Annotated in this window: 107 protein-coding genes, 5 tRNA genes, 1 other RNA gene, 1 pseudogene and 1 riboswitch (1 of these 115 cut by a window edge); of the genes and pseudogenes, 40 read left to right on the plus strand and 74 right to left on the minus strand. The window is 42.2% G+C overall.

Going from position 1 to position 107,450, the window contains the following annotated elements:
- Window positions 1–1,280 carry the 3' portion of an MASE1 domain-containing protein gene (locus AUR67_RS15265; protein WP_058585919.1) on the plus strand. It extends 286 nt beyond the left edge of the window, so the window shows 1,280 of its 1,566 coding nt (coding positions 287–1,566); its start codon lies off the left edge, out of view; the stop codon is at window positions 1,278–1,280.
- A 10-nt stretch (window positions 1,281–1,290) separates the two neighbouring features.
- Here AUR67_RS15265 and AUR67_RS15270 read toward each other — a convergent pair whose 3' ends face one another.
- The 3 genes from AUR67_RS15270 to rsmI form a co-directional block, all read right to left on the minus strand.
- Complete coding sequence (locus tag AUR67_RS15270; protein WP_054561081.1) at window positions 1,291–1,812, minus strand: hypothetical protein; 522 nt, start codon at window positions 1,810–1,812, stop codon at window positions 1,291–1,293.
- A 458-nt stretch (window positions 1,813–2,270) separates the two neighbouring features.
- Window positions 2,271–2,622: RNase P RNA component class A (gene rnpB / locus AUR67_RS15830), an RNA gene on the minus strand.
- 42 nt (window positions 2,623–2,664) lie between these two features.
- Window positions 2,665–3,522 carry a 16S rRNA (cytidine(1402)-2'-O)-methyltransferase gene (rsmI, locus tag AUR67_RS15275; RefSeq protein ID WP_058585920.1) on the minus strand — a complete coding sequence of 286 codons (858 nt, stop codon included), beginning with the start codon at window positions 3,520–3,522 and terminating at the stop codon, window positions 2,665–2,667.
- Window positions 3,523–3,583: 61 nt separating this feature from the next.
- Between rsmI and AUR67_RS15280 the strand changes: the two genes are divergently transcribed.
- The 4 genes from AUR67_RS15280 to dolP are packed head-to-tail and all read left to right on the plus strand — an operon-like array spanning window position 3,584 to window position 7,056.
- On the plus strand, window positions 3,584–5,461 hold the full coding sequence (locus tag AUR67_RS15280) for a penicillin-binding protein activator (RefSeq protein WP_058585921.1): 1,878 nt from the start codon (window positions 3,584–3,586) through the stop codon (window positions 5,459–5,461).
- A gap of 37 nt (window positions 5,462–5,498) precedes the next feature.
- Complete coding sequence (locus AUR67_RS15285) at window positions 5,499–5,870, plus strand: YraN family protein (protein WP_058585922.1); 372 nt, start codon at window positions 5,499–5,501, stop codon at window positions 5,868–5,870.
- A 32-nt stretch (window positions 5,871–5,902) separates the two neighbouring features.
- Window positions 5,903–6,490, plus strand: coding sequence for an SIS domain-containing protein (locus tag AUR67_RS15290; protein ID WP_054561085.1), 588 nt, complete (start codon window positions 5,903–5,905; stop codon window positions 6,488–6,490).
- Complete coding sequence (dolP, locus tag AUR67_RS15295) at window positions 6,490–7,056, plus strand: division/outer membrane stress-associated lipid-binding lipoprotein (protein ID WP_058585923.1); 567 nt, start codon at window positions 6,490–6,492, stop codon at window positions 7,054–7,056. Before AUR67_RS15290 ends, dolP begins: the two co-directional genes overlap by 1 nt.
- Window positions 7,057–7,121: 65 nt before the next feature.
- Here dolP and AUR67_RS15300 read toward each other — a convergent pair whose 3' ends face one another.
- The 8 genes from AUR67_RS15300 to zapE form a co-directional block, all read right to left on the minus strand.
- Window positions 7,122–7,562, minus strand: a complete 441-nt coding sequence (locus AUR67_RS15300; protein WP_054554182.1) for a ClpXP protease specificity-enhancing factor — start codon at window positions 7,560–7,562, stop codon at window positions 7,122–7,124.
- Window positions 7,562–8,188 (minus strand): stringent starvation protein SspA, encoded by a 627-nt coding sequence (sspA, locus tag AUR67_RS15305; RefSeq protein ID WP_054554181.1) that lies wholly within the window; start codon window positions 8,186–8,188, stop codon window positions 7,562–7,564. Before sspA ends, AUR67_RS15300 begins: the two co-directional genes overlap by 1 nt.
- Before the next feature lie 79 nt (window positions 8,189–8,267).
- Entirely contained in the window at window positions 8,268–9,005 is a 738-nt protein-coding gene (locus tag AUR67_RS15310; protein ID WP_054554180.1) for a cytochrome c1, read from the minus strand.
- The gene (locus AUR67_RS15315; RefSeq protein WP_058585924.1) at window positions 9,002–10,267 is read right to left on the minus strand and encodes a cytochrome b; all 1,266 of its coding nucleotides are present in this window, start codon (window positions 10,265–10,267) and stop codon (window positions 9,002–9,004) included. The genes AUR67_RS15310 and AUR67_RS15315 overlap by 4 nt, the downstream gene beginning before the upstream one ends.
- Window positions 10,267–10,857, minus strand: coding sequence for a ubiquinol-cytochrome c reductase iron-sulfur subunit (petA, locus tag AUR67_RS15320; RefSeq protein ID WP_054554178.1), 591 nt, complete (start codon window positions 10,855–10,857; stop codon window positions 10,267–10,269). The genes AUR67_RS15315 and petA overlap by 1 nt, the downstream gene beginning before the upstream one ends.
- Window positions 10,858–11,523: 666 nt before the next feature.
- Window positions 11,524–11,916, minus strand: a complete 393-nt coding sequence (gene rpsI / locus AUR67_RS15325; protein WP_095209788.1) for a 30S ribosomal protein S9 — start codon at window positions 11,914–11,916, stop codon at window positions 11,524–11,526.
- A gap of 8 nt (window positions 11,917–11,924) precedes the next feature.
- Window positions 11,925–12,353 carry a 50S ribosomal protein L13 gene (rplM, locus tag AUR67_RS15330; RefSeq protein ID WP_054561088.1) on the minus strand — a complete coding sequence of 143 codons (429 nt, stop codon included), beginning with the start codon at window positions 12,351–12,353 and terminating at the stop codon, window positions 11,925–11,927.
- Window positions 12,354–12,698: 345 nt separating this feature from the next.
- A complete protein-coding gene (gene zapE / locus AUR67_RS15335) occupies window positions 12,699–13,787 on the minus strand; it encodes a cell division protein ZapE (RefSeq protein WP_058585925.1) in 1,089 nt (362 codons plus the stop codon).
- 178 nt (window positions 13,788–13,965) lie between these two features.
- Between zapE and AUR67_RS15340 the strand changes: the two genes are divergently transcribed.
- The 3 genes from AUR67_RS15340 (at window position 13,966) to AUR67_RS15350 (ending at window position 17,066) form a co-directional block, all read left to right on the plus strand.
- Window positions 13,966–14,409: a YhcB family protein gene (locus tag AUR67_RS15340; RefSeq protein ID WP_055020791.1), complete on the plus strand. Its 444-nt coding sequence runs from the start codon at window positions 13,966–13,968 to the stop codon at window positions 14,407–14,409.
- A 123-nt stretch (window positions 14,410–14,532) separates the two neighbouring features.
- Entirely contained in the window at window positions 14,533–15,885 is a 1,353-nt protein-coding gene (locus AUR67_RS15345; RefSeq protein WP_054561091.1) for a Do family serine endopeptidase, read from the plus strand.
- A 98-nt stretch (window positions 15,886–15,983) separates the two neighbouring features.
- Window positions 15,984–17,066 carry a trypsin-like peptidase domain-containing protein gene (locus tag AUR67_RS15350; RefSeq protein WP_058585926.1) on the plus strand — a complete coding sequence of 361 codons (1,083 nt, stop codon included), beginning with the start codon at window positions 15,984–15,986 and terminating at the stop codon, window positions 17,064–17,066.
- Window positions 17,067–17,135: 69 nt separating this feature from the next.
- On the opposite strand, the gene murA is transcribed toward AUR67_RS15350, so the two are convergent.
- Genes murA through AUR67_RS15385 form a run of 7 tightly spaced genes read right to left on the minus strand, consistent with a single transcriptional unit; the run spans window position 17,136 to window position 21,792 of the window.
- The gene (gene murA / locus AUR67_RS15355) at window positions 17,136–18,395 is read right to left on the minus strand and encodes a UDP-N-acetylglucosamine 1-carboxyvinyltransferase (protein ID WP_055199193.1); all 1,260 of its coding nucleotides are present in this window, start codon (window positions 18,393–18,395) and stop codon (window positions 17,136–17,138) included.
- A gap of 15 nt (window positions 18,396–18,410) precedes the next feature.
- The gene (locus AUR67_RS15360; protein WP_054554171.1) at window positions 18,411–18,668 is read right to left on the minus strand and encodes a BolA family protein; all 258 of its coding nucleotides are present in this window, start codon (window positions 18,666–18,668) and stop codon (window positions 18,411–18,413) included.
- A 5-nt stretch (window positions 18,669–18,673) separates the two neighbouring features.
- Window positions 18,674–18,967 (minus strand): lipid asymmetry maintenance protein MlaB, encoded by a 294-nt coding sequence (locus AUR67_RS15365; RefSeq protein WP_054561094.1) that lies wholly within the window; start codon window positions 18,965–18,967, stop codon window positions 18,674–18,676.
- Window positions 18,960–19,637 carry a phospholipid-binding protein MlaC gene (locus AUR67_RS15370; RefSeq protein ID WP_054561095.1) on the minus strand — a complete coding sequence of 226 codons (678 nt, stop codon included), beginning with the start codon at window positions 19,635–19,637 and terminating at the stop codon, window positions 18,960–18,962. Before AUR67_RS15370 ends, AUR67_RS15365 begins: the two co-directional genes overlap by 8 nt.
- A gap of 2 nt (window positions 19,638–19,639) precedes the next feature.
- Complete coding sequence (gene mlaD, locus AUR67_RS15375) at window positions 19,640–20,188, minus strand: outer membrane lipid asymmetry maintenance protein MlaD (protein ID WP_054561096.1); 549 nt, start codon at window positions 20,186–20,188, stop codon at window positions 19,640–19,642.
- Window positions 20,189–20,201: 13 nt separating this feature from the next.
- Window positions 20,202–20,981, minus strand: coding sequence for a lipid asymmetry maintenance ABC transporter permease subunit MlaE (gene mlaE / locus AUR67_RS15380; protein ID WP_058585927.1), 780 nt, complete (start codon window positions 20,979–20,981; stop codon window positions 20,202–20,204).
- The gene (locus tag AUR67_RS15385; protein ID WP_082665651.1) at window positions 20,974–21,792 is read right to left on the minus strand and encodes an ATP-binding cassette domain-containing protein; all 819 of its coding nucleotides are present in this window, start codon (window positions 21,790–21,792) and stop codon (window positions 20,974–20,976) included. Before AUR67_RS15385 ends, mlaE begins: the two co-directional genes overlap by 8 nt.
- A gap of 248 nt (window positions 21,793–22,040) precedes the next feature.
- Between AUR67_RS15385 and AUR67_RS15390 the strand changes: the two genes are divergently transcribed.
- The 12 genes from AUR67_RS15390 to mgtE all read left to right on the plus strand — a co-directional run bounded on the left by AUR67_RS15390 (window position 22,041) and on the right by mgtE (window position 31,408).
- Entirely contained in the window at window positions 22,041–23,009 is a 969-nt protein-coding gene (locus AUR67_RS15390) for a calcium/sodium antiporter (RefSeq protein ID WP_058585929.1), read from the plus strand.
- A gap of 3 nt (window positions 23,010–23,012) precedes the next feature.
- Entirely contained in the window at window positions 23,013–23,984 is a 972-nt protein-coding gene (locus AUR67_RS15395; RefSeq protein WP_058585930.1) for a KpsF/GutQ family sugar-phosphate isomerase, read from the plus strand.
- A gap of 3 nt (window positions 23,985–23,987) precedes the next feature.
- Window positions 23,988–24,539 carry a 3-deoxy-manno-octulosonate-8-phosphatase KdsC gene (gene kdsC / locus AUR67_RS15400; protein ID WP_058585931.1) on the plus strand — a complete coding sequence of 184 codons (552 nt, stop codon included), beginning with the start codon at window positions 23,988–23,990 and terminating at the stop codon, window positions 24,537–24,539.
- Window positions 24,536–25,090, plus strand: coding sequence for an LPS export ABC transporter periplasmic protein LptC (gene lptC / locus AUR67_RS15405; protein WP_058585932.1), 555 nt, complete (start codon window positions 24,536–24,538; stop codon window positions 25,088–25,090). The genes kdsC and lptC overlap by 4 nt, the downstream gene beginning before the upstream one ends.
- Window positions 25,080–25,601 carry a lipopolysaccharide transport periplasmic protein LptA gene (gene lptA / locus AUR67_RS15410; RefSeq protein WP_058585933.1) on the plus strand — a complete coding sequence of 174 codons (522 nt, stop codon included), beginning with the start codon at window positions 25,080–25,082 and terminating at the stop codon, window positions 25,599–25,601. The genes lptC and lptA overlap by 11 nt, the downstream gene beginning before the upstream one ends.
- Complete coding sequence (gene lptB / locus AUR67_RS15415; RefSeq protein ID WP_054561103.1) at window positions 25,598–26,323, plus strand: LPS export ABC transporter ATP-binding protein; 726 nt, start codon at window positions 25,598–25,600, stop codon at window positions 26,321–26,323. Before lptA ends, lptB begins: the two co-directional genes overlap by 4 nt.
- A gap of 115 nt (window positions 26,324–26,438) precedes the next feature.
- Window positions 26,439–27,935, plus strand: a complete 1,497-nt coding sequence (locus AUR67_RS15420) for an RNA polymerase factor sigma-54 (protein WP_058585934.1) — start codon at window positions 26,439–26,441, stop codon at window positions 27,933–27,935.
- 27 nt (window positions 27,936–27,962) lie between these two features.
- On the plus strand, window positions 27,963–28,250 hold the full coding sequence (gene hpf / locus AUR67_RS15425; protein ID WP_058585935.1) for a ribosome hibernation promoting factor: 288 nt from the start codon (window positions 27,963–27,965) through the stop codon (window positions 28,248–28,250).
- 3 nt (window positions 28,251–28,253) lie between these two features.
- Window positions 28,254–28,706 (plus strand): PTS IIA-like nitrogen regulatory protein PtsN, encoded by a 453-nt coding sequence (ptsN, locus tag AUR67_RS15430; RefSeq protein WP_054561106.1) that lies wholly within the window; start codon window positions 28,254–28,256, stop codon window positions 28,704–28,706.
- The gene (gene rapZ / locus AUR67_RS15435; RefSeq protein ID WP_054561107.1) at window positions 28,707–29,552 is read left to right on the plus strand and encodes an RNase adapter RapZ; all 846 of its coding nucleotides are present in this window, start codon (window positions 28,707–28,709) and stop codon (window positions 29,550–29,552) included.
- Window positions 29,553–29,565: 13 nt separating this feature from the next.
- Complete coding sequence (locus AUR67_RS15440; RefSeq protein WP_054561108.1) at window positions 29,566–29,838, plus strand: HPr family phosphocarrier protein; 273 nt, start codon at window positions 29,566–29,568, stop codon at window positions 29,836–29,838.
- Between the two features lie 211 nt (window positions 29,839–30,049).
- Entirely contained in the window at window positions 30,050–31,408 is a 1,359-nt protein-coding gene (gene mgtE / locus AUR67_RS15445) for a magnesium transporter (protein ID WP_054561109.1), read from the plus strand.
- A 77-nt stretch (window positions 31,409–31,485) separates the two neighbouring features.
- Here the strand turns inward: mgtE and AUR67_RS15450 are convergent, their stop codons facing one another.
- Both AUR67_RS15450 and AUR67_RS15455 read right to left on the minus strand, forming a co-directional pair.
- Entirely contained in the window at window positions 31,486–33,663 is a 2,178-nt protein-coding gene (locus AUR67_RS15450) for a YgiQ family radical SAM protein (protein ID WP_058585936.1), read from the minus strand.
- 120 nt (window positions 33,664–33,783) lie between these two features.
- Window positions 33,784–35,979 (minus strand): EAL domain-containing protein, encoded by a 2,196-nt coding sequence (locus AUR67_RS15455; protein WP_058585937.1) that lies wholly within the window; start codon window positions 35,977–35,979, stop codon window positions 33,784–33,786.
- Window positions 35,980–36,238: 259 nt separating this feature from the next.
- On the opposite strand from AUR67_RS15455, the gene AUR67_RS15460 reads away from it, so the two are divergent.
- Entirely contained in the window at window positions 36,239–36,745 is a 507-nt protein-coding gene (locus AUR67_RS15460; protein ID WP_235591849.1) for an SRPBCC family protein, read from the plus strand.
- Entirely contained in the window at window positions 36,714–37,601 is an 888-nt protein-coding gene (locus tag AUR67_RS15465; RefSeq protein WP_058585939.1) for a TIGR03899 family protein, read from the plus strand. Before AUR67_RS15460 ends, AUR67_RS15465 begins: the two co-directional genes overlap by 32 nt.
- Before the next feature lie 33 nt (window positions 37,602–37,634).
- Here the strand turns inward: AUR67_RS15465 and AUR67_RS15470 are convergent, their stop codons facing one another.
- From AUR67_RS15470 to AUR67_RS15510, 9 genes are all read right to left on the minus strand, one after another.
- Window positions 37,635–38,402 carry a TIGR04219 family outer membrane beta-barrel protein gene (locus AUR67_RS15470; RefSeq protein WP_054561114.1) on the minus strand — a complete coding sequence of 256 codons (768 nt, stop codon included), beginning with the start codon at window positions 38,400–38,402 and terminating at the stop codon, window positions 37,635–37,637.
- Window positions 38,403–38,406: 4 nt separating this feature from the next.
- Window positions 38,407–39,393 (minus strand): DUF2333 family protein, encoded by a 987-nt coding sequence (locus AUR67_RS15475; protein WP_054561115.1) that lies wholly within the window; start codon window positions 39,391–39,393, stop codon window positions 38,407–38,409.
- 8 nt (window positions 39,394–39,401) lie between these two features.
- On the minus strand, window positions 39,402–39,908 hold the full coding sequence (locus tag AUR67_RS15480) for a copper chaperone PCu(A)C (RefSeq protein ID WP_058585940.1): 507 nt from the start codon (window positions 39,906–39,908) through the stop codon (window positions 39,402–39,404).
- Window positions 39,909–39,988: 80 nt separating this feature from the next.
- A complete protein-coding gene (locus tag AUR67_RS15485) occupies window positions 39,989–40,315 on the minus strand; it encodes a hypothetical protein (protein ID WP_054554146.1) in 327 nt (108 codons plus the stop codon).
- 9 nt (window positions 40,316–40,324) lie between these two features.
- On the minus strand, window positions 40,325–40,531 hold the full coding sequence (locus AUR67_RS15490) for a PspC domain-containing protein (RefSeq protein ID WP_054554145.1): 207 nt from the start codon (window positions 40,529–40,531) through the stop codon (window positions 40,325–40,327).
- 10 nt (window positions 40,532–40,541) lie between these two features.
- Window positions 40,542–41,216, minus strand: coding sequence for a PspA/IM30 family protein (locus AUR67_RS15495; protein ID WP_058585941.1), 675 nt, complete (start codon window positions 41,214–41,216; stop codon window positions 40,542–40,544).
- A gap of 235 nt (window positions 41,217–41,451) precedes the next feature.
- A complete protein-coding gene (dusA, locus tag AUR67_RS15500; RefSeq protein WP_082389307.1) occupies window positions 41,452–42,429 on the minus strand; it encodes a tRNA dihydrouridine(20/20a) synthase DusA in 978 nt (325 codons plus the stop codon).
- A 236-nt stretch (window positions 42,430–42,665) separates the two neighbouring features.
- Window positions 42,666–43,088, minus strand: coding sequence for a hypothetical protein (locus AUR67_RS15505; RefSeq protein ID WP_152996535.1), 423 nt, complete (start codon window positions 43,086–43,088; stop codon window positions 42,666–42,668).
- Window positions 43,089–43,243: 155 nt separating this feature from the next.
- On the minus strand, window positions 43,244–43,864 hold the full coding sequence (locus AUR67_RS15510) for a MarC family protein (RefSeq protein WP_055020798.1): 621 nt from the start codon (window positions 43,862–43,864) through the stop codon (window positions 43,244–43,246).
- 94 nt (window positions 43,865–43,958) lie between these two features.
- Between AUR67_RS15510 and AUR67_RS15515 the strand changes: the two genes are divergently transcribed.
- The 3 genes from AUR67_RS15515 to AUR67_RS15525 all read left to right on the plus strand — a co-directional run bounded on the left by AUR67_RS15515 (window position 43,959) and on the right by AUR67_RS15525 (window position 45,356).
- Window positions 43,959–44,393 (plus strand): transcriptional repressor, encoded by a 435-nt coding sequence (locus tag AUR67_RS15515; protein ID WP_054554141.1) that lies wholly within the window; start codon window positions 43,959–43,961, stop codon window positions 44,391–44,393.
- A 73-nt stretch (window positions 44,394–44,466) separates the two neighbouring features.
- Window positions 44,467–44,934, plus strand: coding sequence for a chemotaxis protein CheX (locus tag AUR67_RS15520; protein ID WP_054554140.1), 468 nt, complete (start codon window positions 44,467–44,469; stop codon window positions 44,932–44,934).
- On the plus strand, window positions 44,931–45,356 hold the full coding sequence (locus AUR67_RS15525) for a secondary thiamine-phosphate synthase enzyme YjbQ (RefSeq protein WP_058585943.1): 426 nt from the start codon (window positions 44,931–44,933) through the stop codon (window positions 45,354–45,356). Before AUR67_RS15520 ends, AUR67_RS15525 begins: the two co-directional genes overlap by 4 nt.
- 70 nt (window positions 45,357–45,426) lie before the next feature.
- Here the strand turns inward: AUR67_RS15525 and AUR67_RS15530 are convergent.
- The 5 genes from AUR67_RS15530 to orn form a co-directional block, all read right to left on the minus strand.
- A tRNA-Gly gene (locus AUR67_RS15530) sits at window positions 45,427–45,502 on the minus strand.
- An 85-nt stretch (window positions 45,503–45,587) separates the two neighbouring features.
- Window positions 45,588–45,663, minus strand: a tRNA-Gly gene (locus AUR67_RS15535).
- Between the two features lie 101 nt (window positions 45,664–45,764).
- Window positions 45,765–45,840, minus strand: a tRNA-Gly gene (locus tag AUR67_RS15540).
- 85 nt (window positions 45,841–45,925) lie between these two features.
- A tRNA-Gly gene (locus AUR67_RS15545) sits at window positions 45,926–46,001 on the minus strand.
- Between the two features lie 258 nt (window positions 46,002–46,259).
- Complete coding sequence (gene orn, locus AUR67_RS15550) at window positions 46,260–46,805, minus strand: oligoribonuclease (protein WP_054554138.1); 546 nt, start codon at window positions 46,803–46,805, stop codon at window positions 46,260–46,262.
- A 122-nt stretch (window positions 46,806–46,927) separates the two neighbouring features.
- Between orn and rsgA the strand changes: the two genes are divergently transcribed.
- The gene (rsgA, locus tag AUR67_RS15555) at window positions 46,928–47,986 is read left to right on the plus strand and encodes a small ribosomal subunit biogenesis GTPase RsgA (RefSeq protein WP_058585944.1); all 1,059 of its coding nucleotides are present in this window, start codon (window positions 46,928–46,930) and stop codon (window positions 47,984–47,986) included.
- Between the two features lie 18 nt (window positions 47,987–48,004).
- The gene (gene asd, locus AUR67_RS15560) at window positions 48,005–48,871 is read left to right on the plus strand and encodes an archaetidylserine decarboxylase (RefSeq protein WP_201024597.1); all 867 of its coding nucleotides are present in this window, start codon (window positions 48,005–48,007) and stop codon (window positions 48,869–48,871) included.
- 65 nt (window positions 48,872–48,936) lie between these two features.
- Here the strand turns inward: asd and AUR67_RS15565 are convergent, their stop codons facing one another.
- The 8 genes from AUR67_RS15565 to AUR67_RS15600 all read right to left on the minus strand — a co-directional run bounded on the left by AUR67_RS15565 (window position 48,937) and on the right by AUR67_RS15600 (window position 56,473).
- Entirely contained in the window at window positions 48,937–49,692 is a 756-nt protein-coding gene (locus tag AUR67_RS15565; protein ID WP_058585945.1) for a HesA/MoeB/ThiF family protein, read from the minus strand.
- Window position 49,693: 1 nt separating this feature from the next.
- Window positions 49,694–51,217, minus strand: coding sequence for a thiamine phosphate synthase (thiE, locus tag AUR67_RS15570; RefSeq protein WP_058585946.1), 1,524 nt, complete (start codon window positions 51,215–51,217; stop codon window positions 49,694–49,696).
- A gap of 15 nt (window positions 51,218–51,232) precedes the next feature.
- A complete protein-coding gene (locus tag AUR67_RS15575; protein ID WP_058585947.1) occupies window positions 51,233–52,015 on the minus strand; it encodes a thiazole synthase in 783 nt (260 codons plus the stop codon).
- Window position 52,016: 1 nt separating this feature from the next.
- Window positions 52,017–52,214: a sulfur carrier protein ThiS gene (gene thiS, locus AUR67_RS15580; RefSeq protein WP_058585948.1), complete on the minus strand. Its 198-nt coding sequence runs from the start codon at window positions 52,212–52,214 to the stop codon at window positions 52,017–52,019.
- Window positions 52,215–52,222: 8 nt separating this feature from the next.
- On the minus strand, window positions 52,223–53,227 hold the full coding sequence (locus tag AUR67_RS15585; protein WP_058585949.1) for an FAD-dependent oxidoreductase: 1,005 nt from the start codon (window positions 53,225–53,227) through the stop codon (window positions 52,223–52,225).
- Between the two features lie 66 nt (window positions 53,228–53,293).
- Window positions 53,294–55,246: a phosphomethylpyrimidine synthase ThiC gene (gene thiC, locus AUR67_RS15590; protein ID WP_054554131.1), complete on the minus strand. Its 1,953-nt coding sequence runs from the start codon at window positions 55,244–55,246 to the stop codon at window positions 53,294–53,296.
- A gap of 145 nt (window positions 55,247–55,391) precedes the next feature.
- Window positions 55,392–55,493: riboswitch (TPP riboswitch) on the minus strand.
- A 64-nt stretch (window positions 55,494–55,557) separates the two neighbouring features.
- On the minus strand, window positions 55,558–55,959 hold the full coding sequence (locus AUR67_RS15595; protein WP_054561128.1) for an META domain-containing protein: 402 nt from the start codon (window positions 55,957–55,959) through the stop codon (window positions 55,558–55,560).
- A gap of 124 nt (window positions 55,960–56,083) precedes the next feature.
- Window positions 56,084–56,473 (minus strand): acyl-CoA thioesterase, encoded by a 390-nt coding sequence (locus AUR67_RS15600; protein WP_054561129.1) that lies wholly within the window; start codon window positions 56,471–56,473, stop codon window positions 56,084–56,086.
- Window positions 56,474–56,596: 123 nt separating this feature from the next.
- Here AUR67_RS15600 and AUR67_RS15605 point away from each other — a divergent pair, with 123 nt between their 5' ends.
- The gene (locus tag AUR67_RS15605; RefSeq protein WP_058585988.1) at window positions 56,597–58,696 is read left to right on the plus strand and encodes a TonB-dependent receptor; all 2,100 of its coding nucleotides are present in this window, start codon (window positions 56,597–56,599) and stop codon (window positions 58,694–58,696) included.
- A gap of 62 nt (window positions 58,697–58,758) precedes the next feature.
- Here the strand turns inward: AUR67_RS15605 and epmA are convergent, their stop codons facing one another.
- Both epmA and efp read right to left on the minus strand, forming a co-directional pair.
- Window positions 58,759–59,733: an elongation factor P--(R)-beta-lysine ligase gene (gene epmA, locus AUR67_RS15610; protein WP_058585950.1), complete on the minus strand. Its 975-nt coding sequence runs from the start codon at window positions 59,731–59,733 to the stop codon at window positions 58,759–58,761.
- Between the two features lie 65 nt (window positions 59,734–59,798).
- Entirely contained in the window at window positions 59,799–60,365 is a 567-nt protein-coding gene (gene efp / locus AUR67_RS15615) for an elongation factor P (RefSeq protein WP_054554126.1), read from the minus strand.
- 41 nt (window positions 60,366–60,406) lie between these two features.
- Between efp and epmB the strand changes: the two genes are divergently transcribed.
- On the plus strand, window positions 60,407–61,420 hold the full coding sequence (gene epmB, locus AUR67_RS15620; protein WP_058585951.1) for an EF-P beta-lysylation protein EpmB: 1,014 nt from the start codon (window positions 60,407–60,409) through the stop codon (window positions 61,418–61,420).
- Here the strand turns inward: epmB and AUR67_RS15625 are convergent, their stop codons facing one another.
- Window positions 61,421–61,633, minus strand: a complete 213-nt coding sequence (locus tag AUR67_RS15625) for a hypothetical protein (protein WP_054554124.1) — start codon at window positions 61,631–61,633, stop codon at window positions 61,421–61,423.
- Window positions 61,634–61,705: 72 nt separating this feature from the next.
- Here AUR67_RS15625 and AUR67_RS15630 point away from each other — a divergent pair, with 72 nt between their 5' ends.
- The gene (locus tag AUR67_RS15630; RefSeq protein ID WP_054554123.1) at window positions 61,706–61,996 is read left to right on the plus strand and encodes a hypothetical protein; all 291 of its coding nucleotides are present in this window, start codon (window positions 61,706–61,708) and stop codon (window positions 61,994–61,996) included.
- A 198-nt stretch (window positions 61,997–62,194) separates the two neighbouring features.
- On the opposite strand, the gene AUR67_RS15635 is transcribed toward AUR67_RS15630, so the two are convergent.
- Window positions 62,195–62,698, minus strand: a complete 504-nt coding sequence (locus tag AUR67_RS15635; RefSeq protein ID WP_054561135.1) for a DUF3016 domain-containing protein — start codon at window positions 62,696–62,698, stop codon at window positions 62,195–62,197.
- A 230-nt stretch (window positions 62,699–62,928) separates the two neighbouring features.
- Here AUR67_RS15635 and galE point away from each other — a divergent pair, with 230 nt between their 5' ends.
- Window positions 62,929–63,942, plus strand: coding sequence for a UDP-glucose 4-epimerase GalE (galE, locus tag AUR67_RS15640; protein WP_058585952.1), 1,014 nt, complete (start codon window positions 62,929–62,931; stop codon window positions 63,940–63,942).
- A 241-nt stretch (window positions 63,943–64,183) separates the two neighbouring features.
- On the opposite strand, the gene AUR67_RS15645 is transcribed toward galE, so the two are convergent.
- The 4 genes from AUR67_RS15645 to AUR67_RS15660 form a co-directional block, all read right to left on the minus strand.
- Window positions 64,184–64,753, minus strand: coding sequence for a hypothetical protein (locus AUR67_RS15645; protein ID WP_058585953.1), 570 nt, complete (start codon window positions 64,751–64,753; stop codon window positions 64,184–64,186).
- Window positions 64,754–64,758: 5 nt separating this feature from the next.
- Entirely contained in the window at window positions 64,759–65,262 is a 504-nt protein-coding gene (locus tag AUR67_RS15650) for an RNA polymerase sigma factor (RefSeq protein WP_058585954.1), read from the minus strand.
- Between the two features lie 21 nt (window positions 65,263–65,283).
- Window positions 65,284–65,991 carry a hypothetical protein gene (locus AUR67_RS15655; RefSeq protein ID WP_058585955.1) on the minus strand — a complete coding sequence of 236 codons (708 nt, stop codon included), beginning with the start codon at window positions 65,989–65,991 and terminating at the stop codon, window positions 65,284–65,286.
- Between the two features lie 255 nt (window positions 65,992–66,246).
- Window positions 66,247–66,323 (minus strand) — tRNA-Ile (locus tag AUR67_RS15660).
- 273 nt (window positions 66,324–66,596) lie between these two features.
- Here AUR67_RS15660 and hemN point away from each other — a divergent pair.
- Complete coding sequence (gene hemN / locus AUR67_RS15665; protein ID WP_058585956.1) at window positions 66,597–67,970, plus strand: oxygen-independent coproporphyrinogen III oxidase; 1,374 nt, start codon at window positions 66,597–66,599, stop codon at window positions 67,968–67,970.
- A gap of 72 nt (window positions 67,971–68,042) precedes the next feature.
- On the opposite strand, the gene AUR67_RS15670 is transcribed toward hemN, so the two are convergent.
- The 3 genes from AUR67_RS15670 to AUR67_RS15680 all read right to left on the minus strand — a co-directional run bounded on the left by AUR67_RS15670 (window position 68,043) and on the right by AUR67_RS15680 (window position 70,538).
- Complete coding sequence (locus AUR67_RS15670) at window positions 68,043–68,558, minus strand: DUF2489 domain-containing protein (RefSeq protein WP_058585957.1); 516 nt, start codon at window positions 68,556–68,558, stop codon at window positions 68,043–68,045.
- Window positions 68,555–69,154, minus strand: coding sequence for a Der GTPase-activating protein YihI (gene yihI, locus AUR67_RS15675; protein WP_058585958.1), 600 nt, complete (start codon window positions 69,152–69,154; stop codon window positions 68,555–68,557). The genes AUR67_RS15670 and yihI overlap by 4 nt, the downstream gene beginning before the upstream one ends.
- A 751-nt stretch (window positions 69,155–69,905) precedes the next feature.
- Complete coding sequence (locus AUR67_RS15680) at window positions 69,906–70,538, minus strand: c-type cytochrome (protein ID WP_054561153.1); 633 nt, start codon at window positions 70,536–70,538, stop codon at window positions 69,906–69,908.
- Between the two features lie 283 nt (window positions 70,539–70,821).
- Between AUR67_RS15680 and yihA the strand changes: the two genes are divergently transcribed.
- Complete coding sequence (gene yihA, locus AUR67_RS15685; protein WP_054561154.1) at window positions 70,822–71,469, plus strand: ribosome biogenesis GTP-binding protein YihA/YsxC; 648 nt, start codon at window positions 70,822–70,824, stop codon at window positions 71,467–71,469.
- Window positions 71,470–71,473: 4 nt separating this feature from the next.
- On the opposite strand, the gene AUR67_RS15690 is transcribed toward yihA, so the two are convergent.
- Window positions 71,474–71,992, minus strand: coding sequence for a DUF1285 domain-containing protein (locus tag AUR67_RS15690; protein ID WP_058585959.1), 519 nt, complete (start codon window positions 71,990–71,992; stop codon window positions 71,474–71,476).
- The gene (locus AUR67_RS15695) at window positions 71,992–72,579 is read right to left on the minus strand and encodes a YceI family protein (RefSeq protein ID WP_058585960.1); all 588 of its coding nucleotides are present in this window, start codon (window positions 72,577–72,579) and stop codon (window positions 71,992–71,994) included. Before AUR67_RS15695 ends, AUR67_RS15690 begins: the two co-directional genes overlap by 1 nt.
- Before the next feature lie 423 nt (window positions 72,580–73,002).
- Here AUR67_RS15695 and AUR67_RS15700 point away from each other — a divergent pair, with 423 nt between their 5' ends.
- Window positions 73,003–73,923, plus strand: coding sequence for an esterase/lipase family protein (locus AUR67_RS15700; protein ID WP_058585961.1), 921 nt, complete (start codon window positions 73,003–73,005; stop codon window positions 73,921–73,923).
- Between the two features lie 201 nt (window positions 73,924–74,124).
- On the opposite strand, the gene polA is transcribed toward AUR67_RS15700, so the two are convergent.
- Window positions 74,125–76,860, minus strand: coding sequence for a DNA polymerase I (polA, locus tag AUR67_RS15705; RefSeq protein WP_058585962.1), 2,736 nt, complete (start codon window positions 76,858–76,860; stop codon window positions 74,125–74,127).
- Window positions 76,861–77,371: 511 nt separating this feature from the next.
- Here polA and elbB point away from each other — a divergent pair.
- The 3 genes from elbB to AUR67_RS15720 all read left to right on the plus strand — a co-directional run bounded on the left by elbB (window position 77,372) and on the right by AUR67_RS15720 (window position 81,363).
- Complete coding sequence (gene elbB, locus AUR67_RS15710; protein ID WP_058585963.1) at window positions 77,372–78,022, plus strand: isoprenoid biosynthesis glyoxalase ElbB; 651 nt, start codon at window positions 77,372–77,374, stop codon at window positions 78,020–78,022.
- Window positions 78,023–78,204: 182 nt separating this feature from the next.
- Window positions 78,205–78,597 carry a c-type cytochrome gene (locus AUR67_RS15715; RefSeq protein ID WP_054554118.1) on the plus strand — a complete coding sequence of 131 codons (393 nt, stop codon included), beginning with the start codon at window positions 78,205–78,207 and terminating at the stop codon, window positions 78,595–78,597.
- 201 nt (window positions 78,598–78,798) lie between these two features.
- On the plus strand, window positions 78,799–81,363 hold the full coding sequence (locus AUR67_RS15720) for a diguanylate cyclase domain-containing protein (protein WP_058585964.1): 2,565 nt from the start codon (window positions 78,799–78,801) through the stop codon (window positions 81,361–81,363).
- Here the strand turns inward: AUR67_RS15720 and rep are convergent.
- The gene (gene rep, locus AUR67_RS15725; RefSeq protein ID WP_054561162.1) at window positions 81,353–83,365 is read right to left on the minus strand and encodes a DNA helicase Rep; all 2,013 of its coding nucleotides are present in this window, start codon (window positions 83,363–83,365) and stop codon (window positions 81,353–81,355) included. The genes AUR67_RS15720 and rep overlap by 11 nt on opposite strands.
- 111 nt (window positions 83,366–83,476) lie before the next feature.
- On the opposite strand from rep, the gene ubiK reads away from it, so the two are divergent.
- Window positions 83,477–83,740 carry a ubiquinone biosynthesis accessory factor UbiK gene (gene ubiK / locus AUR67_RS15730; RefSeq protein ID WP_054561163.1) on the plus strand — a complete coding sequence of 88 codons (264 nt, stop codon included), beginning with the start codon at window positions 83,477–83,479 and terminating at the stop codon, window positions 83,738–83,740.
- Window positions 83,741–83,790: 50 nt separating this feature from the next.
- Here ubiK and can read toward each other — a convergent pair whose 3' ends face one another.
- From can to ilvG, 7 genes are all read right to left on the minus strand, one after another.
- Complete coding sequence (can, locus tag AUR67_RS15735) at window positions 83,791–84,453, minus strand: carbonate dehydratase (RefSeq protein WP_054561164.1); 663 nt, start codon at window positions 84,451–84,453, stop codon at window positions 83,791–83,793.
- Between the two features lie 18 nt (window positions 84,454–84,471).
- Window positions 84,472–85,650, minus strand: coding sequence for a methyltransferase (locus tag AUR67_RS15740; RefSeq protein WP_058585965.1), 1,179 nt, complete (start codon window positions 85,648–85,650; stop codon window positions 84,472–84,474).
- Between the two features lie 49 nt (window positions 85,651–85,699).
- Complete coding sequence (locus AUR67_RS15745; RefSeq protein ID WP_058585989.1) at window positions 85,700–86,695, minus strand: ABC transporter substrate-binding protein; 996 nt, start codon at window positions 86,693–86,695, stop codon at window positions 85,700–85,702.
- A 137-nt stretch (window positions 86,696–86,832) separates the two neighbouring features.
- Window positions 86,833–88,386, minus strand: a complete 1,554-nt coding sequence (gene ilvA, locus AUR67_RS15750; RefSeq protein ID WP_058585966.1) for a threonine ammonia-lyase, biosynthetic — start codon at window positions 88,384–88,386, stop codon at window positions 86,833–86,835.
- Between the two features lie 2 nt (window positions 88,387–88,388).
- Window positions 88,389–90,245 carry a dihydroxy-acid dehydratase gene (gene ilvD, locus AUR67_RS15755; RefSeq protein WP_058585967.1) on the minus strand — a complete coding sequence of 619 codons (1,857 nt, stop codon included), beginning with the start codon at window positions 90,243–90,245 and terminating at the stop codon, window positions 88,389–88,391.
- Between the two features lie 103 nt (window positions 90,246–90,348).
- A complete protein-coding gene (gene ilvM / locus AUR67_RS15760) occupies window positions 90,349–90,594 on the minus strand; it encodes an acetolactate synthase 2 small subunit (protein ID WP_054554110.1) in 246 nt (81 codons plus the stop codon).
- Entirely contained in the window at window positions 90,591–92,240 is a 1,650-nt protein-coding gene (gene ilvG, locus AUR67_RS15765; protein WP_058585968.1) for an acetolactate synthase 2 catalytic subunit, read from the minus strand. The genes ilvM and ilvG overlap by 4 nt, the downstream gene beginning before the upstream one ends.
- 536 nt (window positions 92,241–92,776) lie before the next feature.
- On the opposite strand from ilvG, the gene AUR67_RS15770 reads away from it, so the two are divergent.
- A complete protein-coding gene (locus AUR67_RS15770; RefSeq protein ID WP_058585969.1) occupies window positions 92,777–93,655 on the plus strand; it encodes a TraB/GumN family protein in 879 nt (292 codons plus the stop codon).
- Window positions 93,656–93,681: 26 nt separating this feature from the next.
- Here AUR67_RS15770 and modF read toward each other — a convergent pair whose 3' ends face one another.
- Window positions 93,682–95,139, minus strand: coding sequence for a molybdate ABC transporter ATP-binding protein ModF (modF, locus tag AUR67_RS15775; RefSeq protein ID WP_058585970.1), 1,458 nt, complete (start codon window positions 95,137–95,139; stop codon window positions 93,682–93,684).
- Window positions 95,140–95,268: 129 nt separating this feature from the next.
- Between modF and AUR67_RS15780 the strand changes: the two genes are divergently transcribed.
- Window positions 95,269–95,892 carry a hypothetical protein gene (locus AUR67_RS15780; RefSeq protein ID WP_058585971.1) on the plus strand — a complete coding sequence of 208 codons (624 nt, stop codon included), beginning with the start codon at window positions 95,269–95,271 and terminating at the stop codon, window positions 95,890–95,892.
- A gap of 13 nt (window positions 95,893–95,905) precedes the next feature.
- Here AUR67_RS15780 and AUR67_RS15785 read toward each other — a convergent pair whose 3' ends face one another.
- The 9 genes and pseudogenes from AUR67_RS15785 to tuf all read right to left on the minus strand — a co-directional run.
- Entirely contained in the window at window positions 95,906–97,657 is a 1,752-nt protein-coding gene (locus AUR67_RS15785; RefSeq protein WP_058585972.1) for a response regulator, read from the minus strand.
- A 92-nt stretch (window positions 97,658–97,749) separates the two neighbouring features.
- Window positions 97,750–100,086, minus strand: a complete 2,337-nt coding sequence (locus AUR67_RS15790; RefSeq protein WP_058585973.1) for a fatty acid cis/trans isomerase — start codon at window positions 100,084–100,086, stop codon at window positions 97,750–97,752.
- Window positions 100,083–100,463 carry a hypothetical protein gene (locus AUR67_RS15795; protein WP_058585974.1) on the minus strand — a complete coding sequence of 127 codons (381 nt, stop codon included), beginning with the start codon at window positions 100,461–100,463 and terminating at the stop codon, window positions 100,083–100,085. The genes AUR67_RS15790 and AUR67_RS15795 overlap by 4 nt, the downstream gene beginning before the upstream one ends.
- Window positions 100,464–100,601: 138 nt before the next feature.
- On the minus strand, window positions 100,602–101,267 hold the full coding sequence (locus AUR67_RS15800; protein ID WP_054561175.1) for an SDR family oxidoreductase: 666 nt from the start codon (window positions 101,265–101,267) through the stop codon (window positions 100,602–100,604).
- 114 nt (window positions 101,268–101,381) lie between these two features.
- The gene (locus tag AUR67_RS15805) at window positions 101,382–102,176 is read right to left on the minus strand and encodes a VOC family protein (RefSeq protein WP_058585975.1); all 795 of its coding nucleotides are present in this window, start codon (window positions 102,174–102,176) and stop codon (window positions 101,382–101,384) included.
- Window positions 102,177–102,360: 184 nt separating this feature from the next.
- A complete protein-coding gene (locus AUR67_RS15810) occupies window positions 102,361–103,077 on the minus strand; it encodes a hypothetical protein (RefSeq protein ID WP_058585976.1) in 717 nt (238 codons plus the stop codon).
- 72 nt (window positions 103,078–103,149) lie between these two features.
- Entirely contained in the window at window positions 103,150–104,946 is a 1,797-nt protein-coding gene (locus tag AUR67_RS15815; RefSeq protein ID WP_058585977.1) for an alkaline phosphatase, read from the minus strand.
- A gap of 11 nt (window positions 104,947–104,957) precedes the next feature.
- Window positions 104,958–106,547, minus strand: coding sequence for an alkaline phosphatase (locus tag AUR67_RS15820; protein WP_058585978.1), 1,590 nt, complete (start codon window positions 106,545–106,547; stop codon window positions 104,958–104,960).
- 493 nt (window positions 106,548–107,040) lie between these two features.
- A pseudogene (gene tuf, locus AUR67_RS15825) lies at window positions 107,041–107,450 on the minus strand (elongation factor Tu); the annotation flags it as partial.

The following is a 107,450-nucleotide window of genomic DNA, read 5'->3' on the forward strand; positions in this document are numbered from 1 at the left end:
TTGATTTATTTCACGGTTTCTTTCAAGAATTAACCTATATGGCTATCGTCTACAGCTTTAAGAAAAGCCGCTGGCCACCAAAAATCACTTCTAATTCCGGGGCTTTGTCGTTAATTCTACTTGCCGTTTTTTCAGCTTCTTTTAAATGGTTTTTGTTTTCGAGCGCCTTTGAATTCACAACCTGGTTAGAAGGTAAACAAGTACTACAATATCAACTGAATATGACATTAGGCGACTTAACGGGAACATTATTAGTGGCCCCGGCATTATTGTTAATTAGCCAAAGCTACAGCCTTGTGCCCTCTCGTCATCATGCTGTTATTTTACTAAGCTTATTAGCACTAGCATCTATTTACATTGTTAGTTACCTAGGTCACTCAGATCTTTATCCCTTGCTACGCCTTTGCTCACTTCTGCCGGTAATTTGGTTCTCTTATAAATTTGGTATTAAAGGAGCAATAGCAAGCGCCTTGGTAAGTAATACGCTGATCGTTGCACAAGCAGGCCTCACCCAAGATGCGACCAATACTTATATTAGCCAATTATTTATTTTAGCCAATTCAGTAACAGGGTTACTGGTAGGGACCGCCACTAACGAGTTAAAGATCAAAAATAATCAACTACAAGCCAGTAACGAAAAACTCTCGGCGCTGCTTGAGAAAAATAAACAGCTCGCTAAACGCATGGTAACTGTGCAAGAAAATGAGCGAAAGTACTTGTCTCAAGAACTCCATGACGAATTAGGCCAAAATCTAACAGCACTTAAAACTGACCTGACGGTACTTTCGATAGCGCAACGAAATAATGAAAATACCCTCGTTGAAGGCCTAAAAGAAAATGCAAAGGCGATGTATGACTCTGTTTATCAAATTATGCATCACTTAAGACCTAGAGAGCTTGATGAGCTTGGGCTAGAGCAAGCTCTTAAAGAAGGACGCTTTAACTCTCTGCTAAGTAAAGCATCAATCAAATACGTAGCTGAAATAAACTTAAGTTCTGCAATATCAGATGAACATCAAACAGCTATTTACAGAATTTGCCAAGAAGCAGTCACTAACTGCATCAAGCACAGTACAGCCACAGAGCTAAGGCTCAGGTTGTTGGCTCACGAACAGTATATACGCCTTACTATTATAGATAATGGAAAAACCAAGACCACACTGCAAGAGTCTGGTGGCTACGGGTTATCATTTATTGAAGAGCGGGTTATTGCTCTTGGCGGTACATGTACGGTTACTGAAATAGATGGATTTAAAATTGAAGTATACTTTGATATTTAAATACAACTAGTTACCTTAAATAAACCTGCTTGGTAAGATATTTTTTCTTAATATTCGCAAGCTGTATTTCTGCTTGATTGCCTATAAGCTGTAACAACAAGCCATGCGCTATTTCCCTTTCGCCCAACTTCGATTTAACAACAACTTCTTTACCAATTGCACCTTGCAACCTTGGTTTAGGAAAACTCGCTTTAGTAACAGGTTTAAGCCCCTCGTTTTCAACAAACAAATTTAGACAATGCTGCTTAGCGGCACTGATCCAGTCATCATGGGATTTAACAATATCAACGTTATTTAGAAAGTGTATCAAAGCGCTATTTCGACTACTAAATTCGCTCGAAACATCAGACATATTTTTCACTTGTGCCCACTTACGAATAACAACGTACTTGCCTTGCTTGAGCCTAGCTAAACTCGTCGACGCCCCCGTCATCCTGCTATACCATTCAATTCTGTAACAAGAAGAGCCTAAGCTGTGAAGAAGAATAGTCGTATTGCCAAACTCCTTAGTACTTCCCTCAATAACACTCATTTTCAATCCATTAAGCATAAGTAAATTAGATTTAAAGGATATAAAGAACAAGCCGTTATGATAATGAGTGACTTTCTTAGTGAGCCTAAGAAAAATTCCTAGTTTGCAGAGAATGGTTAAACAACTGAAGAGTGCCCTCTTGATAATAAAAAGCAAACAATTTCGATTTGGTTTGAGGGTTTCGAGAACATGGCTTTTTTAGAAAACAAAAAGCCTCGGTAAATACCAAGGCCCTTGTATAATTTGGTGAATCAGCCAATAAGCCGCTGTTTTGTATGCGCGGAGTGGATTTTCTTAATTTTGTGTCCATGTAGATAGCAAAAAGCCCCGCATTGCTGCGAGGCTTTCTTTAATTTGGTGAGTCAGCCAGTAAGCCGCTGTTTTGTATGCGCGGAGTGGATTTTCTCCGCCCCAAAAAGCAAAAAGCCCGTAGCATTCACTACGGGCTTTAATATGATTTGGTGAGTCAGCCAATAAGCCGGGTTCTGTCGTGGATAATCATTCGTCTAGGCCATAAATTGCTCTATGGCTCAAGCAACCTACCCGGTTCCAACGTGGGCCACGCCATAAGGAACCCTATTTGGTCTTGCTCCGGGTGGAGTTTACCTTGCAACCAACTGTTACCAGTGGCCCGGTGCGCTCTTACCGCACCCTTTCACCCTTACCAACCGAAGTTGGCGGTCTCCTCTCTGCTGCACTTGTCGTAGGCTCGCGCCCCCCAGCCGTTAGCTGGCACCCTGCCCTGTGGAGCCCGGACTTTCCTCCCCCTGCGCATTTTCGTTGCAGGCAGCGATTATCTCGGCTGACTCGGCGCGCAGTATACCTGAGCGCGCACGTCTATGCAGTAAAGAATTAGTCTTTTTCGTCAATAATTGCTTTATAAAGTGCGTTTTTCTTCAAACCAAAATACTCAGCCACAACACCACAGGCTTTTTTCAGTGGCATTTCGGCTTCGAGTAAACCGAGCATGCGTCGCGCATCTTCTGGAATATCGTCACTTTGCTTTGCTTTACCCGGTAGCATCAATACGATTTCACCACGTTGCTTAGTTGGGTCATCCGTTAAGAACTGTTTTAATTCGGCAACCGTGCCATTAAAAAAGGTTTCGAAAGTTTTGGTAAGTTCTTTAGCAAACACTACTGGCTGTTCTGCACCGAGTGCTGCTTCTAAATCATCAAGGCTCGCCATTATACGGTGGGTACTTTCATACATGATGCTAGTAATACCTGAGTTTACCGCTTCGATAAAAAAGCTCTGCCTTGCTTTACTCTTTGCTGGTGTAAAACCAATAAACTGAAAACGATCTGTCGGTAAACCAGAACAACATACAGCGGTAATTGCAGCACATGCTCCCGGCACTGGCGTAACATGCGCGCCTTGTTCACGGCATAAATTGACCACCGCATAACCTGGGTCGCTAATAAGTGGCGTGCCGGCGTCAGATACCAGCGCAATGTTCATTCCTTGCTCTAACCAATCTACAATTTGTTGCGCTTTTTGTTTCTCGTTGTGGTCATGTAAAGCAAAGGTTTTTGCTTTGATATTAAAATGGCTTAACAACTTTCCTGTGTGACGAGTATCTTCAGCGGCTATTAAGTCAACCTCAGATAGGGTTTGGATGGCACGCTGGCTGATGTCATCAAAGTTACCAATAGGCGTGGCAACAATGTAAAGAGTGCCGATTTTATCTGAATTGTCCTCATTTAACATTGAGGTCTCCTGCGTCAGTCAGTAATATAAGCAAATCGCGTTAACGTATCGGGAAATCATTGTGCGACTTAAACTTGTTAGTCTATTAATTGTATTGTCAGGGTTATCGGCTTGTAGCACAACCGAAAAACCTCGAAATAGTGCAGAAAATCAATCGAGCCAATCGAGTATTGCGCTATCACAGCTAACCGACGCACAATCAATGTACCAAGCGGCGCTAAACCGTCAAGGTGCCGATAAAATCCAGCTTTTATATACTGCACGTGATGCGGCTATCAGTGAAGAGCGCTGGGCACTGCTAGAAAAAATCTGCCTCGAACTTGAAGCAACCCCAAGTGTCGACCAAATTCAAAACAAACTTTACATTGCCCTTGCGCAAGAGCATCAAGGCAAAAGCGACTTAGCTTTAGCTCAGTTACAACAACTTGAGCCTCAGTTAAGCCAGCCAGAGCATAAAGCATGGCATCAATACCTGACTGCGCGCGTTTACGCGTCGCAAGGTATGCCAAAACAAGCAATGCCTTTCTTTTTTAAGGCATCAACACTTAGCAGTGAAAATAACTTTACCGTTGCCAATTTAAACAAAGATTTATGGCAAAGCCTAACCCAGCTTTCATCGTACGCACTTGAGCGCTTTAACCGAGGCTCTGTGGTGCAACAAGGTTGGGTTAATTTAGCGCTTTATCATCAAGTGTATTTAGGTGCGCCTGTAGAACTTCACCAAGCAATGAATAACTGGCTGCGTCGTTACCCGGGTCACCCAGCTGCTGAGGTACTACCAAAAAAAGTGACTGAGCTAGTACAAATTGAACCTCTAAATGTGAACCGTTTAGCTGTACTTATTCCACAATCAGGTGCTAATGAGCGATTAGGTGATGCCTTAAAAGCCGGTGTGCTTGCGGCCCTAGATGGACAGTCATTAGAGCAAACCCTTTTTATTGATGAATCACTATCAGCTGCAGAGATCTCACTCAAGCTAAGCGAATTTAATGCTGATTTTGTTATTGGCCCACTACTAAAAAGCAATATCGAAAAGCTTACTAGCGCACAAACACTGGTTGATTACCCGGTAATGCATTTAAACACCTTTGATGGTGAGCGCATTTCACAGCAGCACTTTTTCTTTGCACTAAGCCCTGAGCATGAAGTTCAGCAAGCATTAGAGCGATTTTTAACAGCAGGCTATCAAAAGCCGATGTTGCTAGCCCCTAATAATAGTAACGGTCAGCGTTTAGTTGAGCACTTTAATACGCAGTGGCAACGATACAGCGAAGTTAAACCACAAATAGGGTTTTACTCAGGTAAAGATGATATGCCGAAAACGATCACTGGCTTACTTGAAGTAGACCAAAGTAAAGAGCGTATTAAAGTCGTCAAATCATTATTCAAGCAAGAAGTAGAAAGTGAAACCCGCTCACGCAGCGACATTGACGTGATTTATATTTTAGGTGATGCCACCGAAACACGCTTAATCAAGCCGTATTTAGACGTTAACGTGAGTACCTTTGCAGATCGAATCCCGCTTTATGCCAGCTCAAAAAGCCACAGTAAACAAATTGATAGAACGGATAAAGGCGACTTAGATGGCCTTTATTTTACGGAACTACCTTGGATGCTTGACGGTCAAATTCAGCAACACAATTTACGCCAGCAGTACGAAAGCTTATGGCCAGAAAACGCAGATATAAGCCAGCGCTTATTTGCCATGGCGTTCGATGCAGCCAGTATGCTCGGTGATGTAAAACAACTGAGTATGGTACAAGGCAAACGCTTTAGTGGTATCAGTGGTCAATTGAGCATTGCTAGTAATGGCTATGTTACACGCACCCTAGATTGGGCACAGTACAAAAATAAGAAAATCATTGCGGTCGATTTAGCGACTGAGCAACCAATCCCGCTATTTATGCAATCTGCTATTGGGATCAATGCCGCTGAATAACCCTTTTTAAACGTAGTATTAGCTCAAGGATGAAGCTATGTTGTGGTTTAAGCAATTGTGGCAAAATAGCCGCGAGAAAGGCCTGTATTACGAACATCAGGCAGAACAGTATTTAATACAACATGGCTTAAAAGCCATTGAGCGCAATTACTTATGCAAGTACGGCGAGCTCGATTTAATAATGCGTGACGGGCAAACACTGGTATTTGTAGAAGTAAAATTTAGAAAAAACACCCTGCGTGGTGGTGCAAACTATGCGCTCAGCAAACAAAAGCAGCAACGATTAAGGCGCACGATTAGCCATTATCTTGCCGAGAAAAAGATCTCAAACCAGGCAATGCGAATAGACTATGTCGCTATAACAGGAGAGCTTAACAGCACCCTAAACTGGTTTAAAAATGTTTACTAACGCCGTTTGGCGTCGGCTTAATTTGGTAGGTTATGCAAGAAACGATAAAAAAAATCTTTACCGAAAATATTCAAGTTCAAATAGCAGCGGGTGAAGTACTGCCAAGCGCACTTGAATCAGCAGCGTTCACCATTGCACAAAGCCTCATTAACGGCAATAAACTGCTGTGTTGTGGCACTCCTAGCTGCCACATGTTGGCACAGCATATGGCAGGGCTATTAATTAACTTTTATGAAACCGAGCGCCCTTGCCTACCCGCAGTTGCGCTTGCACAAGATCAAGTTAACTTAGGCTCAGCCGCAAATAATGATGAGCACGAAACCTTTGCACGACAAATTCGTGCATTTGCGCAGCAAGGCGACCTTTTACTAGCAATTGCTGTCAATGGTAATGAAAAGCAGATTATCTCAGCCGTTGAAGCGGCACTGACCCGTGATATGAAAGTCATTGTGCTTGTTGGTGATGACGGCGGTGAATTAGTTGGCTTACTTGGCCCAAATGATGTTGAAATTCGCGTGCCATCCAAACGCCCAAGCCGTATTGTTGAGTCACACTTAGTGAATTTACACTGCCTCAGTGAGCTTATCGATTTAACCTTATTCCCACAGGAAGAAAATTAATGTTTAAACAGTCTTTACTAGTATTTGGTACCGTTTTATTGCTGCAAGGCTGTGCAGCTGCCGTTGTGGCCGGTACCGCAGGCGCTGTAACTGCTGCGAATGATCGCCGCACGATTGGTTCACAAATTGACGATAACAACATCGAAATTAAAAGTTCTATTGCTATCAGCGAAAATGAGCGTCTTCACAAATTTGCTAACGTTAACGTCATTAGCGTTAATGGTATTGTGCTTATGATTGGTCAAGTTGCTAACGCAGAAATGAAAAACGAAGCACAACGCGCTATTGAGGGCGTTGATGGTATTCGTAAAATCCACAACCAAATTCGCATTGGTTCAAATATTGGCATGAGTACGCAAACGCACGACTCTTGGTTAACTTCTAAAGTGAAAACGCAATTGCTCACCACAGAAAGCATCAGCAGCAATAACATCAAAGTAGTAACAGAGAATGGCGAAGTCTTTTTAATGGGCTTAGTGAGCGATTCTGAAGCGAATTTAGCGGTTGATGTAGCACGTAACGTATCAGGCGTTGAACGTGTTATTAAAGTGTTTGAATATTTATAATATTCAACCGTAAATTGATAATAAAAAACCCGCTTAATAGCGGGTTTTCTTTTGTCTGACTAAGGTTACTTAATCACTCGTAAGTGAGCACCTTTTTTCTTCTCTGGTTTAGCAGGTGGTTCATCATCTGGCGTAATATCGTCAGGTGTTTCAACACTTTCTAATACCGGAGCAAAATCGTCTTCGTCCTCGATGAATTCTTCTGCAGTAAATACAGTCCCTTCACCATTCTCACGTGCATAAATTGCGAGCACAGCACCCATAGGTACGTACACTTGCATTGGTTGACCACCAAAGCGCGCATTGAAGCTCAGCTGTTGGTTGTCCATTGCAAATTGTGTTACCGCTGATGGGCTAATGTTCAAAACGATCTGACCGTCTTGCACAAACTGTGTTGGTACTTGTACAGCAGGAAAATCAGCGTTAACCACTAAGTGTGGTGTGCACTGATTATCAACAATCCAATCAAAGAAAGCGCGTAGTAAATAAGGACGATTAGGCGTCATTATAAACGGATCTCACGCTCTGCTTCAGTTAATGAAGCTTGGAATGATTCACGCTCAAATAAACGCAACATGTATTCTTTAAGCTCTTTCGCGCCTGCACCATTAAGCTCAATGCCAAGCTCAGGTAAACGCCAAAGTAGTGGTGCTAAGTAACAATCAACTAAGCTGAACTCTTCACTCATGAAGTAAGGTGCTTCAGAGAAGATTGGTGCAATTGCAAGTAACGCTTCTGTAAGCTCTTTACGTGCTTGCGCAGCTTCGCTGCTACCGCTAGTGATTTTGTTAGCTAGGCTATACCAATCCGTATCGATACGATGCATCATCAGACGACTACGGCCACGCATAACCGGATAAACTGGCATTAGTGGAGGATGAGGGAAACGTTCATCAAGGTATTCCATGATGATGTTTGCCTGATATAAACCAAGCTCACGATCGATCAGTGTTGGTACTGTACCGTAAGGGTTAATCTCATGAAGTGCTTCTGGCAGGTTATCCTTTTCAGCCAGGTGAATGTCAACACTTACACCTTTTTCAGCAAGTACGATACGTACTTGATGGCTATACATACAGTTAGCACCAGAAAACAGGGTCATTACAGGGCGCTTATTGGCAGCTACGGCCATGCCTACCTCCATTATATTACAAAAACAGCAATAGGGGCTTAAGCCCCTATCACAAAACTACCTTTCAAAATGCCCAGGATTAGTGAACATCTCTCCAGTATTCTTTCTTCAGCATGAATGCCAAGATAAATAGAATCACTAGGAAACCAATTACCTTAAGACCTAACGCTTCTGACTCTAAACGTGACGGCTCGCCAACGTAAGCTAAGAAGTTAGTTAAGTCACGAGCAGCACGATCGTACTCGTCAACACTCATTTCACCAGAACCATCTGTTTCAACGCCAACAACTTTAGTCACAGTGTGACCATGTTCTTCCACTTCTTCAGTTATTGGTGTTGGTAAACCTTGCAGTTCTTGAAGAACGTGAGGCATACCTACCGATGGGAAAACAACGTTGTTTACGCCAAACGGACGAGACTCGTCTTTATAGAATGACTTCAGATAAGTGTAGATCCAGTCAGTACCACGAACTCGCGCAACAAGCGTAAGATCCGGTGGCGCTGCGCCAAACCATTTAGCTGCGTCATCTTTATCAATCGCATTTTTGATGTGGCTACCTACTTTTGAGCCATCAAAAATTAATTGCTCTTGACCAATCTCAGTAGGAATACCGATATCGCGGAACGTACGCTCATAACGTTGATACTGCATTTGGTGACAACCAAGACAGTAGTTCATGAACAATTTAGCACCGCGCTGTAAAGACGCGTTATCTTTAAGGTCAATGTTCGCATCCATTAAAGGAACCGAAGGACCTGCTGCCATTGTCAACGATGGCAACAATGCGAATAAACCGATAATTAGCTTTTTCATCATTTCGTCAACCTCGTTGGTAATGGCTTAGTTTTCTCATTCTTGCTGTAAACAAATAACAATACGAAGAACATGAAGTATGTCACAGTCGTGATTTGTGATAACAGCGTTTTGAAATCAGTTTGTGGTGTAGCACCAACCCAACCCAAGATAACGAAAGTTACCACAAATTGTGCGATGTTTAACTTGTGTAGACCACAACGATAACGAATAGAGCGAACTGAACCACGGTCAATCCAAGGTAGTAACGCAAGCACTACGATAGATGCACCCATCGCCACAACACCCATTAACTTGTTAGGGATTGCACGTAGGATTGCGTAGAATGGCGTAAAGTACCAAACTGGGAAAATATGCTCTGGTGTTTTCAGCGGGTTAGCTGCTTCGAAGTTTGGCGCTTCTAGGAAGAAACCATTCATCGCAGGCATAAAGAATACAACCCAACAGAATAAGATTAAGAAACCAACCACACCCACAATATCTTTTACTGTGTAGTAAGGGTGGAACGGGATTGCATCAACAATGTCTTTCTTGTTGGTGTAATACTCGTGGAATTTGAATTTAGACTTATCTTCTTCAGCTACAGTGCCTTTCTTACGCTTGATTTCAACACCATCAGGGTTGTTTGAACCCACTTCGTGTAGTGCAACAATGTGTAAGAATACTAAGATAACGATTACTAAAGGTAATGCAATTACGTGTAGTGCAAAGAAGCGGTTAAGCGTAGCACCAGAAATTACGTAGTCACCACGGATCCAAAGCGTTAAGTCATCACCAATAACCGGAATCGCACCGAATAGTGAAATGATTACCTGTGCACCCCAGAAAGACATTTGTCCCCAAGGTAGTAAGTAACCCATGAAAGCTTCAGCCATAAGCGCTAAGAAGATGAACATACCGAATAACCACAGTAATTCACGTGGTTTTTGGTAAGAACCGTAGATCATGCCACGGAACATGTGCAGGTATACAACGATAAAGAACGCTGATGCACCTGTTGAGTGAAGGTAACGAAGTAACCAACCGTATTCAACATCACGCATGATGTATTCTACCGATGCGAAAGCACCTTCAGCAGACGGTACGAAGTTCATTGTTAACCAGATACCAGTTACGATTTGGTTAACAAGTACTAACATGGCTAAAGAGCCAAAGAAGTACCAGAAGTTAAAGTTTTTTGGTGCTGGATACTGTGCAATATGCATGTTCCAAACACGTGTCATTGGAATACGATCGTCGATCCAACCAATAATTTTACCAAACATTACGCCACTCCTTTTTCTTCACCGACTAGAATAGTCGTGTCATCAAGGAAGGTATACGGAGGAATTTCTAGATTTAATGGTGCAGGTACAGATTGGAATACACGACCAGCCATATCAAATTTAGAACCGTGACACGGACAGAAGAAACCGTCGTCTGTGCCCTCTACTTTCTCACCAAAGCCACCTTGTAGGAAGCTAGGAGAACAACCTAAGTGCGTACAAATACCAACAGCAACGAAAATTTCAGGACGTTGCGAACGATATTCATTGGTTGATGATTCAGGTTGTTGAGGCTCTTCAGACGCAGGATCACGAAGTTGACCTTCATGTTCTTTCATCTGTTCAAGCATTCTTGGTGTACGATTAATAACCCAAACAGGTTTTCCTCGCCACTCAACACGTATTAATTGTCCTGGCTCAAGCTTGCTGATATCTACTTCTACAGGCGCACCCGCAGATTTAGCTCGCTCACTTGGATTCCAAGACGCAATAAAAGGAACAGCAGCCCCAGCCGCACCAACACCACCAACAACAGAGGTAGCTATGGTTAAAAAGCGACGTCGGCCATTGTCTACAGGCGCATTGCTCATCCACTTATCTCCACTATGATTCCCAACACTTGCCATATTGAGAACATCAGTTACAGCAGGTTAATTTTTAGAAATTTCAAAATAGACGCGATCATAATTAAAACCCTTGATTAAAACAAGGTTATTCACAGTCTCATGCTCGAATAAACCCTATTTAATGAATTATTAATTTAGGTTAGCTCGAGTATGAAGCCGCTGGTTATGATAACGCATATAAAAAAACAATATACTGACCAAGATCAACCTCACTAAGAGGAAACAGAATTCTGCATTAGCTGTTGTTGAACTCACTCACATTACTTGCCCCCCAATTGTAGCAAAAAATTTCATCAATTAACTGATGGATTTAAGCTAATTTTGCTAAATCTTGAAGTTTTTTTACTGTAATACGTACTAATTATTATCAGTGGTCAAATATCGAACGAAAAAAGGTAGGGTTTTGCGCTTCAGCGAGATGCGAGATGCGAGATGCGAGATGCGAGATGCGAGATGCGAGATGCGAGATGCGAGAAGTATATGGGAATATTAAGCCTTGGCAAGAACTTGTTCATTCAAGCAGTGAGCCCTCTCTCGATCAGCTAAAAACTGACGTCTGAAAGCTGACAGCTCTGAAAAACAAAAAACCCAGCCGAAGCTGGGTTTTTGGTATTCTGATAAACGTAAATATTAACGTTTTGAGAATTGTGGACGCTTACGTGCTTTCTTAAGACCCACTTTCTTACGCTCAACTTTACGTGCATCACGTGTAACGAAACCTGCTTTACGAAGTGTAGGACGTAGAGACTCGTCAAACTCCATAAGTGCACGAGTGATACCGTGACGGATAGCACCAGCTTGACCAGTAGTACCACCACCTGAAACAGTGATGTGTAGGTCAAACTTTTCAGTCATTTCTACGTGCTCTAATGCTTGACGAACAACCATGCGAGCAGTCTCACGACCGAAGTACTCTTCTAGAGAGCGCTTGTTGATTACGATGTTACCAGTGCCTGGGCGTAAGAATACGCGAGCACTTGAACTTTTACGACGACCTGTACCGTAGTATTGATTTGCCATGATAGTGCTCCTTAAATGTCTAGAACCTGAGGCTGTTGTGCAGCATGGTTGTGCTCAGTACCTGAGTAAACTTTAAGTTTACGGTACATTGCGCGGCCTAAAGGACCACGTGGCAACATGCCTTTAACAGCTTTTTCGATGATCATTTCAGGCTTTGCAGCTTGAAGCTTGTCGAAAGTAGTAGACTTAAGACCACCTGGGAAACCAGTATGAGCGTAGTACATTTTGTCTTTTGCTTTATTACCAGTAACAGTAACTTTCTCAGCGTTGATAACGATGATGTAATCACCAGTATCTACGTGAGGAGTGTATTCAGCTTTATGCTTACCGCGTAGGCGACGAGCGATTTCAGTAGCGATGCGACCTAAAGTTTTACCTTCAGCGTCAACTACGTACCAGTCACGTTTTACTGTTTCTGGCTTAGCAACAAACGTTTTCATTTATTAAAATCCAATGTTTTTTAATTAAAACCACAGGTAATTATTATTAATTACCGCTCTAAGTTGAATGCTTTAACCCCTTCGAGTTTAAGACTTTGAGCCATCAATTAGAGGCTAAACTAATATCTGGCAATAGAACGCAACGTGGCAGACGCGGGAGTATACCAGCACTTGAACCACATTGCTATATGATGGTTGTTTTTTATTCGAGAAAATCAGCTATCAGCTAAGTGCGCGCGAAATAAATTTCACGCCTACATCAATCGTAGGCGTCACGCTTGCTTGGCGCGCCTTACATTCAACACCGTTCAGCTAAAAACTGAAAGCTGACGGCTGACAGCTCTACTACGCTAGATGCTCTTTTGCTAAATACTCTAGCGATTGCATTTCTTGTAGTCGGCTAATACAACGCTTAAATTCAAAATTTAAGTTACCTTCGCTATATAGCTCGGTTATTGGCTTTTCTGCAGAGATAATCAGCGTTACATGACGCTCGTAGAATTCATCCACTAACGCGATAAAACGACGTGCGGCATCATCATTGGCTTGGCCTAATGATTTTACGTTAGACAAAATCACCGTGTTATAAAGTCGGCTTATTTCCATGTAATCAACTTGGCTGCGGGCTGTTTCGCATAGCTCACTAAACTCAAACATAGCAATACAGTCAGAAACTTTACGGGTTTTGATCATCCGCCCTTCAATTTCAATTTCTTTATCGAGCACACCCGGCTCAGGTGACAACTTATCGAAGTATTCAAATAAATTATCATCAGCTTGCTTATCAAGCGGACTATGGAAAATTTCGGCTTGCTCAAGGGTACGTAAACGATAATCAACCCCCGAGTCTACATTTACGATTTCGGTGTTGGCTTTTACCAGCTCAATTGCTGGTAAGAAACGCGCACGTTGTAAACCGTTTCTATACAGGTCATCAGGCACGATGTTTGATGTCGCAACTAGCACAATGCCGCGTTCAAATAATGCTTCCATCAAACCACCTAGTAGCATTGCATCAGTGATATCTTGCACAAAAAATTCATCGAAACAGATAATATCTGTTTCTGATTTAAAGATATCTGCAACCACATTTAATGGATTACTGGTATTTTTTAACTTTTTCAGCTCATCATGCACGCGATGCATAAAACGGTGAAAGTGCACACGCATCTTACGATCAGTAGGTAGAGCTTCGTAGAAAGTATCAACTAAATAGGTCTTACCTCTACCTACTCCGCCCCAAAAATACAGCCCTTTTATACTTGGCGTGCTATCTTTAGAGAATAGTTTGGCAAACCACCCCTTCGCGGCCGGTTTGTCTGCCGTTAGGTCATCATAGAGTCTTTGCAAATGGCGCACTGCATTTTCTTGCGCTGCATCATGTACAAAGTCTTCACGTTGTAAATCTTGTTGGTATTTCTGCCAAGGAGTCATAGGTCGTTACAATAAAACACAGTTAAATTTGCACAGTATATTAACACGCATCGTATCTCAGGGTATATTAGCCCGCAGTATGATTTCACAATCAAATTAAGCATATTTTAATAATGATTGGACTATAAATGCTTTTAAAGCATTTGTTTTTGTTATTTTTTCCCAAAGGGGTAGATTTATGGGCACAATTACCTGGATAGGTATTCTAATCATCGTTGCAATTTCAGCATTCTTCATTGGTGCTTTTGTAACCAAAAAACAATTTAAGCAAGACGAACTAGAACAACAAGTCGAGCAAGCTAACAATGCGCTTGAACAATATCGTCAAGATGTAGCTGATCATCTAGCGAGCACAGGTAAGCTAGTATCTAAAATGAAAGATAACTACGACCAGCTACTGAACCATGTAGAAGAAACAAATAAACTACTACTTGCTGATAAAAAACAGCATCCAAATGAGCCGTTCTTTTCTAAAGAAACGACTGAGCAATTACAAAACTCATTACAAGACCGCAGAGGCGATCGTTCAAGTGCCGAAGCACAACCTGCTGACTATGTTGTAGGTGAAACGGGCTTGTTCACTGGCTCAGAGAAAGTTTCAGAACATTCTAAAGCCTCTTGATGAACTTTTTTTTGACCCCATAGTCTTTAGATATAACAGCTTTATATCTAAACCAAGAAAAGGGCTGCTTATGCAGCCCTTTTTAGTTTTTGCTTTATCTCTGAAGTGGAGTAAACCCAGACTATGAAAATGAAATTATCTGTTATCAGTGCTGCTATTTTATCTTCTAGCTTATTATTAAGTCCTGCAATTTCAATGGCAAAACTTCCAGTTGCTGTAAATGGTCAACAATTGCCAACCCTAGCACCTATGCTTGAACAGATCACACCAGGTGTGGTGAGTATTCAAGTGTCAGGCTCTAAAGAAGTTCGCCGCCGTGCGACTCCTTTTGATGACTTTTTTGGTGTTCCTCGTGGGGGCAGTCAAAAGCGTGAATTTAGTGGCCTAGGCTCAGGTGTGATCATTGATGCAGACGAAGGTTACGTGGTAACCAATAACCATGTTATCGAAGATGCCGAAAAAATGGTGGTGACCTTAGAAGATGGTCGCGAATATGAAGCAACTAAAATCGGTAGCGACAAAGAATCAGATATTGCCTTATTGCAAATTGATGCAGAGGACTTAACAGCGCTTAAAATTGCCGATTCAGATCAGTTACGTGTAGGTGATTTTGCAGTTGCCATTGGTAATCCATTTGGTTTAAGTCACACAGTAACATCAGGTATCGTCAGTGCCCTTGGCCGTAGCGGTTTAAATATAGAAGGCTATGAAGACTTTATTCAAACCGATGCAGCTATCAACCAAGGCAACTCAGGCGGCGCGTTAGTTAACCTTAATGGTGAACTAATTGGTATCAACACCGCTATCTTAGGTGCATCTGGCGGTAACGTGGGGATTGGCTTTGCCATTCCATCTACCATGATGAAAAACCTTGTTGACCAAATTATCGAACACGGTGAAGTGCGCCGTGGTTCATTAGGGATTTCAGGTCGCCCACTTGATGCAGGCCTTGCTAAAGCACAACAACTCGACGTTAAGCAAGGCGCTTACGTTATGCAAGTAATGGATGATACAGCAGCAAGTAAAGCGGGTATCAAAGCCGGTGATGTAATTATTAGTGTCGATGGCACCGAAATTAGTGGCTTCCATGAACTACGCAGTAAAATTGCCACACTTGGTGAAGGCAAAAAAGTAAAACTGGGCATTTACCGAGATGGCAAAGTTAAAACTGTTAATGTCACGCTCGATGGTGCATCAGCCACAACTGCCGCAGGCGAAGAGACACACCCAGCTTTCCAAGGTGCAACATTAGAAAACACTCAGAAGAGTGATGGTAAAGGTGTTGAAGTAACCGGCGTGCAAGCACGTTCTCCCGCTGCTCGCGTTGGCCTTGAAGAAGGTGACGTGATCATGCAAGTTAACCGTCAACGCGTTGAAACAATTCGTGACATGAATAAGATCATCGAAAATACCAAAGGTAACATCGTACTAGGTGTTAAACGCGGTAGAGAGCTTATTTTCGTACTGATCCAGTAAACCTAGTTGATAAATCATGAAAAAATAACAGCGGTGCTTGCCGCTGTTATTTTTTTTGTGCCATCATTAAGGGATTGCTCACTGATAATAAGAATACTGTGCTAAAACTTTTTAAATTTATCCTTCCTCCGCTTTTCACCGGTTTAGGCATTGCCTTTTTAGTGGTGTTATTTAGCCCAAGCCTTCGTAGCACACTGTTACCAGATATGAATTTACCTGCGGCGATATCATCGGAGCACATGAGCTTTGCTGATGCAGTGCAAAAAGCAGCACCGTCGGTTGTTACTATTTTTTCAGAAAGCATTTCGAATCAACCGCGCTATAAACGCCAAAACACCGTTCAAGCTCTTGGCTCCGGCGTGATCATGACCCAAGACGGCTATATTCTGACTAACTACCATGTAATCAAAAATGCCGATCTCATTATTGTTACACTCGCTGATGGCCGTCGTTTTTATGATGTACAAGTGATTGGTTTTGATACGCAAACAGATTTAGCGCTATTAAAGATCAGCGCTGAGCATTTACCAAAAATTCCAGTAAATGATAAATTTAAGCCACGTGTTGGTGATGTTGTTTTAGCGATTGGTAACCCACTTAACTTAGGTCAAACCATTACCCAAGGTATTATCAGTGCGACGGGTAAACAAAATTTAATCGATAGCCCTTACAGCAGCCTGTTACAGATGGATGCTGCGATTAACGTAGGTAACTCAGGTGGCGCGTTAGTCAATTCACGAGGTGACTTAGTCGGTATTACCTCGGCGCAATTTAAAACTCATGAAAATCTCGATATTCAGGGTATCTTCTTTGCGGTACCTTACTCGATTGCCAAAGATGTGATGGATAAGCTAATCAAACATGGCCGTGTTGTACGTGGCTATTTAGGCTTTAGTGGCACAGGTATTGATAGCACAGGCAAAGATGTAAGCGATAGCTTTACACCTGTTGCAGGCATGCGTATTTCTCAACTTGATCCATTTGGCCCAGCTTGGAAAGCAGGCATCAGAGAAACTGACATTGTAATCAAAATTGGCGGTATTCCTGTAGCAAACCCACAACAAGTGCTTGAGAAACTGGCGAATACAGAGCCAGGTAAAGAACTTGAATTTGAGATTTACCGCGATGGTAAGGTCTTAAAAGTGATGGTAACTGTTGCAGAACTCGAAGACGATCAGTAGTTACTGAAACAACACAGATATAAAAAAGGCCTAACTGATGTTAGGCCTTTTTTTGTAAGTATTTAGCGATTAGCTTGAACGGCGCTTGATATTAGCACCCAGAGCACTCAACTTATCTTCAATGCGTTGATAACCACGATCTACATGATAAATGCGATCAACAATAGTCTCACCTTGAGCAACGATGCCAGTAAGAATTAGACTTGCAGAGGCACGTAAATCAGTTGCCATTACCTGTGCGCCCGATAAGCTTTCGGTATCCCCACAAATTGCCGTATTACCTTCTAAGCGAATGTTTGCACCCATACGCTGTAACTCTGGCACGTGCATAAAACGGTTTTCGAAAATCGTTTCTGTGATGGTTGCACTGCCCTTCGCTACCACATTTAAAGCTGTAAATTGCGCTTGCATATCGGTAGGGAAACCCGGGTGTGGCATAGTCTTAATGTTAACCGCTTTTAGTTCGCGGCCACGCATATCAAGGTAAATGCTGTTATCAGTGACTTCAACCAAAGCATTGGTAGCACGCAACTTTTCAATCACAGGATCAAGACTATGGTGGTCTGTATTTTTACAAAGCACTTCACCGCCAGCCATTGCCGCCGCAACCAAGAAAGTGCCTGTTTCAATGCGATCAGGAAGAATGCTGTATTCACAACCCGATAGTGACTCAACCCCTTCAATTTCGATACGGCTAGTGCCTGCACCACTGATCTTCGCACCCATCGCAATTAAGCAATTAGCAAGATCAGTAATTTCAGGTTCACGAGCTGCATTTTCCAGTACTGTTTTACCGTCAGCCAGCGTTGCTGCCATCAGTAAGTTTTCTGTTGCGCCAACACTGACCATCTCCATAAAGATTTCAGCGCCTTTTAAGCGACCATCAACCTTGGCATTAATGTAACCATTTTCAACCTTGATGATAGCGCCCATGCGCTCAAGACCTTGAATATGGATATCAACTGGGCGAGCACCAATTGCACAACCACCAGGCAGTGATACTTGCGCTTCACCAAAACGGGCAACTAAAGGGCCTAATGCAAGTACTGAGGCGCGCATTTGCTTTACCAACTCATACGGTGCAAGTGTTTTATCAACCGTCGCACCATCAATGATTAGCTTGTCTTGCTGCCATTCGACATTTGCACCCAATGTTTTTAACAAGGCTTCTGTAGTGCCAATATCGCGTAAACGAGGAACATTACTAAAGGTACTTTTACCCTGCCCTAAAAGCGCAGCAAAAAGAATTGGAAGAGCGGCATTTTTAGCGCCAGAAATAGTGACTTCACCTGCCAGCGAGGTGCCACCTTGAATAACAAATTGATCCATTAGGAGGCCCTGCGACTATTGAGGTAAAATAAATTTTTGTTCGCGTTTCCATTCAGTCGGTGTGAACGCTTTGATAGATACAGCGTGGATTGTACCGTCTGAGATTGTTGACATTAACGGAGCATAAACCAACTGTTGCTTCTTCACGCGAGATAAACCATCAAAACACTCACCAACAGCAATCACTTCGTAGTGGCTACCATTTGCTTTAACAATCACTTCATCTAGTTTTAGTTCGTCGCGTAATAACGTTTCGACTTGGCTTGTTTCCATAAATCTCACTCAAATAGGTTTGTGACCTGACCCAACTGCATTAAATTTTGCAATTGTTCAGGGCTATTTTGCAGTTCAAGGTGAATACCTTGCTGCTTTAATTCTGCGAAAGAGTGAATTAACCAAGCTAAGCCCGCCGTGTCAACCCTAGATAGCCCAGAAAGGTCAAAATACCATGTTTTATGGCTAGAATCTGGCTTGGCGTTCAGAAGGCGTTCACGGCCAATTGAATTTCGAGTCAGTTCGCCACTGACTCGAAACTGGTTATCTTCAAGTTGAGTAATCTCGACTTTACTCATCGCCACCATCACCTCTAAATTGCACTGGCAGTTGGCTCTTCTGCTCTAGTAAGTCACTTACATAATCTAGACCATGTTGGCGTAAAATACCTTGTAATTCACTTTGTTTAGCATCAAGCAAACTAATACCTTCTGCAATCATATCGTACGCGCCCCAGTCACCACTGCGGTCTTCACGTACTTTAAAGTCGATTCTGATATCAGGTTTACCGGCTTCAACAATCTTAGTTTTAACAACCACCACATCTTGGCCTTTGAAAGGCTGAGGCGGAGCAAACTCAACGCTTTGGTTAGTGTATTGAGTAAACACACCTGCGTAAGTAGCAATTAAATACTTTTGAAAAACGTCAATGAAGCGTTGTAACTCTTTAATCGCTTTCGCTTTTTCCTCTTTATCTTCGATAGCACGCACCTTTGACACGTGATTACCTAATACGCGCAGTGCAGCATACTTGTAGTCAATGTAAGGCATTAGCTCTTCTTCTACGATAACGCGTAGATGCTCTTTGTCTTTCGCAATAAGAGGTTGATCTTTAGTAATACGAGCAAAGGTATTATCTGACACTGTACGAACCATTTTGTACGGGTCTTTTAAATCAACCTTAGGTTCAGCGGCTTGTGCGTTTAGGCTAAACAGCACAGCAATACATAATAAAAACTTCTTAAACATAATTATTCACCACCCTGGTTGAATAAGAACTGACCGATTAACTCTTCTAAAACAAGCGCTGATTTTGTATCAGTAATGTAGTCACCGTCTGCAAGCGCTTTGCTTTCAACACCAAATAAATCATCTAGATCTGTATCATGCTCACTTGCTGTTACATCTTCACCCATACAGCGTTGCTCAGCAGATTCAGGAGCAATAACAGGGTTAATGCCTAAGTACTGCTCACCTAAAATACCTGATGTCAAAATAGAGATTGATGTTGTGTCTGAAAACTTACATAAGTAATTTGCATCAATCGCCATATTAACCACAGGCACAAACTCTTTTGGGTGAATAAAGATTGACTCAACTCGGCCAACAACTACACCACCTACTTTGATAGGCGCACGTGCTTTTAAAGAACCAATGTTTTCAAACTTTGCGTTCAATTGGTAAGTCTCACCACTACCACTAATGCCGGCATTCGCAACTTTAAATGCTAATAATGCAAATGCAGCGATACCAAGGGCTACAAAAAAGCCAACTAATATTTCTAATTTCCGTGAATTCATCTTTATACCCTAATTAGCTGGTAAACATTACCGCTGTTAAAATAAAGTCAAAACCTAATACTGCCAATGACGAGTGCACAACGGTTTCTGTTGTCGCTTTACTGATCCCCTCAGATGTAGGAACACAGTCATAGCCTTTGTAAAGTGCAATCCAAGTCACAATCATGGCGAATACAAAACTCTTAATCATGCCGTTCACAATATCTTGTTGGAACGACACTTGCGCTTGCATGATTGACCAGAAGCTTCCTGAGTCAACACCAAGCCAATCAACACCCACTAAATGAGCGCCGATAATAGCAACCGCAGAAAATATTAATGCAAGTAATGGCATACTGATAAAGCCAGCCCAAAAACGCGGTGCAATAATGCGTTTAAGTGGATCAATAGCCATCATTTCTAAGCTTGATAATTGCTCGGTTGCTTTCATTAAACCGATTTCAGCAGTAAGAGCACTGCCCGCGCGCCCTGCAAACAGTAACGCTGTTACTACAGGGCCTAACTCACGTAATAAGCTCAATGCCACTAAAGGCCCTAAGCTATCTTCAGCACCATAGCCTACTAATACGGTGTAACCCTGCAGGGCGAGCACCATACCGATGAATAAGCCTGACACCATAATGATTAAAAGAGATTGCGAGCCCACCATATATAATTGGCGAACAAGTAAAGGCGTGCCTTTTTTGAAGTTCGGCACATTAAAGAGTGCACCAAACAGCATCTGAGTAGAACGGCCAAGCGCTGCAAAGCGCCCTAATGTTTTGTGACCTAACTTCTGGAATAGATCAAGCATTATGCACTCCTAGTAATTCATCATCATACGCAGGAGCTGGGAAATGGAATGGTACAGGGCCATCCGATAAACCATTTAAGAACTGTTGTACAAGTTCAGATTCATGGTTTTGCATTTGCTCTGGAGAGCCTTCGCCTATCACCCCTTGATCAGCAATAATGATCACGTGATCAGCAATGCTCATTACCTCTGTTACATCATGGGTCACGATAAGTGATGATAAACCTAGCACCTCATTCAGTGATTTTATTAGCTTAACTAACACACCCATAGAGATAGGATCTTGGCCCGCAAATGGCTCATCGTACATGATAAGCTCTGGATCAAGAGCAATTGAACGCGCTAAAGCAGCACGGCGAGCCATACCACCAGAAAGCTCAGATGGCATTAAGTCTTGTGCACCACGTAAGCCGACTGCTTGTAATTTCATTAAAACGACAAGACGAATTAAGTCTTCGCTGAGTTGAGTATGTTCGCGCAAAGGAAAGGCGATATTGTCAAACACTGACATATCGGTAAATAAAGCGCCACTTTGAAACAGCATACTCATTTTGGTGCGGGCAGCATAAAGCTCCTTGCGAGTCATGCCAGGAATGCTATTGCTTTCAAATAAAATGTCACCAGAATCAGGTTTAAGCTGACCGCCAATTAAGCGCAACATGGTGGTTTTACCAATGCCGCTTGGTCCCATGATAGCGGTAATCTTGCCTTTCGGAATGTTAAAACTCATATTTTTATATATGATTCTATCGCCCCGTGAAAAGGTTACATCCTTGATTTCTACTATTGATTGCGACAAGTCGCTCTCCATAACGTTTTTCACTAGTTTTGCCATTTTAAGGGTTTTTTAGTCAAGATGGAAAAAACAAATCGTAAAATTTTGTAATATTTTCTATCAATAAATTCTAAAGCTAGCTCTAAAGAGCTTAACGACACCTGAAATTTAGTTTCCTTGCTAAGCACGCTTTATGCTCGCCAGCCCATTCTTTTACTTATACTTTCAGGTTCGCTTTTGTTACTATTTGCAGTCATCTGTATAAGTAATGTTGGCGTATCACAATGGTGACTTCTTTTGTCATTTTAATTATTGGTTTTGCTGCACTCGTTTGGAGTGCCGATCGGTTTGTTTATGGGGCGGCTGCACTCGCAAAAAATATGGGGATCCCCACCCTAATCATTGGTTTAACCGTTGTTGCTATGGGCTCTTCAGCCCCTGAAATGATGGTATCTGCATCGGCAGCACTTGCTGATAAAACAGATACTGCGGTAGGTAATGCTATAGGTTCTAACATTACTAATATCTTACTTGTACTTGGTGTCACAGCCTTACTACGCCCTCTTTCAGTATCTTCAATGACACTTAAACGCGAAATGCCGCTGGTATTGTTAATCTCAGTAGCAGCTTGGTATGTGTTCTCAGATAACTATTTTTCATTCGCTGAAGGCATTGCCTTGATGATTGCTTTTGCTGTGTTTATTGGTGGCTTAGTTATTGTGTCTCTGCGTGCTAAAAACCAAGATGACCCATTCGTCAGCGAAGCATGTGAAGACGTTCCGAACGATGTCAGTACTAAATCAGCCGTATTTTGGTTAATCATCGGCATGATTTTATTACCAGTCAGTTCACATTTTTTAGTTGAATCAGCCGTTGATATCGCAAAATATTTTGGTCTATCAGACCTTGTAATAGGCTTAACCATTATTGCTATTGGTACCAGCTTACCAGAGCTGGCAGCCTGTATTGCAGGGGTATTAAAAAACGAAGACGATTTAGCGCTTGGTAATATCGTTGGCTCAAACATTTTCAATTTACTCGCCGTATTACCACTTGCGGGTATTATCAACCCATCAATTATTGATCCTTCTGCGGCAAACCGCGATGCACTTATCATGATTGCAGCAACGATTGTATTGATTGCCATGTCATTGAACTTTAAAGGTGCTCGTCGTATCAATAGAGTAGAAGGTGGCTTCTTGTTAGTCGCATTTATTGCATATCAGGGCTATATTTTCAGCCAAGTAGGATAATTAATGACACAACCTAGCTTTATCGCGCAGGGTAAGCGCGTACTCGAAATTGAAGCACAAGCTTTACAAGAAATTGAGCAATATATAAATCAAGATTTCGATAACGCTTGCCAATTAATGTTCCAATGTACAGGCCGTATTATTGTGATTGGTATGGGTAAGTCTGGCCACGTTGGTAATAAAATTGCGGCGACCCTTGCAAGTACTGGCACACCAGCATTTTTTGTTCATCCTGGCGAAGCAAGCCACGGTGATTTAGGCATGATCACCCGTGATGATGTGGTGATGTGTATTTCGAACTCAGGTGCGACCAGCGAAGTACTTAGCATTATTCCTGTTATCAAGCGTATTGGCGCAAAGATGATTTCACTCACAGGCAACCCAGACTCAACCATGGCAAAACTGTCTGATGTACATGTGTGCATTAAAGTAAGCCAAGAGGCATGCCCGTTAGGCCTTGCGCCAACTGCAAGTACCACAGCAACACTTGTGATGGGTGATGCTATGGCGGTTGCACTACTTGAAACCCGTGGTTTCACAGCCGATGATTTTGCACTTTCGCACCCAGGTGGCAGCTTAGGTAAGCGTTTATTGCTTACATTAGATGATGTGATGCACGCAGGCGACGCCACGCCAATCGTTAGCGAAACCCAAAGCATTAAAGACGCACTAATCGAAATGTCAGCCAAGGGCCTTGGTATGACCGCGGTGATTGGTGCAGATGAAAAGTTAGCCGGATTATTCACTGATGGTGACTTACGCCGTATTTTAGAGCAGCGCATCGATATTCATAACACGGCAATTAGCCAAGTAATGACCCGTTCATGTACAACTGCTCGCCCTGATATGCTTGCAGCTGAAGCTTTAAATATTATGGAACGTAAACGTATCAATGGTTTAATTGTGGTAGATCAAAGTAATACGCCAATTGGTGCCCTTAATATGCAAGACCTATTAAAAGCAGGAGTTCTTTAAGCAATGACATTCGCCGAGCTATACCAGCCTCTTAGCCCTGATGTGAGTCAGCGCGCACAAAAAGTAAAATTGCTAATCTGCGATATAGATGGCGTTTTTTCTGATGGCCGAATTTATTTAGGTAATGATGGCGAAGAGCTTAAAGCATTTAATACTAAAGATGGCTTTGGCATTAAAGCGCTCATTAATAGTGGCTTTGAAGTGGCAGTGATTACTGGCCGCCATTCACAAATAGTTCAGCAGCGAATGACTAGCCTAACAGTTCAGCACATTTATCAGGGACAAGAAAATAAGCTGATTGCTTATCAAGAGTTAAAAGATAAACTGGGGCTGACTGATGAACAAATTGCCTATATTGGTGATGATGGTCCAGACTTACCAGTAATGGAAAAAGTAGGGTTTGCTGTTGCTGTAAATGACGCACACCCACTGATTAAAAAGCTGGCTCATTACACCACATTATTACCAGGTGGCTTTGGAGCTGTGCGTGAATTAACTGATTTACTGATGTTAGAAAACGGTAAGCCGTTAACTAGCGATGGAACCAGCGCATGAATATAGCCCGTATTTTACTGAGTATTGTTTTTGTTTGTTGCATGGTGTGGTTATGGTACCCGTACTTTAATCAATCAACAGACACAATAACTAGTGAAGACGAAATCATCGCAACACCTGATTACACCGCTGTGGCCTTAAAGCAAACAGCGTATGACGAGCAAGGCAAAATTAGTCATAAAGTGGCTGCTGCTAAAATGGAGTTGTATCAACAATTAGGGTTTACCTTTTTTGAGCAACCTATTTTTACTATCTATGGCGACCAGCAAGTTTGGCAAGTAAAAGCCAAAGAAGCCACATTGTACGAAAACGATCAGCTGATTTTTGAAGGGGATGTAGTTGCTAAAAACTTAACCCATAACGGCATGATCGAAGATATAAAAGCAGAAAACATTAATGTCGATATTGATAAAATGACCATGTTTTCAAAGCAACCTGTAACACTAACAGGACCAAATTTAAAGATTACCGGTAAAGGCTTAAAAGCCGATTTAAAAGCCGAAATTGTTGAGTTAACTAACCATACACGAACTATATACTATGACCAATAAACTGAAGAAATTACTCCTGATCCCAAGCTTATTGATTGCTTTTTCGGGCGTAGCTGCCGAGCAAACAGGCGCTCAAATTAGCATTAGCTCAGATCGCCAAGTAGGTAAACTAAAAGATGGCGTTGGCATATTCGAAGGTAACGTAGAGATCGTGCATGGTAATCGTCGTATTACCGCTGAACGCCTTGAAGCACACGGCGGTGACACCGAAGGTACAGTAGAGTTAATTATTGCCACAGGCGCACCAGCTTACTTCGAAGAAAAGCAAACTGATGGCACCGTGATGAGCGCCAGCGCCGAAGAAGTTCGTTATGATGTTGCAAAACGCTTCTTAACCTTAAATGGTGAAGCTGAAGTTACTCAAGCAGGTCAAAAAGTAACAGCTAAAAGCATTACCTATGATATGGCACAGCAACTGATCAGTGCTGAAAAAGACGAAAACTCAACAGATCGTGTTCACACTATTTTAGTGCCTGTTGAAAATAAAAAAGACAATAAAGGCCAACCATGAGTACATTAAAAGCAGAGCTTTTAGCTAAGAGCTACAAAGGCCGCCAAGTGGTTAAAAATGTCGGTCTTGAAGTTGAAGCAGGCAGCATTGTTGGCTTGCTTGGCCCAAATGGTGCAGGTAAAACCACCACCTTCTACATGATTGTAGGCTTAGTACCAAGCGACAAAGGTAAAATCAGCATTGATGATAACGATATTACCCTTTTACCAATGCACAATCGTGCGCGCTTAGGTATCGGCTATCTGCCACAAGAATCGTCAATTTTTCGAAAGTTAACGGTTTACCAAAACTTGATGGCTATTTTAGAAACCCGTAAAGATCTAAACAAAGCAGGTCGCGAAGAAACACTAAATAGCTTGCTCGATGAATTTAGCATCCAACACATTCGCGATAGCCAAGGTATGGCGCTGTCAGGTGGTGAACGCCGCCGCGTTGAAATTGCCCGTGCATTAGCCGCTAATCCTAAATTTATCCTTTTAGATGAGCCTTTTGCTGGTGTTGATCCAATTTCAGTGTTAGATATAAAGAAAATTATTGAGCACCTAAAAAATCGTGGTATCGGTGTACTAATTACTGACCATAATGTTCGAGAAACCCTTGATGTTTGTGAAAAAGCCTACATTGTTTCTCATGGGGAGCTAATTGCATCAGGCACACCTGAGCACGTATTAGCAGACCAAACTGTACGCGATGTATATCTAGGCGAGCAATTCAGGCTGTAACCATTACGCCAGCGACTAGAGCATCTGCTAGACTAATAACAATGACAATAAATCGATAATGACTTAACTGTGTTTGCACAGTTATCGATAACTTAAAAAGGATTGTTAGGGATACATGAGGCAATCATTACAGCTGCGCATGGGCCAGCAACTTACAATGACTCCACAACTGCAACAAGCTATTCGTTTGTTGCAGCTCAGTACATTGGATCTCCAGCAAGAAATTCAAGAAGCGCTTGATAGTAACCCTCTACTTGAAGTGGAAGAAGCGGATTACAACGAAGAAAGCACCGGCAAGAATGAGCAAAAAGCTGAATCTGACGATGTACAAGTCAGCGCGTCTGCCGAAGAAGCACCTAGCGAGTACGAGCAAGAAAGTAGTGATGCTCTCAATAAAGACACCGTAAGCGATGACTTAGCAATGGATGTTACCTGGGATGAGTACATGAGTGCCGCCCCTTCAACATCGTCAGGGCCAATGCCTGAAGATGAATCCATCTATCAAGGTGCATCAACCGAAACCCTTCACGAATACCTAATGTGGCAATTGCAACTCACGCCATTTAGCCCTACCGATGAAGCGATTGCTGTGGCAATTGTAGAAGCTATCGATGAATCAGGTATTTTAACGGTAAGCTGTGAAGATATCGTCGAAAGCTTTAATCAAAATAGCGATGAAGAAGAAATCGAACTTGATGAAGTCGAGGCGGTCTTAAAAAGAATTCAGTTATTTGATCCTGTGGGTATTGGCGCACGCAGTTTACAAGAATGTCTGTGCATTCAGTTACGCCAATTCGATGCTAATACGCCATATTTAGCTGAAACTAAAATGGTTTTATCTGAGCATATCGAATTATTAGCGAGTCGCGACTATCGAACTTTGATGAAAAAGACTAAGCTTAAAGAAAACGAGCTTAAAGAAGTGATGACGCTCATCCACAGCTTAAATCCTAAGCCTGCGGATAGCATAGTGCGCGAAGAGTCTGAGTACGTCATACCTGATGTATCAGTGAAAAAAGTAAAAGGTCGCTGGGTAGTCGAGTTAAACCCAGACTGTATGCCAAAGATTAGAGTGAACAGCCAATATGCAGCGATGTCTCGCTCTGTTAAATCAAGTAGCGACAGCCAATTTATTCGCTCTCACTTACAAGAAGCTAAGTGGTTTATTAAAAGCTTAGAAAGCCGTAACGATACGCTATTAAAAGTGACCAACTGTATCGTTCAACAACAACAAGCTTTCTTTGAACATGGCCCTGAGGCAATGAAGCCAATGGTGCTAAATGATGTTGCTGAAATGGTCGAAATGCATGAATCGACGATTTCACGGGTAACAACGCAAAAATATATGCATACCCCTCGGGGTATTTTTGAGTTGAAATATTTCTTCTCGAGCCATGTCAGCACCGAAAATGGTGGTGAGTGTTCTTCTACAGCAATACGCGCTTTAATCAAGAAGTTAGTCGCTGCAGAAAACTCAGCTAAACCATTGAGTGATAGCAAAATTGCAGATATATTGGCTGAGCAAGGAATTAAAGTAGCTAGACGTACAATTGCAAAATATCGTGAGTCTCTAGCAATACCTCCGTCTAATCAGCGTAAGAGTCTGATTTAGACGTTTTACATAGAAGGAAAAATGCTTATGCAACTAAATTTAACTGGTCGTCATGTAGAAATCACAGATTCATTAAGAGACTATGTAAACACCAAGTTTGCAAAACTAGAAAGGCATTTTGACCATATTAATAATGTTCATGTCATTCTAGATGTAGAAAAATTAAGCCAAAAAGCAGAAGCAACTTTACATGTAAACGGAGGCGAATTGTTCGCTTCTACTCAGCATCAAGATATGTACGCAGCCATTGACTCACTGATCGATAAACTTGATCGCCAAGTCATTAAACACAAAGAGAAATTAGCTCGACATTAAATTATGAAACTAAGTTCACTTACTAACCAGGACTGCAGCAAAGCTGCGGTCCTTTTTAATAGCAAAAAAAGAATTCTTGAATATATCAGCGAACTGGCCCACCAGCAGCTTCCTCATTTATCGCAACAAGATATCCTAGATGCTTTACTCAACCGAGAAAAACTAGGTAGCACCGGCATTGGCCGAGGTATTGCTATTCCACATGGCCGAATGAGCGGCGCAGATGAGCCTCATGCATTTGTGATAGTGAGTGAATCCCCTATTAATTTTGATGCAATTGATAATCGTCCAGTTGATATTTTTGTGGCACTCATCGTACCAGATGGTGACTGTCAGCTTCACCTAAAGACCTTATCAACAATTGCTGATAGACTTAAAGATAAAGAATTTTGTAAACAGCTGCGTAGTGCTACTACTGATCAGCAACTGTTTCAGGTCATATCAGCAGAGGCATAAATGGAATTAATAATTATCAGCGGTCGCTCAGGCTCAGGTAAATCGGTCGCTTTACGAGTACTTGAAGACTTAGGCTATTATTGCGTTGATAATATTCCGGTTAATTTACTGCCTTCGCTCGTACGAAGTGTGTCTGATAACTACGATAAAATAGCGGTCAGCATCGACGTGCGCAACTTACCGAAAGAGCAGCAAGAATTTAATGATATTCTTGAGTACCTGCCAGGTTTCGCAAACCCAACACTTTTCTATTTAGACAGTGATGACCAAACTCTGATCAAGCGCTTTTCAGAAACACGCCGCTTGCATCCACTATCTATTGATTCTTTGCCGCTTGATCTGGCCATTAAACAAGAAAAAATCCTGCTTGATGTGTTGATCACTCGCGCTGACTTTATGATTGATACCACTGACCTGAGTGTTCATCAGTTAGCAGAATCAATTCGCGAAAAGATTTTAGGTAAAAAAGATAAAAAGCTAATTATTACTTTTATGTCGTTTGGCTTTAAGCATGGTATTCCTAAAGAAGCTGACTACGTTTTTGATGCACGCTTTTTACCTAACCCACACTGGGAACCTGATTTAAAGCCACTAACCGGCCTTGATCAACCAGTAAAAGATTACCTAGCTAGCCACAGCATAGTGCAAAAGTTCACGTGGCAAATACAAACCTTTGTGCAAACTTGGTTGCCGCATTTAGAGCGCAATAACCGCAGTTATCTGACCATTGCTATTGGTTGTACCGGCGGCCAGCATCGCTCTGTTTACTTAGCGCAAACAATTGGTGAGAGCTTTGCCAAAAGCCATGCTAATGTAAAAATTCGCCACCGCGAACAAGACATTTAATTAGGCACCAACAATGCACGCTGAAGATACCTTTTTAATTCAAAACAAACTTGGCTTACATGCTCGTGCTGCTACTGTTTTAGCGCAATTAGCACTGCAATTTGATGCCAAAATTACGCTTTATCAAGATGATAAAGAAGCTGAAGGCGACAGCGTGTTAGCATTAATGCTACTTGAAAGTAGTCAGGGTAAAGAAGTTCGCGTTGTGTGCGAAGGCCCTGACGCCGATGCTGCATTAACGGCAATCGGCGAATTAATTGCACAACGCTTCCACGAGCAAGAATAGCATTTGCTAAGACTTCAAGGTTTACGGTAAACTTAATTCGGATATTTAAAATTCCCTTTAAATATCCTACTTTTATATCGCTCGCTTTTCTAAATTACAAAACTCTTAATAAATTTATCGCAGTGCGACGATATCTCTGCAAATACACTACAAAGCAACTATGCTGTATTTGCTTAGCCTATTTAAACTTTTTTCAGTTGTAAGGACGCCAATGCCAGAAGCCTTTGAACAAGATTACCCACTACAACAACTCAAACAAGTGACCAAGTCACTCAATAGTGGTCAATTTGTTCAAGTGCGTGGTATGTTAGCCAAAACGGCACCTTGTGATACAGCCCTTTTACTTGAATCTTCTCCCCATAAAATTCGTCGTATGCTTTGGCAGCTGGTTGATCCAGATGTCCGTGGTGATGTTCTAGAAGAACTCTCTGAAGACGTACGTCTTGGCATTATTGCCCAGATGGAGCCTGAGCACATTGCAGCTGCCACTGAAGATATGGACGACGATGACTTAGGTGAGGTTTTACGTAGTCTTCCTGATACCGTATATCAAGACGTTGTCAGTGCCATGGACTCGCAAGATAGAGAAAGGGCAACTCAAGCACTATCTTATCAAGAGCGCTCAGCCGGTGCCTTGATGAACAGCGATACGGTTACCATTCGTCCTGACGTTACCCTCGATGTTGTACTGCGCTATTTACGCTTACGAGGTGAGCTACCAGAGGGTACCGATGACTTATATGTAGTTGATAAGCATAACTGCTTTTTAGGCGCGCTTTCATTAACTACATTGCTGACCAGTCCTTCAGATAAAATTGTTCGTGATTTAATGGATGAAGACTGTGAGTCAATCCTAATCTCTATGGATGAAAGTGATGTAGCGCAACTGTTCGAGCGTCACAACTGGATTTCAGCCCCTGTTGTGGATGATAACGCTCACTTGCTTGGTCGTATTACCATCGATGATATCGTTGACGTAATCCGTGAAGATGCAGAGCACAGCATGCTAAGCCTCGCTGGTCTTGACGACGAAGAAGATACCTTTGCGCCAGTGCTAAAAAGTTCGCAGCGTCGCTCTATTTGGCTTGGGGTTAACTTATTAACCGCATTGTTAGCAGCCATTGTGGCAAGCTTTTTCGAAAACACCTTAGCAATCTTGCCTATTTTAGCGGTACTCAATGGTATTGTCCCTTCAATGGGGGGGGTTGCGGGTAGCCAAACCCTAACTCTGGTCATTCGTGGTATAGCGGTTGGTCATATCAACCAAACCAACCAACGCTTCTTATTACTTAAGGAGTTAGCGATTGGTGCTCTGAATGGCATTATTTGGTCGATATTAATTGCTGGTGTGGTTGCCCTATGGCAGTGGGACTTTAAGCTCGGCGCAGTACTGGCCTTTGCAATGTTTATGAATCTTGTTGCCGCTGGTATTGCGGGTGCGAGCATTCCATTAATTCTTAAGAAAATGAAAATAGACCCAGCCCTTGCAGGGAGCGTAGTGCTGACAACCGTGACCGATATTGTTGGTATCTTTGCCTTTTTAGGCACTGCAACCTGGTTATTAATCTAATACCAATTCGCAATAATACTTAGTTAAGCGAATGGGTATAAATAAAAACGGCCCTTAAAGGGCCGTATTTATATCTTTTACTTTGCGCGCTGCTTATTTTTACCTACTCTAGGTTTGGTATTGGCCTTTTTAAACTGGCTAAAACCGGTGTGACGAGTCAATGCCGCACGGCCTTTACCGCCCTTTCCTCTAGCAGCTTTCTCGTTACGACCTTCTTCAGGTACCAAACAGTTCGGTCCTTTACCGATTAGATTCGCTTTGCCCATTTTTCTTAGTGCTTCACGGATCATCGGCCAACCAGCCGGATCGTGGTAACGTAAAATCGCTTTGTGTAAACGACGCTGGCGTGCGCCTTTTGGAACAGGCACTTGCTCAGTATTGTTCTTAATATTACGCAGCGAGTTCATCTCAGTGTGATAAATCGTGGTTGCATTGGCCATCGGCGATGGATAAAAGTTTTGCACTTGATCAAGCTTAAAGTCATTAGACTTTAACCACAACGCCATGTTCACCATATCTTCGTCTTTCGTTCCTGGGTGAGCAGAAATAAAATACGGGATCAAATACTGCTTTTTACCCGCTTCTTTTGAGTATTTATCAAATAACTCTTTAAACTTATCGTAAGCTCCCATGCCCGGCTTCATCATCTTAGACAATGGACCATCTTCAGTATGCTCAGGGGCAATTTTTAAGTACCCGCCTACGTGATGGGTAACCAACTCTTTTACGTAGCGCGGATCTTCTACAGCTAAGTCATAACGTACGCCAGACGCAATCAAGATTTTCTTCACACCTTTTACATCACGGGCTTTTTTATAAAGCTCAATAGTTGGGGTGTGATCCGTGTCCATGTGCTTACAGATATCAGGATAAACACATGATAAACGTCGGCACGTACTCTCTGCTTTTTTACTCTTACAGCGCAACTTGTACATATTCGCTGTCGGTCCACCTAAGTCAGAGATAACCCCAGTGAAGCCCGGTACTCTGTCACGAATTTGCTCAATTTCATCAATAATTGATTGCTCAGAACGGCTTTGAATAATACGTCCTTCGTGCTCTGTAATCGAACAGAAAGAACAGCCACCAAAGCAACCACGCATGATGTTCACCGAGGTTTTAATCATTTCATAGGCTGGGATTTTTTCATCGCCGTAGCTTGGGTGAGGAATACGCTGATATGGCAAACCAAATACGCCATCCATTTCTTCAGTTTCAAGCGGAAATGCAGGCGGGTTAACCCAAATAGAACGGTCGCCATGGCGTTGAAATAATGCACGTGCACAACCTGGGTTTGTTTCTTGGTGCAAAATACGCGAGGCATGGGCATAAAGCGGTTTGTTTACGCTTACTTGCTCATACGCTGGCAGCTTAACGTAGGTCTTTTCCCAAGGTTTAGGGCGCGCAGGCTGAACAGTGATTGGCTTAGCCGCCTCGGCACTTAAATCAATACCTGCTTTTTTAAATTCAGATTTACTACAACCCACATCATCTGCGCCATACGGGTTTGGAATTGGATCAATCTTACCTATTTTATCAATTGCAGTTGAGTCACTACCACGCCAACCCGGTAATGGTTCTTTACGAATAACCGCTGTACCACGAATATCTTGAATTGTCTCAACCGACTCACCCGCAGCAATTCGGTGGGCAACTTCAACAAGTGGGCGCTCAGCATTACCGTAAATTAGGATGTCAGCTTTGGCATCAAACAACACACTACGGCGTACTTTTTCTTGCCAATAATCATAATGAGCAATACGGCGTAAACTCGCCTCAATACCACCAATGATCAGCGGCACATCTTTATAAGCTTCGCGACAGCGTTGGCTATATACAACTACCGCACGGTCAGGACGTTTACCGCCTATGTTACCCGGCGTATAAGCATCATCGTGACGCATACGCTTTTCAGCAGTATAACGGTTGATCATCGAGTCCATATTACCCGCTGTAACACCAAAGAATAAGTTAGGCTTACCTAACGCCATAAAGGCATCTTTTGAGTTCCAATCAGGCTGCGCAATAATACCAACACGAAAACCCTGTGACTCAAGCATACGCCCTATCACAGCCATACCGAAACTTGGGTGATCTACATACGCATCACCACTGACAATGATCACGTCACAGCTATCCCAGCCTAACGCGTCCATTTCTGCACGAGTGGTTGGTAAAAATGGCGCCGTGCCATAGCATTCAGCCCAATACTTAGGGTAAGAAAACAGGCCTCGCTCGGCTTTTAATGCGCTCATAAAGTGTACTCTGCTAACAAAAGGGGCGAATTATACCTCAGTCTTATAGATTATTATAGAAAACAAAACGCCCTTCACATGGAGGGCGCTGTTTAATTAATATGCTTTTGTTGAAACTTTCTATTGTTTAGCTTGCAGGTAGGTAATTAACTCTTTTTCTGGCATAGGCTTAGCATACATGAAGCCTTGCACTTCATCACAGCCAAGCTGGGCTAAATAATCTGCTTGCGCTTGTGTTTCGACCCCTTCTGCGATGGTTTTTAAACCCAGCCTTGCACCTAAAGAAATAATTAACGCTGCAATAGCCTGACAATCTTGACCTGGTAAGTCTTTAATAAAGTCGCGATCAATTTTGAGTCTGTCTAGTGGCAGTTTTTGCAAGTAACTTAACGATGAGAACCCTGTACCAAAGTCGTCAATCGCAATCTCGATACCAAACTCTTTAAGCTCTTTTAATGTGGTGATCACATTAGCTAGCTCATCCATTACCACGCTTTCGGTCACTTCGAGTTCAATAAACTGCGGCTTTACATCGTATTTAATAAGCGTGTCTTTTACTTGTTGAGCATAGCCTTTAACTTTAAACTGCGGCACTGAAACATTCACAGCAATGCTAATTGCAAAGCCCATTGCTTCGAGGCGCTTTTGCTGCATACATGCTTGCTCTAGCACCCATTGCCCTATATCAACAATTAAACCGGCATCTTCTGCCATAGGAACGAAAATCGCCGGCGAAATATACTTACCATTACCTGACGGCCAACGCAGTAGCGCTTCACAGCCAATGATTTCAAGTGTATTTAAATCAAGTTGTGGCTGAAACCAAACCTCTAATTTACGCTGCTCGAAATCTTGACGAAGTTGTCTGATGATCCCTAAACGCCAAGCCATTTGCTCTTCCATGTCTGGGGTATACGTCACCACCATTTCAGAAGATTGTTTTTTAGCCTGATTAAGCGCAATGTAGCCCAGCTTTAAGGTCTCGATCCCTGCTTGCAGGAAGTCACCTTGATAACAAAGGCCAATATTAAAGTTGATTGGTAAAATGTGTTCACCGGCATTAAACGGCAAACTTAAATGCTCGCGTAGTAGCTCAACATCACATTCACCAACGGGTAACAGTAAGCCAAACACATCTGCACCAATACGCGAGAGCAGCTTTGCATTTGGGTATTCTTGATGCAGTCTATCAACAATGGCATTTAGTAATAAGTTACCAATCTCTTGGCCTAAGCCATTGTTAATATCAGAGAATTGCGCAACATCAATTAATAAAAAGACATAGTCACTTTTACCCGGCTGGTAGTAACGCTCCACTTTATTCATGAAATCGTTACGATTCGATAAGCCAGTTAAAACATCTTTATAAGCTGCATCACGTAAACGGTTGAACAACCTAACATTATCAAGACCAACACTGACATTGGTTAAAAATATCTCTGCAAATTGTAGTTGCGAAGGACTTGGTGTGTGCTCGGTTTCTAAGTAAATAGCTGCTTGGCGGTTTTTGCTTTTTAATAAATACGTACTGTCTACATCGGTGTGCTGATGCTCACCTTGGGCTAGGCAGTTATTAACTTGCATGATAATACGGCCATCATCAAGCTGCTCAATACCCTGGCCAATAAACTCATTATATTCAGCACAACCACCTAAAACATAAACCTGGTTATCATCTTCGATTGAACCACACAGTAAACCTTGCGGTTCGCAATCTAAAATAATTGAGAGCTGCTTAATCACTGCCATCGAAAAAGCTTTTATATCGGTAAAACCAAGAATAGCCTTAGATGCATACAAAATATTATTTAACGCACGGCTTTGGAATTCGAGCTGACATACTTGCTCATAAGAGCGAATAGCAGTTACAAGGGATGTGATAAGCTTACTACGTGTTAGTTCTGTTTTTGTTTTGTAGTCGTTGATATCGTATTCGCGGATCACTTTTTCTTCAGGTGCATAGCCTGGTTGCCCTGTACGTAAAATAATGCGCACATTGTGATTATTGAGGCACTCTCTAACCTGCTTTACAACTTGCAAGCCTGCATCATCTGACTCCATAACCACATCAAGGAGTATTACCGAAATCGAATGATCATTCTTAAGTAATTCGAGCGCTTCTGCACCTGAGTAGGCATGATGGAATCGCAGCCCTTTATCCCAAAACTCAACGCCTGAGAGGGCAAGCTTAGTAACTGAATGTATTTCTGGATCATCATCGACAATTAATACGTCCCAAAAATCAGAGACAGTTTCATCCACTAACTGTTCGTCATCTTGGTCACTAAACAAAAAGTCGTTACTCTCTGATGCCATTAATAATTCCTTAGAGTGATCCCCGTAATACTGTAACTATGGCGCCACTCCATTTTACAGCGATGCTCAAAATTCTATCACTTATTTAACTATGATACATTAGTGATAGCTTATATAGTACCAAACAGATTATAGTCTATGTTACGTATAATGTTATGAAAGTTATAAAACAATTGCCTGAGGTGAGATTATTAAAATACTCATTTTTACCCTAAAAGCGATTTTTATCGGCATTCTGATCTCACTTGTGATTGGGCTTATGCTTTCACCGCAATATACCGTTCAAAAATCAATTAAAGTGAATGCGAGCAGTGCTGAGATTGCAAGCCTTATAGGCGACTTTAATCAATGGCCTAAATGGCAACCATGGCAGGCTGTCGACCCGAGTATTAAATTTACCATTGCAGAACCTAGCCAAGGTGTAGGTGCACATCAATTTTGGCAAAGTCGCTTTGGCGAAGGTGAAATGACCATCACCCAACTCGACAACAGCCAGCTTTCATTTAATATCTTATTTAATAAAGAACACATTGCCCAAGGCACAATCCGCTACTTACCTGAAGGCGATAGCGTTAACATTGAGTGTTCATTAAAAGGTGAGGTCAACACCCCTATTATTGGTGGCTACCTTGCTTTACTAAGTCAGTATATTCTCAACAACACAGTAAAACTGGCGCTCAATAACATCAAAACTCATGCGCAGTTAGCAACAACAGGCAAGGACAGTGTGACCGATGACAGTGAAAGCAGCTCAGGCGAGAGTTAATCTTGCTAATATCATAGAAAACCAGCTTGGCTACCCTATTCATAAGGCATCATCGGCTAGGATCAACCATGCTGGTGATGACAGCTACTCAGCACAAGGTCAACAGCAGTTAGCTTATCAAATTAAAGCGCAAGCAAGCCTTTTAGAGCGCGCTCAAACTCGCCAAGAAATTCAATTTATAAAACGCCAAGAAAATATCGAAACCATTATGGCGATGGCCATGGCGTTTTGCCCCGATGTCACAGGCCAACAACAACCCGATTTTGATTGGATAGAGCGCTTTATCAGTTTATGTGAAGACACAGCTAATTCTTCAATGCAAAAGCTATGGGCAAAAATACTCGCAGGTGAAACCGTGTCACCGGGTACCTTCTCGATTAAAAGCTTACAAACACTTAAACACATGACTCAGCGCGAAGCAGATGCCCTTCAGCGCTGTACATCACTGTGTGGCTTCAATGAAAAAGATAATAGTCATCTGATTTTACTCGGCTTTTACAAAAAACCTTCGTTGTTTGATTTACTTAGAAAAGGTAACAAGGTGTCATTTAATTTAGGGAAAACCCCTGTTAGCTTTCCTGATATTCTTACTCTGATGGATATTAACTTACTATATCGAAAAGAAATCGAATCAGCGGTTTTAAAAGCAGGCCAAGAACTAGTACTGAGCTTTATGAATCAACGCTTGGTTTTAAAAGCAAAAAGTAATGACTTAGTACTCAGTTATTATAAATTTACACAAACGGGTGACGAGTTAAGAAAGCTAATCGCATCGCCAATAAATAAGGCTTATAAGCAGATACTCTCAACATCACTAGAAGATGAATTTGAAGTTAGCTGGCAAGCTTTAAAATAAAACTGCCAGCTAAATATAAACCGAAAAACTCGATTAGAAGTGGATTTGAATACCCGCAAATGGACCTGATGCATCTAAATCTGTATAGATATCATCAATATCATCAAGCTCTAAAGTCATTGAGCGGTAACCCGCTTTAATGTCCATATCAATTGCTAAGTTATCAAGTAAAGCGTATGCAACACCCGCTTGGTAGTCTTGGATTTTGCTATCGTCGATAGCAAGTAAGCTACCTTCAAAGAATACGCTTAAACCTGTTAACGGCAAACCAACTTCAGCACGACCATACACTAAAGGTACGAAACCAGAAAAATCAACGCGCTCAGTCGTGTTTTGGCCACCATCTTGCGATGTACCCGTTACCGTAATTTCACCGTCAAATTGTTTAGCGTTTACACCTAAATCAATTGAAACCAAATCATTATCAAAGATTTCGTAATATAGGATGTAGTCAACATGTGATAAATCACTCACTGTGCCTACTTGTGTGCCTACAACGTAATCAGAACCACCAAAACTAAATGTTTCATCAAGTGTTGTATCACCATTTAACTCAAGTTCAGTGTATTTTAGTTTAATGTTTGGTACTAACGGCACTGGGTGCTCAAGTGCTGCGTAGTAGCTCGTAAACGTTTCATCATCAAATTTAAAGCTTTGTAGATTTCCGTCTTGAGCAAAACTACCGCTGTTATCTGATTGCCAGCCATCAACACCTAGGTATAAACCTAATAATGTATCAGCTTGCGCTGTTGGAGCTAAACAGGCCATTGAAAGGGCGGCTGCTAAACAGTACTTTTTCATCATTTTATCCTTGCGCTAAAAGTTCGCTAAGTTCAATTAGAGCCGCATTGGCTCGAGAAATATAATTCGCCATGACCAGTGAGTGGTTAGCAACAAAACCAAAACCACTGCCATTTAAGATCATTGGGCTCCACACAGTTTCTTGCGTGGCCTCTAATTCACGAATAATTTGTTGCAGACTAACACGAGCATTTTTCTTTTCTAAGACATCAGCAAAATCATATTCAACCGCTTGTAAAAAGTGCAGTAATGCCCACGTTGCACCACGCGATTCATAAAATACATCATCAATTTGCCACCAAGATGTTTTTACTTGGCTTTGCAAAGGGGTGTATGTTGCTTGATGAGCCGCAGTATCGCCAGCTAAATCAGTGTTCAAACGATCTTGGCCAACACTTGCACTTAAACGCTGACTTAAACTACCTAAGCGCTTTTCAGCTTCTTTTAACCAGCCACGTAAGTTATCGGCACGGGCATAAAACTGGCTATCTCGATCGTTCTGATCCGCAATTTGAGTGCGATACACAACTAGTAAATCAATACCCTTTTGATATTCAGTTTCTGCGCTAGGCCATGCCCATGCTACCGAGCTTATATTAAATTGCGGCTGTGCTTTTTTAAGCGCTTCGTGCTCAGTTGATTGAGACTGTGAACGGCTGAAATCTTTACGCATCGACAACACTAAATCTCGGGTCATCTCAAGCGCGCCATATTCCCACGCAGGCATGTTATCCATCATTACACTTGGTGGCATCATATCGTTAGATAAGTAGCCGCCAGGCTTATTTAATAATGTACTTGCCACATTGATCAACGTGGTTGTTGTTGTGTAGCCGGTGACAAACTTTTCACCGCGCATTTGCGCTTCCTGTTTTGCCTTGCTAACAACATCCATACGAGCTGGTTCACTACTCCAGTAAACAGCAATCGCGTAAAAAATAATTAGTATAATAAGTAATGCACTGGCTATTTTTCCTTTATGCTCAGACATAATACCTCCTAGTGATGTGAGTGCTCTTTACTTTTTTTTGATGCCTGCTCAGACATTTCTTGTAAAGACACAACCTTGGCTTGAGTAAAAACTCGATTGCCATCATTAAAATATAGCGTGAGTTTTCGTTCTTGCCCTGCTTTTAGTTGATCTTCAGGTTCAAACACCATTAAGTGATAACCACCCGGTTTAAACTCAACACTGCTGTGACCATCAATCTTTAATGATAAAACCTGTTCCATTTTCATCATGCCATCAACATGAGTATGCTGATGAATTTCAACACGTCCTAAACCATCAAGCTCAGCTTTAGTTAATACCGTTGCATGCTCACTTGGGTTAGTAATAGTTAAATAAGCCACGCTGGCTTTACTGGCTGGTAAAAATTCACGTACCTGCGCATTGCTTACAGTTACTTCGGCAACATGGCTATGATCATGGCCACTATGGGCAGATGAAAAAGTACTAAAGAATAAACTTGCGGTAAGAAAAGAGAGTGCGGGCCACAGTTTCATTATGTTTTAATCCTTGTTAAGACATTAACTTACCCGCTAAATTTAGCATATTTTATGTATTAAGGCAGTTTATTAGTACCTTAAGCTGGCGATTTTTTGTTATCGGCAATCAACCAGCATAATGCTGCGATTAGTAAAAGTGGCCATGCAATCATTACTGAGCCAAATAAAAACGCAAGCACAACACCAATCAAAGCAACAACACCTGCGCCTAGCAGCCCAATAGTGAATAGCGCAACACCTGCAACGACGGCAATGACTGCCACTATTGCACCGATGACCTCAAGCCCAGCCCAACTCATATCAGCAATTGATAAAGGTAATTGCCATGAGTCAAACGATACAAATGAAACCGCATCAGTGCATAGTAATAACATTGCCAAAATGATGATAGCTAACGTTTTCATGTCCTACTCCTAGTAACCTTTCACTGGTAAAGTGCAATGAGCCACTAAATAACCCACGCCTATTAACAGCGGCATTTGAATAAGTAATATGATCATGACCAAACGTGTTGACCATACAGGGAAGCCCAAGCGCGCAGCGAGTCCGCTACACACACCCGAGATCTTTTTATTACTCAGATCACGGTACCAACGTGTCGATGTGTGATAAGTATTCATTATTAACCTCCTAAGCCGACTGCTTCATCGTTGCTTTCAAATCAGCAAGCTCTTTATCGATTGCTTCATCTTTCTCAAGGGCAGCGAATTGTGCTGCTGTTGAATTTGCAGCATCACTTTGTGTAAGTTCATACGCTTCAACTTGCGACTCAATGTTTTCAACGCGCTGCTCTAAGTAGTCAAAACGCGCTAATGCATCTTCAACTTTACTGCTATGCAGCTGGTCTTTTACTTTTAAGCGTGCTGTAACAACGCGTTCTTTTTGCATGTAAGTCAGCTGTTTGGCTTTTGCATCTGCAAGCTTGTTTTGTAAACGCTGACAATCTTCTGTCAATTTAGCGAGTGACTCTGCCACTTTATCCATTTCAGCTTGTTGCGCTTCGATTTCTGTCGTTAAACGCTGCTTTTCAACTAATGCTGCTTTGGCAAGATCATCACGATCTTTACTCAACGCTTTTTCTGCTTTCGCTTGCCAGTCAGCTACTTTCGCTTGTTTCGCTACAATTTCACGCTTCATTTGCTTTTCTTGCGTTAAAAATGTCGCAGCAGTTGCACGGCATTCAGTCAGTGCATCCTGCATTTCTTGCACGAGTAGATTAAGTAACTTTTCAGGATCTTCAGCTTTGTCTAGTGCTGCAGAAAGGTTTGCCTGAATAATGTCATTTACGCGATTTAATACACCCATGTGACTCTCCTGTTGATTATTGGGTTAATACAGCTAGGAGATTCCAATTCTTGTGCCAACTAACGAATAAATTAAATTTATTATTAAGATACAATAAGTTGAGTTAATTGAATTTAGATTTAGGCTGACTAGTGACTGAATGAAAAATAACTAATTTGACTAAAAAATTAACTTTTTCACCAAATTTTAGGATCAAAAAAAGCCACAAAATGTGGCTTTTTAATAGGCTTTGTGATTAGGCTTCTGGAACAAAACTTAAGGCTTTATCCATAACAGATAAATCGGCCGCTTTACCATGGCCTTTTTCTGAAAGATGGCGTCTAAAACCACGCGCACCAGGTTGGCCTTGAAAAATTCCCAACATATGGCGAGCAATATGCCAAAAGTTAGCGCCTTTGCTCATTTCATCTTCAATATAGTCATACATCGATCGCACAACCTGATGACGACTTAGCGTAAAGGCTTCATCACCATAAATGTTTTCGTCGACCTCAGACAAAATAAACGGATTACTATACGCTTCACGACCAATCATAATGCCATCAACATAATCAAGGTGAGCTACGCTATCAGCAATTGTTTTCACGCCACCATTTAAGCTTAAGTGAAGTTGCGGATAATCTTTTTTCAACTGGTAAACCCGCGGGTAATCAAGAGGTGGGATCTCACGATTCTCTTTTGGGCTTAAGCCATTTAACCATGCTTTACGCGCATGAATAATAAAGTCATCACAGCCAACATCATGACTTGCTTCAATTAAAGCACATAAAAACTCATACGAGTCTTGCTCATCAATACCAATGCGCGTTTTAACAGTAACAGGAATAGTCACTTCGGCCTTCATTGCAGCAACGCAATCAGCAACCAGTTTAGGCTCAGCCATTAAACAAGCACCAAAACGACCATTTTGCACGCGATCAGACGGACAGCCGACATTTAAGTTTACTTCATGATAGCCGCGCTCTGCCGCTAACTTTGCACACTTAGCCAACGCTTCAGGATCTGAGCCACCAAGTTGCAGTGCCACTGGCCCTTCATGCTCATTAAAGTGTAAGTAATCGCCTTTACCAAATAAAATAGCACCGGTTGTCACCATCTCTGTATATAGCACAGCATGCTTAGTCATTTTGCGGTGAAAGGTTCGACAGTGACGATCAGTCCAATCCAGCATGGGTGCCACGGAAAAACGGCGGTTTAATGTCGTTGTGCTCATAACATGGCCCCTTTAAAGATCAATGCATTTACTTGCAACTTAAATTACCTAATACGATTAACGCTTAATATAGCGATGATACATACCCTGTAGGCATGCACCGAAATGAAAAATTGCGACCATTATACCACCGAAGCTAGCTCGCGGCATGGCTTAATCAAAGATCAGATGATGAAAAGAGGCGAAGAAGTGTACTGCGATCTCACTTCTTTGATGAATAAGGTAAAATGCTAAGACTACATTTTTACTTTGCTAAGAAGGTGTTCAAGGTTTTGGCCCGTAAGTTCCAAAATCGTAATTTCAAGCTCTTTGTAGTCCTCGTTTTTCAGGTTAACTAATTTAGCGCCCACTGCAATTCGTGCTACTTTCTCAACAGGGTCTATTTCTACAATTTCAATTGATGCACGCGTATCATGATCTTTAGACTGCACATAATATTCACTAAAGAAGGTACCATCAGCACGTACATTTGGATTACTGTCAGACACAGATTGTAAAAGCGTGCCTTTCTTTAAATCACTTTTACGAAGTGAGAAGCTGTATTCCGCCACATTGGCATGACCAACAATTACGGTAACTGCGCTTTCACCATTAATTTTAAAATCATGATCTGTTACTTCGATAACTTTTAGCTTACCACTATCATAGGTCGGCTCCATGCAAGCACCTAAACTAAAAATCAGAAAAACAGATAAGACGACATTTTTGATTAGCATTCTTTGTTCCTTAAATTTTATATTGCCTTCTTTAAAGTTAGATAAAAGAAGGCAATTATTCAAAGTTTAAATCACTGAAAATGCACTTTAAATTAAAACTAGCCGACAACACTCAAACCGAAGTAGTGAGCGATACCGCCTAAGATATTAGTCACCGCCACTGACGATAAAATTAAGCCCATCACCCGGCTGATAATACTCGCGCCACTATCACCAATTAACTTATGAACATGCGTGGCAAGCAGTAATAAAACCAATACGATTACTAGTACAGAAAGCATAATTGATGAGGTTATAAGTTGCTCATACCAAGTGTATTCGGTATTTCGAGTCATCAGTACTGCACCAAGCATGGCACCGGGGCTGGCAATAGATGGTATCGCCAACGGAAAAATAGCGGTTTCGGTGCTATCTCGAACACTTTTGATTTCTGTTTCTGGTTTACTTTCACCAAAGATCATCGACAAAGCAAACAGTAATAATACGATACCTCCGGCAATCTGAAATGCCGAAAGTGGAATATTGATCGCGTTTAAAAGTAACTCGCCCGCAACAACGAAAAATAATAGCACTAATGCCGAAACACCAACCGCTTTTAAAGCAACTTTGCGCTTAAATTTGGCGTCATCCCAGCGTGTAACAGCAATAAAAACAGGCACGGTCCCGATAGGATCAATGACGGCAAAAAAGAAAATGAATGCAGCTAGCAATTCACTCATTAAGAAAACTCCCTGAAAACGTGTTAGCGAATAAAAACACTGCAACTACAATACAGTATGTTAGTATATCACGGTAGCGTAAGGATAAGAGAAGATGAATATAGAATCACTCGTCAGTAAAGCAAAACAAGTATGCGATAATCGTGGTGCACGTTTCACACCTATCCGTGAAAAAGTATTCCGCCTATTAGCTAGTGCGCAAGGTGGTGTGGGTGCTTATGACTTATTAGAACAACTCAAATTAACTGAGTCAGGCGCAAAACCAGCCACTATTTATCGAGCGCTCGATTTCTTATCGGAACTTGGCTTTATTCATAAAATTGAAAGCACCAACTCATTTATGTTGTGCCATCATTTTGATCACATTCACCCTGTACAGTTATTAATTTGTGACAGCTGTGGTTATGTAAAAGAATTACATTCAACAGTAATTTCTCATGAACTTAATAACTTAGCGGCAGAAAGTGGATTTATTGTCTCAGGACAAACAATCGAAGCGCACGGTAAATGCGAAAAATGCAAAGAATAAGTGCGGTGTTTGAAACAACCACTACACTTAAAGTATGATTAACGGCATTTCGAAACCTAAGGGAAAATAAATAATGAATGTGGAGTTCATCAACCCTTTTTTATCATCACTATTAAATGTATTGAGCACTATGGCTCAAACAGAATTAAAGCCGGGCAAACCTAGTTTAAAGAAAGACGAACTAGCCCGTGGCGATGTATCAGGTTTGATTGGTATGGTTGGCCCACAAACTAAAGGTTCACTTTCAATCACCTTTGATGAAAATCTAGCTCTGACCATTATGGAAAGAATGCTAGGTGAACGCCCTGATACGGTGAACGAAGAAGTAACCGACATGGTAGGTGAAATTACTAACATGGTAACAGGTGGCGCTAAAAACCTACTTGGCGAAAAGGGCTATGAGTTTGATATGGCAACGCCAGTTGTAGTGTCTGGTAAGGGACATACAATTGCACATAAATGTGAAGGCGCTAAGGTGTTAATTCCATTCACGTCTGCTGATGGTAACGCCAATATTGAAGTTAGCTTTGATAAACTATGAGCTGGCAGCAAAAAACCATTCAATTAAAGCCTCGCTCACGAGGCTTTCACATCATTGATGACGAGCTACTTCGTCAACTTCCAGAGATAGCACAATACAAAGTCGGCTTATTACACCTATTCATACAACACACTTCTGCAAGCTTAACGATTAACGAAAATGCAGATCCTACAGTGAGAATGGATATGGAAAGTCACTTCAATCATTTTGTGCCAGAACGACAAAGTTATTACCGCCATGATTATGAAGGTGATGACGACATGCCAGCCCACATAAAAAGCAGTACATTAGGTGCTGAACTCACTATTCCAATTAACCAAGGCCGTTTAATGCTAGGTACTTGGCAAGGTATCTATTTAGGTGAACACCGAGATCATGGTGGCGCTAGACGTATTGTCGCGACGATTCAAGGCCAGATCTAAAACTAGCTGTAAGCTGTAAGCAAAACTTGGCTTTATATTTAAGAAAGTGTTTTGGGGTTTATTTAGAGATTGGAGCGGCACACGAGGCTCGAACTCGTGACCTCAACCTTGGCAAGGTTGCGCTCTACCAACTGAGCTAGTGCCGCACAATAAGTTACTAGTTTTAAGTTACAAGCTTCAAGTTAGTTACTTTCCCCTTGAAACTTATATCAATTTCTTTTGCTGAGAAATTGGAGCGGCACACGAGGCTCGAACTCGTGACCTCAACCTTGGCAAGGTTGCGCTCTACCAACTGAGCTAGTGCCGCACAATAATTTACTAGTTACAAGTTTCTAGATTCAAGTTTGAATAGCTTGGAGCTTTCAACTTTCCCCTTGAAACTTATATCAATTTCTTTTGGTGAGAAATTGGAGCGGCACACGAGGCTCGAACTCGTGACCTCAACCTTGGCAAGGTTGCGCTCTACCAACTGAGCTAGTGCCGCACAATAAGTTACTAGTTTTAAGTTACAAGCTTCAAGTTAGTTACTTTCCCCTTGAAACTTAAGCCAATTTCTTTTGGTGAGAAATTGGAGCGGCACACGAGGCTCGAACTCGTGACCTCAACCTTGGCAAGGTTGCGCTCTACCAACTGAGCTAGTGCCGCTTTATAAGTAGTCAGTAATTTGTCCGTTGGTGCACAACCTTGAAGGTTGCGGTAAAACGTTCTGGCAACTGAGCTAGTGCCGCTTTATAAGTAGTCAGTAATTTGTCCGTTGTCGCACAACCTGAAGGTTGCGGTAAAACGTTCTGGCAACTGAGCTAGTGCCGCATTCAATTACTTAGAGACATACCAACCCCGCGGGGGTTAACGTCTTAAGCGGGGCAGGATTCTACAATAATCCGATGTGTTTGCAAATGTTTTTTACAAATTAAAGAATTTTTCTTGGTAAACCTTTAATTCCATGATCGAATCTTTGATATCGTCGAGGGCTAGATGTGAACCTTTTTTGTTCACTTGCGCTAATACGTCAGGTTTCCAACGACGTGCAAGTTCTTTAACGGTACTCACATCAAGGTTACGGTAGTGAAAGTAGTCTTCCAATTCAGGCATGTACTTATTCATAAAACGGCGGTCTTGGCCGATAGAATTACCACACATAGGTGAAGCACCCGCAGGTACCCATTGCTTTAGAAATGCCAATGTTTGATCAATAGCATCTTGTTCAGTGAATGTGCTTGCTTTACAACGAGCTGTTAAACCAGATTGACCGTGCTGAGTCGTGCACCACTCGTCCATGCCATCAAGCAGTTCATCGCTTTGATGAATAGCAATAACAGGGCCTTCAGCCAAGATGTTTAAATCACTGTCGGTGACAACAGTGGCAATTTCGAGTATTTTATCTGTTGCTGGTTCGAGGCCTGTCATTTCCAGGTCGAGCCAGATAAGATTTGATTTATGAAAAGACATAGTTACCTTAGCGGTGCTTTCCTTTAGATCCAACGCATTTAGATATATCATATTAGTATCATCAGTCGACCTAAAGCTTTTTTTTCAAAAAGCCCGACATTTACTCAAGTTATAGGCCAAAAGTGGCAAAACAAAAGAAATTAAGTAAAGGCCAATCGCGTCGAATTAAGGCCAATCATCAAAAACGCCTCTCTAATGCAGACAAAAAGCAACAGAAAGGGGCAACTGTGCAATGGCAAAATGACAATTTAGGCCCTGCCGAAAATGCGGTTGTGATCAGTCGATTTGGCCAACATGCCGATATCGAAACCGAATCAGGCGAAGTATTGCGCTGTAATATACGCAGAACTGTATCGAGCCTTGTATGTGGTGATGAAGTTATTTTTCGCCGTGCAAAAGTTAGCGAAGGCGACTTAGCAGGCGTTATTGAAGCAACCCACGAGCGCCGCTCACAACTAACGCGCCCTGATTTTTATGACGGGGTGAAAGTCGTCGCTGCCAATATCGACCAAATTTTAATGGTCTCTGCGGTATTGCCTGAGTTTACACCAAACATTATCGACCGCTATTTAGTTGCCTGTGAAGACATGGGTATTGAGCCTATTTTAGTGCTTAACAAAATAGATTTAATTGACGATGAAGGCCTTGCTTTTATTGATGAAATTCTCGATATCTATCGTGAGCTAGGTTATCAAGTACTATTAGTCAGTAATAAAACCGGTCAAGGCATTGCTGAGCTTAAACAAAAACTGGTCGATAAAAACAGCATTTTTGTTGGTCAAAGTGGTGTGGGTAAATCAACCTTAGTAAACACGGTACTGCCTGATGCAGACATCCTAACCCAAGAAGTCTCTGAGAACAGCGGCCTTGGTCAACACACAACAACCGTATCGCGATTACACCATTTACCAAGTGGTGGTAACCTAATCGACTCACCAGGAATTCGTGAGTTTGGCTTATGGCATTTAGATGTTGAGCGTGTTACCTGGTGCTTTAAAGAGTTCCGTGATTTTATTGGTGGCTGTCGTTTTCGCGATTGTAAGCATTTAAACGATCCTGGCTGTATAATTCGCCAAGCTGTTGATGATGGTGAAATTTCAGAACTTCGTTTTGACAGTTACCACCGAATTTTAGAAACTATGGCCGACGGCCGTGCTGGTGCACGCGCTCCTCGCGTATAACTATTTAGGAAATAACAAGTGAGTTTAGATAAATTCAAAATTGCTATGCAATATGCCATGCCAAAACATTTCATTTCGCGCATGGTTGGCAAGTTAGCAGCAGCAAAAGCGGGTGGCTTAACAACGGCCTTAATTAAATTGTTCATCAAACAATACAAAATTGATATGAGTGAAGCTAAATACCCAGATCCAGCTCATTACAAAACTTTTAATGAGTTTTTCACTCGCCCGTTAAAAGAAGGTATTCGTCCACTTTCTGAAGAAAGCGACATTATTGCTCACCCAGTTGATGGTGCAATTAGCCAATTAGGCGATGTAGTAGACGGTCAAATCATCCAAGCAAAAGGCCATGACTACGGCTTACAAGCACTCCTTGGTGGCAAAGAAGAAGACACAGCACCGTTTTTAGGCGGTAAGTTTGCGACTATTTATTTAGCACCAAAAGATTACCACCGTATTCACATGCCTGTTGATGGTACGCTGAGCAAAATGATCTACGTACCGGGTGATTTATTTTCGGTAAACCCGTTAACAGCGCAAAATGTACCTAACCTATTTGCTCGTAACGAGCGTGTTGTGGCTATCTTCGAAACTGAAATTGGCCCGCTAGCCATGGTACTTGTTGGTGCAACAATTGTTGCTAGCATCGAGACTATTTGGGCAGGCACAGTCACGCCACCAGCAGGTAAAGATGTATTTAGTTGGAATTACCCAACCACAGGTGACAACGCGATTACTCTGAAGAAGGGTGAAGAAATGGGTCGCTTTAAGTTAGGCTCTACCGTTATTTTAGCCTGGGGTGCAAATCAAGCTGAGTTCTTATCAGATCAACACCCAGAAACAGTGACGCGAATGGGCACACCATTTGCGAAAATTAACGACTAATAAGTTCAATTAAGCAAACCACTTGAGCAAAAGTGGTTTGCTTAATCTCCGCAACAATATTGCGCCTACACCCCACGATTACACTCTGAACACTCACTGTCTTTTTGAATATTAAAGCGCTGCTGCATTAGTGTTAGTCCATCAAATTGAATAAACTCGCTGCCCGTTTTGTGGCCAAGCAATATATTGATAGCCAATAAACTTTGCATGCTTCCCATAGCACCCAGTAACGGGCTCAATACCCCAGCATTGTCACAATTAAGTGCTGTTTGGTCCTCCGTTTGCGGGAATACACAACCATAGCAAGGGCTTTGTTCATCACGAAAATCAAAACTCATCACCTGCCCTTGTGTTGCAATAGCCGCAGCTGAAACAAGCGGAATAGACTTAGCTAAACAATAGCGATTAACCAAATAGCGGGTAGCAAAGTTATCACTGCAATCAAGGATGATGTCAGCACCTTCAAGTAGCTCAGCACAGTTACTTTCATCAAGCTTTTGGCATAGAGGCTTAACCTTAATTTGATTATTTAAACTGCTTAACACCTTGGCAGCCGCCTGTGCTTTTGCCTGCCCCATGTGGTTTACTTTATAGAGTATTTGTCGCTGTAGATTTGAAAGCTCAACTTTATCGTCGTCAATCAAAGTGAGCGTTCCTATTCCTGCTGCCGCTAAATAAAACAGTGCTGGTGAGCCAAGCCCACCAACTCCAACAACCACAATATGTGCAGTCTTTAACTTTTGCTGCCCCGCAAGCCCTACCTCTTTTAATAGCAAGTGGCGGCTATAACGAATTTGCTCTTTGTCGCTTAACGCGCTCATATTAACACTGACCTTCGACCAGCTGTTTTAACTTGGCAATGGCGGCTTGGTAGTCTTCGGCTTCAGTAATCGCACGTACTACGGCAACACTGCCAACACCCGTACTCGCAACTTGCTCAGCACGAGATAAGTCAATCCCGCCAATCGCGACCGTTGGATAATCGGCCATTAACGGCACAAATTTTTCGAGCTTTTCTAAGCCCTGAATTTGCCCAGTCATGTCTTTGGTGGTGGTTGGATAAATAGCACCAAACGCCATATAACTTGGTCTGTAATTATGTGCACGCAGCATCTCATAAAAGCCATGAGTCGAAACACCTAAGCGTAACCCCGCCTCTTTTATGGCAATTAAATTAGCGGTTTGTAAGTCTTCTTGCCCTAAATGCACACCATAAGCGCCGTGCTTAATCGCCAATTGCCAATAATCATTGATATACACCTGCGCATCGTACTTCTGCCCCAGCATAACCGCACTTGCAATCGACTCATCAAGTGCTGCATCGTCTGCATTTTTCATTCTTAATTGAACTGTTTTAACCCCTTCGGCTAAACACTTCTCTAACCAATCAACCGTATCTACAACGGCATATAGCCCAAGCTGTTTAGAGTCGCACTCGGCAAAACCTGCTGCCATGGTAAAATCAACCGGGCAGTCAAAGTCGAGTTCATCACCGAGCCAACTTCCCGCTTCGATGACTTGTGGGTAATCTGCTAGATTTGTTGGAAAGCAAGTGTGCGCAACGGGGCCAATCCCTTCACCATATCGAACGGCTGCTTTTAATCCTTGGTTGATATAGGCTTTCGCTAAAATAAAGGCATCTTTGAGTGGATACTGTTTGGCTAAACACGCAGCAATCACAGAGGCCATACTGCATCCAGTACCGTGACTATGCGGAGTTTGAATTTTTTCGTTACCAAGCCAATATTCCTGCTCACCTTGCAGGCAGTAATCAATGCAATAGCCACTTGGGTAATCCCAATGACCCCCTTTGATAATCACCGCTTTTGCACCATAGCCGGTTAACTTTTCTGCGGCCTCTTTCACTGCGCTTGGGCCAATCAAATAAACACCGGTTAATTGCTGCGTTTCGTGGGTGTTCGGTGTTACTACATCGACTAATGGCAATAAGCACTCTTTGATGGCACTAACGGTATCTTCTTCTGTTAATAAATCACCACTTGAGGCAATGGCAACCGGATCATAAACAACTAAAGGCGGCTCTGCCCAAGTCGCTTTGTAATGTTTTAAATGCTCACTAATAAGCTGTATTTGCTGCACATTGGCAAGCATACCAATTTTAATCACGCTGGCAGGCATATCACTGGCTAAGGCTAATAGTTGCGACTCAATCACTTCTGTTGAAATCGGGTTAAGCGCTTCTACACCTAAACTATTTTGTGCCGTTAAAGCAGTAATAACCGTACAGCCATGTACATTAAAACTTTGCATTGCCTTGATATCGGCTTGAATTCCTGCACCGCCGCCCGAATCTGAGCCAGCTATGGTCCATACAACCTGATTCATGTTATTCCTCACATTTTATTCTTGATGCCAAAATGGCATTCCGAGCGTCGGCGTTGACGGGCTTGCGACGTCTTTTTCTGGCATCGCTTTAGCCACATAGCTATATCGCCCCGCCTCTACAGCACTCTTAAACGCTTTACTCATCGTCACTGGGCAACCTGCACCCGCAATTGCCGAATTTAATAATACGGCATCATACCCTAATTCAAGCGCTTGGCAGGCATGAGATGGTAAACCTAAGCCCGCATCAACAATTAAAGTATGGTTTGGCAAGCGCTCACGGATCATTTTTAAGTTGTAAGGATTCAGCAAGCCTTTACCCGTGCCAATCGGTGCGCCCCAAGGCATTAGTACTTCGCAGCCTAAATCAGCGAGGCGCTGACACAGCACTAAATCATCTGTGCAATAAGGCAAAACTTTAAAGCCATCAGCCAATAAAATTTTAGTGGCTTCGAGCAATGCGATAGGATCGGGCTGTAAATTATATTCATCACCAATTAGTTCTAACTTGATCCAGTCAGTGGCAAACACTTCGCGGCACATTTGCGCCAAGGTCACTGCTTCTTTCACACTATGGCAACCCGCCGTATTTGGCAGCACCTTTAACCCAGTGTTTTTTATCAGTTGCCAAAAATCATCACCCGCAGCAGCGCTTTGCTGGCGTCTTAATGAAACCGTGACAATTTCAGCCTGTGAGGCCACTATCGAATCCTGCATAACACTAGGTGAAGGATACAATGCTGAGCCTATCAGTAACCGACTCGTAAACTGCTCACCATAAACCGAAAAACAATCCATCTTAGCCTCCTTGAATTGGCGACAATAACTCAATGCTGTCGCCTTCGTTGAGGGTTTTAGCATCGCATTGACTGCGCGGTACAAAGTCACCATTAACGGCAACGGCAAAAGGAGGTCTTGCACCAAACTGGCTCAACGCTTGAGTGAGCGATGTATTCTCGCTTACTGTAACTGACTGACCATTAATTAAAATATTCATTTTTATCCTTAAGCAATTAAGCTTACTGCATCATCAACCACCTGAGGCGCAAGTAGATAGCCATGACGATATAAGCCATTAATACTGATCACTCGACCTTGTTTTGTGACTTTCGGACGGTTGTCTGCAAACGCAGGGCGAAGCCCAGATTGCAAGCTCTCGATACGCCCTTCAGCAAAGCCGCTATGCACCGTATAAGCAGCAGACAATAACTCCAGCGCCGAGCGCACGGTGACTTTACCGCGGTCTTGCGATTCGATTTCAGTCGCACCAATCACAAATTGATGGTTTGGCTTAGGAGCAATATAAATTGGGTAACGCGGATGCATCAGTCGTATCGGTCTGGTTAGATTCACCTCTGGTGCATATAAACGCGCCACCTCCCCTCTTACTCCACGCAGTAAGGGTTCAGCCTGTTTTGCACCTAAGCCGCGACAATCAAATACATAATCATAGCTTTGGCCATTCACTTGATGGGCGTTCAATTCAACTTTACAGCCAAAGTTAAATTGCACTCCTTGCGAGGTAAGCTTTTTAAAACTAGCGCTATAAAATGCTTGATTATCGAGCTGCCCCTCACAAGGTAAATACACACCTTGATGGAAACGCCCAGCTAGTTCTGGCTCAAGATCAGCGATTTGAGTGCCAACCAATGCCTGTGCCTGATAGCTTTCAAGCGGTTTCAAGCGGCTCACAAAACTTTGTAAATCGCCCTTATCTTGCTGATGAGCAACCACTAAACTGCCTGTTTGTTGAAAATACACAGCGTCATCGAGCTCACTTAAAATTTGCTGCCAACGCGTGATGCTATTAAGTCCTTGTAGGGCTAAATCCTGTTCACACAGGACTGATTCTGCAAGAGGGGCTAACATTGCTGCAGCAACGCTACCGGCACTGTTGCTAGCATGTTCATCATCTTGCTCAAACACACTTAACTGATGCTCTTTAGCAAGTGCTAATGCAGTTAAACGGCCAGTTAAACCAAAACCCAGTATCGCTATCTTTAATGACATAAACTTTCTAGGCGCTAGGCTCTAGGTAAAAACCCAGAGCCTATCGCTGATGCCTAGCTCCATCAATTAAACGGCTTTGTGGTAAATCTCAGAGCCTGTTTTTTTGAACTCGTCTGATTTCGCTTTCATTTCGGCTTCAACATCGACCATTTTGATTTCGATAGCATCACCTACGTTATTCGGATCTATGCCTCTTGCCTCAAGATCTTTGGCGTAATCACGTACTTCTTGAGTGATCTTCATCGAGCAGAACTTAGGGCCACACATAGAGCAGAAGTGTGCAATCTTGCCTGATTCTTGTGGCAGTGTTTCGTCGTGATATTCGCGGGCGCGTTCAGGGTCTAAACCTAGGTTAAATTGGTCGTGCCAACGGAACTCAAAGCGCGCTTTTGATAATGCGTTGTCACGCTCTTGCGCACCCGGGTGACCTTTTGCCAAATCGGCAGCATGAGCAGCAATTTTGTAAGTGATTAAACCTTCTTTAACGTCTTCTTTGTTTGGTAAGCCTAAATGCTCTTTAGGGGTTACATAACAAAGCATAGCGCAGCCGTACCAAGCAATTTGCGCAGCGCCAATACCTGATGTGAAATGATCGTACCCCGGTGCAATATCCGTGGTTAATGGACCAAGAGTATAAAACGGTGCTTCTTCACAGTGTTTAAGCTGCTCTTCCATGTTCTCTTTGATCATATGCATTGGCACATGGCCAGGGCCTTCAATGAACACTTGCACATCATGTTTCCAAGCAAGTTTTGTCAGCTCACCTAAAGTACGTAATTCGCTGAACTGGGCTTCGTCATTAGCGTCAGCAATAGAGCCCGGACGCAAGCCATCACCTAATGAGAAACACACATCATACTGTTTTAAAATTTCACAGATTTCTTCAAAGTGCGTGTATAAGAAGTTTTCTTTATGGTGCGCTAAACACCATTTCGCCATGATTGAGCCACCACGGGAAACAATACCGGTAACACGCTTTGCCGTCATTGGCACGTAACGCAGTAATACTCCAGCGTGAATGGTAAAGTAATCCACACCCTGTTCTGCTTGTTCAATCAAAGTATCGCGGAAAATCTCCCACGTTAGGTCTTCAGCCACACCGTTTACTTTTTCAAGCGCTTGATAGATAGGTACGGTACCAATTGGCACAGGCGAATTACGTACTACCCACTCACGGGTTTCGTGAATATAGCGACCCGTTGATAAGTCCATTACCGTGTCGGCGCCCCAACGAGTCGACCACACCATTTTTTCTACTTCTTCTTCGATTGATGAAGTCACCGACGAATTACCAATATTCGCGTTCACTTTAACTAAGAAGTTTCGGCCGATGATCATCGGCTCAGTTTCTGGATGGTTGATGTTGTTAGGAAGCACGGCGCGGCCACGGGCAATTTCATCACGCACAAATTCAGGGGTAATAAAATCAGGAATACTAGCGCCAAACGATTCGCCTTTGTGCTGGGCCGCAAGTAACTCTTCACGAATTTTAGCGCGTCCCATGTTTTCACGGATCGCCACATATTCCATTTCAGGCGTCACAATGCCTTGTCGCGCATAATGCATTTGTGTAACGTTTTTGCCAGCTTTTGCACGGCGGATCTTTGGTAGATGTTCAAAGCGGATATGATCTAACCCTTCATCTGCCATTCGCTGTTGAGAAAATTGCGAAGTCACTGAGTCTAAAATTTCAGTGTCGCCGCGGCTTTCAATCCACTTTTCACGGTATTTCTCAAGGCCCTTGCGCACATCAAGTTTAAAATCTGGGTCAGTGTATGGGCCCGAAGTATCGTAAACACGAATTGGCGCATTAGATTCAAATACTGGGTTTTCTTCTGTACCACCGATAAAGGTATCGCTGAGAGTGATTTCACGCATCCCTACTCGTACATTGTCTTGTGTACCTTCTACATAAACTTTATGAGAATTAGGAAACGGTTGCCCCGTTAAGTTATAAATATAATCTGATGCAGCCGCGCGGACTTCGCGGCGAGATGGTTTAGTTGTTGTGTTTGACATGACTTACCTCATTGCTTTAAGGGTTGTCTTGTCAGATATTGCAAATGCAATAGAGAGTGGCAAACGCCATTGGATCGTCAATAAGCTAAGTGCTTACTAGTGCAGCCTGTGCCGCTTATGCCCCAAAAATTTGGCGCACAAGCGCCCAGTGAGGCAGCTTGTTCCCTACGCAGGTGTTAGCCTGATCAGGTTCACGGATCCCGCTTTCGCGATCTCAGCCTTATTTAAGGCACTCCGACAAGTATAGATTCGTTTCTTTTAAAACGCCCTGAGTGTACGCCAGTTAAAAAATTGCTGCAAGCTCAGCCACTTTAGTTTTTTGCAATGAAGGTAAAATGGTGCTCGCCTTGTAGGGTAAGTTGCTCACCAGTTAAAGTAATGGCTGCGCCTTCTTTTAGCGCTGACAGTAATTGCTGCTCAAGCGCATCAACTTGCTCACCACAAGATTTACGTGTCATACCTAACTTATTTACTGTTAGCGTATCTTCGCTGAGCGCACCTTCACCAAAAAATTTATTACAGCCAGCAAAGCCGTTAACCTGCATCGCTTCGATAAAACGCAGCGAGGCTGTTTGGGATACAGGAATGGCTAAACCATTCACTTTTGATAATTGCCACTGTGTATATTTTAATTGCTCACTAGTGACTGTCCCTGTCGATGAGCAGCCCATGCAAAATAATACTAAAAGGAGGGGCAAGGCTACTAACTTCATATTTTTTTACGATTCAAATTTCAATGTAGTAATAATAACAACATTTAACGCAATTGATCGTTAAAAAAACATGTTTTATCTGTAAAAAATTGTTCTAAGTTAGCTTTTTAAATAACAACGCAGACTATTTGAATAAGTTATCGACTTCTTCTGGTAAAAAAGGACGACCTTTTTCATTTACCGACGTGCCAATCACCAAAGCTTGCAGCATCACTTTATCGTCATGTTTACGATACACCGTTTGCCTAAAAGCAAACTTTAAACGGCTGATACGCTCAGGCTCAACGGCAACGTAAAACTCATCGCCCGGCACTAGTGATGCCTTGTAATCCATTTCGCTACGCAGCACGACAAGGTTTACTTTTTCTCTTGCTAGCTTTGCAAAATCGATACCTTGAGCATGTAAAAACTCATGGCGAGCATGCTCTAGATAATTAAAATAAACACTGTTATTAACAATGCCTTGTAAATCACACTCATAATCACGCACTTTAAAGTCTACTTTAAAGGTCATAGTCGTATTCCTAATCAATTTACGTATAATTGCCTGCGTTTATACCATAAAAATTGATTTTATAGCCATTTGGCTAGCTAGGTTGCTAGAATAGCAGTCCCGAAAATGGAGTTAAGTATCCGCATGAAACGACGTTTATCATTATTATCTGCTGCCATCCTGCCTTTATTTGCAGCATCTTCAATTGCTTACGCTGAAGACGGTGATCTAGAAACGATTGAAGTTACCGGTGATTTCAAAAGAGAAAGCATTCAAACCCTTAGTGCCAGCGCAAGCTTGTTTTCTGATCATGAAATCAATCAACGTGGTGCAAAGTTTTTAGATGAGATGCTTGCTAGTGCAGCGAATGTAAACTTTACCTCTGGTGCATCTCGTGGTCGTTTCGTGCAAATTCGTGGTGTTGGTTTACGCTCACAGTTTGTTGACCCTATTAATCCTTCGGTTGGCTTAGTGATCGACGGTATTAACTACTCTGGTTTAGGCGGCAGTTCACTGTTATTTGATATCGACCAAGTTGAAATTTATCGCGGCCCACAAGGGACTCGCTTTGGTGCTGATGCCTTAGCAGGCATGATTCAAATGGAATCTGCAACACCCACTCTTGACCCAAGTGTGAAAATACAATTAGGTGCTGGCAACTACAACAGCTATGAAGCAGGTATTGCCGCAGGTACGGGTATTACCGACGACACTGCAGTACGCGCCAGCATTTATCAACGTGAGTCTGATGGTTATGTAGAAAACCGTTATTTAGGTGAAGATACCCAGCAACAAGATGAGCTTGTTTCTCGCTTTAAGTTACATAGCCAATTAACTGATCACCTACGCACAGAGCTCAATGTACATTACATCGATATCAATAACGGCTATGACGCCTTCACACTAGATAACAGCCGTTACAGTGTTGCTGATGAGCCAGGCCAAGACAACCAAGAAAGCATTGCGGTTGGTTTAGCAAACATATACACCGGCTTTGACTTTTTTGATGTTAGCCTAAACCTATCTGGTATCGACAGTGAGCTGTTATATAGCTTTGACGAAGACTGGGTGTGTAATGATGAAGCCCAACCTGAATTATGTGCTGCAGGCTTGCATGAGTGGGGCTATAGCTCAACAGATACTTATTTGCGCGATCGCCAAGATCAGGCAGCCGAACTACAATTTAGCGGCAAGTCTGGTGAATGGGTTGCCGGTATTTACTACCAAGGCCGCGAAGTTGACTTAGAACGCCAATACACTTGGCTTGCGCAACCATTTGCATCAAATTATGAAACCAGCAATATTGCTGCATACGGTCAATTAGCAACGCCTATCGGCCCAAAAACAACTTTAATTACAGGTCTGCGTGTTGAACAGTATCAAGGTGACTACACCGACAATAACGGTTTTATTGAAGAAACCGATGATGTAATGGTGGGCGGTAAGCTTGCACTTGAATACCAAGTCATTGATCGCACTATGATCTACACCAGCATTACTCGTGGCTATAAGGCTGGCGGTATTAACTCTGAAGCGTTAGCAAAAGCAAAAGACGAAGGCTTAAACCTAGATGCTGATTTCTTTGCTAATCACACATCATTTGCCCCTGAATACCTATGGAGCGGTGAATTTGGTGTGAAAGGCAGCTCTCTGGACGATAAGTTTGTGTTACGTCTTGCCGCTTTCTACATGTACCGTGAAGATATGCAGCTAAAATCGTGGCAAGTTGAAGGCCAAAAATTCACAGGCTATATCGATAACGCAAGCTCTGGAGAAAACTACGGTTTAGAAATTGAAGGCAGCTTCCAAGCTACTGACAATTTGCTACTAACAGGTAGTGCAGGTTATCTACATACAGAAATCAATGACTTTGTTGCGCAATCAGGCCTAGATCAAGATGGTCGAGATCAAGCACAAGCACCTAAATACCAATATGCATTCACTGCGCGTTATAACTTTACGCCAGCACTTTATGCATCAATTGGTGTAGAAGGTAAAGATGATTACTACTTCTCTGATAGCCATAACTCACAAGCACCAAGCACTAATTTAGTGAATGCTTCATTTGGTTATGAAAGTGATAATTGGAGCATTAATGCATGGGCACGTAACTTATTTGACGAAGACGTACCAACTCGTGGTTTTGAGTTTGGTAACGACCCATTAGATGGTTACACCACTCATACATACACACAGCTTGGCGAACCTATGGTTGCCGGTGTGACATTTATTTACGAGCTATAAGCAATTAGGTGCTAGGCTTTTTTACCTAGCACCCAAACACCTAGAGCCTAGAGCCAAATAAGTTAAGCCCTTTCAACATCAAAGGCGAGTACGTCTTTAATCTTTTGTTTATTCGTTGCCAGCATAATGAGTCGATCAATACCCAGTGCGACACCCGCACATTGTGGTAAGCCATGCTCTAGTGCAGCTATTAAACGCTCATCCATTGGCACTTGCTTTAAGCCATTTACTTCACGGTACTGATTATCTTCACTAAAACGAGCTGCTTGCTCTTTGCCATTGGTCAGCTCATTAAAGCCGTTTGCCAGTTCCATATTTTTAAAATATAACTCAAAGCGCCCTGCTACTCGCTCATCGTGCTGACAAATTTGGGCAAGAGCTGCTTGCGAAGCTGGAAAATGATAAACAAAACAAGGCTTTTCTTGGCCAATCGTTGGCTCTACCTTCATACAAAATAATAGCTGTAACAAGGTATCGCGGTGCGTTTCATTCGCAGCAATATCGGCAAAGCCCTGCTCTGTTGCTAGTTGCTGCAATGTGCTGATATCAGCAGTTAAAGGATCAACACCTAAGGCGTTTACAAAGGCTTGCTGATAAGTGAGTCGCTCTGCGCTTTCTACGCCAAGCACTAATTGCATAAGCTCATCCATTTCATCCATAAGCGCAAATTCATCAAAACCCGGACGATACCACTCAAGCATTGTAAATTCAGGATTATGATGACTACCCGCCTCTTCATTACGAAAGGCTTTGCATAGCTGGAAAATAGCCCCAGAGCCTGCAGCAAGTAAACGCTTCATGGCAAACTCAGGTGACGTTTGCAAATAAAGTGGTAAGCCACCAGCATGACCAGGACCAACAAACTCGGTACTAAATGTCGCTAAATGCACATCGGTTACACTGGCCGCACTTAAGCTTGGCGTTTCAACCTCCATAACATCACGTGCATAAAAGAACTCGCGAATACGGCGGATGATAGCGGCACGGTGGCGTAAAGTTTCAATATCGGCGCTTGGTTGCCAAAGGACATTAGACATAGTGTTTCCCAAAAAAAATCCCAGCAGAAGCTGGGATTTTATAATAAATTGCTTAACAAAGCCTGTTACTTAACACGGCTCACGTATTCACCGCTACGTGTATCAACTTTGATCACTTCGCCGATTTGTACGAATAGAGGAACACGAACAACAGCACCTGTGCTTAATGTTGCTGGTTTACCGCCAGTACCCGCTGTATCACCTTTTAGACCTGGATCTGTTTCAGTGATTTCTAATTCAACGAAGTTTGGTGGAGTCACTGCGATTGGGCTACCGTTCCAAAGCGTGATTGTACAAACGTCATTTTCAACTAACCATTTTGCATTGTCGCCAAGCGCTTTTTCGTCAGCAGCGATTTGCTCAAATGTTTCGTTGTTCATGAAGTGCCAGAACTCACCGTCAGTGTATAGATACGCTAAATCTGTATCCATTACGTCTGCACCTTCAACTGATTCACCTGACTTGAATGTTTTTTCTAGTACTTTACCTGTGATAAGTTTACGAATACGAACACGGTTAAACGCCTGGCCTTTACCTGGTTTTACCATTTCATTTTCTAAGATGCTGCAAGGTTCGCCGTCTAACATAATTTTTAGGCCGCCCTTGAACTCATTGGTGCTATAATTCGCCATCGTTTCCTCTGTCTAAATAATTTCGAGTAATCTACGTGTCAATGATACAAAGAAATGAAGTAAATTTGCATAAAAACTGGCAAAAAGAATTGGCAAATGTTGTCACTTGTCCTGAACGCTTGCTAGAAATGCTAGGATTATCAAGCAAAGTAGACGAAAAAGACCTCAAAGCACGCAGTCTTTTTCCTGTCCGCGTGCCGCTGCCTTTCATCAAAAAAATGCGTTATGGCGACATAAACGACCCTCTTTTGCTGCAAGTGATGCCAAGACACCAAGAATTTTTAGCAAAAACAGGTTACGACAAAGATCCTCTAAAAGAGCAAGATAACAACCAACCTGGTTTGTTACACAAGTATCGCTCTCGGGTTTTAGTGATGTTTAAAACCGGCTGTGCCGTAAATTGCCGTTATTGTTTTAGACGCCATTTTCCTTATCAAGAAAACCAATTAAACAAACGCAGCTTGATTGACGCACTGGCTTACATAAAAGCAGACAGCAACATCAACGAAGTCATTTTAAGTGGTGGCGATCCATTGATGGCCAAAGACGATGCTGTTAGTTGGTTTATGGATGAGTTAGAGCAGCTTCCGCAAATTAAACGCATGCGTATTCACAGCCGCTTACCTGTTGTGATCCCTGCAAGAATTACCGATGAGCTATGTGCACGCTTTGCTGCATCGCCCTTAAAGGTGGTGTTTATAAATCATATCAATCACGCTAACGAAATTGATGATGACTTTAAAGCGGCCATGCAAAGGTTAAAAGCTGCAGGGGTTACGTTATTAAATCAGGCGGTGTTACTAAAAGATGTGAATGATTCTGTCGAGTCGCAAGTTGCACTAAGTGAAGCGCTATTTGAGGCAGATATACTTCCTTACTACTTACATCTACTAGATAAAGTTGAGGGTGCTAGCCATTTTGATATAGCTGAGAGTCAGGCACGGGAAATCGTGACGGCTATGCTAGCTGCATTGCCGGGGTTCTTAGTTCCTAAGTTGGTGCGCGAGATCGGCGGCGAAAAAAGTAAAACGCCTATCGATCTCAATATACTTTAGCTAAACGTATACGTTTACGTTGTTACCTAGTGTCGCAGTTACCGACTTAGCAGGTGTTTGTGCAGCACTGGTGTTCATTGCTGCACCTTCGATAAGTGCAAGTGCCGCAGCACCATCAGCCTTTTGCTGTTTTTTAGCAAGCGATGCGCTGTAAACTTCTGCGCTTTCGCCACCGCCACTCATCGCTGGTAAGCTTGATCCTGATATATTCATAGTTCATTACCTGACTTTTTATGACAATCCACGTACTATATCGGCATTGCAGTCTAAAGCTTTAGGAAAAAAATGGATTCAATTATTGAACAACTCAATGCTAACCTAAAAATCGTTTATCGTCAGGCACTTGATGCTGATAAAAAATTAGATGATTTACAGCAGCAAGGCCATGGCAAATTCAAAGCCTTATTTGCAAAAGATGCTGGCTTTGATTTTGAAGCGAAACGCTTTAAACCTTACGTTCTCGATGTTGCTGCTGATGTAGAAAGCTTAAGCAACGACGGTATGGACGAAGAAAAACTGAAAAAAACCGTTATTAAACTGCAACAGTTATTACAACTGCTAGCGACGTTTAAGTAACGTAGAAGCCTCTATTTTATTTATTGTAAATAGAGGCTATCGCGCGAAATAAATTTCACGCCTACATGTGGGGGTAGCTTTGGCCGTTAATTGTTTTTCGGCGTTAAAACGCCTCCCACGATAGAGGTCTTTTACAAGACCAACAAACAACACAGTTCAACTTTAAACTGACGGCTTAAGGCTTACAGCTTAAAGTTATCATTCACCCAAATTTAACGACGGCAGTAACTCATCTTCAAACCAATCAGTGATTAAGCGCTTGTCGTAATAATAGGCTTCATCGCGCCCCATTTTCATACGATCCATGAAGCCCATGTCTTTAAGCTTTACATCGTTTGCTTCACTTATCACTTTACCGTCTTTGTCGGTAATCGAATAATTTAGGTCGATACGCGGGAAATAAATTGGCTTAACGATACGTAATTCATTCATAGTACCAAAACGCACATCACCCGCTAGGTCGAGCTCAGTCACTTCAACATTGAAGGTGTAGCCTTCAGGTAACTTTTCAGCAAGTTTATTAAAGTGTTTTTCAAAATTCTTTGCCACATTTTTATGAAATGAACCTTTCGGTGAGTTGTTACCAGGTTCTACATCGCGGTAATCGTTAAAGTCATGCCATTTAACTTTTGCTTCTCCTGCGTGAGCAAAAGCGGGTAGTGCAATGACCATTGCTAAGGCAATTTTTTTTACTGTATTCATCTGTTTCTCCACTTAACAGGTATAGCTAATGATTAAATTTTAGCTGCTGACAATTAACTATAGCTTAATATCTAAACACTTAGGTGTAACCAATATGGTGCAAAATGTAATCAAAAACAAGCGATTCATATTTTTGCTTTATCGCCGTAAATCACAATTAATTCATGTAATTTAGGCCGAAATGTGATGAAATAAGGCTAATTCAACCAGGTATAGTTCATGGATATTTTATGACCATTTTAGTCACCGGCGGAGCCGGATACATCGGTTCTCACACCGTATTAGAGTTATTACAACAAGGCTCTGACGTTGTTGTACTCGACAACTTAAGCAATTCATCAAATGAGTCATTGGCTCGCGTAAAAAAAATAACAGGCAAAGACGTCACGTTTTATCAAGGTGATATTTTAGATAGAGCCTGCTTAGACAAAATCTTCAGTGAACATACTATTGATAGTGTTATTCACTTCGCAGGTTTAAAAGCGGTTGGTGAATCGGTTGTAAAACCTATCGAGTATTATCAAAACAACGTACAAGGTACACTGACTCTGGTTGATGCTATGCGTGATGCTGGCGTATTTAAGTTAGTATTTAGCTCATCAGCAACGGTTTACGGTGACCCTGCAAGCTTGCCAATTCGTGAAGACTTCCCAGTTGGCGGCACGACTAACCCGTATGGCACATCAAAGCTTATGGTAGAGATGATGCTACAAGATATCGCAAAATCAGATGAACGCTTTGCCTTTGTTATCCTACGTTACTTTAACCCTGTCGGCGCACATGAGTCTGGTCTTATTGGTGAAGACCCAAATGGTATTCCTAACAACTTATTACCTTATATTTCGCAAGTAGCTGTGGGTAAGCTGGAAAAGCTAGGTGTATTTGGGGATGACTACGATACTGTAGATGGTACAGGTGTTCGTGACTATATCCATGTCGTTGATTTAGCATTAGGTCACTTAAAAGCGCTGAACCGAATTGCAAGTGATACAGGTGCGCACGTATTTAACCTAGGCACAGGTAATGGTTATTCAGTACTGCAAATGGTTACCGCTTTTGAGAAAGCCAGCGGTCAAGCCGTACCATACCAAATTTCGCCGCGTCGAGCGGGCGATATTGCAGCTTGCTACGCAGCTCCAGAAAAAGCGTTAAAAGAGCTTGGCTGGCAAGCTGAGCGTGGTATCGATGAGATGATGCAAGATACATGGCGCTGGCAAAGCAATAACCCGAACGGTTACAAATAGTCAGACAAATTATAAGGCCGATGTTCACACATCGGCTTTTTAATTTGATGAGGCTTTCTTAAGCTGCGCAATACCCCAGAAAAGTATCCCAGCCCCCGTGCACGATAAGAAAAAGAACAACCCTAAGCCGACAGGCGATCCCCAAAACAAAATACTGTATAAAACTTCCATCTCTATATCCTTTAATATTATTTGAATAGTAAGTTATATAAGTTTTAGGAATAGCTCGTCAAGTCGCTCATCAGCGCATCGCTTGAATACTCTCAAGCGCTACAGCTAGCTGAGTTTTTAGTTTTTTATAGCGTATATAAACAACCAGCACGATAATACCATTTATACCTAGCTGGATAAGCCATAGGCTGTATGTTTTAAACATAACCATATTAAACAAGGCAACGATTAGCAAAGCACACCAAAGCACAACGCAGCCAATAAAACTCACATACCAGTAATGAACTTGGTGCTTCAGCTGATTCTCTTTAAAATTAAGCATTGCATTGACGTCTAGCGTTTCTGCTCGCCAAAGCTTTCGTCTTAAACGGTATGACCAAATTCCAAAACCTAAAGGAATAGGTACTAATAGCGCAAACATAATGGTTTCATAGGTATTTTTTGCCTCAAACAACATGGCGTAAATACAAAATACGGTTACCACAACACCTAAAAATGAGTCGATTAACCCTTTTAGCTTTAACTTAGTTCGCGACTTTTGTGTTTGTGCTATTAACGCTGCACTATCCACTTTCGGCGTTGCCTGCACGAATGCCTGCTGCCACTTAGCTAATTGATCATCTGCTTCGAATTTATCCACGTTATTTACTCCATTAGGCTCGCAAGTTGTTGTCTTGCCCTACTTACACGTTTAGCAACCGCGTCTTCAGACAGTCCCAGCGTTTGAGCTATCTCACTTTGATTAAACCCTTCAAGCTGTAAGGCAAGCACCTGTCGGTATTTCAGCGTTAATTTACGAAGGGCAGCCATTAAATCTAAACTGTCGTCTGGTGATTTATGCGCACTTAAGGCTTGGGTGTAATCAATACTTTCAGAGCTTGCCACCTCTTTGCGGTTTTGCTCTTTTATCACATGATCAACCGCTTTATTATGAGCTATTCGGGCAATATAGGTTTTTATGCTGGCATCGCCACGAAAGGCAACATCGGGTGATGAGTCATTACTTTCAAAAGCGCGCCAAACAGCCAGCGACATCTCTTGAATTAGCTCATCTTGTAGCGCTTGATTGATCTCGTAGGTTGCAGCAACACGCGCCAACAGCGGCGCGTATTCATTCAGCAATGTGTTTATTTGAACATCAGCTTTCACTGTACTTCCGTGTTTTTATTATTATTTGAACAAACGATTATAGGCACAAAAGTAGGTACATGCTAACACCGGCCCTACCAACAACATAGGTAAAAGACTATAAGGGGCAGTAAAGGTAACGAGCATATTAATCAAACAAAGCATGCTTAATGGTTTAATCACCTTTAGTGCCGTTGTAATGCCTTCTTTAACAGCTGCACTAAGCGAAGCATTGTTTAAAAGTAACAGAGGTACCACAAACATAAGCAACATATTTACAGGAACAATTGATACAAACATGACCCCTACGCGCCAGCGCTCAACATCAACAAACTGACCTGACAATAAAGCCGATAACTGCTCACTACCAATCAAAGCACTCCCTACTGCAAATTGCACCAGCGCCAGTAAAATACCAACAACTGACCACACGGCAACTCGCCCCCACTTAGCCCATGTTGCATTGTGATTAAATGAAAAGCCTTGCTGATTATTCAGGTTAAATAACAAAGGCCACACCGTTGCCATTAACATAGGCGCTAACCACTTTGATACCGTTAAACCTGTAGGTGCAGGTAATAGCTGCACTAAACCTGGCACAATAGCGAACAGCGTCATAAGTAAAAAAAGTTTAAACGGTGCTTTTTTAAATAGCCCCCAACCTTCTTTTAACCAAAGAGCAGCATCACTAAATGGTGCATTTGTTGAATCAAGTTTTAGCGTATTCACAGTTGATGTTGTAGTCGTCATGAGTTTGTCCTTTTCGTAAAAATAGATACATAAGACACTGCCTATTGCTACCACCGAATAGAACAACTTCGTGTCATTTGCAGCTATAGACGAGACAAACACAGAAAACCTGACAAAATATTTTTAAAAAATTAAAAATAATTTTATTTCGTTGAATTTTAAAGATAAAAAAGAGGGGAACAATAGTGGAACGCAGCTATTTAAGATAGATTTAAGCTTTGATTTTTGGGTTTTAGGATTTTTACAGAGAGAAAATGGTGGCCCCTCCCAGACTTGAACTGGGGACCTAACGATTATGAGTCGTGTGCTCTAACCAACTGAGCTAAGGGGCCATTGTATTAGCGAAAGCTAAATTTTTTGATGCGTTTAGCAGGTTTAACTGACTAAAGCGGGATGCAGTATAAAAAGTTTTTGTAACCTTGTCACTAGCAAAACCTTTTATTTTAACAATCACTAAATCAACTGCTCAAATAGTAAACTCTTTGTTTTTACAACGACCTTAAAGCATGCCGATTAGTTTCTAGCCTCCGACATTGTTCTAGATCAAATAGCTAAATCACTAAACTCGTTAAAATAGCCGCTCAATCAATTGCGGAGTGCTGACTGTGATAAATTTACCAAGCTGGGATCAATCTCTGATCAACAAGTACAATATTTCTGGGCCTCGATATACATCTTACCCAACAGCATTGTCTTTAGCTGACGGTTATAACCAACAAGATATGATTAACGCGATTGCGGCGTCGAAAAGCCGTTCTTTATCTTTGTATATCCATATCCCTTTTTGCAGTCAGCTTTGTTATTACTGTGGTTGTAATAAGGTGATCACTCGTCATCAATCTAAAGCCGATTTATACCTAGATAATTTAGCGCTTGAAATTGCTGAGCAAGCAACGCTTTTTGCCGATTATAACGTTGAGCAACTGCATTTAGGGGGTGGAACGCCAACGTTCTTATCGGCAGAGCAAATGAGCCGCTTAATGGCATTGGTTGAGCAGCATTTTAATTTTGCTGATGATGCTGAGCGCGGTATTGAGATTGACCCTCGTTCTTTAGCTGATGGCATGCTAGTACACCTACGTCAGCTTGGCTTCAATCGTGTCTCATTTGGTATTCAAGATTTCAATGATGATGTGCAACTGGCAGTTAATCGCCCGCAAAGCGTGCAATCTGTAAAAGGTTTGATTAGTGAGGCTCGTGAACTTGGCTTTAAATCTATTAATGCCGATATGATTTACGGTTTGCCACTGCAAACACCAGAGAGCTTTAAAGAGACAATTGCACAGCTGATTGAGTTAAACCCTGATCGCGTGTCGGTATTTAACTATGCTCACTTACCAGACAGATTCGCTGCACAGCGTAAAATTAAAGATGCTGACTTACCATCTGCGGGCGATAAGCTCACTATGTTCAAAAATACCCTTGAGCAGATGTTAGCGGCGGGTTATCAGTTTATTGGTATGGATCACTTTGCCCGCAAAGACAATGAATTGGCAATTGCACAAAACGCAGGCCAATTACATCGTAATTTCCAAGGTTACACAACGCATGGCCAATGTGACTTATTAGGTTTGGGTGTGTCATCTATTTCGCAAATAGGCAATGCCATCTTACAAAACGAAAAAGAGCTAAAGCACTATTACAAAGCCGTGCAAGAAGGCTTTGGCAGTGCAATCTGTAAAGGTGTTGCTTTAACTGATGACGATACATTACGTGCAGCGGTTATAAAACAATTAATCTGCCAGTTTGAGCTGGATATTCCAGCAATCGAAAAACAGTTTAATATTAACTTTGCCAGCTACTTCTGCGAGGCACTACAGGCACTCGACCCATTACTAGCTGATGGCTTGGTGTCTGTTAGCCAAGATAAGATCACAGTAACAGCTCGCGGTAATTTATTTATTCGTATTATTTGTATGTGCTTTGATGCGCACCTACAACAACAAATCAAGCAAACTCGTTTCTCACGAGTTATTTGATATCATCACGCCCAACAAAAAGCAGAGCCTAGGCTCTGCTTTTTATTTTGTTTAATTCAACGATACGTCAACTTAATTGAATACTACGTTTTCACTGCCTGGAGCGGCTTTAAACTCTTCAATTATACGTGCACAATCCGCTTTAATTTCATCGCTATGCTGCTCTTCAGCACGCCAGCGGGTAGTGTCCATTTTAAAAATCTCTTTTTTAGAGTATTTCTTACGGGCATCGTGCGTTGGCATATCTTTTACAACTTCGTACATTTTAAATATGCCTGGGTAGCGCTCACTTAGCTCAAACTCTTCTGCAAAGCTGTATTGAGAGATCAGCACCCAAATACGTAAGCAGCCTTCTGAGAACTCACATTGCTCTTCATTCATTGCACGGGCAATTAAATGAATGCTATCGGCTAACTTTGCATTACGCTTTGCTTTTGATGCCGCAAGCTTTTGCTCATGCTCAGCTTGCTTCTTGGCGATAAGCTTATTTTGCTCTTTTAATTTATACAGAAGTTGCCCTGCATAAAACGCAAGCCCTGCGATAATTGCCGCACCAATTACGATGGCAATAATCAAGGTTGTGCTCATCGCTCATCCTCATCTTCGTCATCAAACCATTCATTGGCTAAGTCATCAGATAAGTACTTATCGAAGTCAGATTCACCTTCATCAAATGAATCATCTTCAAAGTCATCTTCGTACTCGTCTTCATCTTCAATGCCTAATAACTCACACAGTGCTTGGTGGCGAGCAATACGGCTATTGAAGTACTTAGCGTCTTTACCTGTTAATAACTCACCGCGCTCATGACGCTCAACCAGCTTAAGTAGACGCTCGTCATTCTCTAGCGCTTCTAACTCTTGCTCTGGCGTTAACTCAGGCTCAGCCACTTTCTTAAGCTCAACCATAGGTTTTAAGTTGCGTTTCATTTCAACTTTCGGCTCAGCCTTAGGCGCAACTAAAGAAACCGGCTTTTTACTACCAACACGCTTATCTTTAGGTTGATTGTTTGCAGCAGTGTTTTCTGCATTTTGTGCATCAGGTGCATTTCGAGAGCCAGGTTTAGCACCTTTGGTCTTTTTAACTCGCTGCTCTTTTAACGCGCGCATCTCTCTAAGCTTTTCTTTGCTCAGACGTACAGGACCATTCGATGGAATTTTACGCGACTTTTTCTTTCTACTCATATCTTGATCATCTCACTTAAGAGGTTGTGCACAACGCCTTTGTGGCATTGTAATGCTGGCATAACCAGAAGAATTCGATGTGCGGATGTGGTTGGTCAACTTGACGAACTGCGCACTTTTCATACTTTTAGTACAAACGGTGGCTATTGTAACAGGACAAATAAAAAGGCGGTAGAGAAAACATCTCTACCGCCTACTAATCTGAGCGCCAATTATCTGGACACTTCTCCCTTCGACTTTTTAGTCTTTATTATTTTTATTATTATTGTTTATCCATTTTGTTATTGTTTTAACCTTCCGTGTAGCATTCCATTTTGTTTTTATTATTAAACTTCCATGAGCTTTTATTATTCTCGGTCAATCCTGACGCTTTTTTGTTATTTCCTTTAGGACACCTAACCAGTGTCAACCCCTAAAGACTTGCCGCAGTCACTTTCCTTATTACATTGTCCATGTTGTTTTTGCTGTCTCAGCGACAGTGGTTAATTTACTCATTAATAATTTTGTTACAACTGATTTATATAATTTTTCTTACAGATAAGATATTGCAACAAGCCCAACTTATTTAATAACAAAGAGTTATCTATAAAATTGAAATAAAAATAAGATTTAGCTTACAGCTCGATATGGACAATGTCTCACAAAGGCGTGGGAGATTTCGACATGGTTTAAATACAAAAAAAGCAGCTTGCGCTGCTTTTTTCACACTAATCACATATTACTGCGGAGTATTTCTACCCGCAATCAGACTTTAGTGTAAGCCACCTAAGTATTTTGAAAGTACTTCGATGTCTTTGTCTGTTAGCTTTTTAGCGATGTCTTGCATCATACCGTTTAAGTCGTTATTACGCGTACCATCACGGAATTTTTCAAGTTGTGACTTGATGTATTCTGGATGTTGGAACGAAACTTTCGGGAATTTAGCTAGTGATGTACCGTTACCACGAGGACCGTGACACGCAGCACATGCTGGAATACCACGCTCAGCATCACCGGCTTTATAAAGCTGCTGACCTACTTCTACTACATCTTTAGGTGTTGTACCTTCAGACATATTTAAAGAAGAGAAGTAAGCTGCTAGGTCTTTCATGTCTTGATCGCTAAGCGGCATAGCCATACCACTCATTACTGGATCCATACGACCTTCTTTGCCGCCAGATGTCATACCTAATTTAAACTCTTGTAATTGTTTATAGATATAATCTGCGTGTTGGCCTGCAATTTTAGGGTAGATATTAACCGGTGCATTACCGTCTGGGCCGTGACAAGCCGCACACGTTGCCGATTTCTCTTTACCTGCGTTTACATCGCCATCAAATGCTGTTGCGTTGCTTGCTGACAACGTACCAAGCAATATAGTTAAAGATAGTGCTATTTTTTTCATGGTGAATTCTCTGTTTCCGACCCTGTATCATCTACAATATGGATGTTGTGATTTCTATATTCTACACGATAATAAATTCTCTGGCACGTTTTCTGCCCACATTAAGCTCATAATTTATAGGGATTTGACTTAGATTAAGTTTATACCTAGTAATTTTCCTAATTTAAAGCCAATTTAGCACGCTTAAATACGCTTTTGAATGCTGCTTTAATAGTATAAAATACGTGCCTTAAGTGGAAATTAGCCACTGTTTGTTATTTTTTATAAAAGACTAGGAGAGCCTGTGCTCAAATCTCGTATCAAATACAATACTGCGTCCTTTGTTACCAGCGCACCTGATATCTCACGCTTACCTGCTGATACGGGGATTGAAGTCGCGTTTGCTGGTCGCTCTAATGCGGGTAAATCAAGTGCTTTAAACACGTTAACAGATCAAAAGTTAGCACGTACTTCTAAAACACCCGGCCGTACTCAGCTGATCAATACCTTTGAACTTGATGCCGATAAACGCCTTATCGACTTACCGGGCTATGGTTTTGCTAAAGTTCCTATCGAAATGAAGAAGAAATGGCAAAAATCGCTAGGTGAATACTTACAAAAACGTCAAAGCTTAAAAGGTATCGTTGTTTTGATGGATATTCGCCACCCGTTAAAAGATTTAGACCGTGACTTAATCGACTGGGCCGTGGGCAGCGAAATTCCAGTGTTGGCACTATTAACTAAAGCCGACAAGCTAAAACAAGGCGCGCGTAAAGCTCAAGTTTTACAAGTTCGTCGTGAGTTAAGTAGTTTAGATGGTGATATTACAGTACATGCCTTCTCTTCACTAAAAGGCACAGGCTTACCTGAAGTTGCTAAAAAGCTCGATGAGTGGTTCTTAGGACCCATTGAAGCGCAAGCACCTGAGTCTGACGAACAGCCAGAAGCTTAATCGCTTAGGCCAAGTAATAACGCTTGGCTAATGATTCTATATAGTAGCCCTGCTCGTCTGAGCAGGCTATTTCGGCCCACTGATAATAAACATTTCTCGATACCCTCGCAGCCAAGCCATGTGCTAATTGAAGATAAGGCACACTGACACCTTCAAATTCACATAATGCCAATGGTTGCTTTGCTGAAACCAACCAAGCGCGCTGTAAATTATCAACGCAACAAAGAGCTCGACCTTGTTCTGTCTCTTCAAAGCGCCAATCAATAATAATAAAGGGCACATCTTCGACCGTGATAGCCATTTTCTCGACTGGTGTTTTTAAAAAATAACTATCTGCTTCTTTGCAAAGCACAGAGGCAAAGAGTTTAACCATTGCCTCGCGCTTTATTTCACTGCCGGCATAAAACCACCGCCCTTGCGCATCAATCAATATAGGCACTTGCCCACAGTTTTGTGGCTGCCATTGATCAAAAGGTTTATCGGGTGCCTGAAGAGCGGCTTCTAAGTCAGCAAGTGATTGCATTATTTTTCTTTATCTAGCGTCAAAGAAAATGTTACAGGAACAGCTGTCGCAATTGATGGTAAACCCGCAAGTTTTTGTAACTCGCTAATACCTTCTGTTACTTTGAAATCACTTGCATTAATAATCACCGGCGTAAACGATGAAACAGTAACATCGCCTTTCGGTGACATATTGGCAAGTACATCAATTGTTAGCTCTTTCTTGTTGCCATGAAAGTCTAATTCAGCTTTCAAACCTTTAAGCACATGTTGACCTGGTTTTAGCGTTAACAGCGCTTTGCTTAAATCAGCAGTTAACACTGCATTAGGGAATTTAGCTGTCTCAAATAACAACTTGGTCATGCGCTCATTGCGGATAGGGATCAGAGTCTCAACCGATGTCAGATCGATCATCAACTTAAATTGACCTTGCTCGTTAAGTGTACCCGACACGTTTTTGAAATGATGCGCTTCTGCAACTGAATTCTTTTTGATAGACACAAAGCTCACATTGCTTTGCTCATTATTAACTTGCCAGTTTGCGCTGGCTAAAGGGGCAACTAAAATACTCGATAATGAAAAGGCAGCAATTGCCAAAGATTTAAACATAACGCATTCCTTCGAAAGTAAATGAGAATCACTTTGATGGTATCACTTGCGTATATTTGTGCAATGAATTGCATGATAAGAAAAGAAAAAGCGACTCACTCAACAAGGAGTGAGCCGGTATAGCAAACTGGGGAGAAGCTATCAATACGTTGCATCCTTTCAGATGCATCATCAACAGGATGTCCTACAGGATGAGGACGGCGCGGACTTTAGCAAATACCAGATTAAAAATAAATTGCATAACCGCAGAAACAATACAAATTGATAAACATATAACGAAACACTAAAACCTTCTTTTCTTATTTACTTAAAACTAACATTATAGCGAACCGTAATTTAGGGTATGGTGAATTAAAAGCACACTTAAACAAGGCTTTTTTAAGGCTTGTTAGTGATAAAAATTGCAGTAGAAGAGTAAAAGGTATGAAAAAAATCTCCTTAATTTTATTTGCTACCTTACTTTTTTTAATGACCCCCTACTGCCATGCAAAAAAAACAACGACACAATATCCGGTAATTTTAGTTCATGGGCTAATGGGATTCGATAACCTACTCGGCCTCGATTATTTTTATAATGTTGCTACAAGTCTCAACCAAGAGGGTACCTTGGTATTCACGCCAGCGGTCTCGGCTATTAATAGCTCTGAAGTACGGGGCGAACAGTTACTCACTCGCGTAAAAGCAATTTTAGCACTGACTGGCGCCAAAAAAGTAAACTTGATTGGCCATAGCCAAGGTGCGCAAACAGTGCGCTATGTTGCTTCAGTCAGGCCTGATTTAATTGCCTCTGTGACTAGTATTGGTGGTGCAAACTATGGCAGTGGCATTATTGATCTAATTAGTCAAAAACTACCTGCAAATTCTCAAGCTGAACATGCTGCGAGGTTCATATTTGATGCATTCGGTGGTGTTATTTCACTACTATCAGGTAACAGTGATTTACCACAAAATACACTGGGTGCATTAAATAGCTTAAGTACACAGGGTGCTCATGCATTTAATCAAAAATACCCTGAAGGATTACCGGTAAATAAATGCGAGCAAGGTCAGCTAGTTGCCGAAAATGGTGTGTATTATTTTTCGTGGAGTGGTACAGCAGCATTCACCAATATACTGGATCCAACCGACTTGCCCATACTGCTTGGTTCGTTACTTATTTTAGGAAAAGATGATGGCCTTGTATCGCGCTGCAGCAGTCATTTAGGACATGTCATCAAAGATGATTATGAAATGAACCACTTAGATGAGATTAATCAGTTTATTGGTTTGCACAATTTTCGGGAAGTTGACCCTATTGAGCTTTATCGCGAACACGTAAAGAGATTGCAGGAGTTGGGGTTATAAACAAGTTAGCAAGTTAGCAAGTTAGCAAGTTAGCAAGTTAGCAAGTTAGCAAGTTAGCAAGTTAGCAAGTTAGCAAGTTAGCAAGTTAGCAACCCTAGACAACTTACAATCTGTGTCAAGTAACTCACTAACTTTACTCTTTCCCCTAGCAACTCGCTAACTTTTAACCTGATAGCTGACAGCTCTCATCTATTGCGACTATTAGTGGGCCTGTTGCCAGTTGTCACCGCTGTCGGCTTCAACAATCAGAGGCACATCAAGAGTCGCGGCTTCTGACATTAGCTTACAAATTTCAGCTTTATAGTCGTCCACAGATTCTTCTTTAATTTCGAACACTAATTCATCGTGCACTTGCATTAGCAGCTTCACTGAACCTTCAGCTTGCGCGTTCACCCACTGATGAACTTTTAGCATCGCTTTTTTGATGATATCAGCAGCAGTACCTTGCATTGGGGCGTTGATAGCAGCACGTTCAGCGGCTTTACGACGAGCGCCGTTACGGGCATTGATTTCTGGTAAATGTAAGCGACGACCAAAAATCGTTTCTACATACCCTTTATCAGCTGCTTTTTCACGAGTTGTTTCCATGTACTCAAGTACGCCAGGGAAACGCTCGAAGTATTTATCAATATAATGCTGTGCTTCATGGCGTGGTACATCTAACTGGCGTGATAAACCAAACGCCGACATGCCATAAATTAAACCAAAGTTAACCGCTTTGGCTTTACGACGCATATCGCTGGTAACCTCTTCAAGGCTAACCCCAAAGACTTCTGCAGCGGTTGCGCTGTGCACATCTAAACCATTCGCAAACGCAGTTAATAGGCCTTTATCTTGTGATAAATGCGCCATGATACGTAATTCAATTTGGCTGTAATCGGCAGCCACAATTTTATGGCCAGGTGCAGCAATAAAGGCTTCACGAATTCGACGGCCTTCTTCTGAACGAATTGGAATATTCTGTAAGTTAGGATCCGTTGAGCTTAAACGCCCTGTTGCTGTTACAGCTTGATGGTAAGAGGTATGCACTCGCTTAGTGCGCTCATCAACCATTAGCGGAAGTTTATCTGTGTAGGTTGATTTAAGTTTAGATAAACCACGGTGCTCAATAATCACTTTTGGTAATGGATAATCATGAGCAAGTTCTTGCAATACTTCTTCTGCTGTCGAAGGTGCACCCTTAGGTGTTTTCTTGATAACAGGCAGCTCAAGTTTTTCAAACAAAATAGCTTGCAGTTGCTTAGGTGAGCCTAAGTTAAATTTTTCACCTGCAATATCATAAGCTTCTTGCTCAAGCTCTAACAGGCGTTCACCTAAACGTTGGCTGTGAGCTGCCAGCATGTTGCTATCAATTGCAACACCAGTACGCTCAATATCAGAAAGCACTGTGACAAGTGGTAACTCAATATCTTCGAATACTGATTTTAATTGGCTATCGGCATCAATTTTTGGCCATAACACTTGGTGAAGACGTAGCGTTATGTCGGCATCTTCAGCAGCATAAGGCGCCGCTTTTTCTAGCTCAATTTGGTTAAACGTTAACTGCTTTTTACCTTTACCGGCAATATCTTCAAAACTGATATTTTTGTGGCCTAGGTATTTCAGTGCCAGCGAGTCCATATCATGGCGGCTACCTACACTATTAAAGACATACGACTCCAACATAGTGTCGTATTTAATACCCTTTAACTCGAAGCCCGCATTTGCTAACACGCTTTTATCGTATTTAAGGTTTTGCCCCACTTTCGCTTTGTTTTCGTCAGCTAAGATTGGGCCAATTTTTGCCATTACTGTTTCTAAGCTTAATTGCTCTGGCGCATCAGGGTAATCGTGAGCAACCGGAAGATAAGCCGCTTCACCCGCCTTAACCGCAAAGCTCATACCAACCAATTGCGCTTGCATATAATCAAGGCTGGTTGTTTCTGTATCAAAAGCAAATAATTCAGCGTCATTTAACTGCGCCACTAAGGTATCAAGTTGCTCTTCAGTTAAAATAGTTTCGTAGTGCGCATCAGCAACTTTTGGTAGTTCGTTAGCTTCTGTTGGTACATCTAAATGCGTGTCAGCGTCTTTAGGGTTATCAAGTAGTTCAGCTAACCAACGGCGGAACTCACACTCACCATAAAGTGCAATCAGTTCGTCACGATTAGGCTCTTGCAGCTTAAAGGTTTCAAGATCTGACTCAACCACAACATCACACTTAATTGTTGCTAATTCATAGCTAAGTGGCAGATGATCAAGTGCAGCAGCAAGTTTTTCACCAATCTTGCCTTTAATTTCACCTGCATGATCAATAACACCTTGCAATGATCCATATTTTTGTAGCCATTTCACTGCTGTTTTTGGACCACAGCCGTCAACACCAGGGATGTTATCGACCTTATCACCCATTAAAGCAAGGTAATCAATGATCAACTCAGGACCAACACCAAACTTTTCAACCACAGTTTCTGGATCTGAAATGCTATCTGTCATGGTATTGATAAGCGTAACATGCTCATTAACAAGCTGCGCCATATCTTTATCGCCAGTTGAAATCAGTACATGACGCTGCTGCTCTGACGCTATACGCGCAAAGGTACCAATAACATCGTCAGCCTCAACACCTTCAATACTAATCAGCGGGAAACCCATTGCTTTAATAATGTTATGCAGTGGTGCGATCTGTGTGCGTAAGTCATCCGGCATTGGCGGACGATTCGCTTTGTATTCACTGTACATGTCATTTCTGAAGGTTTTACCCTTGGCATCAAATACCACCACCATGTGCGACGGATCATATTGCTTGATCAAACTCTTAAGCATATTAACTACGCCATAGATTGCGCCTGTCGCTTCACCTTTTGAGTTAGTAAGGTGCGGTGGCGAATGGTATGCACGGAATAAATAAGAAGAACCATCTACAAGAATAAGTGGATTTTCAGGGATCTGAGCCATGGTGAAATTGGATCCTAATTGAATAACATTAAATTGTTTGTAAGCATGCCATAAGGCCATGAAGAAAACGACTGTGAATTATTAACCAATAAAGGTTTATGACAGAGCAAGCTGTGGATAACTTTGTAGATAACAGACAGAGTTAATTCTCCCAAAATGAAAAAACATTTAGGAAAATTTAGTAAGTTCATGTTTTGATTTAAAAAAGATATTACGGCGTTCTTTTTTTATTATTTTTGTCCGATGTGGAAAACGGTTTTAGTAGCGATAACCTTTTGCTTATTCGATACCGAATTAACATCCCTTTTCATAACCGGAGGAGTATTCTAGCATAATGGATCAAAGATCATAGCGATCCTTTATACTTTTTTTTTCGTTAGTAATTTATAAAAAGGCATAAACAGCTATTCATCACGCTTTGCGAGTTATCAAGCGACGAAAATTTTTTATTTTGTCGCCATGCTCGTATCCTTGTTAAACTAAAGCTAGTCGCATTAAGGAGAGTTCAAAAATGAAAAAAGTTGCTGTAGTTTTAGCTGGTTGCGGTGTTTACGACGGCGCAGAAATCAATGAAGCCGTATTAACCTTATTACATATCGCAAAAGCAGGCGCGAGCTATCAATGCTTCGCACCCGATATAGAACAAATGCACACCATTAATCACCTAACAGGTGAAGAAATGACACCTAATCGTAATGTGCTAGTTGAAGCCGCACGTATTGCCCGTGGTGAAATTAAAGCGCTCACTGAGCTAAATGTAGATGAATTCGATGCCTTGATCGTACCAGGTGGCTTTGGCGCTGCGAAAAACCTATCAGATTTTGCCGTTAAAGGCGCAGATGCCCAAGTTCAAGATGATGTACTGACAAGTGCGAAGGCCTTTGTCGATGCCAAAAAAGCAGCTGGTTATATGTGTATTGCTCCTGCCATGCTGCCGCTTATTTATGGTAAAGGTGTAAAAACAACCATTGGTAACGATGCAGACACCGCTGCCGCTATCGAGCAACTTGGTGGAGCCCACCAAAGCTGTGCTGTGAATGATATTGTTGTCGATCCTCAGCATAAAGTGGTCACAACCCCTGCCTATATGTTGGCCCAAAGCATTTTAGATGCTGATGCGGGTATCGAAAAATTGGTCAACAAAGTATTAGAGCTTGCTTAAACATCAAGCTAAGAGCCAGTATTTAATGCTGGCTTTTCTTGCGCTAACGCAAAAAAATGACGGTTTTTCTCAAGAAAAAGCCTTTTAGATCATTTTATAAATTGTGGCTTAGCGTTATAATCGTTCTAATTTCCGTCAGATATCGTGATTGATCACGTTCAAATCGAAGTGAGCAAGGCAAAATGAAAAAACTATCAGCTGCATTATTACTGCTAGCAACAACGGCATATGCACAAGCGTATGACAACTCTTTGACTGAAGATGCAATTAAAAAGCGTCTAGCGCCAATTGGTTCTGTATATCTAGAAGGTGATAAAGCTGCGGTCGCTGCTGAACCTACAGGTCCTCGTTCTGGTGAACAAGTTTACCAAGCAGCATGTTTTGCTTGTCATGGCACTGGCGCACTAGGTGCACCTAAATCAGCTGATGATTGGGCTCCGCGTATTGCTAAAGGCATGGACACTCTACTTGACCATGCAATCAACGGTTTCAACGCGATGCCTCCTAAAGGTACGTGTATGGACTGTTCTGATGAAGAGATCAGCGCTGCTATCGATTTCATGACTAGCAAGTAACAGTTCAAAAACTAATACTAAGGGCTTAATTTTATTAAGCCCTTTTTTTATGTCTTTTTTAGCGCGCTAGGCTAGCCCTGTAGCCAATTCAGACCCATGATAAATTACCATTTTGTTAACACCTGTTACTTGACGATCTAATAAAAAAGTGGAACTATAAAGGACGAAATTTAAACAACAATAAGATCTGGTTCTAAATCATTGGAAGATTCAGCAACACACATTGATAAGCTAGGCCGTAAAAATGCTCGCTTAAAATCGCTTTTACAAAAGTATAAGCAATCACATCACTTGCAACATGCTCTTTTACAATTATCAGAGCAAGCAAGTACTGTTGCCGAATTAACCCTGCTCTACCCTGCTATCCACAACATTCTGCAAGACTATATCCCAAGTAAAAACTTCTTCGTTGTGTTGCATAACCCGGTTTACGATAACCTTGAGCTATCTTATTTCGCCGATGAAAAAGATGGTCTTTCAGTACCGTTAAAATATGAGCAGTACTTTAAAGAAGGCCTCACGGGTTACGTATTTAAACAAGGTAAAACCTGTTACTTTACCAAACAACAAACAGAGCAAGCGGTTGAACAAGGCTTACTTAAGTGCTTTGGTACGCCAGCTGAGCATTGGGTTGGAGTACCCGTCTATCGCGATAAAGTCATTATTGGCGTCATGGTCGCGCAAAGCTATGACAATAAACAAGGCTACTCTGAGCAGCAAATTGAGTTGCTCGAAGCGATGTCATTATATTTAGCGACAGCGATTGAACGAGTTAAAAAACGTGAGCTGCTCGAATCTGAAGTAAAAATTCGCACCCGAGCACTGACACAAAGCAACCAAGCGCTCAACGACGAAATTCAACAACGTAAAAATGCGCTAGAACGCCAACAGATCTTGTTTAAAATATCTGAGCTGGCAACGCAAAGTAAAAACCTCGACGATGTATATCAGCATGTTCATAACATTATAAAAAATATTACCTATGCAGATAACTTATACATCGCATTGTATGACCAACAGTCACATTGGTTGAGTTTTCCTTACTGCGTCGATGAATTTAACGATAATGGTAAACCAAGGCCATTTGCTAAAGGCTACAGTGAACTAGTGCTCAGCACTGAACAGTGCCAAGTCATAGATAGTGAAAGAGCAAAAGAGCTTATCAAGCTAGGCGTAGTAGAAAGACCGGTTAATGTACCACCAGAGCGCACTGCGACTAGTTGGTTAGGTGCGCCGCTTAAAACATCACAGGGCGTTATTGGTCTCATTGTTTGCCAAGCTTACAATAATAAGCATGAATTTAGTCAGGATGATTGTGAGCTAATCACCTTTGTATCGCATCAAATTGCTAACGTTATTCAAACTCACCTAGCCAACCAAGAGTTAAAGCTTAGTCACCAAAAGCTTGAGCACCGAGTCACTGAAAAAACCAAAGAACTTCGCCAAGCCAATATGCACCTGCAAATGCAAATTGAAGAGCGTAAAAAAATAGAACAACAGCTGTACCACGATGCACACCATGACTCACTAACCAGTTTACCGAATCGCAGTTTATTCTTAACTCAGCTTGAAAAAACATTGCAGCACTACCAGCGCTACCCAGAGCAGCAGTTTGCAGTGCTATTTATTGACCTTGATAAATTTAAAGACATCAACGATCATCTCGGTCATCAAGCGGGCGATCAATTTTTAATTGGTGTTGCTGAATCTTTCTCGCATTGTATTCGTGAGCATGATTTGCTTGCACGTTTAGGTGGCGATGAGTTTGTGATATTGCTCACTCACTTAACAGAGCAACAGCAAGCCCAAGATGTTGCCAAACGTATCATCGAAATTATGAGAAAACCTTTCTGTATGAAGGGTCAGTGCATTCAAAGTGGTGCCAGTATTGGTATTACTTGCTCAAAACCCAGCTACAAACACACCGATGAAATTATACGTGATGCAGATGCAGCCATGTATTACGCGAAAAATGCAGGCCGTAATCGCTTTGAATGCTTCCATCCGCTGCTTAATGCCAGCAATGTACAGCATGATGCTGACAATATGCATCACTTAGATGATTTGCCTATGCACTTTAGAAGTGCCGAAATCATTACCTTGGATGAACAATCTCGCGCAGAGTCTTTACTCGAAGCATTTGGTGAACACCCAGTACTTGGTAGCACCAGCTTTGAAGTGCTTAAGAAGTTTGCGACCGATAGAGTACAGCACTTTGAGGTTGAACTTAATTTATTAAAACAAGCCTTCAGCTTAGTAAGTGACAGTAATCTAGAAAAAGTATTGTTCCCTTGCTCTGGTTTAGTCCTTGAACGTATTAATTTTCAAGCACTGTGTAAGCTATTAAAAGCCCACGATGCGAATAGAATGTGTTTATTATTCAACGAACAAGAAATTCGTTATGCATCGGCAGTACAAATTGAAAATCTAAAAAACTTGGTTGCACAAGGATTTTCGATTGGTTTAAATGAATTTGCTAAAGATCGCTGTGAGTTAAACTTACTAACAGAGTTCCAATTCGATTACTTGTTATTAAGTTCAACGTTCAGTAAGCGTGTACTACAGCAAGAAAACTATCACCTACAACTGCAAGGTGTGCTGGCGATTACTAAGCTGCAAAATATCCAAGTAATCGCGAAAGGGCCGTCAATTTTTAACTACCGCACGTTACTCGATAAGCACGGATTGTCATTGTTTATTGGTAAGCAACATGCGCTGGCGCCCTTCGAACACGAAGCACCGAGCGCACAATTTATTACTTCTTAAGCATCGCTCTTAGATTAGCTACACGAGCTTGGCCTTTTTCCATGCGCTCAGCCTGTGAAGACGGTGGTTTTTTCGCTTCGAAGGCTAAATCATCTTGTGGTAACTCCTGTACAAAGCGACTGAGCTCAGTATCTGAAGTTTCACCAAATTGACGACGTAACTTAGCATAAGTCATTACCAGCTCTTGCTGAGCACGTGTGATACCTACATAAGCAAGACGACGCTCTTCTTCAACGTTATCTTCATCAATACTTACTTGGTGCGGTAATAACCCTTCTTCCATACCAACCATGAACACATACGGGTACTCCAAACCTTTTGAAGCATGCAGTGTCAGTAATTGTACCGCGTCAGATTCATCTTCTTCTTCGTTACGTTCAAGCATATCGCGCAAAGTCAGTTTACTAACCACTTCAGCAAGGTTCAGCGGTGGATTGTCTGCATCCCCCGTTAGCATGTCGGTGATCCAACGGTAAAGCTCTGATACGTTTTTCATGCGCATTTCAGCGGCTTTTGCACTCGGTGATGACTCATAAAGGTATGCTTCGTAGTTAATTTGCCTAACTAACTCTTTCACAGCCTCAAGGGTATCGCCGCGTACCGCATTATCAGAAAGCTCAACCACCCAACGGGCAAAACCAGCTAAGGCATTAAAACCACGGCCTTTTAAGCGGTGTGCAAGTTCAGGTTCAAAACAGGCTGCAAATAAACTGATGTGCTTTTCATTAGCAAGGGTGCCTAGTTTTTCAAGTGTGACCGTACCAATCTCACGGCGTGGCGTATTTACAATACGTAAAAAAGCATTGTCATCATCTTGGTTCACCAATAGGCGTAAATACGCCATGATATCTTTGATCTCTGAACGCGAGAAAAATGACATGCCGCCGCTGATTTTATAAGGAATGCGGTTGCTCATAAGTGCTTTTTCAAACACTCGCGCTTGGTGATTACCACGATATAAAATCGCGTAATCTTTATAGCTGGTGCGTTTCATGAATTTATGAGAAATTATCTCTGCCACTACTCGCTCTGATTCATGCTCTTCATCACGACAACCAATTACTTTGATAGGCTCACCATAACCAAGCTCACTGAATAGCTTTTTATCAAACTCGTGAGGGTTATTGGCAATCAAAATATTCGCCGCTTTTAGAATTCGCCCTGCGCTTCGGTAGTTTTGTTCGAGCTTAATTAAACGTAAGCCCGGAAAATCTTTACTCAATAGCACAAGGTTTTGAGGCTTAGCACCGCGCCATGAGTAAATTGATTGGTCGTCATCGCCTACCACGGTAAAACGAGCTCGCTCACCCACCAATAATTTAACCAGCTGATACTGACTGGTATTAGTATCTTGATACTCATCCACCAGCAAGTAACGAAAACGCTGTTGCCAACGCTCACGCGCAGTGGCATTTTGGCCCAGCAACAAAGTAGGGATCATGATCAGATCATCAAAATCTAGGGCGTTGTAAGCACGTAATTGATTTTGATAACGCGCATATAGCTGAGCAAACAAGGCTTTTTGTGGCTCACGGGCTTCGCGAACGGCACGCTCTGGTAGAATCAACTCGTTCTTCCAGCTACCTATTTGCATCTTCAGTAGATTGAGTAGATCTTTGTCTTTTTTAAGCTCTTCTTCAGTCAACTCAGCTAGTAACTGGTTGGTATCTTGATCATCAAACAACGAAAAACCAGGTTTAAAACCTAGCGTCGTTAATTCTTTTTTGATGATCTCAAGGCCAAGGGTGTGAAACGTTGAAACCCATAAGCCTTTCGACTCTTGTTTACCCAGTGTTTGCGTTACACGCTCGCGCATTTCTTTTGCGGCTTTATTGGTAAAGGTTACCGCCGCAATATTGCGCGCTTGATACTCACACTTTTGCACCAAGTAAGCGATTTTATTAGTAATAACACGCGTTTTACCAGATCCCGCACCGGCTAATACCAGGCACGGTCCACTTATATACTTTACCGCTTCATCTTGTTTTGGGTTGAGTTTCATAAGCCCCTAAAGAAATTATCCAAAGACAGGACGGGCAATTTTACCGTAATCACTACACTACGCCTAGCCAATAAGGTAAGATTGTTTTTTTACGTGACTCAAGGGACGAAGATGATCAACCCAGCAAAACTTGAAGAAATCGCTAAGCAAATTACTGATAACATGCCGCAAGGCGTGAAAAACCTTGCCGAAACAGTTGAAGGCAAAACAAAGCAAGCTATTCAAAACAAACTTGCTGAGATGGACTTTGTAAGCCGTGATGAGTTTGATATTCAAAGCCAAGTACTTATTCGTACTCGTGAAAAACTCACTGAGCTTGAAGAGAAAGTTGCATTACTCGAGCAGCAACTTGCTAGCAAACAAGACGAACAATAAAAAAGGAGAGCGAATTAGCTCTCCTTTTTTCTACCTAGCTAGTTTAGGTATTAGCTTTTTTCTGCCACACGTTCAAATACGCGCTTAACGGCAATACCGTAGGTATCACTAGCTTCTTCAGCACAGGTCACTACCGACTCTAGATCATTAAGATGACCATTTGCTAAGCCATACACCCAACCATGAATTGTTAACTCTTGGCCTTTCGCCCAAGCATCTTGCACAATGTTAGTACGGCAAACGTTACGTACTTGTTCGATAACGTTTAGTTCAATTAAGCTATTTAAACGCTCTTGCTCAGGTAATGCATTGAGTTGTTCGATGTGTTTTTCTTTTACATCACCTACGTGGCGTAGCCAGTTATCAATTAAGCCAAAACGCGCTTCGTTTAATACTGCTTGAACACCACCACAGCCATAGTGACCAACAACCATGATGTGCTTCACTTTCAATACTTCAACAGCGTATTGCATTACAGAAAGGCAGTTATGGTCGGTATGCACAACGACATTTGCTACGTTACGGTGAACAAATAGCTCACCCGGTAACAAGTCTACGATTTCGTTTGCAGGTACACGCGAGTCAGAACAACCGATCCACAGGTACTCTGGATTTTGCTGCATTGATAGAATTTTGAAAAACTCAGGATCATTTTCACTCGTACGCGCTGCCCAACGTTTATTATTCTCGAATAAATTTTTTAACTTTCTCATTGCGCCTCTTTACGGTATTTAATAATTAGCTTGGATCAAGATATTCCTTGGTGTCAGCTGCTTTTCGCAAAACGTACTAACCGTTACTTGATACCCTTGTTGTTGCAAATATAAAGCACGATCGAGCACGAGCCAAACTTCAATTGCCCTTCTGAACACATGTCGGACGAGTTCAACTCGCTCAGTAACCCTTTTGCGCTTTTTACCTATCTCTAAAAATTTATTGTAATCAATACCTTCTGGTAAATGTAATGATTTTTTCTCAGCTGCCCACAAACAAAATGAGCTAAACGAATCAGAGAAGACCGCTTTGTTCACTGATGGCACACTCACATAGTGCATTTCACCGGTCAGTGATTTACGTAACGCATCAAATCCAAGACGCCATTCAACCTCTGTTTTTCTTACCTTATCAACTCGGCTCGGTGCTGTTACCGTTTCTTGCAGCGCCAATTTTAAATCGCGATGAGTAAGCGCAAGTTGGCTTTGCATGGCAGGCTCGCTCATTGCTTGATAGGCGTTATCTGTGAATAAATGATAACAGCACGGTGAAAAACTGATTTGTTGGGTTTTCGCTTTGCTTGCTTGGTGCATAAATGTTTGATGCAAACGACCGCAAGCATGCAAAGCAACTGCATGCTGCTGGCTTTCAAAAAAGCCATCAGTGTCATCGGTTAATACATCAGCTTGTGAAAACTGCATCGCCAATTGCTGTTGCTTAGCACTGTGTTGACCTTGGTCGCACAAGTGTTGTTGTAGCTCAATACTATGTACACTTGGCGCACCATTGAATGCCAACATGCGACCTAAATGCCCTTTACCAGCGCACCATTCTAAAACAGGCTGGTTTAATGACTGCTGACTGATCGCCGCGACAAAGTCTTGTAGTTGCTCAAACTTACGGCCTTTAATGCCATTACTTATCCAAAACGGAAATTCATTACGGGCAGCACTTATCGCTGGTAAATCACACAATTCAGCCAGCTTTTCGATGTGTTCGATTTCATCAGTAAAATAACGATATAAAGCCTGCTGATCGGCATCAAGTTCACTCACTTGTTGGTCATCAAGCGCCCATAATAAGTTGGCTAATTCAGGCCAAGGAAGATCATCAAAATCAAATGCGGTACATTGCCAGTATTGGCGGGTTGAAAATAGCAGTGCATCTAAGGCAGCAAAGTGCTCGGCAAGTGTCATAACTACTTAGCGACAAGAAATAAAAAGCAGTATAACAGATTTATCTTATTTAACGTCGGTTACTACTGATCAAACGAATGTACAATGGCACACATGCAATGCTTAAAATGATGGCTAGGATCAGCATCCAAGATAGCTCAACCCCTTCTGTTTGCTGTTGATCATACATAAAGCCATCAAAAGCCTGATCAAACTCATCCTGATCTAAGCCATATAAATCTGCAATCAAACGCCACTTTGCCATCGACATATTGCCTAAATTAATCCCCGGTGGTTGAATGTAGCTCGCTAAAACATGGGCTTCATAGGCCAGCTCTTGTACGCTTTTATGGGGGGCATAGTGCTGCTTGGTTACGTCGATGCTTTCTTCTAAGTGTAATAAGGCATACCGCCACCCTTTTAAGCTGGCACGATAAAAGCGCTCTACAACCTCAGGCTTTTTCGCTAAAAACCGCTCAGAGGTATATAAAATATCGCCATACACATTCAAACCAAACTTTTGCGGGCAAATAAGTCGGTGACCTACTCCTTGTAATGTCATCGTATAAGGCTCATTGGTGACATAAACTTGCACCGCATCTAAATCACCAGCAAGCCACTCTTTAATACCGCCTTCATGGCTAGCTGCCATCAAGCTTTCTAGGCTCAATCCTGCGCGCTGTAACATCACCAATAATTCAGCATTTTCAATTGAGCCGATTTTACTTAGCTTTTTACCAGCAAAGTCTCTAGGCTGAAAAATATCTGAGTTATTTTTTACCATCCAGCAGTAAGGTGAAAACTGCAGTATGGCTCCTAGGGCAACAACCGGAGCGCCTTGCTGACGCTTTTGTAATATGCCTGAGTGAGTAATGGCGAAGTCGGCTGTACCGCTTAGTACTTTAGGGAAGGTATCTGGGTGGTTTGGATCAGCAGGAATAATAGAGACATCAAGGCCAGCTTCCTTATAAAAGCCTTTTTCAGCAGCCATATAATAGCCTGCAAATTGAAACTGGTGAGTCCATTTTAACTGTAAGCTAACTTTATCAGCGCACTGCGCGCTCATAGTTAGTATTAAACAGATTAACCCTAATAGGCTTTTTATACCTTGCACGCATCATCCTTGCTTGAAACCGTGCATTAACTATAGGAAAAATAGAGAAAAAAACAAGGCTGCTAATTAGCAGCCTTGATTATATTAAGCTACTGATTTGCCGCTTTAACTTCGCTAAGTCCTTGACCTTGGCTGGTTAAGAACTGGGTGAAACATGGGTTGTTTGTTTCATCTTGAACGTTGTATCCCAAACGGTTCAAATGCTCATTGAATACCTCATAATCACTCGGTTCAATAGCAAAGGCCGCCAGCACATTACCAATTGCCCCACCATGGTTGCGATAATGGAATAAAGTGATATTCCAATTACTACCAAGGGTATCTAAGAATCGTGCCAGTGCACCTGGGTATTCAGGAAACTCAAAGCGCAGTAAACGCTCATGAAGTTGAGCTGGCGCTTTACCACCCACCATATAACGAACATGCAATTTAGCCAGCTCGTTATCTGATAGATCGCAAAACGTGTAGTCATTTTCTGTCAGTGCGGCTTTTAATTCATCAAGCTCTTGCTGCCCTTGTCTTAAGGCAATACCAACAAAAATTTGTGCTTCGCCGGGGCCTGCATAACGGTAATTAAACTCGGTGATAGCTCTGCCACCTAATGAGTTACAAAACTGCTTAAAGCTACCCTTCTCTTCTTTAATAGTCACAGCAAGAAGTGCTTCATTCTTTTCACCGAGAGCCGTTCGCTCAGCAACATAGCGTAAGCGGTCAAAGTTTAAGTTTGCACCCGATAAAATCGCAGCTACGTTTAAGCCTTTAACACCATTTTGTTGGCACCACTTTTTAAGGCCCGCTGTTGATAGCGCCCCAGAAGGTTCTGCTATCGCACGAGTCGAAACAAAGATATCTTGCATTGCGGCGCAGATTTCGTCGCCCGTTACAGTGACCACTTCATCACAAAACTTTTGCGCTAAACGAAATGTTTCTGTGCCGATAACTTTTACGGCTACACCATCTGCAAAGCTACCAACACGCTCAAGCTCAACAGGCTTGCCTGCTTCAAGCGCTGCTTTTAGGCAAGCACTCTCATCAGCTTCAACACCAATGACTTTGATATCTGGGCGTAACGACTTAATGTACACTGCCATGCCTGCTAGCAAGCCACCACCGCCAACAGGAATAAAGACAGCATCAAGGTCGTTCAATTGCTGCATTAATTCACGGGCAACGGTACCTTGGCCAACAATCACATCAGGATCATCAAACGGTGGTACAAACACCCCATTACGCTGCTCTGTTAGCTCTAAGGCATGGGCTTTTGCCGCATCAAAATGATGGCCGTGTAATACCACTTCACCACCGAGTGAACGTACTGCATTCACTTTAATTTCTGGTGTTGTGACTGGCATCACAATCGTTGCTTTATGGCCTAAAAATGAGGCACTGAGTGCAACGCCTTGCGCATGGTTACCCGCTGAGGCTGTGATTACATCAGAACCTTTTGGCAACTTGCTTAGTTTATGAAAAGCACCACGAAGCTTAAATGAGTAAACCGGTTGTTGGTCTTCACGCTTTAGCCATACATGGTTGCCTAGCCGTGCACTAAGATCAGCCATTTCGCTGACCTCAGTGACTTTTGCAAGGGGCTCCATGTTCGCTTGGATAATAGCGCGAAAGTAATCGAGCTCTTGAGAAACCATAATTAACTTAGCTCCTCAAGTTTTGCTAAATCGCGAACAGCTCCTTTGTCTGCACTGGTTGCAAGTAACGCATAGGCTTTAAGTGCAGATGAAACATAGCGGTCACGATCAAGTGGTTTATAAGCATCTTTACCGCGTGCAAGTTGCTTTTGTTTACGTGCTTCAAGCTCTTCATCAGACAGCGCTAAAGTGATTTCACGGGTTGCGATATCAATTACTATTTTATCGCCATTTTCGACATAAGCGATTGCACCACCACTTGCTGCTTCTGGTGAAACGTGACCAATTGATAAACCCGATGTACCACCCGAGAAACGACCATCGGTGATAAGCGCACATTTTTCACCTAAGCCCACTGATTTTAAGTAACTCGTTGGATATAGCATTTCTTGCATGCCTGGGCCACCTTTTGGTCCTTCGTAGCGAATTACCACAACATCACCGGCTTTCACTTCGCCGTTAAGAATACCCTCTACCGAATCATCTTGTGATTCATAAACAACCGCAGGGCCTTCAAAATGCAGCATTTCTTCAACTACACCAGCACTTTTAACAATACAGCCATCAAGAGCTAAGTTACCTGATAGTACAGCTAAACCACCATCTTGACGAAAGGCATTTTCAACACTGCGGATACAGCCGTTTTCACGGTCGTTATCAAGTTCTGGCCAGCGGCACTCTTGGCTCATTGCTTTTGTAGTGCGGATACCGGCAGGACCTGCTTTATAGAATTTTTGCGCTACTTCATTATTAGGATCGGTGGCATCCCATTTAGCCACCATTTCAGCCATAGTATGACCTGCAACGTGATCAACAGATAAATCGACAAGGCCTGCTTTACCAAGCTCACGAACAATTGCCATCATGCCACCAGCACGGTGCACATCTTCAATATGATATTTATTGGTTGCAGGTGCCACTTTACAAAGGAAAGGTGTTTTACGAGAAAGCTCATCGATGTGCGACATATCAAAATCAACACCCGCTTCTTGCGCTGCAGCTAATAAGTGTAAAACCGTGTTTGATGAGCCACCCATCGCGATATCAACCACCATCGCATTCATAAAAGCAGTACGATTTGCAATAGCGCGAGGTAACACTGCTGCATTATCTTTTTGATAATACTCACGACATAAATCAACAATGCGCGCACCTGCTTCAACGTAAAGCTGCTTACGGTCTTTGTGCGTAGCAAGTGTGGTACCGTTACCCGGCAGTGCTAAACCAATCGCTTCTAATAAGCAGTTCATCGAGTTAGCAGTAAACATGCCCGAACATGAACCACAAGTAGGACACGCAGAGCGCTCTACTTTTTCAGAGTCTTCATCGCTTACTGTGGTATCAGCGCCTTTTACCATGGCATCCACTAAATCAAGTTTAATGTCGATATCAGCAAGGCGTGTTTTACCTGCTTCCATTGGACCACCTGATACGAAAATAACCGGAATATTTAAACGCAGTGCTGCTAGCATCATCCCTGGGGTGATTTTGTCGCAGTTAGAAATACAGATCATGGCATCGGCACAGTGTGCATTAACCATGTATTCCACAGAGTCAGCAATTAAGTCACGCGATGGTAGTGAATACAGCATGCCGCCGTGACCCATTGCGATACCATCATCGATTGCAATAGTATTAAATTCTTTTGGTACACCACCGGCTTCAGTGATGGTTTCAGCCATTAGCTCACTAAGTTGGTTAAGGTGAACATGACCCGGTACAAACTGAGTATATGAGTTAACAACAGCGATAATTGGCTTACCGAAGTCTTTATCTGTCATCCCTGTTGCTCGCCATAAAGCACGCGCCCCTGCACGTTTGCGACCTTCTGTTGTTGTTGCACTTCTTAATTTAGCCATAATTACCTCAGTTGTTGCAGTGGCATGCCACTGACTTCCTCATTCCTAATTTATTTCTCACTAAAGCATCAATCTGATTGCTTTAGTTACCTGTTGATTTTTACTAGATTGCTTGTTGTTGAAATTGGTTTTCAACATTGACGTGTTTAACATCAACCAATTTATTCAATTGTGATGTTAGTAGATAAATTGGCTTATCGCTGTCTACCGTCATAGTGACGTGAAACGCTTCATCAGCCATTTCTAAATTCATGGTTGTTAGGTCAAAGCCGCGATGACGCGCAACGCGTAAAAAGCGCTCTACAGCGACACTTTGATTCTTTAATGCAATCGTTAGGGTGTGTTTCATTTTACTGTCTCCGTCATCATTTCATCATTAGCTGCACCGGGTGGTACAAGCGGCCATACATTTTCTTTATCATCTATGCAGGCATGCAGAATGTATGGACCTTCACTATTTACTAACGCATCAACCGCAGCATCGACTTCATCTGCTTTAGTGATGGTTTGACCTGGAATGCCAAACACCGCTGCTAACTGCACAAAATCAGGATTATCTGAAAGGTTTGTTTCAGAATAACGACCTTCAAAAAATAGCTGCTGCCATTGACGTACCATACCTAAGCGCTGGTTATCTAGGATTAGAATTTTAACTGGCAGATTGTTACGGCGAATTGTTGCCAGTTCTTGAATGTTCATCATGATTGAGCCATCGCCCGACACCGTGATCACAAAATCATTTGGGCGAGCAACTTGGGCGCCGATAGCGGCCGGTAAACCAAAGCCCATGGTACCCGCACCACCACTACTTAAATGATTACTTGGGTGGCTAAACTTCATGTGCTGTGCCACCCACATTTGGTGCTGACCAACATCACAGCACACGACGCCAGTTGATGGCATTTTTTGACTTAGCTGGTTTAATAAATAGGGGGCAAATACTTTTTCGCCCGGATAGTCATAACGCCATGCATGCTCTTTCATCATGCTTTCGATGTGCGTTAACCACTCATCAGGAGTTACAAAGCAATCAAGTTGCGGTAATGACGTTTTTAAATCTGCGACTAATGATGCTTTTGCAGGCTTACGCTTACCAACCTCTGCCGCGTCGATATCAAGGTGTATCACTTTTGCTTTTGCGGCAAACTTGCTTAAATTGCCAGTAACACGGTCGTCAAAGCGAGCACCGATACAAACCAAAACATCACATTCTTGCACTGCTAAGTTAGCCGCTTTACCGCCATGCATACCTAACATGCCAAGATCATATTCATAATCAGGTAATACGCTGCCTAGCGCTTTTAGAGTTGATACCGCAGGCATATGTGTTTTTTCTAAAAACTGCATAAGCTCGTTTTGTGCATCAGCAGCCTGTACACCACCACCGATATACGCCACAGGGCGCTGCGCTTCACTTAAGATTTGGTTAGCTATCGCAACTTGGTTTGCGTCTAATTTTGGTAAATGATCTTCGGCGGCTAACCAAGGGTGAAATGGTACTTGCGCCATTTGGATGTCTTTTGGGATATCAACTAATACTGGACCAGGGCGGCCGCTTTGCGCTAGGTGGATGGCTTCTTGTAGTATTTCGGCTAAATCTTCAGCTCTTTCAACCATGTAACTATGTTTAGTACATGATAACGACATACCTAACACATCCACTTCCTGAAAGGCGTCGGAGCCTATCGCTGCGGTAGGTACTTGCCCTGTGATTGCAAGTAACGGCACTGAATCCATCATCGCATCAGCAAGGGCTGTTATTAAGTTAGTCGCACCAGGGCCTGAAGTTGCAAAGCACACACCTAACTTGCCTGTGCTGCGGGCAAACCCTACAGCTGCAAAACCAGCCCCTTGTTCATGACGCGTCAAATAATGTTTGACTGGCGCACCGTACAAGGCGTCGTAAATAGGCATGATGGCACCACCTGGGTATCCAAAAACATCCTTAACGCCATGTTTGGCTAATAAATCGATTGTTAACTCTGCGCCTGTCATCGTAAATCCTCATTCCTCAGTGACATTGTGTATTTGCTGCGACTCAAACCTTAAAACGAAAAAGCCCCCCGGACTGTTAAGTGCGGGGGGCTTTTTAAATGCTTCACTTTTCTCTAAGCACTAACTAGCCCCCGCGGTAATAATAATCACCACGACGTTAATTAGAATTAGAGAAAGTTTGTTTGTAAGCATTTATCTGTAACCAAATTCTGTTCATTTGTAGCGGAAATCTAGCCATCCCGCTGTCTTTTTCTATTAGTACCGCGCTGGGGCTTGTAAGTCAACATAAAAATCAATTCAAAAAAAAGGCTGAAAAGCAAAATTAAAGAAATAAATATTCAACAATTTCACATATAAAGATTTATATTTCACTATTTACTAAAAATTGAAATTTCATACCTCGTTATTTGCCATTCTATGATTGATTAATTTTTAGCAATTTGATGTGATTTTTCTGCATAAAGCCGATTTAATTTAACGCCTCAAAGAAAAATTAGTTTAGTATTGAAAATAACCACGTTATGAAAAGGAAAGTTATGAAATTCGTCCAGCGTATTAATGCCCTGTTTTTTATGGTGCTACTACTTGGTTTTAGCCAATATGCACTTGCAGAGCCGGGGTTATGGAAAGTAGAAAAAAACGGCGTTACTTCTTATTTATTCGGTACCGTGCATGTGGGTGACAACAGCATGAAAGGCTTACCAAGTAAGGTAACAAAAGCACTCGATAACTCAGATAAAGTCATTGTTGAGGTCGATATCAGCGCCATTTCACCAATGGAAATGCAGCGTCGCTCATTACCATTTATGATGCTAAAAAATGGCAAAACCTTACAATCAGAATTATCACCAGAAAACTATGCAAAACTGCAAAAGTACTTCGCTGATAAATCAATTGATATTGCGATGTTTAAAAACTTAGCACCGTGGGCGGTGATGGTCACCATGATGCAGATGGAGTTCCAAAGTGTTGGTTTTTCAGATCAATACGGCATTGACAAGCAAGTACTTGCTTACGCTCAAGAACATAAAATATCTATTGGTGAGCTCGAAACTCTTGAACGCCAAATGGAAATGTTTGAGCACTTAGCAATTATGAATGACAAGATGATCGAAGAAACATTCGAGCAACTTGCAGACGTAGATACCTACTTTTTTGGTCTTATCAAGGCTTGGAAATCGGGTGATATGAAAACACTTACGCAGTTTTACAATGAAAGCTTTGATGACTCTCAATATGGTCAACTAAGCGAGCAAGTGATGTTGATAGACCGTAACAACGATTGGGTTAATCAACTATCGACTCGCATAGGTAAAGAAAAGCTGTTCATTGCAGTGGGCGCTTTGCACTTACCAGAGCAACACGGCTTATTGAAGCAATTAACAGATAAAGGTTTTACCATTACCCGTATCTAAATGATTTAAATCATTAAAAAAGCGCCTTATGGCGCTTTTTTTGTGAAATCTGCCATCTCTAAATAATTGTTGATACCGGCTATTTTGTCACTCGCGTGGTGATTAACATACACCACGGTGCTGGTGCCTGCAGCGCAGATTTTTTCTATTAGTAATAACACGCGTTGCCTATTCGCTTCATCGAGGCCTAAGCAAGGCTCATCAAGGATCAATAAGTTAGGGTGTTTAACCATAGCACGAGCAATCAACAATAAACGCTGATCACCAAAAGACAGCTGGCTAAATGAACTGCTTTGTTTGTCACTTAAACCTAATAACGCTAACCACTTTTTGGCAATGGCAAGTTGCTTATCGGTGGCTTTTTGGTAAAGACCAATGCTGTCATAAAAGCCCGAAACAACCGTATTGAGCGCGGTGATACTCACTCGATAATCCATATGCAGCGCGTTAGAAATATAACCAATGTGCTGTTTAATTTGCCAAATACTCTCACCGCTTCCACGCTGGTAGCCAAACACCTTGATATCGTTGCTGTAACACTGCGGGTTATCACCTGTGATAAGGTTCAGCAAACAGGTTTTACCTGAGCCATTTTTACCTGTTAGCTGCCAATGTTCGCCTTGGTTAATTTGCCAGTTGAGTTTTTCAAATACAGTCTCACCGCCATAACTCACTGCTGCGTTATTGAGTCTTACCAGCATTGAATCTGTGAGCGGAGGCGCTTGATGGTCAATATCTGTCTCAGGTATTTGTAACTGAGTATGAGTGAGATGCAATAGCTTAAGTAAATCATCGCGCTGCTCAGGTGTAGGCTTTGCTAATTGCTCTGTGACATGACCCTCTTTAACGTAGGCGTAATGATCAACAAAGTCAGGGATCTCAGTTAAGCGATTGAGCACAAAAATAAGGGTTGTTGTTTTACTAAGCTCTGCGAATAGCTGATTAAGCCCTGCCATTGCCGTAACATCTAAACCATCAAAAGGCTCATCAAGCACAAGTAAATCTGGTCGGCCTATTATGGCTTGGATCAGCATCAGTTTGCGGGTTTCACCGGTCGATAAATCGCGAAATGCCTTGCTAAGTTTGTCACTAAAATCAAATAGGCTTATTAACTGCTGTAGCAAATCACTATCAAGCTGTTGCTCGTCTCGACCTGCAATAATTAACTCATAAACCGTACTCGAAGGCGTAACGCCATCAATAATATCATCTTGATCTTTTGTTAGCTCAGCCGCAAGGAGCTGCTTTTGGCTGTCTGGCGAAACCAATGCAATACACTCAAAGCTATTCTCATACTGGCCTTTTTCTATTTTCGCAAAACCGGCAATGGCAGCTGCCACCGCCGATTTACCCGCCCCATTCGCACCAAGTAATACCCATTGCTGCAATGGCGATACATTGATATTGAGATCATCTAAATAATAAACGTCATTGCCCTGCCCCTTTAGGCTAGCTTTAACATTAACCAACTGCACTTGTTGCACTTTGAATCCTCATTCTAAGTTACCGTTAACTTGACGTTACCGTATTCGATAAAAAATTAAAAATCGTTTAAACCTTTTTTGAACACAGCTGCGACTAAGGTATAAAAGGTCATCAACAGGAAACAGACAATGAAAAAATTACTTTGTGTAGCAGCAATTGGCTTAGCACTAACAACAACATACGCAATGGCAAAAGATTCACGTGAACTAAATCACAACTTTGCTGTGAGTGGCGCAAGCCAGCTTGATATTGATTTTCCGGTGGGCAGCTTAGAAGTCGAAAGCTATGACGGTAGCGAAGTCGTCGTTACGGTTCGCATTGAACCAAAAAATGACAATAGCTGGTTCAGCTCTGATGTCGATTTATCAGATATTGAATTAAGCCACTCGCAAAGTGCCAGCTCACTTAGCTTAAAATTAGATAACGACGACATTCAACAGAACTGGCATGTAAAAATGCCTAAATCGATGGCAATTGATGTTGAACTTGGTGTTGGCGATATTGAAATTAACGACGCAAGTAATTCAGTTGAGATTGAGCTTGGTGTGGGCGCGGTAAGAATTGATAGCGCGCTTGATGACTACAAACGTATCGAGCTTGATACAGGTGTGGGCGACACTAAAATTCGCGGCTTAATAAATGACGGTAACACTAGCCGTAAAGTGGTTAGCTCGCATTCAAGCTATCGTGGCAATGGCCAATACGATATCGAAGTCGAAGTGGGTGTTGGCGACATTAAAGTAACGAACTAATTTAACGCTTTGGTTATCCCTGTGAGCTCTCAGTAAATAAAATGCTGAGAGCTTTTTGCACTGAATCTAACGAGATCGGTTTATATACGTGCAAGTTTGCCCCAAGCTCGTACACTCGTTGTAAATCATCATTCGATGTATTGGCGGTCACCACCAAAATTGGCACCTGTTGCCCCTGCTCGTTACGAATAATATCAATCGCTTTAAAGCCATCCATAACTGGCATATTTAAATCCATAAAAATTAAATCGTAGTGCTTATCTGAGGCTTTATCTGTGGCAATTAAGCCATTTTCCGCCACGTCAAAGCTGTAATTTAAATGGCTAACCATGCGTCCTAAAATAGTGGCGTTAAGCGGGTTATCTTCAACAATTAAGCAGTGTAAAGACTGTGGCAATAGCGCTGGCATTGCTGAGTTAACCGTGTTTTCTAGCTCTAAATTAATTACCACTTTCACACCATGTGGCTCAGCATTGAGAAATTGAATTTCTCCTTTTAATGCTTTAACAATGTGCATAACCCTAAGCAGCCCCGTTTTTAAGCCTTGAAAATGTTGCTCTGAGTCATTTTCGTAACTAAGTAAATCTGTCGGCGGCTTTTCAAAGCCTTTACCGTTATCTTGTATTTCCATTACAAAGTGCTGCTCACCTTGGCATGCAGCTGTTACGGCAATACGGCCTTGGCTTGGAGTAAATTTAACGGCATTGTTAATGATTTCAGCAACGATTTGAGTCAACCTTGCATGGTCAGTGCTCACCTCTTTATTGAGTGACTCAGCTAAGTTCACGCTCAAGGTAATACCTTTATCGTTACAGGCATATTCATAGGGTGAGATAGCTTGCTTTAATGTTGATAACAAATTGCTGCTAGTAAAACTTAACTGCCATTCTCCCGAGGTTAGCTGCTGTAAGTCCATTAATTCGTCTAGCATAGCCACCAGCCTGTTAACGCAATAAAGCGCCTGCTGTTTAGTCAGCTGCTGACTGTCGCTGATATCGAGCGCTTCGATGGATGCGGTTAAACCTTGCAATGGTGTTCTAAATTCATGACTGGTACGGGCAATAAAGCGCTCTTTATTTTTATTAACACGCTCAGCAAACTCTTTTTGTTCTTTGTACTTAGCAATATTTTTAGTGACCAGTTTCTCCATGGGTTTAAAAATGAAAAATAACTCAATGGCTAATAACGTCATGGCGATGAACCAAAACAATAGCTCTAAAACCGCCAAAAATGTGACTTTTTGAACTGATTTTTGTTCAAGTAATTTAACCGCTTGGTCTAGCTTTGTGAGTAGTGCTTCAAGCTGATTGCTAACAAATGTTGAGCGGTCCACATAGGCAAAATTATCGGTATTGTTTAATAGCTGCTGCGCTTTACTCACATAGCGCTTCACGTGCTCATCTAATGCGGTAGGCGGCGAGAAGTAATGGGCCTCAAGCGCCTCATTTAAATGAATATAGTGACCTTGCTCATCCTGCTGAATTAAAAATTGATGCCCTGCAATAAATTGCTCAACCGCTTGTTGCAATAGCCTTCGGTGTTGCTGTTGGAAATGATCGGATTCATGGTAAATGAGTGCATTGCCGTACAAGGCTATTTTTTGTGACAGCATGCGTTGCTTACCGGCAATATTGATAACCTTGGCATCACCCTTTTGGATATACAAAAGGCTCTGTATCAAGATGGCTGATACAGAGATCAATATGGCAATCGCCAATAACCCCCAGCGATATCGTTTTCGGATATCTGTGACTAGCTGCAACATGCTTTACTCATTATTTTTTAAAATAATTGTAGTTCATAGAATACAAGAAAGCCCACTTGAAGTGGGCTTTAAACATGATAGTTAACAGAAATTTATCGATTTTCGAGTCGGTTATAGTCAAATAACCCAAATTCAACGCCGCGATACTCTTTCGCTACACGGTGTAAAATATCGCTGTATTGCCAAAACTGTGGATGTGTTCGGCGAATAGCGAACTCACTTTTCAGATCTCTGTAAGCTGCTTCATCTGTTGCTTTAGCAAGCCCAGTGGCAAAAGCTGCAATTTGCTGGTCATTGTGTAAATACCAAATGGCTTCTGGGTAATCACCTATGAATCCAGGCACAATTGTTACTGTATCTTCGTCATAAGCTCGTTGCCCTTCTTCATTCAATAAGCTCGAAATATTGTAATGAGCATTATGATGGATCAGGGTATAGGCCTTGTGCTTATCATCGCCATCTTTGACTAACACAAACGAAATTTGTGGCAGCAAGTTCACTGCTTTAACCGGAAGGTTGTTAATTTTAGCAAGTGGCTCAGGTACTTTCGTATAGTCATAACGAGGGCTTAAAATTGGCTTAAGCTTCTCTTTTAGCATATTGAACAACTCTGACTGCGGGTCCATTGTTTTGTATTCAATGCCCGTAGGTTGGCTAAATGACAATTCATCTTCAAAGAAACTCGTTAAGCTAGGTGGTGATTTACGATACCACTGAGCTTTAATTTCTTTACGCTTAGCTTCTGGTAATAATGCAAGGTAGTTTGCTTCACCCTCTAAACGTAAAAAGTCCATATACAAACGAGTTAATAACTGATGACCAATATTGCCATACACATCAAACCCCGCCACCAGCAAGTAGTGAATACGTTCAAATAGTGCGTAATCGAGTATCCAGGCGGTTTTTGGTTGCTGGCCTATCCAGCCTTTTACAACTGTTGCGCTATCAAAGTGGCGGAACACTGTAAGTGCTGCATTTTGGTTATGGCCATCACCCTGCCAAAGTAAATCGGTTGTTAGGTGCTGACCGTTCTCAAACATCTTATTAGCCAGTGCAACTTTGGCTGACAAATATTTGTTTTGGCGTTTTGAATACTTCACCCAACTAGAAATGGGCAAGGCGTTGCTTTCTTCTTCTGCTGGTAATGCTAAGGCATCTTCATGTTGTAACAACAATTCACCCACTTTAGGTGTCGCCGCCATTTCAGGTTTAGCAAACCCCACCCAGAACTGGTCGTTAATCACGTTTAACGCGATTTGACCTCGACAAACAGGCCCTTTAATAAAGCCCATAATAATAAGCTCAGCTTCATCAAGCATAAATTGATAACGTGAGTTTACTGGGATTGCAGCAAAGGCTTTAAATGGGTTTGAAGCCACTTCTGGTTTATAGCTTGGTAGTTTATTTACTTGATAATCAGCTTCAATAAATTGCGAATGGATGCGTGCAAGCTTTTCGTCATTTAATGCTAAAGGTAAATGTGTTTTCGCTAAGATAGTCGAGCGGTCATGCATTAAACGGTAGTAAACACGCTCAACTTTAGGGTCTTCATAAGGGCGACGAGTGCTAATGTGTTTGATCTCTTCACCCGGCGGCGTTGAAGAGCGAACTAGCTTAAAGTAGCTGTGTTTATCGCCATGTTCAGGGAAGTAAATATGCGCTAAATACCAGTGCTCATAAATATAGCGAGCAGCCAGTTGATGCTTTAAACCATCTTGATTTAAGAACGCTTCCCAACGTTCAACTTGTTTTAGTACGCCTTCTTCAGGAGGCTCAATATGAGCAAGGTAACCGCCCTTCTTAAGCCATTTAGCAAGGTGTTGAAACTCTTCGCTTGAGATCCCCGGCAAACCATAAGGCATACCACTGTGTGGGTTATCTTTAGCGAATGAGTCAAACTCATTCATTGTGGTACATGTTTGTTCACGATCGAGTGAAAAATCAAACTCATCGCCTAAAATAGCTTGCTTAGGAAGAGGGCTACTTTGCTTAAGTACTAAGGCATTATAAAGCACGCTACCAGCTAGGTTCGCTTCTTCGGTTTGTGCTCGCTCGTTAAGTACTGGCGTAAAGCCTTTTTCACGCCACTGGGCGGTAGAAGTCGCATCAAACAGTAAGCGGCTTGGCTCTTGGGCTAATAAGCGAGTGCCGTCATAAACTCGCTCTTTACTTAAGCCGCGGTCAATACCTTCCACAGAAGATAACTTAAGCTGACATGGTGCGTCATAACAGCCGTGACAAACTACACAACGAGTGTCGAGTACCGGCTTTACATCACTTAAAAACTCCGCGCCTTCAAGTGTTGATGCAGCAACAACGCGCTCTCTTGGTTGCTCTTCACCAAACAGTTCATCGTAATGAGCGGCACCTAAATATGCACAGCCACTTAATAGAATAAGACCAAATACGGTAGTGAGGAGTTTTCTCATCCTTCCTCCTCGATATCTTCAACGTCATCGCCTAAATCAAAGGTTGGCATCATATCGACTTGCGGCGATACAAAGGTTTGGTCGTTGTCGCAACTAAGCATAGCGCTCAATAATGGCCCACGAACGAGTGTCAGCTGCGCATAATGCTCACCATCAATCAATGCTTGATAGTCATCATTTAACGCTTCAAGACGATATTCATTAATGGCAATTGCGACACTGCTATCTACAGCTGGATTTTGGCAAAGCTGCGCGAGTAACTCTTCGCTTAGCGTTACATGTAATAGTAAATCTGGAGATTCGATATCGCGGCTGTGAAGGTTTTCATCGAAATAAAAAAGAGGAAGGGTTAAATCGCTATTTTGCTCTAATTCCATGTGCTGCTCTCTACATCAAAATGACTTTTAATTGTACGAGTATAGCAAACTATAAGTTCAATAATTAGCGAAACTTATCAGCCGTTAGCAGCTTTTTAGCCGCTAACTAACCGAATTATAAAAACAGTGAAAAATGCATTACCAAGGTAGCGTTTCGCCGTTTGAATGCCAAAACCCACCTGTGTTGCTAAGATTTAATTCGTCAATCCGCTTGATGAGCCGCTCTGCTGCAGTTTCAGGGCTAATATCGCCGGCAAAATTAACCATTTGCGTTTGTACAAAGCCCGGGTGGAATAACCCTACGGCAATTTTTTTATCTTTTAACTCATGGGCTAAACTAACACTGGCGGCATTAAGTGCCGCTTTTGACATACGATAGCCAATGTAACCGCCCGAGCCATTATCAGCAATTGAGCCCATGCGCGATGTGATCATCGCCACTTTGGCATCAATGCCTAAGCTTTGCTGTAATGCATGAGTAATGCGAATAGGTGCGATACTGTTCACACTAATTTGCTTTTCTATAGCAGCAAAGTCCATATCAGCTAATGTTTCGTTATGAAAAATACCGGCGTTGTTAACCAAAATATCAATCTTGTCGCCGTGTAAGTAATTGGCAAGTGTTGCAACATCATCGGCATCAGCCACATCAATATCGCTAATAATTTTCACATCGAGTGCTTGAAGCTCCTCACTTGGCGTGCGAACCACTGCAGTAACACGGTAACCTTGGGCTGAATACTGTTTACAAAAATTAAGACCAATACCTTTATTGGCCCCCGTAACCACTACATGCTTAGTCATCAATCTGCTCCTTAATTAGCTTTTTATACCCAAACCACCTCAAGGTGCGAGTTTGTGCATTTTGAGGTGGCTTAGATATATATACCTTGGGACAGATTGGCAAAAACCAATAGCTTAAGTTAATTCATCAATGGTTGATTTAAGTATAGAAAATACGGCCCCTTGTGGATCAGTAATCACACTAAAGCGCCCAACATCGGGGATATCTGTTGCTGGCACACAAATAGCCCCATTAAGCTGCGTTGCTTTAGCGACAGCCTGATCGCAATCTGCTACTGCAAAATACGGCATCCAATGAGGTGGAATATCATCTGGCCATTCATTTGTCATTTCAAGCATGCCTGCAATCGGTTGCTCATCAATGGTAAATAAGGTGTAGTCCATCCCCTCCATTGGTTTCACCTCAAACTGCCATCCGAATAACTGACAATAAAAGTCGCGACTTGTTTGCATGTCTTTCGACACAAGCTCAAACCAGTAAGGCAGGTTAAGCTCTTGCACTCGTTTTGCCCCGATATGCTCACCGGCTTGCCATAAGGCAAATGTTGCACCGCCTGGTTCTTGTAGCATCACCATGCGACCTGCCGTCATAACATCATGCGGCCCTGCCAATACAGTTGCACCTAATGATTTTGCCAGCTCTGTGCTTTGGTCAACATCATCAACAGCAATGTACAATAACCAATGGGTTGGCATCTCGCTCATACTTGCTGGCAGTTGATACATAGCGGCAATATCATCACCTTGTTTTTTCAGCATGGTGTAATACATATCTTCGCCTATCGGCTGGTCATCAAAACCCCAGTCAAAAAGTTGCGTATAAAACTGCTTTGCAGCTTGCCAGTCTTTCGCGCATAACTCGGCCCAGCAGAAAGTACCTGCTGGGTGTTTTGTATTTATTTTTGTCATGACTGTTCCTCCTTGGTTAAACTTAAGCAACAATGGCACAATTTACCAATCAAACCAGACAATAGTTGCAACACTTCGTAGAAATAAGTAATTTTGCCTTAACTAAACAAACAATAAACTGCTCTAGAAGCACTGAGTTACAGAGACAAAAATGCCGCTAAAAAAGCGGCATTGTAATAATTAATTAGTGGTGATGGCCATGCTCACCTTTGAGCTGATTACCTTGCGCATCATAAAATCCGCTTGCACCATGCTCAACAAACCCTAAGTTGATCATTTTAGCTAAAAACGGATCGCTTTCATTATCACCGATATCTGCGTAATCGGTCGTTTGATAGTTATCCCATTTTGCAAATTCTGCCTGAATCTTTTGCTGGTTGTGATGACTGGCTGTTAAAGCTATTTCACGGCTATATGTTGGTGTTGAAATACGAATTGCTTTGAGTAACTTTTGATTGGCAAGCCAGCTTAGCTCTATTTTGCTATCACCCTGCTGTTGTGTGTAATATTCTGTTAGCTCACAGCCTTCCCCCAAGCTTTTTTGGTGCGTCATAGAGGCTAAAAACTTATCACTTACTAACTGATATTTGCTACTCCAATCTTGTTCACCTTGCACTTCCGATGGTTGATACTCAATACCACGCTGGGCATGCTGAAAATAACGAATTGGGCGAATTTGTTGATTGCGCAACTGTTGCCATAATTCAACAAACTGTGGATTCTGCTTAGCCACCTGGTGAGGCGTACGCCAAAGGGTAAAGGTGTTTTCAGTATGCTGCTTATTAGCAACTATATCTGTTGTGACCGTATAGTCTGCTTGCGTAAAACCGGTGTTCATATCGCATTGCCCTGCAACAGCAAGTGGGCTAAGTAATGAGGCAAGTAAGATGGCTGCTTTCACGGGATTCTCTTTTGTCTTGGTTTACTTTATAACTAATTGAGTAAGGGAGGCTTAGAGCCTCCCAAACACTCATTATTGTGCTAATTTAGCATCGGCTTGTTTAACAAGGTCAGCGGCATAATCCATAACATGGAAAATAAGACTTTGCTCATTAGTGCCTGTTACTAAATGTGCACCTGGGCCTACTGCATACACACCCACATCTTCTGCTGCGTGTGTTTCAGAGCCTAGTGGTACGACGGCTTCTTGGTGGAAACCTGGTGTTGTTGTGTCAACATCAGTTAAATCAACACGACCCGTTACCGGCGCAAAGTTATAGCCTGCATCAGCATCAGTCTCATCACCTAAGTCGCGGAAACCGCCACCATTTGTATAACCAACCGTTGTGTATGGCATGTTATCTGCTGCAAGTGATGGTTCATCACTACCCACAGGTACCACTTTACCTAAGATTGGGTTACCGCGTTTTGGGTAGCCTGCAATGGTAAATACGTGGCTGTGGTCAGCTGTTACTATGATTAACGTGTCTTCGATGCTAGTTTTATCAAGAGCAACTTGAACTGCTTTAGAAAGCTCAACAGTATCGCTTAGTGCATTGTAAGCATTACCAGCGTGGTGACCGTGGTCAATACGGCCAGCTTCAACTGTTAGCATGAAACCATTGGCGTTGTTATCTAACACATCAATTGCTTTTGCTGTCATCTCAGCAAGCGAAGGTTCGCCAGCTACATCGTTTGCACGATCTGCTTCGTATTGCATATGTGATTCATTAAATAAACCAAATACGCGTTCTGTTGACTCTGCATCGATTGCATCAAAACCAGCTTGGTCCATCACATATTGACCTGCTGGGTATTTAGCTTTCCATTCAGCAGTTAGGTCGCGACCATCTGTACGGTCACCTTCGACTGAGCTCACAGCATCAGCTGAGTTAAAAGCTGCGTCTTTCGGTAAGAAATGACGACGACCGCCGCCCATCACAACCTCTAAACCATCAACATCGAGGCCTTCGTAGCGTGCTTCTAGGTTTGCTTCAAAATTAACTAATTGCGATGCAATATCTTCACAGCCAGCGGTAACCGCTGCTTCTGGCATGTCTGATACGTCTTCCCAGTTACGGTCAGCCGATTTTGCATACGTTGCTGCAGGCGTTGCGTGAGTGATACGCGCTGTCGAAACAATACCAGTCGACTTACCGGCAATCTCAGCAAGCTCAGTGGCTGTGACTAGTTCATTTCCTGCAACCGTTGCACAGTTACCACGCTCGATGTCTTCATCAACACCGATAACGCCAGCATCTGTTTTTACGCCCGATGCCATTGCTGTCATCGTACCCGCAGAATCAGGTGTTTGCGCATCAACGTTATAGGTTTTAGCAAACCCTGAGAACGGTAGGGTTTCAAAGCTAAGTTGATGCTCTTCACCCAACTTACCTTCGAGCTGACCGGCCATGATACGTGCTGCCGTCACGGTTGAAATACCCATGCCGTCACCAACAAATAGAATCACGTTTTTCGCTTTACCAGACTCTTTTACAACGGCAGCAATGTTTTCTTCGCTAGTAGCGACTTTAACTTGTGCTGACTTGAACCATTCATTATCGGTCAACGGCGCTAATTGCGATGCCGTTAACGACGTTGCTGGTGCATTACAAGCAACGGTTGTATCCATTACTTCTGCTGAGTCTAGCTCACCGTTATCGTTACTATCTTCACCTGTTAGGGTTTCTGTACCACCGTTTACGCACTGCTCAGAACCAACAGCTAATGTATTTTCAACGGTTAATGTTTTTGGTGAGTTGTCATCGTCATCAGAACAACCCGCTAATGCCACTACTACAGCAAGAGAAATTAAATTTAGTTTTTTCATCGTCGTCGCCATTATTCTTCAATTAGTTCTAGAGCTTGGTTAATGATGTGGAAAATTACGTTTTGCTCCACAACGCCTTGTGCTAGTTGCGCACCTGGACCTTTTGCATGAAGTGAAATATCTTCACCCGCATGAGTCTCAGAACCTAATGGCACGGTAGCTTCTTGGTGATAACCAGGCGTAGTTGTATCAACACCCGTTAGATCAACACGACCTGCAAATGCCGCTTCGCTATATGATGCATCTGCATCAGTTTCATCACCTAAATCGCGAAAACCTAAACCATTTGCATAACCAACTGTGGTGTACGGCATACCATCTGCCGCAAGGCTTGGCTCTTCGCTACCAATAGCAACCACTTGACCTAAGATTGGATTACCGCGCTTTGGATAACCCGCGATAGTAAATACGTGGCTGTGGTCAGCAGTAACAAGAATAAGTGTTTCTTCTGGGTTGGTGTTCTCTACTGCTGTTTGCACTGCTTTGGCAAATTCAACGGTATCGTTTAACGCGTTATAAGCATTACCCGCATGGTGACCATGGTCGATACGACCAGACTCAACGGTTAAGAAAAAGCCTTTTTCATTGCTCTTTAAGATGTCGATCGCTTTACCTGTCATTTCAGATAATGACGGCTCACCCGCTACATCGTTAGCGCGATCTGCTTCGTATTGCATGTGTGATTCGTTAAATAATGCGAATACACGTTTGCTGTCAGCATTTAGCGTATCGAAGCCAGCTTGGTCCATAACGTACTTACCATCAGGGTACATTTCTTGCCATTCAGCCGTTAGGTCACGCTCATCAGTTCGGTCGCCTTCTACTTCACTGACTGCATCAGCTGAATTGAACGCTGCATCTTTCGGTAGGAAGTGACGACGTCCACCGCCCATCACAACTTCAAGACCATCTACGTCAGTGCCTACGAAGCGTGCTTCTAGGTTCTTCTCAAAATTAACAAGTTGTGAGGCAATATCTTCACAACCGGCTTCCACAGCATCAGCTGGCATATCTGATACGTCTTCCCAGTTACGGTCAGCCGATTTTGCATACGTTGCAGCCGGTGTTGCGTGAGTAATACGCGCCGTTGAGACAACACCTGTTGCTAGACCTTTAATTTCAGCCAGCTCTGTTGCGGTAATTAACTCATTACCTGCAACAGTTGCACACTCGCCACGCTCGATATTTTCGTTAACACCAATTACACCTACATCGGTTTTAACACCTGAAATAATTGCTGTCATTGTGCCTGCAGAGTCAGGGGTTTGCGCATCAACGTTATAAGTTTTGATTTGCGCTGAGTAAGGGAATTCTTCAAAGCTAAGTAAGCCTTCTTCGCCTGACTTGCCTTCCATTTGCCCCGCCATAATACGCGATGCAGTCAGCGTTGAGATACCCATACCATCGCCAACAAATAAAATGACATTTTTAGCTTTAAACGTTTGCTCAACCTGAGCCGCCGCCTCTTTTTCTGTTAATTTTGTTTCAGCAGCATTATACCAATCATTTTGTTTTTGACTGTCTGGTAACACACCTGCATTGGCCGTCGCTGACAATGCCAGCGTTAAACCAATTGCAGTAGCAATTTTATTAATTTTCATCGTTACGTTCCGTTAGTACGTTATTTTAAGAATTTGAGTGCTAACTAAACTGCACTTGGATAATTAGCGCAGCCATACTAAGAAGGCATTGTTACTAAAAAAGTGAGTTTTCATGACGAAATGATGAAACCCAAAAAAGTAGTTCAAGAAGGTAAGCAATTAGTTTTAGAGGAAATAATAGGGTTAGGTTCTAGGGGTGAGTTAGCGAGTTAGCGAGGGTAAAGGTTCTAGGTTCTAGGTCAAGCCTATTCGAGAGAGTGCTTTATGATGGTTTGGGTTTACCAAAGAAAAGGTTTACATGGATTATGTTGGGTTTCGCTTCGCTCAAACCAACCTACCCGAAGAGTGAACAGGGCGAATGCTGAGTGAGACACCGCACAAAACAACTCCACCAATCTAATCTGACGTCTGAAAGCTGATAGCTTTTCTACAGACATTAAAAAAGGCCGCCTAAGCGACCTTTTTATAAGCTGTAGAGCTCTATCTGTTGATATTACTCAACGATAGTTGCAACAACACCAGCACCAACTGTACGGCCACCTTCACGGATAGCGAAGCGTAAACCTTCGTCCATCGCGATTGGGCAGATTAGTTCTACAGTCATCTTGATGTTATCACCAGGCATTACCATTTCAACGCCGTCTGGTAACTGTACGTCACCTGTTACGTCAGTTGTACGGAAGTAGAACTGTGGACGGTAACCTTTGAAGAATGGAGTGTGACGACCACCTTCATCTTTAGAAAGTACGTATACTTCTGAAGTGAACTTCGTGTGTGGAGTGATTGAACCAGGCTTAGCTAGTACTTGACCACGCTCAACGTCTTCACGCTTAGTACCACGTAGAAGTGCACCGATGTTCTCACCCGCACGACCTTCGTCTAGAAGCTTACGGAACATCTCAA

This window comes from Pseudoalteromonas sp. XI10 (genome assembly GCF_001469895.1).
GTDB lineage: Bacteria > Pseudomonadota > Gammaproteobacteria > Enterobacterales > Alteromonadaceae > Pseudoalteromonas.

Coding starts and splice junctions, on each gene's coding strand:
- AUR67_RS15270 (WP_054561081.1), bottom strand. CDS start 1,812: ATGAGTGTTATTGAGGGAAGTACTAAGGAGTTTGGCAATACGACTATT.
- rsmI (WP_058585920.1), bottom strand. CDS start 3,522: ATGTTAAATGAGGACAATTCAGATAAAATCGGCACTCTTTACATTGTT.
- AUR67_RS15285 (WP_058585922.1), top strand. CDS start 5,499: ATGTTGTGGTTTAAGCAATTGTGGCAAAATAGCCGCGAGAAAGGCCTG.
- AUR67_RS15290 (WP_054561085.1), top strand. CDS start 5,903: ATGCAAGAAACGATAAAAAAAATCTTTACCGAAAATATTCAAGTTCAA.
- dolP (WP_058585923.1), top strand. CDS start 6,490: ATGTTTAAACAGTCTTTACTAGTATTTGGTACCGTTTTATTGCTGCAA.
- AUR67_RS15300 (WP_054554182.1), bottom strand. CDS start 7,562: ATGACGCCTAATCGTCCTTATTTACTACGCGCTTTCTTTGATTGGATT.
- sspA (WP_054554181.1), bottom strand. CDS start 8,188: ATGGCCGTAGCTGCCAATAAGCGCCCTGTAATGACCCTGTTTTCTGGT.
- AUR67_RS15310 (WP_054554180.1), bottom strand. CDS start 9,005: ATGATGAAAAAGCTAATTATCGGTTTATTCGCATTGTTGCCATCGTTG.
- AUR67_RS15315 (WP_058585924.1), bottom strand. CDS start 10,267: ATGTTTGGTAAAATTATTGGTTGGATCGACGATCGTATTCCAATGACA.
- petA (WP_054554178.1), bottom strand. CDS start 10,857: ATGAGCAATGCGCCTGTAGACAATGGCCGACGTCGCTTTTTAACCATA.
- rplM (WP_054561088.1), bottom strand. CDS start 12,353: ATGAAAACGTTTGTTGCTAAGCCAGAAACAGTAAAACGTGACTGGTAC.
- zapE (WP_058585925.1), bottom strand. CDS start 13,787: ATGACTCCTTGGCAGAAATACCAACAAGATTTACAACGTGAAGACTTT.
- AUR67_RS15340 (WP_055020791.1), top strand. CDS start 13,966: ATGGGCACAATTACCTGGATAGGTATTCTAATCATCGTTGCAATTTCA.
- AUR67_RS15345 (WP_054561091.1), top strand. CDS start 14,533: ATGAAAATGAAATTATCTGTTATCAGTGCTGCTATTTTATCTTCTAGC.
- murA (WP_055199193.1), bottom strand. CDS start 18,395: ATGGATCAATTTGTTATTCAAGGTGGCACCTCGCTGGCAGGTGAAGTC.
- AUR67_RS15360 (WP_054554171.1), bottom strand. CDS start 18,668: ATGGAAACAAGCCAAGTCGAAACGTTATTACGCGACGAACTAAAACTA.
- AUR67_RS15365 (WP_054561094.1), bottom strand. CDS start 18,967: ATGAGTAAAGTCGAGATTACTCAACTTGAAGATAACCAGTTTCGAGTC.
- AUR67_RS15370 (WP_054561095.1), bottom strand. CDS start 19,637: ATGTTTAAGAAGTTTTTATTATGTATTGCTGTGCTGTTTAGCCTAAAC.
- mlaD (WP_054561096.1), bottom strand. CDS start 20,188: ATGAATTCACGGAAATTAGAAATATTAGTTGGCTTTTTTGTAGCCCTT.
- mlaE (WP_058585927.1), bottom strand. CDS start 20,981: ATGCTTGATCTATTCCAGAAGTTAGGTCACAAAACATTAGGGCGCTTT.
- AUR67_RS15385 (WP_082665651.1), bottom strand. CDS start 21,792: ATGGAGAGCGACTTGTCGCAATCAATAGTAGAAATCAAGGATGTAACC.
- AUR67_RS15390 (WP_058585929.1), top strand. CDS start 22,041: ATGGTGACTTCTTTTGTCATTTTAATTATTGGTTTTGCTGCACTCGTT.
- AUR67_RS15395 (WP_058585930.1), top strand. CDS start 23,013: ATGACACAACCTAGCTTTATCGCGCAGGGTAAGCGCGTACTCGAAATT.
- kdsC (WP_058585931.1), top strand. CDS start 23,988: ATGACATTCGCCGAGCTATACCAGCCTCTTAGCCCTGATGTGAGTCAG.
- lptC (WP_058585932.1), top strand. CDS start 24,536: ATGAATATAGCCCGTATTTTACTGAGTATTGTTTTTGTTTGTTGCATG.
- lptA (WP_058585933.1), top strand. CDS start 25,080: ATGACCAATAAACTGAAGAAATTACTCCTGATCCCAAGCTTATTGATT.
- lptB (WP_054561103.1), top strand. CDS start 25,598: ATGAGTACATTAAAAGCAGAGCTTTTAGCTAAGAGCTACAAAGGCCGC.
- AUR67_RS15420 (WP_058585934.1), top strand. CDS start 26,439: ATGAGGCAATCATTACAGCTGCGCATGGGCCAGCAACTTACAATGACT.
- hpf (WP_058585935.1), top strand. CDS start 27,963: ATGCAACTAAATTTAACTGGTCGTCATGTAGAAATCACAGATTCATTA.
- ptsN (WP_054561106.1), top strand. CDS start 28,254: ATGAAACTAAGTTCACTTACTAACCAGGACTGCAGCAAAGCTGCGGTC.
- rapZ (WP_054561107.1), top strand. CDS start 28,707: ATGGAATTAATAATTATCAGCGGTCGCTCAGGCTCAGGTAAATCGGTC.
- AUR67_RS15440 (WP_054561108.1), top strand. CDS start 29,566: ATGCACGCTGAAGATACCTTTTTAATTCAAAACAAACTTGGCTTACAT.
- mgtE (WP_054561109.1), top strand. CDS start 30,050: ATGCCAGAAGCCTTTGAACAAGATTACCCACTACAACAACTCAAACAA.
- AUR67_RS15450 (WP_058585936.1), bottom strand. CDS start 33,663: ATGAGCGCATTAAAAGCCGAGCGAGGCCTGTTTTCTTACCCTAAGTAT.
- AUR67_RS15455 (WP_058585937.1), bottom strand. CDS start 35,979: ATGGCATCAGAGAGTAACGACTTTTTGTTTAGTGACCAAGATGACGAA.
- AUR67_RS15460 (WP_235591849.1), top strand. CDS start 36,239: ATGCTTTCACCGCAATATACCGTTCAAAAATCAATTAAAGTGAATGCG.
- AUR67_RS15465 (WP_058585939.1), top strand. CDS start 36,714: ATGACAGTGAAAGCAGCTCAGGCGAGAGTTAATCTTGCTAATATCATA.
- AUR67_RS15470 (WP_054561114.1), bottom strand. CDS start 38,402: ATGAAAAAGTACTGTTTAGCAGCCGCCCTTTCAATGGCCTGTTTAGCT.
- AUR67_RS15475 (WP_054561115.1), bottom strand. CDS start 39,393: ATGTCTGAGCATAAAGGAAAAATAGCCAGTGCATTACTTATTATACTA.
- AUR67_RS15480 (WP_058585940.1), bottom strand. CDS start 39,908: ATGAAACTGTGGCCCGCACTCTCTTTTCTTACCGCAAGTTTATTCTTT.
- AUR67_RS15485 (WP_054554146.1), bottom strand. CDS start 40,315: ATGAAAACGTTAGCTATCATCATTTTGGCAATGTTATTACTATGCACT.
- AUR67_RS15490 (WP_054554145.1), bottom strand. CDS start 40,531: ATGAATACTTATCACACATCGACACGTTGGTACCGTGATCTGAGTAAT.
- AUR67_RS15495 (WP_058585941.1), bottom strand. CDS start 41,216: ATGGGTGTATTAAATCGCGTAAATGACATTATTCAGGCAAACCTTTCT.
- dusA (WP_082389307.1), bottom strand. CDS start 42,429: ATGAGCACAACGACATTAAACCGCCGTTTTTCCGTGGCACCCATGCTG.
- AUR67_RS15505 (WP_152996535.1), bottom strand. CDS start 43,088: ATGGAGCCGACCTATGATAGTGGTAAGCTAAAAGTTATCGAAGTAACA.
- AUR67_RS15510 (WP_055020798.1), bottom strand. CDS start 43,864: ATGAGTGAATTGCTAGCTGCATTCATTTTCTTTTTTGCCGTCATTGAT.
- AUR67_RS15515 (WP_054554141.1), top strand. CDS start 43,959: ATGAATATAGAATCACTCGTCAGTAAAGCAAAACAAGTATGCGATAAT.
- AUR67_RS15520 (WP_054554140.1), top strand. CDS start 44,467: ATGAATGTGGAGTTCATCAACCCTTTTTTATCATCACTATTAAATGTA.
- AUR67_RS15525 (WP_058585943.1), top strand. CDS start 44,931: ATGAGCTGGCAGCAAAAAACCATTCAATTAAAGCCTCGCTCACGAGGC.
- orn (WP_054554138.1), bottom strand. CDS start 46,805: ATGTCTTTTCATAAATCAAATCTTATCTGGCTCGACCTGGAAATGACA.
- AUR67_RS15565 (WP_058585945.1), bottom strand. CDS start 49,692: ATGAGCGCGTTAAGCGACAAAGAGCAAATTCGTTATAGCCGCCACTTG.
- thiE (WP_058585946.1), bottom strand. CDS start 51,217: ATGAATCAGGTTGTATGGACCATAGCTGGCTCAGATTCGGGCGGCGGT.
- AUR67_RS15575 (WP_058585947.1), bottom strand. CDS start 52,015: ATGGATTGTTTTTCGGTTTATGGTGAGCAGTTTACGAGTCGGTTACTG.
- thiS (WP_058585948.1), bottom strand. CDS start 52,214: ATGAATATTTTAATTAATGGTCAGTCAGTTACAGTAAGCGAGAATACA.
- AUR67_RS15585 (WP_058585949.1), bottom strand. CDS start 53,227: ATGTCATTAAAGATAGCGATACTGGGTTTTGGTTTAACTGGCCGTTTA.
- thiC (WP_054554131.1), bottom strand. CDS start 55,246: ATGTCAAACACAACAACTAAACCATCTCGCCGCGAAGTCCGCGCGGCT.
- AUR67_RS15595 (WP_054561128.1), bottom strand. CDS start 55,959: ATGAAGTTAGTAGCCTTGCCCCTCCTTTTAGTATTATTTTGCATGGGC.
- AUR67_RS15600 (WP_054561129.1), bottom strand. CDS start 56,473: ATGACCTTTAAAGTAGACTTTAAAGTGCGTGATTATGAGTGTGATTTA.
- AUR67_RS15605 (WP_058585988.1), top strand. CDS start 56,597: ATGAAACGACGTTTATCATTATTATCTGCTGCCATCCTGCCTTTATTT.
- epmA (WP_058585950.1), bottom strand. CDS start 59,733: ATGTCTAATGTCCTTTGGCAACCAAGCGCCGATATTGAAACTTTACGC.
- efp (WP_054554126.1), bottom strand. CDS start 60,365: ATGGCGAATTATAGCACCAATGAGTTCAAGGGCGGCCTAAAAATTATG.
- epmB (WP_058585951.1), top strand. CDS start 60,407: ATGATACAAAGAAATGAAGTAAATTTGCATAAAAACTGGCAAAAAGAA.
- AUR67_RS15625 (WP_054554124.1), bottom strand. CDS start 61,633: ATGAATATATCAGGATCAAGCTTACCAGCGATGAGTGGCGGTGGCGAA.
- AUR67_RS15630 (WP_054554123.1), top strand. CDS start 61,706: ATGGATTCAATTATTGAACAACTCAATGCTAACCTAAAAATCGTTTAT.
- AUR67_RS15635 (WP_054561135.1), bottom strand. CDS start 62,698: ATGAATACAGTAAAAAAAATTGCCTTAGCAATGGTCATTGCACTACCC.
- galE (WP_058585952.1), top strand. CDS start 62,929: ATGACCATTTTAGTCACCGGCGGAGCCGGATACATCGGTTCTCACACC.
- AUR67_RS15655 (WP_058585955.1), bottom strand. CDS start 65,991: ATGACGACTACAACATCAACTGTGAATACGCTAAAACTTGATTCAACA.
- AUR67_RS15670 (WP_058585957.1), bottom strand. CDS start 68,558: ATGAGCACAACCTTGATTATTGCCATCGTAATTGGTGCGGCAATTATC.
- yihI (WP_058585958.1), bottom strand. CDS start 69,154: ATGAGTAGAAAGAAAAAGTCGCGTAAAATTCCATCGAATGGTCCTGTA.
- AUR67_RS15680 (WP_054561153.1), bottom strand. CDS start 70,538: ATGAAAAAAATAGCACTATCTTTAACTATATTGCTTGGTACGTTGTCA.
- AUR67_RS15690 (WP_058585959.1), bottom strand. CDS start 71,992: ATGCAATCACTTGCTGACTTAGAAGCCGCTCTTCAGGCACCCGATAAA.
- AUR67_RS15695 (WP_058585960.1), bottom strand. CDS start 72,579: ATGTTTAAATCTTTGGCAATTGCTGCCTTTTCATTATCGAGTATTTTA.
- AUR67_RS15700 (WP_058585961.1), top strand. CDS start 73,003: ATGAAAAAAATCTCCTTAATTTTATTTGCTACCTTACTTTTTTTAATG.
- polA (WP_058585962.1), bottom strand. CDS start 76,860: ATGGCTCAGATCCCTGAAAATCCACTTATTCTTGTAGATGGTTCTTCT.
- elbB (WP_058585963.1), top strand. CDS start 77,372: ATGAAAAAAGTTGCTGTAGTTTTAGCTGGTTGCGGTGTTTACGACGGC.
- AUR67_RS15715 (WP_054554118.1), top strand. CDS start 78,205: ATGAAAAAACTATCAGCTGCATTATTACTGCTAGCAACAACGGCATAT.
- rep (WP_054561162.1), bottom strand. CDS start 83,365: ATGAAACTCAACCCAAAACAAGATGAAGCGGTAAAGTATATAAGTGGA.
- ubiK (WP_054561163.1), top strand. CDS start 83,477: ATGATCAACCCAGCAAAACTTGAAGAAATCGCTAAGCAAATTACTGAT.
- can (WP_054561164.1), bottom strand. CDS start 84,453: ATGAGAAAGTTAAAAAATTTATTCGAGAATAATAAACGTTGGGCAGCG.
- AUR67_RS15740 (WP_058585965.1), bottom strand. CDS start 85,650: ATGACACTTGCCGAGCACTTTGCTGCCTTAGATGCACTGCTATTTTCA.
- AUR67_RS15745 (WP_058585989.1), bottom strand. CDS start 86,695: ATGAGCGCGCAGTGCGCTGATAAAGTTAGCTTACAGTTAAAATGGACT.
- ilvA (WP_058585966.1), bottom strand. CDS start 88,386: ATGGTTTCTCAAGAGCTCGATTACTTTCGCGCTATTATCCAAGCGAAC.
- ilvD (WP_058585967.1), bottom strand. CDS start 90,245: ATGGCTAAATTAAGAAGTGCAACAACAACAGAAGGTCGCAAACGTGCA.
- ilvM (WP_054554110.1), bottom strand. CDS start 90,594: ATGAAACACACCCTAACGATTGCATTAAAGAATCAAAGTGTCGCTGTA.
- ilvG (WP_058585968.1), bottom strand. CDS start 92,240: ATGACAGGCGCAGAGTTAACAATCGATTTATTAGCCAAACATGGCGTT.
- AUR67_RS15770 (WP_058585969.1), top strand. CDS start 92,777: ATGAAATTCGTCCAGCGTATTAATGCCCTGTTTTTTATGGTGCTACTA.
- AUR67_RS15780 (WP_058585971.1), top strand. CDS start 95,269: ATGAAAAAATTACTTTGTGTAGCAGCAATTGGCTTAGCACTAACAACA.
- AUR67_RS15785 (WP_058585972.1), bottom strand. CDS start 97,657: ATGTTGCAGCTAGTCACAGATATCCGAAAACGATATCGCTGGGGGTTA.
- AUR67_RS15790 (WP_058585973.1), bottom strand. CDS start 100,086: ATGAGAAAACTCCTCACTACCGTATTTGGTCTTATTCTATTAAGTGGC.
- AUR67_RS15795 (WP_058585974.1), bottom strand. CDS start 100,463: ATGGAATTAGAGCAAAATAGCGATTTAACCCTTCCTCTTTTTTATTTC.
- AUR67_RS15800 (WP_054561175.1), bottom strand. CDS start 101,267: ATGACTAAGCATGTAGTGGTTACGGGGGCCAATAAAGGTATTGGTCTT.
- AUR67_RS15805 (WP_058585975.1), bottom strand. CDS start 102,176: ATGACAAAAATAAATACAAAACACCCAGCAGGTACTTTCTGCTGGGCC.
- AUR67_RS15815 (WP_058585977.1), bottom strand. CDS start 104,946: ATGAAAAAACTAAATTTAATTTCTCTTGCTGTAGTAGTGGCATTAGCG.
- AUR67_RS15820 (WP_058585978.1), bottom strand. CDS start 106,547: ATGAAAATTAATAAAATTGCTACTGCAATTGGTTTAACGCTGGCATTG.